General features: G+C 75.1%; 110 protein-coding genes, 1 tRNA gene and 2 pseudogenes (2 of these 113 cut by a window edge). 77 read left to right on the top strand and 36 right to left on the bottom strand.

Translation table 11 applies throughout. The annotated features are described in order from the left end of the window. Both gabP and WJX68_RS16600 read left to right on the top strand, forming a co-directional pair. Positions 1–1,209, top strand: partial view of a GABA permease gene (gene gabP, locus WJX68_RS16595; RefSeq protein WP_340291843.1) — the 3' portion only. Its footprint begins 180 nt before the window's first position; only the last 1,209 of its 1,389 coding nucleotides appear in the window; the start codon falls outside the window, past its left edge; its stop codon occupies positions 1,207–1,209. A 45-nt stretch (positions 1,210–1,254) separates the two neighbouring features. Continuing rightward, positions 1,255–2,022 (top strand): GntR family transcriptional regulator, encoded by a 768-nt coding sequence (locus WJX68_RS16600; protein WP_340291845.1) that lies wholly within the window; start codon positions 1,255–1,257, stop codon positions 2,020–2,022. Here the strand turns inward: WJX68_RS16600 and WJX68_RS16605 are convergent. Both WJX68_RS16605 and WJX68_RS16610 read right to left on the bottom strand, forming a co-directional pair. After that, entirely contained in the window at positions 2,019–2,534 is a 516-nt protein-coding gene (locus WJX68_RS16605; RefSeq protein ID WP_340291848.1) for a VOC family protein, read from the bottom strand. The two genes, WJX68_RS16600 and WJX68_RS16605, sit on opposite strands and share 4 nt — an antisense overlap. 56 nt (positions 2,535–2,590) lie before the next feature. Continuing rightward, positions 2,591–3,031, bottom strand: coding sequence for an Lrp/AsnC family transcriptional regulator (locus WJX68_RS16610; RefSeq protein ID WP_340291850.1), 441 nt, complete (start codon positions 3,029–3,031; stop codon positions 2,591–2,593). A 113-nt stretch (positions 3,032–3,144) separates the two neighbouring features. Between WJX68_RS16610 and ddaH the strand changes: the two genes are divergently transcribed. From ddaH to WJX68_RS16685, 15 genes are all read left to right on the top strand, one after another. Continuing rightward, positions 3,145–3,957 (top strand): dimethylargininase, encoded by an 813-nt coding sequence (ddaH, locus tag WJX68_RS16615; RefSeq protein ID WP_340291853.1) that lies wholly within the window; start codon positions 3,145–3,147, stop codon positions 3,955–3,957. Continuing rightward, positions 3,954–5,189, top strand: coding sequence for an ornithine--oxo-acid transaminase (gene rocD / locus WJX68_RS16620; RefSeq protein WP_340291855.1), 1,236 nt, complete (start codon positions 3,954–3,956; stop codon positions 5,187–5,189). The genes ddaH and rocD overlap by 4 nt, the downstream gene beginning before the upstream one ends. 17 nt (positions 5,190–5,206) lie before the next feature. After that, entirely contained in the window at positions 5,207–5,941 is a 735-nt protein-coding gene (locus WJX68_RS16625; protein WP_422785716.1) for a phosphoglyceromutase, read from the top strand. 355 nt (positions 5,942–6,296) lie between these two features. Beyond that, on the top strand, positions 6,297–7,550 hold the full coding sequence (locus WJX68_RS16630; protein ID WP_340291857.1) for a sensor histidine kinase: 1,254 nt from the start codon (positions 6,297–6,299) through the stop codon (positions 7,548–7,550). Between the two features lies 1 nt (position 7,551). Next, entirely contained in the window at positions 7,552–8,241 is a 690-nt protein-coding gene (locus WJX68_RS16635; RefSeq protein WP_340291860.1) for a response regulator, read from the top strand. Positions 8,242–8,287: 46 nt separating this feature from the next. Beyond that, a complete protein-coding gene (locus WJX68_RS16640) occupies positions 8,288–9,295 on the top strand; it encodes a Ppx/GppA family phosphatase (protein ID WP_340291862.1) in 1,008 nt (335 codons plus the stop codon). After that, entirely contained in the window at positions 9,295–10,689 is a 1,395-nt protein-coding gene (locus WJX68_RS16645) for a hypothetical protein (RefSeq protein ID WP_340291864.1), read from the top strand. Before WJX68_RS16640 ends, WJX68_RS16645 begins: the two co-directional genes overlap by 1 nt. 2 nt (positions 10,690–10,691) lie before the next feature. Then, positions 10,692–11,576, top strand: a complete 885-nt coding sequence (locus tag WJX68_RS16650; protein ID WP_422785717.1) for a sugar phosphate isomerase/epimerase family protein — start codon at positions 10,692–10,694, stop codon at positions 11,574–11,576. Positions 11,577–11,586: 10 nt separating this feature from the next. Beyond that, positions 11,587–12,405, top strand: a complete 819-nt coding sequence (locus tag WJX68_RS16655) for a thioesterase family protein (protein WP_340291868.1) — start codon at positions 11,587–11,589, stop codon at positions 12,403–12,405. Between the two features lie 20 nt (positions 12,406–12,425). Beyond that, positions 12,426–13,226: a pyrroline-5-carboxylate reductase gene (proC, locus tag WJX68_RS16660; RefSeq protein ID WP_340291870.1), complete on the top strand. Its 801-nt coding sequence runs from the start codon at positions 12,426–12,428 to the stop codon at positions 13,224–13,226. A 195-nt stretch (positions 13,227–13,421) separates the two neighbouring features. Next, positions 13,422–13,634 carry a helix-turn-helix domain-containing protein gene (locus WJX68_RS16665; RefSeq protein WP_062398062.1) on the top strand — a complete coding sequence of 71 codons (213 nt, stop codon included), beginning with the start codon at positions 13,422–13,424 and terminating at the stop codon, positions 13,632–13,634. 209 nt (positions 13,635–13,843) lie between these two features. Beyond that, the gene (locus tag WJX68_RS16670; RefSeq protein ID WP_010241351.1) at positions 13,844–13,945 is read left to right on the top strand and encodes a 30S ribosomal protein bS22; all 102 of its coding nucleotides are present in this window, start codon (positions 13,844–13,846) and stop codon (positions 13,943–13,945) included. Between the two features lie 169 nt (positions 13,946–14,114). Then, positions 14,115–15,161: an NAD-dependent epimerase/dehydratase family protein gene (locus WJX68_RS16675; RefSeq protein ID WP_340291875.1), complete on the top strand. Its 1,047-nt coding sequence runs from the start codon at positions 14,115–14,117 to the stop codon at positions 15,159–15,161. A 79-nt stretch (positions 15,162–15,240) separates the two neighbouring features. After that, a complete protein-coding gene (locus WJX68_RS16680) occupies positions 15,241–16,209 on the top strand; it encodes a lysophospholipid acyltransferase family protein (protein ID WP_340292068.1) in 969 nt (322 codons plus the stop codon). 7 nt (positions 16,210–16,216) lie between these two features. Then, positions 16,217–16,621 carry a DUF5313 family protein gene (locus WJX68_RS16685; RefSeq protein ID WP_340291877.1) on the top strand — a complete coding sequence of 135 codons (405 nt, stop codon included), beginning with the start codon at positions 16,217–16,219 and terminating at the stop codon, positions 16,619–16,621. A gap of 7 nt (positions 16,622–16,628) precedes the next feature. Here the strand turns inward: WJX68_RS16685 and WJX68_RS16690 are convergent, their stop codons facing one another. The 3 genes from WJX68_RS16690 to WJX68_RS16700 form a co-directional block, all read right to left on the bottom strand. After that, positions 16,629–17,531, bottom strand: coding sequence for an HAD family hydrolase (locus WJX68_RS16690; protein ID WP_340292070.1), 903 nt, complete (start codon positions 17,529–17,531; stop codon positions 16,629–16,631). Between the two features lie 208 nt (positions 17,532–17,739). Next, complete coding sequence (locus WJX68_RS16695) at positions 17,740–19,146, bottom strand: DUF5667 domain-containing protein (protein WP_340291879.1); 1,407 nt, start codon at positions 19,144–19,146, stop codon at positions 17,740–17,742. 190 nt (positions 19,147–19,336) lie between these two features. Continuing rightward, positions 19,337–19,975: a sigma-70 family RNA polymerase sigma factor gene (locus tag WJX68_RS16700; protein WP_422785718.1), complete on the bottom strand. Its 639-nt coding sequence runs from the start codon at positions 19,973–19,975 to the stop codon at positions 19,337–19,339. Between the two features lie 727 nt (positions 19,976–20,702). Here WJX68_RS16700 and WJX68_RS16705 point away from each other — a divergent pair. From WJX68_RS16705 to WJX68_RS25250, 16 genes and pseudogenes are all read left to right on the top strand, one after another. After that, positions 20,703–22,286, top strand: a complete 1,584-nt coding sequence (locus tag WJX68_RS16705; protein WP_340291881.1) for a class I adenylate-forming enzyme family protein — start codon at positions 20,703–20,705, stop codon at positions 22,284–22,286. A gap of 9 nt (positions 22,287–22,295) precedes the next feature. Next, positions 22,296–22,532 carry a glutaredoxin family protein gene (locus WJX68_RS16710; protein ID WP_340291883.1) on the top strand — a complete coding sequence of 79 codons (237 nt, stop codon included), beginning with the start codon at positions 22,296–22,298 and terminating at the stop codon, positions 22,530–22,532. Next, complete coding sequence (locus WJX68_RS16715; RefSeq protein ID WP_340291885.1) at positions 22,529–24,139, top strand: molybdopterin-dependent oxidoreductase; 1,611 nt, start codon at positions 22,529–22,531, stop codon at positions 24,137–24,139. The genes WJX68_RS16710 and WJX68_RS16715 overlap by 4 nt, the downstream gene beginning before the upstream one ends. A gap of 370 nt (positions 24,140–24,509) precedes the next feature. Further along, complete coding sequence (locus WJX68_RS16720) at positions 24,510–25,361, top strand: redox-sensing transcriptional repressor Rex (RefSeq protein ID WP_422785719.1); 852 nt, start codon at positions 24,510–24,512, stop codon at positions 25,359–25,361. A 5-nt stretch (positions 25,362–25,366) separates the two neighbouring features. Continuing rightward, positions 25,367–26,788 (top strand): glutamyl-tRNA reductase, encoded by a 1,422-nt coding sequence (locus WJX68_RS16725; RefSeq protein ID WP_340291889.1) that lies wholly within the window; start codon positions 25,367–25,369, stop codon positions 26,786–26,788. Beyond that, positions 26,785–27,741 carry a hydroxymethylbilane synthase gene (hemC, locus tag WJX68_RS16730; protein ID WP_340291891.1) on the top strand — a complete coding sequence of 319 codons (957 nt, stop codon included), beginning with the start codon at positions 26,785–26,787 and terminating at the stop codon, positions 27,739–27,741. Before WJX68_RS16725 ends, hemC begins: the two co-directional genes overlap by 4 nt. 18 nt (positions 27,742–27,759) lie before the next feature. Next, the gene (locus tag WJX68_RS16735; RefSeq protein WP_340291893.1) at positions 27,760–29,301 is read left to right on the top strand and encodes a bifunctional uroporphyrinogen-III C-methyltransferase/uroporphyrinogen-III synthase; all 1,542 of its coding nucleotides are present in this window, start codon (positions 27,760–27,762) and stop codon (positions 29,299–29,301) included. Positions 29,302–29,446: 145 nt separating this feature from the next. Further along, positions 29,447–30,427: a porphobilinogen synthase gene (gene hemB / locus WJX68_RS16740; protein ID WP_340291896.1), complete on the top strand. Its 981-nt coding sequence runs from the start codon at positions 29,447–29,449 to the stop codon at positions 30,425–30,427. A 101-nt stretch (positions 30,428–30,528) separates the two neighbouring features. Beyond that, positions 30,529–31,257 carry a hypothetical protein gene (locus WJX68_RS16745; RefSeq protein WP_340291898.1) on the top strand — a complete coding sequence of 243 codons (729 nt, stop codon included), beginning with the start codon at positions 30,529–30,531 and terminating at the stop codon, positions 31,255–31,257. A 22-nt stretch (positions 31,258–31,279) separates the two neighbouring features. Next, entirely contained in the window at positions 31,280–32,614 is a 1,335-nt protein-coding gene (gene hemL, locus WJX68_RS16750; protein ID WP_340291900.1) for a glutamate-1-semialdehyde 2,1-aminomutase, read from the top strand. A gap of 2 nt (positions 32,615–32,616) precedes the next feature. Then, complete coding sequence (locus WJX68_RS16755) at positions 32,617–33,276, top strand: histidine phosphatase family protein (protein WP_340291903.1); 660 nt, start codon at positions 32,617–32,619, stop codon at positions 33,274–33,276. Beyond that, positions 33,273–33,872 (top strand): TlpA family protein disulfide reductase, encoded by a 600-nt coding sequence (locus WJX68_RS16760; protein WP_340291905.1) that lies wholly within the window; start codon positions 33,273–33,275, stop codon positions 33,870–33,872. The genes WJX68_RS16755 and WJX68_RS16760 overlap by 4 nt, the downstream gene beginning before the upstream one ends. An 82-nt stretch (positions 33,873–33,954) precedes the next feature. Next, positions 33,955–34,794 (top strand): cytochrome c biogenesis CcdA family protein, encoded by an 840-nt coding sequence (locus WJX68_RS16765; RefSeq protein ID WP_340291907.1) that lies wholly within the window; start codon positions 33,955–33,957, stop codon positions 34,792–34,794. Then, positions 34,794–36,440, top strand: a complete 1,647-nt coding sequence (gene resB / locus WJX68_RS16770; protein WP_340291909.1) for a cytochrome c biogenesis protein ResB — start codon at positions 34,794–34,796, stop codon at positions 36,438–36,440. The genes WJX68_RS16765 and resB overlap by 1 nt, the downstream gene beginning before the upstream one ends. A 4-nt stretch (positions 36,441–36,444) precedes the next feature. Beyond that, positions 36,445–37,404: a c-type cytochrome biogenesis protein CcsB gene (gene ccsB / locus WJX68_RS16775; protein WP_340291912.1), complete on the top strand. Its 960-nt coding sequence runs from the start codon at positions 36,445–36,447 to the stop codon at positions 37,402–37,404. A gap of 1,480 nt (positions 37,405–38,884) precedes the next feature. Further along, positions 38,885–39,763, top strand: a pseudogene (locus tag WJX68_RS25250) (MinD/ParA family ATP-binding protein); the annotation flags it as partial. 105 nt (positions 39,764–39,868) lie between these two features. On the opposite strand, the gene WJX68_RS16785 reads toward WJX68_RS25250, so the two are convergent. Further along, positions 39,869–40,102, bottom strand: a complete 234-nt coding sequence (locus WJX68_RS16785) for a hypothetical protein (protein ID WP_340291914.1) — start codon at positions 40,100–40,102, stop codon at positions 39,869–39,871. Between the two features lie 82 nt (positions 40,103–40,184). Next, complete coding sequence (locus WJX68_RS16790) at positions 40,185–40,397, bottom strand: BldC family transcriptional regulator (protein WP_073576557.1); 213 nt, start codon at positions 40,395–40,397, stop codon at positions 40,185–40,187. A 279-nt stretch (positions 40,398–40,676) separates the two neighbouring features. Between WJX68_RS16790 and WJX68_RS16795 the strand changes: the two genes are divergently transcribed. After that, positions 40,677–41,102: a DUF4229 domain-containing protein gene (locus tag WJX68_RS16795; RefSeq protein WP_340291919.1), complete on the top strand. Its 426-nt coding sequence runs from the start codon at positions 40,677–40,679 to the stop codon at positions 41,100–41,102. Between the two features lie 88 nt (positions 41,103–41,190). Here WJX68_RS16795 and WJX68_RS16800 read toward each other — a convergent pair whose 3' ends face one another. The 3 genes from WJX68_RS16800 to menE form a co-directional block, all read right to left on the bottom strand. After that, positions 41,191–42,063: a 1,4-dihydroxy-2-naphthoate polyprenyltransferase gene (locus tag WJX68_RS16800; protein ID WP_340291921.1), complete on the bottom strand. Its 873-nt coding sequence runs from the start codon at positions 42,061–42,063 to the stop codon at positions 41,191–41,193. Between the two features lie 159 nt (positions 42,064–42,222). Further along, on the bottom strand, positions 42,223–43,806 hold the full coding sequence (locus WJX68_RS16805; RefSeq protein WP_340291923.1) for a hypothetical protein: 1,584 nt from the start codon (positions 43,804–43,806) through the stop codon (positions 42,223–42,225). Positions 43,807–44,032: 226 nt separating this feature from the next. Beyond that, positions 44,033–45,208, bottom strand: coding sequence for an o-succinylbenzoate--CoA ligase (menE, locus tag WJX68_RS16810; protein ID WP_340291926.1), 1,176 nt, complete (start codon positions 45,206–45,208; stop codon positions 44,033–44,035). Between the two features lie 176 nt (positions 45,209–45,384). On the opposite strand from menE, the gene WJX68_RS16815 reads away from it, so the two are divergent. Then, a complete protein-coding gene (locus WJX68_RS16815; protein ID WP_340291928.1) occupies positions 45,385–45,612 on the top strand; it encodes a hypothetical protein in 228 nt (75 codons plus the stop codon). Here the strand turns inward: WJX68_RS16815 and WJX68_RS16820 are convergent. Together WJX68_RS16820 and WJX68_RS16825 are read right to left on the bottom strand one after the other, a co-directional pair. After that, positions 45,606–46,508, bottom strand: coding sequence for a 1,4-dihydroxy-2-naphthoyl-CoA synthase (locus WJX68_RS16820; protein WP_340291930.1), 903 nt, complete (start codon positions 46,506–46,508; stop codon positions 45,606–45,608). The two genes, WJX68_RS16815 and WJX68_RS16820, sit on opposite strands and share 7 nt — an antisense overlap. 17 nt (positions 46,509–46,525) lie before the next feature. Then, the gene (locus WJX68_RS16825; RefSeq protein WP_340291932.1) at positions 46,526–47,428 is read right to left on the bottom strand and encodes an aminoglycoside phosphotransferase family protein; all 903 of its coding nucleotides are present in this window, start codon (positions 47,426–47,428) and stop codon (positions 46,526–46,528) included. A 113-nt stretch (positions 47,429–47,541) separates the two neighbouring features. On the opposite strand from WJX68_RS16825, the gene WJX68_RS16830 reads away from it, so the two are divergent. The 4 genes from WJX68_RS16830 to WJX68_RS16845 all read left to right on the top strand — a co-directional run bounded on the left by WJX68_RS16830 (position 47,542) and on the right by WJX68_RS16845 (position 52,745). Next, entirely contained in the window at positions 47,542–50,436 is a 2,895-nt protein-coding gene (locus WJX68_RS16830) for an FAD-binding and (Fe-S)-binding domain-containing protein (RefSeq protein ID WP_340291934.1), read from the top strand. 86 nt (positions 50,437–50,522) lie between these two features. Then, positions 50,523–51,371, top strand: coding sequence for a patatin-like phospholipase family protein (locus tag WJX68_RS16835; protein WP_340291936.1), 849 nt, complete (start codon positions 50,523–50,525; stop codon positions 51,369–51,371). Between the two features lie 68 nt (positions 51,372–51,439). Further along, positions 51,440–52,264, top strand: coding sequence for an aldo/keto reductase (locus WJX68_RS16840; protein ID WP_340291938.1), 825 nt, complete (start codon positions 51,440–51,442; stop codon positions 52,262–52,264). A gap of 172 nt (positions 52,265–52,436) precedes the next feature. Further along, positions 52,437–52,745: an adhesin gene (locus WJX68_RS16845; protein WP_340291940.1), complete on the top strand. Its 309-nt coding sequence runs from the start codon at positions 52,437–52,439 to the stop codon at positions 52,743–52,745. A 42-nt stretch (positions 52,746–52,787) separates the two neighbouring features. Here the strand turns inward: WJX68_RS16845 and WJX68_RS16850 are convergent, their stop codons facing one another. The 3 genes from WJX68_RS16850 to WJX68_RS16860 all read right to left on the bottom strand — a co-directional run bounded on the left by WJX68_RS16850 (position 52,788) and on the right by WJX68_RS16860 (position 56,559). Beyond that, on the bottom strand, positions 52,788–54,446 hold the full coding sequence (locus tag WJX68_RS16850) for an ABC-F family ATP-binding cassette domain-containing protein (RefSeq protein WP_340291942.1): 1,659 nt from the start codon (positions 54,444–54,446) through the stop codon (positions 52,788–52,790). A 20-nt stretch (positions 54,447–54,466) separates the two neighbouring features. Next, complete coding sequence (locus WJX68_RS16855) at positions 54,467–55,201, bottom strand: dienelactone hydrolase family protein (protein WP_340291944.1); 735 nt, start codon at positions 55,199–55,201, stop codon at positions 54,467–54,469. 80 nt (positions 55,202–55,281) lie between these two features. Next, entirely contained in the window at positions 55,282–56,559 is a 1,278-nt protein-coding gene (locus WJX68_RS16860; protein ID WP_340292078.1) for an MFS transporter, read from the bottom strand. 246 nt (positions 56,560–56,805) lie between these two features. Here WJX68_RS16860 and WJX68_RS16865 point away from each other — a divergent pair, with 246 nt between their 5' ends. Next, the gene (locus tag WJX68_RS16865) at positions 56,806–57,525 is read left to right on the top strand and encodes a PIG-L deacetylase family protein (RefSeq protein ID WP_340291946.1); all 720 of its coding nucleotides are present in this window, start codon (positions 56,806–56,808) and stop codon (positions 57,523–57,525) included. A 10-nt stretch (positions 57,526–57,535) separates the two neighbouring features. Here the strand turns inward: WJX68_RS16865 and WJX68_RS16870 are convergent, their stop codons facing one another. Then, entirely contained in the window at positions 57,536–58,612 is a 1,077-nt protein-coding gene (locus WJX68_RS16870) for an alkene reductase (RefSeq protein WP_340291947.1), read from the bottom strand. Positions 58,613–58,723: 111 nt separating this feature from the next. Between WJX68_RS16870 and menD the strand changes: the two genes are divergently transcribed. Continuing rightward, positions 58,724–60,415, top strand: a complete 1,692-nt coding sequence (gene menD, locus WJX68_RS16875; RefSeq protein WP_340291949.1) for a 2-succinyl-5-enolpyruvyl-6-hydroxy-3-cyclohexene-1-carboxylic-acid synthase — start codon at positions 58,724–58,726, stop codon at positions 60,413–60,415. A 12-nt stretch (positions 60,416–60,427) separates the two neighbouring features. Here the strand turns inward: menD and WJX68_RS16880 are convergent, their stop codons facing one another. Beyond that, entirely contained in the window at positions 60,428–61,705 is a 1,278-nt protein-coding gene (locus tag WJX68_RS16880; protein WP_340291951.1) for an isochorismate synthase, read from the bottom strand. A 96-nt stretch (positions 61,706–61,801) separates the two neighbouring features. Here WJX68_RS16880 and WJX68_RS16885 point away from each other — a divergent pair, with 96 nt between their 5' ends. Further along, positions 61,802–62,284: a DUF3592 domain-containing protein gene (locus tag WJX68_RS16885; RefSeq protein ID WP_340291953.1), complete on the top strand. Its 483-nt coding sequence runs from the start codon at positions 61,802–61,804 to the stop codon at positions 62,282–62,284. A 30-nt stretch (positions 62,285–62,314) separates the two neighbouring features. On the opposite strand, the gene WJX68_RS16890 is transcribed toward WJX68_RS16885, so the two are convergent. After that, a complete protein-coding gene (locus tag WJX68_RS16890) occupies positions 62,315–63,133 on the bottom strand; it encodes an inositol monophosphatase family protein (protein WP_340291956.1) in 819 nt (272 codons plus the stop codon). A 166-nt stretch (positions 63,134–63,299) separates the two neighbouring features. Here WJX68_RS16890 and WJX68_RS16895 point away from each other — a divergent pair, with 166 nt between their 5' ends. From WJX68_RS16895 to WJX68_RS16980, 18 genes are all read left to right on the top strand, one after another. Further along, entirely contained in the window at positions 63,300–64,457 is a 1,158-nt protein-coding gene (locus tag WJX68_RS16895; protein ID WP_340291958.1) for a glycosyltransferase family 4 protein, read from the top strand. 66 nt (positions 64,458–64,523) lie between these two features. Next, positions 64,524–65,099, top strand: coding sequence for a hypothetical protein (locus WJX68_RS16900; RefSeq protein ID WP_340291961.1), 576 nt, complete (start codon positions 64,524–64,526; stop codon positions 65,097–65,099). Between the two features lie 30 nt (positions 65,100–65,129). Beyond that, positions 65,130–65,822: a demethylmenaquinone methyltransferase gene (locus WJX68_RS16905; protein ID WP_340291963.1), complete on the top strand. Its 693-nt coding sequence runs from the start codon at positions 65,130–65,132 to the stop codon at positions 65,820–65,822. A 351-nt stretch (positions 65,823–66,173) separates the two neighbouring features. Further along, positions 66,174–66,539: an NADH-quinone oxidoreductase subunit A gene (locus WJX68_RS16910; RefSeq protein ID WP_340291965.1), complete on the top strand. Its 366-nt coding sequence runs from the start codon at positions 66,174–66,176 to the stop codon at positions 66,537–66,539. A gap of 7 nt (positions 66,540–66,546) precedes the next feature. Further along, positions 66,547–67,254 (top strand): NuoB/complex I 20 kDa subunit family protein, encoded by a 708-nt coding sequence (locus WJX68_RS16915; RefSeq protein WP_340291967.1) that lies wholly within the window; start codon positions 66,547–66,549, stop codon positions 67,252–67,254. Continuing rightward, entirely contained in the window at positions 67,251–68,084 is an 834-nt protein-coding gene (locus WJX68_RS16920) for an NADH-quinone oxidoreductase subunit C (RefSeq protein WP_422785720.1), read from the top strand. The genes WJX68_RS16915 and WJX68_RS16920 overlap by 4 nt, the downstream gene beginning before the upstream one ends. Continuing rightward, a complete protein-coding gene (locus WJX68_RS16925) occupies positions 68,081–69,436 on the top strand; it encodes an NADH-quinone oxidoreductase subunit D (RefSeq protein ID WP_340291969.1) in 1,356 nt (451 codons plus the stop codon). Before WJX68_RS16920 ends, WJX68_RS16925 begins: the two co-directional genes overlap by 4 nt. After that, positions 69,433–70,203 carry an NADH-quinone oxidoreductase subunit NuoE gene (gene nuoE / locus WJX68_RS16930; protein WP_340291971.1) on the top strand — a complete coding sequence of 257 codons (771 nt, stop codon included), beginning with the start codon at positions 69,433–69,435 and terminating at the stop codon, positions 70,201–70,203. The genes WJX68_RS16925 and nuoE overlap by 4 nt, the downstream gene beginning before the upstream one ends. A gap of 4 nt (positions 70,204–70,207) precedes the next feature. Beyond that, complete coding sequence (gene nuoF / locus WJX68_RS16935; RefSeq protein WP_340291973.1) at positions 70,208–71,557, top strand: NADH-quinone oxidoreductase subunit NuoF; 1,350 nt, start codon at positions 70,208–70,210, stop codon at positions 71,555–71,557. Beyond that, entirely contained in the window at positions 71,554–73,995 is a 2,442-nt protein-coding gene (locus WJX68_RS16940) for an NADH-quinone oxidoreductase subunit G (RefSeq protein WP_340291975.1), read from the top strand. Before nuoF ends, WJX68_RS16940 begins: the two co-directional genes overlap by 4 nt. A gap of 35 nt (positions 73,996–74,030) precedes the next feature. Next, the gene (nuoH, locus tag WJX68_RS16945) at positions 74,031–75,275 is read left to right on the top strand and encodes an NADH-quinone oxidoreductase subunit NuoH (protein ID WP_340292082.1); all 1,245 of its coding nucleotides are present in this window, start codon (positions 74,031–74,033) and stop codon (positions 75,273–75,275) included. Then, the gene (nuoI, locus tag WJX68_RS16950; protein WP_340291977.1) at positions 75,276–75,815 is read left to right on the top strand and encodes an NADH-quinone oxidoreductase subunit NuoI; all 540 of its coding nucleotides are present in this window, start codon (positions 75,276–75,278) and stop codon (positions 75,813–75,815) included. After that, complete coding sequence (locus WJX68_RS16955; RefSeq protein ID WP_340291979.1) at positions 75,812–76,672, top strand: NADH-quinone oxidoreductase subunit J; 861 nt, start codon at positions 75,812–75,814, stop codon at positions 76,670–76,672. The genes nuoI and WJX68_RS16955 overlap by 4 nt, the downstream gene beginning before the upstream one ends. Continuing rightward, positions 76,669–76,968, top strand: coding sequence for an NADH-quinone oxidoreductase subunit NuoK (gene nuoK, locus WJX68_RS16960; protein ID WP_060710483.1), 300 nt, complete (start codon positions 76,669–76,671; stop codon positions 76,966–76,968). Before WJX68_RS16955 ends, nuoK begins: the two co-directional genes overlap by 4 nt. Before the next feature lie 12 nt (positions 76,969–76,980). After that, a complete protein-coding gene (gene nuoL, locus WJX68_RS16965) occupies positions 76,981–78,930 on the top strand; it encodes an NADH-quinone oxidoreductase subunit L (RefSeq protein WP_340291983.1) in 1,950 nt (649 codons plus the stop codon). Continuing rightward, complete coding sequence (locus WJX68_RS16970) at positions 78,927–80,570, top strand: NADH-quinone oxidoreductase subunit M (RefSeq protein ID WP_340291985.1); 1,644 nt, start codon at positions 78,927–78,929, stop codon at positions 80,568–80,570. Before nuoL ends, WJX68_RS16970 begins: the two co-directional genes overlap by 4 nt. Beyond that, positions 80,567–82,177 (top strand): NADH-quinone oxidoreductase subunit NuoN, encoded by a 1,611-nt coding sequence (gene nuoN, locus WJX68_RS16975; RefSeq protein ID WP_340291987.1) that lies wholly within the window; start codon positions 80,567–80,569, stop codon positions 82,175–82,177. Before WJX68_RS16970 ends, nuoN begins: the two co-directional genes overlap by 4 nt. Positions 82,178–82,225: 48 nt before the next feature. Beyond that, positions 82,226–83,203: a polyprenyl synthetase family protein gene (locus WJX68_RS16980; RefSeq protein ID WP_340292084.1), complete on the top strand. Its 978-nt coding sequence runs from the start codon at positions 82,226–82,228 to the stop codon at positions 83,201–83,203. Between the two features lie 12 nt (positions 83,204–83,215). On the opposite strand, the gene rarD is transcribed toward WJX68_RS16980, so the two are convergent. Next, positions 83,216–84,145 (bottom strand): EamA family transporter RarD, encoded by a 930-nt coding sequence (rarD, locus tag WJX68_RS16985; RefSeq protein WP_340291989.1) that lies wholly within the window; start codon positions 84,143–84,145, stop codon positions 83,216–83,218. Between the two features lie 145 nt (positions 84,146–84,290). On the opposite strand from rarD, the gene WJX68_RS16990 reads away from it, so the two are divergent. Then, on the top strand, positions 84,291–85,661 hold the full coding sequence (locus WJX68_RS16990; RefSeq protein WP_340291991.1) for a sunset domain-containing protein: 1,371 nt from the start codon (positions 84,291–84,293) through the stop codon (positions 85,659–85,661). A 65-nt stretch (positions 85,662–85,726) separates the two neighbouring features. Here the strand turns inward: WJX68_RS16990 and WJX68_RS16995 are convergent, their stop codons facing one another. The 3 genes from WJX68_RS16995 to WJX68_RS17005 form a co-directional block, all read right to left on the bottom strand. Beyond that, positions 85,727–86,782, bottom strand: coding sequence for a 2-oxoacid:ferredoxin oxidoreductase subunit beta (locus WJX68_RS16995; RefSeq protein WP_340291993.1), 1,056 nt, complete (start codon positions 86,780–86,782; stop codon positions 85,727–85,729). Beyond that, complete coding sequence (locus tag WJX68_RS17000; RefSeq protein ID WP_340291996.1) at positions 86,779–88,698, bottom strand: 2-oxoacid:acceptor oxidoreductase subunit alpha; 1,920 nt, start codon at positions 88,696–88,698, stop codon at positions 86,779–86,781. Before WJX68_RS17000 ends, WJX68_RS16995 begins: the two co-directional genes overlap by 4 nt. Before the next feature lie 125 nt (positions 88,699–88,823). Continuing rightward, positions 88,824–89,597: an enoyl-CoA hydratase gene (locus WJX68_RS17005; protein ID WP_340291998.1), complete on the bottom strand. Its 774-nt coding sequence runs from the start codon at positions 89,595–89,597 to the stop codon at positions 88,824–88,826. Between the two features lie 123 nt (positions 89,598–89,720). On the opposite strand from WJX68_RS17005, the gene htpX reads away from it, so the two are divergent. From htpX to WJX68_RS17020, 3 genes are all read left to right on the top strand, one after another. Then, positions 89,721–90,581 (top strand): zinc metalloprotease HtpX, encoded by an 861-nt coding sequence (htpX, locus tag WJX68_RS17010; RefSeq protein WP_340292000.1) that lies wholly within the window; start codon positions 89,721–89,723, stop codon positions 90,579–90,581. Positions 90,582–90,679: 98 nt separating this feature from the next. Next, a complete protein-coding gene (locus WJX68_RS17015; RefSeq protein WP_340292002.1) occupies positions 90,680–91,417 on the top strand; it encodes a hypothetical protein in 738 nt (245 codons plus the stop codon). Positions 91,418–91,444: 27 nt separating this feature from the next. Next, positions 91,445–92,923, top strand: coding sequence for an amidase (locus tag WJX68_RS17020; protein ID WP_340292086.1), 1,479 nt, complete (start codon positions 91,445–91,447; stop codon positions 92,921–92,923). On the opposite strand, the gene WJX68_RS17025 is transcribed toward WJX68_RS17020, so the two are convergent. After that, entirely contained in the window at positions 92,920–93,480 is a 561-nt protein-coding gene (locus WJX68_RS17025; RefSeq protein WP_340292005.1) for a TetR/AcrR family transcriptional regulator, read from the bottom strand. The two genes, WJX68_RS17020 and WJX68_RS17025, sit on opposite strands and share 4 nt — an antisense overlap. 69 nt (positions 93,481–93,549) lie before the next feature. Between WJX68_RS17025 and WJX68_RS17030 the strand changes: the two genes are divergently transcribed. Continuing rightward, positions 93,550–94,296 (top strand): CPBP family intramembrane glutamic endopeptidase, encoded by a 747-nt coding sequence (locus WJX68_RS17030; RefSeq protein WP_340292007.1) that lies wholly within the window; start codon positions 93,550–93,552, stop codon positions 94,294–94,296. A gap of 82 nt (positions 94,297–94,378) precedes the next feature. Then, a pseudogene (locus WJX68_RS17035) lies at positions 94,379–94,477 on the top strand (dihydrofolate reductase family protein); the annotation flags it as partial. A gap of 23 nt (positions 94,478–94,500) precedes the next feature. On the opposite strand, the gene WJX68_RS17040 reads toward WJX68_RS17035, so the two are convergent. The 5 genes from WJX68_RS17040 to WJX68_RS17060 form a co-directional block, all read right to left on the bottom strand. After that, a complete protein-coding gene (locus tag WJX68_RS17040) occupies positions 94,501–95,172 on the bottom strand; it encodes a DUF2306 domain-containing protein (protein WP_340292009.1) in 672 nt (223 codons plus the stop codon). After that, entirely contained in the window at positions 95,169–95,690 is a 522-nt protein-coding gene (locus WJX68_RS17045) for an alcohol dehydrogenase catalytic domain-containing protein (protein ID WP_340292011.1), read from the bottom strand. The genes WJX68_RS17040 and WJX68_RS17045 overlap by 4 nt, the downstream gene beginning before the upstream one ends. Before the next feature lie 94 nt (positions 95,691–95,784). Further along, positions 95,785–96,015: a helix-turn-helix transcriptional regulator gene (locus tag WJX68_RS17050; RefSeq protein WP_340292013.1), complete on the bottom strand. Its 231-nt coding sequence runs from the start codon at positions 96,013–96,015 to the stop codon at positions 95,785–95,787. Then, on the bottom strand, positions 96,015–96,437 hold the full coding sequence (locus WJX68_RS17055; protein WP_340292015.1) for a hypothetical protein: 423 nt from the start codon (positions 96,435–96,437) through the stop codon (positions 96,015–96,017). The genes WJX68_RS17050 and WJX68_RS17055 overlap by 1 nt, the downstream gene beginning before the upstream one ends. A 128-nt stretch (positions 96,438–96,565) precedes the next feature. After that, a complete protein-coding gene (locus WJX68_RS17060; protein ID WP_340292017.1) occupies positions 96,566–97,057 on the bottom strand; it encodes a YajQ family cyclic di-GMP-binding protein in 492 nt (163 codons plus the stop codon). A 97-nt stretch (positions 97,058–97,154) separates the two neighbouring features. Between WJX68_RS17060 and WJX68_RS17065 the strand changes: the two genes are divergently transcribed. From WJX68_RS17065 to WJX68_RS17080, 4 genes are all read left to right on the top strand, one after another. Next, a tRNA-Tyr gene (locus WJX68_RS17065) sits at positions 97,155–97,236 on the top strand. 191 nt (positions 97,237–97,427) lie between these two features. After that, entirely contained in the window at positions 97,428–97,835 is a 408-nt protein-coding gene (locus WJX68_RS17070) for an ArsR/SmtB family transcription factor (protein ID WP_340292020.1), read from the top strand. Positions 97,836–97,837: 2 nt separating this feature from the next. Further along, a complete protein-coding gene (locus WJX68_RS17075; RefSeq protein WP_340292022.1) occupies positions 97,838–98,491 on the top strand; it encodes an SRPBCC family protein in 654 nt (217 codons plus the stop codon). A 111-nt stretch (positions 98,492–98,602) separates the two neighbouring features. Beyond that, on the top strand, positions 98,603–98,881 hold the full coding sequence (locus WJX68_RS17080) for a hypothetical protein (RefSeq protein WP_340292024.1): 279 nt from the start codon (positions 98,603–98,605) through the stop codon (positions 98,879–98,881). 64 nt (positions 98,882–98,945) lie between these two features. On the opposite strand, the gene WJX68_RS17085 is transcribed toward WJX68_RS17080, so the two are convergent. The 4 genes from WJX68_RS17085 to eat are packed head-to-tail and all read right to left on the bottom strand — an operon-like array spanning position 98,946 to position 102,916. Then, positions 98,946–99,392, bottom strand: a complete 447-nt coding sequence (locus WJX68_RS17085; RefSeq protein WP_340292026.1) for a YkvA family protein — start codon at positions 99,390–99,392, stop codon at positions 98,946–98,948. A gap of 46 nt (positions 99,393–99,438) precedes the next feature. Next, positions 99,439–100,158: an ethanolamine ammonia-lyase subunit EutC gene (gene eutC / locus WJX68_RS17090; protein ID WP_340292028.1), complete on the bottom strand. Its 720-nt coding sequence runs from the start codon at positions 100,156–100,158 to the stop codon at positions 99,439–99,441. Next, complete coding sequence (locus WJX68_RS17095; protein ID WP_340292031.1) at positions 100,155–101,531, bottom strand: ethanolamine ammonia-lyase subunit EutB; 1,377 nt, start codon at positions 101,529–101,531, stop codon at positions 100,155–100,157. The genes eutC and WJX68_RS17095 overlap by 4 nt, the downstream gene beginning before the upstream one ends. Further along, entirely contained in the window at positions 101,528–102,916 is a 1,389-nt protein-coding gene (eat, locus tag WJX68_RS17100) for an ethanolamine permease (protein ID WP_340292033.1), read from the bottom strand. Before eat ends, WJX68_RS17095 begins: the two co-directional genes overlap by 4 nt. 424 nt (positions 102,917–103,340) lie before the next feature. Here eat and WJX68_RS17105 point away from each other — a divergent pair, with 424 nt between their 5' ends. Further along, positions 103,341–103,712 carry a hypothetical protein gene (locus tag WJX68_RS17105; protein WP_340292036.1) on the top strand — a complete coding sequence of 124 codons (372 nt, stop codon included), beginning with the start codon at positions 103,341–103,343 and terminating at the stop codon, positions 103,710–103,712. A gap of 163 nt (positions 103,713–103,875) precedes the next feature. Here WJX68_RS17105 and WJX68_RS17110 read toward each other — a convergent pair whose 3' ends face one another. Next, positions 103,876–105,513: a CocE/NonD family hydrolase gene (locus WJX68_RS17110; protein WP_340292038.1), complete on the bottom strand. Its 1,638-nt coding sequence runs from the start codon at positions 105,511–105,513 to the stop codon at positions 103,876–103,878. Between the two features lie 92 nt (positions 105,514–105,605). Between WJX68_RS17110 and WJX68_RS17115 the strand changes: the two genes are divergently transcribed. Both WJX68_RS17115 and WJX68_RS17120 read left to right on the top strand, forming a co-directional pair. Continuing rightward, complete coding sequence (locus WJX68_RS17115; RefSeq protein ID WP_340292040.1) at positions 105,606–106,784, top strand: GNAT family N-acetyltransferase; 1,179 nt, start codon at positions 105,606–105,608, stop codon at positions 106,782–106,784. 19 nt (positions 106,785–106,803) lie between these two features. Then, positions 106,804–107,013: an FDXHR family putative zinc-binding protein gene (locus tag WJX68_RS17120; RefSeq protein ID WP_340292088.1), complete on the top strand. Its 210-nt coding sequence runs from the start codon at positions 106,804–106,806 to the stop codon at positions 107,011–107,013. 11 nt (positions 107,014–107,024) lie between these two features. Here the strand turns inward: WJX68_RS17120 and WJX68_RS17125 are convergent, their stop codons facing one another. After that, positions 107,025–107,282, bottom strand: coding sequence for a hypothetical protein (locus tag WJX68_RS17125; RefSeq protein ID WP_340292042.1), 258 nt, complete (start codon positions 107,280–107,282; stop codon positions 107,025–107,027). A gap of 256 nt (positions 107,283–107,538) precedes the next feature. Between WJX68_RS17125 and WJX68_RS17130 the strand changes: the two genes are divergently transcribed. The 3 genes from WJX68_RS17130 to WJX68_RS17140 all read left to right on the top strand — a co-directional run bounded on the left by WJX68_RS17130 (position 107,539) and on the right by WJX68_RS17140 (position 110,192). Beyond that, positions 107,539–108,339: a class I SAM-dependent methyltransferase gene (locus tag WJX68_RS17130; RefSeq protein ID WP_340292044.1), complete on the top strand. Its 801-nt coding sequence runs from the start codon at positions 107,539–107,541 to the stop codon at positions 108,337–108,339. Between the two features lie 201 nt (positions 108,340–108,540). Beyond that, positions 108,541–109,791: a serine hydrolase domain-containing protein gene (locus tag WJX68_RS17135; RefSeq protein ID WP_340292046.1), complete on the top strand. Its 1,251-nt coding sequence runs from the start codon at positions 108,541–108,543 to the stop codon at positions 109,789–109,791. Beyond that, a complete protein-coding gene (locus tag WJX68_RS17140) occupies positions 109,788–110,192 on the top strand; it encodes a phage holin family protein (RefSeq protein WP_340292048.1) in 405 nt (134 codons plus the stop codon). The genes WJX68_RS17135 and WJX68_RS17140 overlap by 4 nt, the downstream gene beginning before the upstream one ends. Positions 110,193–110,213: 21 nt before the next feature. Here the strand turns inward: WJX68_RS17140 and tenA are convergent, their stop codons facing one another. Next, on the bottom strand, positions 110,214–110,882 hold the full coding sequence (gene tenA, locus WJX68_RS17145) for a thiaminase II (RefSeq protein WP_340292049.1): 669 nt from the start codon (positions 110,880–110,882) through the stop codon (positions 110,214–110,216). A gap of 211 nt (positions 110,883–111,093) precedes the next feature. Here tenA and WJX68_RS17150 point away from each other — a divergent pair, with 211 nt between their 5' ends. After that, positions 111,094–111,324, top strand: coding sequence for a hypothetical protein (locus WJX68_RS17150; protein WP_340292051.1), 231 nt, complete (start codon positions 111,094–111,096; stop codon positions 111,322–111,324). 6 nt (positions 111,325–111,330) lie between these two features. Here WJX68_RS17150 and WJX68_RS17155 read toward each other — a convergent pair whose 3' ends face one another. Then, on the bottom strand, positions 111,331–111,719 hold the 3' portion of the coding sequence (locus tag WJX68_RS17155; protein ID WP_340292053.1) for a hypothetical protein. Its footprint extends 160 nt past the window's final position; 389 of the gene's 549 nt are visible here — the last part of the coding sequence; the start codon falls outside the window, past its right edge; its stop codon occupies positions 111,331–111,333.

A 111,719-nucleotide genomic window follows, 5' to 3' on the forward strand; every position in this document is an offset into this window, starting at 1 on the left:
GTGCTCGTGATGCGGATGCTCGGCGAGATGGCCGCGGCGCAGCCGGACTCCGGGTCGTTCTCCACCTACGCCGACCGCGCGATCGGGCCGTGGGCCGGGTTCACCGTCGGCTGGCTGTACTGGTGGTTCTGGTGCCTGGTGATCCCGGTCGAGGCGACGGCCGCGGCGGTGATCCTCAACTCCTGGGTGCCCGGCGTGCCGCAGTGGGGCTGGGCGCTGGCAGTGACCGCCGCGCTGACCGTCACCAACCTGTTCTCCGTCGCCAACTACGGCGAGTTCGAGTTCTGGTTCGCGCTGCTCAAGGTGGTCGCGATCATCGCGTTCATCGTCGTGGGCGCGGTGGCGGTGCTGGGCCTGCTGCCCACCGCGCCGCCCGACGTCTCGGGCCTGTCCCGGCTCGTCTCCGAGGGCGGCTTCATGCCGACCGGGGCGGGCGCCGTCGTCGCGGCCGTGCTGGTGACGATGTTCAGCTTCATGGGGACCGAGATCGTCACCATCGCCGCCGCCGAGTCCGGCGACCCGGCGCGCGGCATCGGGCGGGCCACCCGCTCGGTGATCTGGCGGATCGCGGTGTTCTACCTGGCCTCGATCCTGCTCGTGGTCGCCATCGTGCCGTGGAACGACCCGCGGCTGCCCGAGGTCGGCTCCTACCAGGCCGCGCTGGAGGTGCTGCGGATCCCGGGCGCCAAGGCGATCGTCGACGTCGTCGTGCTCGTCGCCGTCGCGAGCTGCCTGAACTCGGCGCTCTACACGGCGTCGCGGATGCTGTTCTCGCTCGGCCGCCGGGGCCAGGCGCCCGCCCTGGTCAACCGCACGACGGGCAACGGCGTGCCGCGCTGGGCGGTGCTCGGCTCGACGCTCGTCGGCTTCGTCGCGGTGATCGCGAACTACGCCTTCCCGGAGGAGGTGTTCGCCGCCCTGCTCGCCACCTCGGGCGCGATCGCGCTGCTGGTCTACCTGGTCATCGCCGTGTCGCAGCTGCGGATGCGCCGGGTGCTGGAGCGCGACGGCGTCGCGATGCCGGTCCGGATGTGGGCCTACCCGGTGCTGACCTGGGCGGTGATCGTGGTGATCCCGGTGGTGCTGGTCTACATGGCGACCCGCGAGGGCTCGCGGTTCGAGCTGGGCATGACCGGGCTCATCGCGGCCGGTGTCGTGCTGGTCGGCGTGCTGCTCACCCGGCGCCGCGGGCGGGCCGCCGTGCGGTGACCGGCGGGTCCTCGCCTACGGTGACCTCCGGCGGAGGGGGTGGGGATGTCGGCGCGAGCACTGGTCCGGAACGGGGCGACGCCGCTGTGGCAGCAGCTGCTGGCGGATCTGCGCCGCCGGCTGTCCGACGGCGAGTTCGACGCCGCGCTGCCCGGCGAGTTCGCGCTGGCGGCCGACTACGCCGTCAGCCGGCACACCGTGCGCGAGGCGCTGCGCCGGCTGCGGGAGGACGGCGCCGTCGTCGCCGGGCGGGGCCGCGTCGCCCGCCCGACCGCGCGCTCGGAGATCGAGCAGCCGCTCGACGAGCCGTACTCGCTGTACGTGGCGGTCGAGGCGGCCGGGCGCACCCAGCGCAGCGTGGTGCGGACCTTCGACGTCCGCGCCGACGGCGTGATCGCCGCCCGGATGGGCCTGGAGGAGTCGACCCCGCTGGTGCACCTGGAGCGGCTGCGCCTGGCCGACGCCGAGCCGCTGGCCGTCGACCGGGTGTGGCTGCCCGAGGAGCTGGCCGCGCCGCTGCTCGACGTCGACTTCACCGACACCGGCATCTACCCGGAGTACCGCCGCCGGTGCGGCATCCGGGTCGACGGCGGCAACGAGAACATCCGCGCGGTGGTGCCCGGCCGTGGTGAGCGCGAGCTGCTCGGCATCGACGACGACGGCGTCGCCGCCCTGTCCATCGAGCGGCTCGGGCTCTCCGGCGGGCGCCCCGTCGAGTGGCGTCACACCCTGGTCCGCGGCGACCGGTTCTCCGTCACCGCCCAGTTCTCGGCCAGCTCGGGCTACCGGGTCGACCTCAACGAGCCGGCCTAGGCGCTGACGCCCGGGACGGACACGCCGATCCCGCCGGCGGTGTCGGCGCCGTAGCGGGCGATCTCGGCGTCGAGGTCGAGCGGGGCGGTCGTCATGGCGTGGTCGCCGTGCAGCAGCGCGGCCGGGACCAGCCAGCACACCTCGAACTCCAGGCCGTCGGGGTCGCGGGCGTAGAGCGCCTTGGTGGATCCGTGGTCCGACGCGCCCACGAGCGCGTCCGCCGCGCGCAGCCGGGCGCCGGTCCGGGCCAGCTCGCCGAGGGTGTCGACCTCCCACGCCAGGTGGTAGAGCCCGACGGTCGCCCGCCCGGCCTGCGAGGCCCCGGCCTGCTCGCCGATGCCGAACAGGGCGAGGTCGTGGTCGTTGGACGAGCCCTCGGCCTGCAGGAACGCCCCGCGGCCGCCGGGGATCTCGGCGACGGTGCGGAAGCCGAGCGCGTCGCGGTAGAAGGCGACGCTGCGGGCGACGTCGCGGACGTAGAGGACGGCGTGGTTGAGGCGCTGGACGGGCACGACGACTCCTTCGATTGAACTCTCAATGACCACGGTACGCCGTGATGCGTGAGAGTTCAACGAGTGACCAGCCAGGTCAGGACGACGGCCGAGCGGGTGTGGTCCACGTTCGCCGCCCGCCGCAGGCGCTCCAGGGCGTCCTCCAGGGAGCGGACGTCCCGCGAGCGCAGCAGCACCAGGGCGTCGGCCTCGCCGGTGATGGTGCCCGCGGTGACGACCTCGGGGACCGCGGAGAGCATCCGCTGCAGCTCGGCCGGGGCGACCGTGCCGCGGCAGAACAGCTCGACGTAGGCCTCCACGCCCGGGCCCTGCTCGGCGTCGGGGTTCACCTGCACCGTGAACCCCTGCACCACTCCCCGGGTGGTCAGCCGGTCGACCCGCCGCCGTACGGCCGAGGCCGACAGGCCCACCCGCTCGCCGAGCTCGGCCCAGCCGGCCCGCCCGTCCACCCGCAGCAGGTCCAGCAGCCTGCGGTCGATCGCGTCGATCCCGTCCACGCCGGCGGATGCTAGCTCGTCGCGCACGGTTCCGGATCGAACACGGTTCCGGACGCACGGATCGTGCGCCTGAAGACGGGAAACGCACCGACCCGGCGCGCGAGCATGGTCGCATGACGGAGACGACCCCGCGGGTGCTGATGTGCCGCCCCGAGCACTTCACCGTGAGCTACCGGATCAACCCGTGGATGCGCCCGGAGCAGCCCACCGACACCCGGCTCGCCCTCGCGCAGTGGGAGAACCTGCACGCCGTCTACCGCGACCTCGGGTTCGCCGTCGAGCTGGTCGACCCGCTGCCCGGTTCGCCGGACATGGTCTACGCCGCCAACGGCGGCACCGTGATCGACGGGACCGCGCTCACCGCCCGGTTCCGGCACGCCGAGCGGGCCGCCGAGGGCCCGGCCTACGCCGACCGGTTCCGCGCCGCCGGGTTCGCCGTGCACGAGGCCGAGCACGTCAACGAGGGCGAGGGCGACCTGCTGCCGGTCGGCGGCACCGTCTACGCCGGCACCGGCTTCCGCACCGACCCCCGCGCGCACGCCGAGGCCGCCCGGGTGTTCGGCCGCGAGGTCGTGTCGCTGCGGCTGGTCGACCCCCGCTACTACCACCTCGACACCGCCTTCGCGGTGCTCGACCCGGCGGGCGGGCCCGGCGCCGTGGCCTACCTGCCCTCCGCCTTCGACGACGCCTCCCAGGAGGTGCTGCGGTTCCGCTTCCCCGACGCGGTGATCGTCTCCGAGGACGACGCGGCCGTGCTCGGCCTCAACTGCTTCTCCGACGGGCGCACGGTCGTCCACGCGCCGCAGGCCGAGAAGTTCGCCGCGGACCTGGCCGAGCGCGGGTTCGGCACCGTCGGCGTCGACACCTCCGAGCTGCGCCGCGGCGGCGGCGGGATCAAGTGCTGCACCCTGGAGCTGAGGGCATGACCACCACCGCACCGGCCACCGCCACGACGACCACGGGCGAGCTCGTCGCACTCGCCGGGGCCCACGGCGTCGCGAACTACGCCCCGCTACCCGTCGTGCTCGCCCACGGCGAGGGCGCGTGGGTCACCGACGTCGACGGCGTCCGCTACCTCGACGCCCTGGCGGGCTACTCCGCGCTGAACTTCGGGCACCGCCACCCCGCGCTCACCGCGGCCGCGCACGCCCAGCTCGACCGGCTCACCCTCACCGCGCGGGCGTTCCACAACGACCGCCTGCCCGGCTTCCAGCGCGACCTCGCCGCGCTGACCGGCACCGAGGCCGTGCTGCCGATGAACACCGGCGCCGAGGCCGTCGAGTCGGCCCTGAAGGTGGCCCGGGCCTGGGGCTACCGGGTCAAGGGGGTGCGCCCCGGGGCGGCGCGGATCGTCGTCGCCGGCGGGAACTTCCACGGCCGCACGACGACCGTCGTCTCCTTCTCCGACGACCCCTCCGCCCGTGACGGCTTCGGCCCGTTCACCCCCGGCTTCGACCGCGTCCCCTACGGCGACGCCGACGCGCTGGCGGCCGCGCTCACCGACGACACCGTCGCGGTGCTGCTGGAGCCGGTGCAGGGCGAGGCCGGGGTGGTCGTGCCCCCGGCCGGCTACCTGCGGGCGGTCCGCGAGCTCACCGCCGCCCGGGACGTGCTGCTCGTCCTCGACGAGATCCAGTCCGGGCTCGGCCGCGCCGGGGCGACGCTGTGCGGGGACCTGTCCGGTGTCCGCGCCGACCTCTACACCCTCGGCAAGGCGCTCGGCGGCGGGATCGTGCCGGTCAGCGCCGTCGTCGGCCGGCGCGACGTGCTGGGCGTGCTGCGCCCCGGTGAGCACGGCTCCACCTTCGGCGGGAACCCGCTGTCGGCCGCCGTCGGGTCCGCGGTGTGCGCGCTGCTCGCGACGGGGGAGTACCAGGCCGCCGCCCGCGACCTCGGCGCCCACCTCGGCGCGCGGCTGCGGGAGCTGCCCGGGCTGACCGCCGTGCGCGGGGTGGGCCTGTGGTTCGGCATCGACGTCGACCCGCGGCTCGGCACCGGGCGCGACGTCTGCGTCGCGCTGGCCCGGCGCGGGGTGCTGGCCAAGGAGACGCACGGCGTGACGGTGCGGCTGTCCCCGCCGCTGGTGGTCACCCGCGACGAGGTCGACGTGCTCGTGGACACGTTGGGCTCGGTGCTGGGGGACCTTTCCGGCGAGTAGGTGGCAGGCTGTCCGCCATGCCGACCCTCGTACTGCTGCGCCACGGTCAGAGCGACTGGAACGCGAAGAACCTCTTCACCGGCTGGGTGGACGTGCCGCTCTCGTCGCAGGGCGAGGCGGAGGCCCGCCGCGGCGGCGAGCTGCTGGCCGAGGCGGGCGTCGCGCCCGACGTCGTGCACACCTCGCTGCTGCGGCGCGCCATCTCCACCGCCAACATCGCCCTCGACGCCGCCGACCGGCACTGGATCCCGGTGAAGCGCGACTGGCGGCTCAACGAGCGCCACTACGGCGCCCTGCAGGGCAAGGACAAGAAGCAGACCCTGGAGCAGTACGGCGAGGAGCAGTTCATGCTCTGGCGCCGCTCCTACGACACCCCGCCGCCGCCCATCGAGAAGGGCAGCGAGTTCTCCCAGGACGCGGACCCGCGCTACGCCGGGATCGACGCGCCGCTGACCGAGTGCCTGGCCGACGTCGTCGACCGCTTCCTGCCGTACTGGACCGAGGCCGTCGTGCCCGACCTGCGCGCCGGCAAGGTCGTGCTGCTCGCCGCGCACGGGAACTCGCTGCGCGCTCTGGTGAAGTACCTCGACGGCATCTCCGACGCCGACATCGCCGGGCTCAACATCCCCACCGGCATCCCGCTCGTCTACGACCTCGACGACGACCTGCGCCCCACCACCCCCGGCGGGCGCTACCTCGACCCCGCCGCCGCCCAGGAGGCCATCGCCGGGGTCGCGAACCAGGGCCGCTGACCGCCGCCGCCCGCGGCGCCCCGGCGGCGCTCCCAGGGGCACTCTCATGGCTTAGAGGGCAACGAGGGTGCCCCTCGGAGCAGCCCGGGGGGCGGGGAGGCGCGGGCGCGGCGAATCCTCGGCAGGTGCGCGGCGAGTGCCCCGGCGGTGCTCCCAGGGGCACTCTCGTGGCTTAGAGGGCAACGAGGGTGCCCCTCGGAGCAGCCCCGGGGGCGGGGAGGCGCGGGCTCGGCGGGGGGCTGGGAGAACCCACGGTGAACGGGGGCCGAACAGTGTCGTCCGGAGGGGTCGCGGACGTCACCATCCGGTGTCCGGCGCTGGTCAGGGGGTACCCCCGGCTGCCTACCATGCAGCCGTGACCACGCTCGCGTGGCTGATCACGGCCCTCGCTCTCCTCCTCGGTCTCGTCGCCGGGGCGGTGCTGGCGCGACGGTCGTCGCACGGCCGCCCCAGTCCCGGCACCGGCCGCCCTCCGGCGGACCGGGCCGACGCCGACGGTCCCACCCTCGGCGAGCTCCTGCACCGCACCTTCCGGCACTCCTCGGCCGGTCTCGCCGTCGTCGGGGCCGGGGGCGAGGTGCTGCTGCACAACCCGCGCGCCGCCGCGCTCGGCGCGGTGAGCGGGGACCGGCTCGACCCGCGGGCGCTCGCCGCCTGCCGCCGGGTGCAGGGGGGCGACCGGCTGCTCGCCTCCGGCGAGTTCACCGTCGACCTCTCCCCGCTGGACCGGACCCCGCGCGGCCCGGTCGCGGTGCAGGCCCGGATCCGCTCACTCGGCGACGGGTTCGCGCTCGTCGAGGCCGTCGACATCTCCGAGGTGGCGCGGCTGGAGGCGACCCGGCGCGACTTCGTCGCCAACGTGTCCCACGAGCTCAAGACACCGGTCGGCGCCGTCGCCCTGCTCGCCGAGGCACTGCTCGACAGCCTCGACGGGCTGGAGCCGGCCGAGGGCCACGAGGCCGACGCCGCCGAGGTCCGTCGGTTCGGCGACAAGCTGCTGCGCGAGGCGACCCGGATGGGCAACCTCGTCTCCGAGCTCATCGCGCTGTCCCGGCTGACCGGCGCCGAGCGGCTGCCCGAGCTCGCCGAGGTCGACGTCGACGAGGTCGTGTCCGAGGCGCTGGCGCGCAGCCGCAACTCCGCCGAGTCGCACGCCGTCGAGGTCACCGCGGACCCGCCGTCCGGCCTGGTCGTCGACGGCGACCGCACGCTGCTGGTCACGGCCCTGACCAACCTGCTGGAGAACGCGATCGCCTACTCGCCCGCGGACTCGTCGGTGTCGGTCAGCCGGCGCGCCTGCGACGGGTCGGTCGAGATCGCCGTCACCGACCGCGGGATCGGGATCGCCCCGGAGCACCAGCAGCGGGTGTTCGAACGCTTCTTCCGCGTCGACCCGGCGCGCTCGCGGGCCACCGGCGGCACCGGGCTCGGCCTGGCGATCGTCAAGCACGTCTGCGCCAACCACGGCGGCGAGGTGCGGCTCTGGAGCCGCCCCGGCACCGGATCGACCTTCACGATGCGCCTGCCCGCCCGCATGGGCGTCGCGGCCACCCCCGACGGGAGCGCTGCCGAGGGCAGCTCCCCGCAGACCGCCACCACCGGAGGATGAGATGACCAGGGTGCTGATCGTCGAGGACGAGGAGTCCTTCGCCGACCCGCTCGCGTTCATGCTGCGCAAGGAGGGCTTCACCACCGCCGTCGCGGCGAACGGCAACGACGCGCTCAGCGAGTTCGACCGCAACGGCGCCGACATCGTGCTGCTGGACCTGATGCTGCCCGGGATGAGCGGCACCGACGTCTGCAAGGCGCTGCGCTCCCGCTCGGCCGTGCCGGTGATCATGGTGACCGCCCGCGACAGCGAGATCGACAAGGTCGTCGGGCTGGAGCTCGGCGCCGACGACTACGTCACCAAGCCCTACTCCGCGCGCGAGCTCATCGCCCGCGTCCGCGCCGTGCTGCGCCGCGGCGGCGAGGCCGGGGTCGAGGCCGAGGGCGGCACCGGCGTGCTGGAGGCCGGTCCGGTCCGGATGGACGTCGAGCGGCACGTCGTGTCGGTCAACGGCGACGAGGTCGCGCTCCCGCTCAAGGAGTTCGACCTGCTGGAGTACCTGCTCCGCAACGTCGGCCGGGTGCTCACCCGGGCCCAGCTCATCGACCGGGTGTGGGGCGCGGACTACGTCGGCGACACCAAGACCCTCGACGTGCACGTCAAGCGGCTCCGCTCGAAGGTCGAGGGCGACCCCTCGACGCCCAAGCACCTCGTCACGGTGCGCGGCCTCGGCTACAAGTTCGACGTGTGACCGAGGGGTTGCCCGCCGCCGCATAACGGCTCGGTAACCTGATCGGGTGCGCCTGGCCGTTCTCGACGTGGGGTCCAACACCGTCCACCTGCTGGTGGTGGACGCCCACCGTGGCGCGCACCCGAAGCCGATGTCCTCCGACAAGGACCAGCTGCGCCTCGCCGAGCATCTCGACCGCAAGGGCGCGCTGGGCAGGGACGGGGTGAAGGCCCTGCTCGAGAGCGTGCACCGGGCCCGCGACACCGCCCGCGCCGCCGGCTGCGACGACCTGCTGGCCTTCGCCACGTCCGCGCTGCGCGACGCGACGAACTCCGCCGAGGTCCTGGCCCGGGTGCAGCGCGAGACCGGGGTGGCCCTGGAGGTCCTGCCCGGCGAGGACGAGGCGCGCTGGACCTTCCTGGCCGTCCGCCGCTGGTGCGGGTGGTCGGCCGGGCGGCTGCTGGTGCTCGACATCGGCGGCGGCTCGCTGGAGCTGGCGGTCGGGCGCGACGAGACGCCGGACGTCGCCGCGTCGGTGCCGCTGGGCGCCGGGCGGCTGACCCGCGAGGCGTTCACCGCCGACCCGCCGTCGCGCGCGGAGGTGGCCGCGCTGACCGAACGGGTCCGTGACGAGCTCGCCCCCGTCGCCGGACGGCTGCGGGCCGCGGGCCGGCCCGACCGCGCCGTCGGCACCTCCAAGACCTTCCGCACGCTCGCCCGCCTCGCCGGTGCCGCGCCGTCCAGCGCCGGGCCCGGCGCCCGGCGCACGCTCACCGCGCAGGGGCTGCGGCAGCTCTCGGCGTTCATCACCCGGATGTCCGGTCCGGACCTCGCCGATCTCGACGGGGTGAGCCCCAGCCGGGCGCACCAGCTCGTCGCCGGGGCCGTCGTCGCACAGGCCGCGATGGACGCGCTCGGCGTGACCGAGCTCGAGATCTGCCCGTGGGCGTTGCGCGAGGGAGTGATCCTCCGTCGCTTCGACATGCTCGACGGAACGAACGGGGACGACCGCTCGGCGCAGATTTCCGGGGGCGGGCTTGGACCCTTGACAACACACAGGGCACGGTGGTCGTGATGAGTGTGGACAGCGGAGAGCCTCGCCAGCGGACCGTCGCCGAGCTCCTGGCCGCCAACGGCGGCCAGCAGCCCGGACGGCGCCGCCGCCGTCGCGCGTCCGAGGACGAGGTCCCGGCGGGCGCCCCGGTCGCGGCGGGCCACGGCGGGCCGGAGGCCCCGGCCGCGCCCCGCCGGCCGGTGCCCGCCGACCGCGTCCGCCCGCCCGCGCCGCCGGAGGCCCCGGGCGGCTTCGCCCCGCGTGGCGGCGACGGGCCCGGCGCGGGTGAGCACCCGTCCTTCCCGCCGGCCCGCCGGCCGGACCCCTCGGAGACCCCGCGCGGGCCCGAGGCCCCGTTCGTGCCCAACGGCAACGCGCCGCGCGGCAACGGCGTCCACCCCGGCCGTGCCGGTGCCGCGGCGCCGGTCCGGCCGCAGGCGCCCGAGCCGCAGGGCCCGCCGAACGGCCGCCCGTGGGGCCGGGACCCCTACGCCCCGGACGCCTACGGCCAGGACCCGCACGGCCCCGACGGGTACGCCCGCGCCCCCTACGGCGCCGAGCCCCACGGCGACGCGTACGGCGGTGAGCCCTACGGCGACCCGTACGGCGCCGAGCCCTACGGCGACCCGTACGCCCGTGACCCCCGCGGCCCCCGCGGGCCGGAGGGCTTCGCCGCCCGCGCCCCCGAGGCGCCGCGCCCCGCGCCGTGGGGCCCGCCGCCCGGTGCCGACGAGGTGGCCGACGAGATCCCCACCAGCCGTCTCGGCGCCCGTCGCCCGTCCGCACCGGCCGACGACGACGGTGGCCCGCCCACCCAGTTCGGCGCCCCGCCCCTGGACGACGACGACGCCACCGGCCGTCACCCCGCCCGTCCGTACCCGGGCGACGGCGGCCCCGTGACCGGTGCCTACGACCCGTTCGCCGACGACGACCACGACGCCGACCCCGGTCGCACCGGCGTGCTCGCCCCCGAGCGTCCGGGCCCGGCCCCCGACGGCTACGACGACTACGAGGACCACGGCGAGCTCGACGGCGGCGCCGTCGAGGACGACGAGCCCGCCCGCCGCCGCTTCGGCCGCCGCGGCGCCGTCGAGGACTCCGGTGCGCAGCCGCCCGCCGGACTCGGCGACGAGGCCCCCACCGGCGCGGCCGGCACCGGGCAGGGGTGGGCGGTCGTCATCGGCCAGTGGATCGGTGGCGCCGTCGCCGGCGCGGCGATCTGGGTGCTGTTCCGCTTCCTGTGGACCTCGCTGCCGGTCGTCGCGATCGTCGCCGCGGTCGCGATCACCGTCGGTCTGGTGCTCGGCGTGCGCGCCCTGCTGCGCCACGACGACCTGCGGACGACCCTGTTCGCGGTCATGGTCGGCCTGCTGCTGACCGTCTCCCCGGCGATCCTGGTGCTGCTGGACCGGTAACGATGCGCGACGCGGCGACGACTCCACGTTTTGTGACACCTTCGCTGCCGCCTGCGCCCGGGGACGTGCGCGTCCCCCCGGTCGCGCTGTCGACCGCGTCGGTCTACCCCGAGGGCGTCGCGGCCGGGTTCGAGATCGCCGCCGAGCTGGGCTACGACGGCGTCGAGCTCATGATCTGGACCGACCCGGTCAGCCAGGACCCGCGGGCGGTCGAGCGGCTCGCGCACCGCCACGGCGTGCCGATCCTCGCCGTGCACGCGCCCTGCCTGGCCGTCACCCAGCGGGTGTGGGGCGCCGACCCGGTGCACCGGCTGCGGCGCACCGTGGAGGTCGCCGCCCGGCTCGGCGCGCGCACCGTCGTCGTGCACCCGCCGTTCCGCTGGCAGCGCCGCTACGCCGGGGTGTTCGCCGACGAGGTCGCCCGGGCCCGCGAGGTGCACGACGTCACCCTCCCGGTCGAGAACATGTTCCCGGTGACCCGCGGCGCGATCAGCACGGTCCCGTACGCGCTCGGCCACGACCCGACCGAGGTCGGGTTCGGCGCATACACCCTCGACCTGTCGCACACCGCCGCGGCCGGTGTCGACGCCCTCGACCTCGCCGAGCGCATGGGTGACCGGCTGACCCACCTGCACCTCACCGACGGTTCGGGCGCCCCGCGCGACGAGCACCTCGTCCCGGGCCGCGGCGCGCAGCCGTGCGCGGAGGTCTGCCAGCGGCTGGCCGACTCCCGCTTCGCCGACGCGGGGGGCACGGTCGTGCTCGAGGTGTCGACGCGGCGCTGCCGCACCCGCCAGGAGCGGACGGGGCTGCTGGCCGAGTCGCTGCTGTTCGCCCGGCTGCACCTCACGCCGACGATGCAGAGCGCCGTCCCTACCCGCGGGTAACATCACCGGCATGAGCAGCACGACGGCCCGGCCGTTCGCCGACGCGCACGTCCTCGACGACCTCGGTGGCGGGCGTTTCCGCGCCCACCTCGACGACACCTGGGCCATCGGCCCGAAGGCCTTCGGCGGCCTGCTCATGGTCCTGATGGCCAAGTCCGGCCTGGCCCGGCTCGCCGCCGACGGCGCGCCGTCGCCGGACCCGCTGGCCGTCTCCGCCGACTTCCTGCGCGCCCCGGACCTGCGCCCGGTCGAGATCGAGGCGACCCCGCTCAAGATCGGGCGCACGGTGTCCTCGGTCGCGGTGCGGCTGTTCCAGGACGAGAAGCTGATGCTGCACTCCACGGTCACCGCGGGTGTCCTCCCCGACGACGCCCCCCGCATCGACGCCGAGCCCGGCCTGGCCGCCGAGCCCGGCCCGGACGCCGTCGACCCGGCCGACGCGCAGGGCGGGGCGCGGGGGCTCGCCGCCGCCTGCGAGATGCGCTACCCGCCCGGCTCGCTGCCGTTCCTGCGCGGCGAGACCGGCCCGCCGGAGATGGCGGGCTGGGTGCGCCCGCGGGGCGAGGACGTGGACGTGCTGTTCGCCCTGATGGCCGGCGACATCCTGCCGCCGACCGTGTTCAACCTGGGCGGGACGTTCGGCTGGGCGCCGACCGTGCAGCTCACCGCCCTGCTGCGCGCCCGTCCGGCGCCGGGCTGGCTGCGCGTCCGATCGCGCTCGCACACGGTGTCGAGCGCGCAGTTCGACGAGGACGTCGTGGTCGTCGACGCGGCCGGGCGCACGGTCTGCCAGGCCCGCCAGCTCGCCCTGGCCCCGCTGGCGCGCTGAGGGGTTCCTACGCTGCCCCCATGACGAGGATCGCGGTACTGGGCGGGGGACGGATCGGCGAGGCGCTGCTCGGCGGGCTGCTGGCCGCCGGGCGGGACGCCGGTGACCTGGTGGTCGCCGAACGCCACGAGGCCCGCGCGCAGGAGCTGACCGCGTCGCTCGGGATCACCGCCGCGCCGCTCGCCGAGGCCGTGCGCGGGGCGGGGACGGTCGTCGTCGCCGTCAAGCCGCAGGACGTCGTCGCGCTGCTCGGCGACCTCGCCGGCGCGATCGAGCCGGGCACGCTGGTCGTCTCGCTGTGCGCGGGGCTGCCGACCTCGCTGTTCGAGGGCGTGCTGCCCGACGCGACCCCGGTCGTGCGGGTCATGCCCAACACCCCGATGCTCCTCGGCGCCGCGATGTGCGCGATCTCCCCGGGCGCGCACGCCACCGACGAGCACCTCGCCGCGACCGAGGCGCTGCTGTCCACCGTCGGCGCGGTGCTGCGGCTCGACGAGGCGAAGCAGGACGCGGCGACGGCGCTGTCCGGCTCGGGACCGGCGTACTTCTTCCTCGTCGCCGAGGCGATGGTCGAGGCCGGGGTCGCGCTCGGGCTGACCCGCCCGGCGGCCACCGAGCTCACCGTGCAGACCGCGCTCGGCGCGGCCCGGATGCTGCGCGAGACCGGCGAGCACCCCGCGGTGCTGCGGGAGAACGTGACCTCCCCGGCGGGGACGACCGCGGCCGCCCTGCGGGAGCTGGAGCGCCACGGCCTGCGGGCGGCGATGGCCGACGCGGTGACGGCCGCGCACGACCGGTCCGTCGCCCTCGGCCGCGGCTGACGCGGCCCGACACGCCCGCCCTCACCCGCTCAGCGCATCGGGTGACTAATAGTCACTCTGACGCGCCGAGCTGTGGCACGATCGGGCCCCCCTCTGGCGGACCGATCGTCACACGCGCCCCGGTAGACTGCATCCGCATCCCCCACCACCGGGCGAACCGGGGGGACCCGTCCCGGGGGAGGAAGGCGGTGTCCCATGGCGGCGGAACGTCCTGAGCCCCTGCGACCGTCCCAGGTCCAGTTCCTGACGGTGGCCGAGGTCGCGTCGATGATGCGGGTCTCCAAGATGACCGTGTACCGGCTCGTCCACTCCGGCGAGCTCCCGGCCGCGCGGGTCGGCCGCTCCTTCCGGGTGCCGCAGCGCGCCGTCGAGGACTACCTGCGCAACGCCTACTTCGACGCCGGCTGATCCCCGGTGGGGTGACGCCCGGTCCGCACCGGTAGACTGGCGAACCGGCTGCCGACCCCCACCGGTCGCATCGCGTCGTCGTCCCGCTCCGGCGGACGTCGCCCGGCCTGCACACCGCGCCCGCGCGCACGGATCGTGCGGGCGGCCCACTCCGAGGTCACCCGGTGGAGCGGTCGCTGACGATCTGCGTCGACACAGGAGGAGCACCCATGGGCTCGGTCATCAAGAAGCGCCGCAAGCGGATGTCGAAGAAGAAGCACCGCAAGCTGCTGCGCAAGACCCGGGTGCAGCGCCGCAAGCTCGGCAAGTGACTCGCGCACCGGCCGCGCACCCGCTCCGTTGAGCAGGTGCGCGGCCGGTGTCGTCGCGGCGCCCCCCCGGCGTCGCGCACCTCACGTGCACGGTTCCCTGCCCGGGGTGACGGTGCGGGACTACGATCGGCACGGTTCTCGACCCCGCCCCCGGTGAACGGAGCGCCCCATGGCCCAGCCGACCCCGAACGTCGTGCTGGTCACGGGGGTCAGCGGTTTCCTCGGCGGGCACCTCGCGGCCCGGCTCGCGGCGGACCCGTCGATCGACCGGGTCCTCGGCGTGGACACCGTCCCGCCGCCCCGGGACCTGCTGAAGCGGATGGGCCGCGCCGAGTTCGTGCGCGCCGACATCCGCAACCCGCTCATCGCGAAGGTCATCTCCTCGGCGAACGTCGACACCGTCGTGCACGCGTCGCTCTCGGCCAGCCCCGCCTCGTCGGGCGGCCGGGCGACGATGAAGGAGATGAACGTCATCGGCACGATGCAGCTGCTCGCCGCGTGCCAGAAGGCGCCGAGCGTGCGGCGGGTCGTGCTCAAGTCGACGACCGCGGTGTACGGCTCCAGCTCCCGCGACCCCGCCGTGTTCGACGAGGCCACCGGGGCCAAGGACCTGCCGTCCGGCGGCTACGCCAAGGACGCCGCGGAGATCGAGGGCTACCTGCGCGGCTTCAGCCGGCGCCGACCCGAGGTGACCACCACCGTCCTGCGGTTCGCGAACTTCATCGGCCCGCGGATGGACACCGTGCTCTCCCGGTACTTCGCGCTGCCGGTGGTCCCCACCGTGCTCGGGTACGACGCGCGGATCCAGCTGCTGCACGAGGAGGACGGCCTCGCCGTCCTCGAGCGGGCCGCGACCCACGAGCTGCCCGGCGTGTTCAACGTCGCCGCGCACGGCGTGCTGATGCTCTCCCAGGCGATCCGCCGGGCGGGGAAGATCGCCGTCCCGGTGCCGAGCGGCGCGGTCGGCCCGGTGAGCCGGGTGCTGCGGGGCGCGCGCGTCGTGGACTTCTCCCCGGAGCAGATGCGCTTCCTGAACTTCGGCCGGGTCGTGGACCTGACCCGCCTGCGCGACGACTTCGGGTTCGAGCCGCGCTGGACGACCACCCAGGCGTTCGACGACTTCGTCCGCGGCAAGGCGCTCAGCCCGGTCCTCGGCCCGGAGCGGATCGCCTCGATCGAGCGTGGCGTGCTCGGTGCCGCCCGGGCACTGCGGTGACGGGCGGGACCGGACGATGAGGACACAGGAGCGTGGGCGGCCGGGCGGGCGCCCGGGCGGCACGACGAAGGGCGACGGCATGGCCGAGGCGCGGGTGATCCCGATCCGGGGCAACCGGGGGCCTGCCCGGCCCGCTCGGGACGAGGAGCAGCCGGTGCGGCCGTCGGCCGTGGCAGAGGCCGCCGACCCGGGTGAGAGCGACACACCGGCCTGGGAGGCCGCGCTGGAGCAGGTCCTGGAGTTCCTGCGCCGCCGCCTCGCCGGGGACTACCCGATCGACGAGTTCGGCTTCGACCGCGAGCTCACCGACGCGATGGTGCTGCCCGCGCTGCGCCCGCTCTACCAGCGCTGGTTCCGGGTCGAGACGATCGGCACGCACCACATCCCCGAGACCGGTGGCGCGCTCATCGTCGCCAACCACTCCGGGACGCTGCCGCTCGACGCGGTGATGACGACCGTCGCCGTGCACGACGACCACCCCTCGCACCGGCACCTGCGCCTGCTCGGCGCCGACCTGATGTTCACCATGCCGGTGTCCGGCTCGCTCGCCCGCAAGGCCGGCGCGACGCTGGCGTGCAACCCCGACGCCGAGCGGCTGATGACCTCCGGCGAGCTCGTCGGGGTGTTCCCCGAGGGCTTCAAGGGGATCGGCAAGCCGTTCCGCGACCGCTACAAGCTGCAGCGCTTCGGGCGCGGCGGCTTCGTCTCCGCGGCGCTGCGCACCGGGGTGCCGATCATCCCGTGCTCGATCGTGGGGGCCGAGGAGATCTATCCGAAGATCGGCGACCTGGCGCCGCTGGCGCGGCTGTTCGGGGCGCCCTACTTCCCGGTCACCCCGACCTTCCCGCTGCTCGGCCCGGCGGGGCTGATCCCGCTGCCGTCGAAGTGGTACATCGAGTTCGGCGAGCCGATCCGCACCGACGACCACACGCCGGCCGACGCGGACGACCCGATGCTGGTGTTCAACCTGACCGACCAGGTCCGCGAGACCATCCAGCACACGCTCTACCGGCTGCTGTCACAGCGCCGGAACGTCTTCCTGGGCTGAGGGCCGCGTGCAGCGCCCGGGCCCGCTGCGGTGGCTGTGGTACGCCGCCGGCGGGGCGCTGCCGGTCCGGTACCGCGAGTGGGTGCTGCACGACTGCAGCTGCCGCACCTGGCACCTGCGTCACTTCGCGCGCACCGCGGCGGTCCTGACCGTCCTGTCGGTGCCGATCGCGCTGGTCGTGCCGGGCCCGCCGTGGCTACGGCTGACCGCACTGCTGCTCGGGTGGCTGGTGGCGCTGCAGTACGCCCTGTTCGTGATGGACGAGTCCGTCGAGCACCGCGTGGTGAAGGCCGGCTACCCGGCGGGCACCGCCCGCGGGACCAGGCTCGCCGCGACCGCCGTCGAGCGTGCGGCCGCCGCGCGCCGCTACGCCGAGCGCTACCGCGGCACCGCGCCGGGGGAGCGGATGTAGCAGTCCCTCAGCGCCTGCGGTACGCCATCCCGGCTGCGACCGCACCGGCGACCGCGCCCGCGCCCAGCACCGACGGCACGCCGATCCGGGCGGCCTTGCGCCCCGTGCGGAAGTCGCGGATCTGCCAGTTCCGGGCCTTCGCGACGTCACGCAGCTCCGAGTCCGGGTTCACCGCGACCGCGGTGCCGACGGCCGACAGCATGGGCACGTCGTTCACCGAGTCCGAGTACGCGGTGCAGCGCCGCAGGTCCAGCCCCTCCGACGCGGCCAGGGCACGGACCGCGTGGGCCTTCGCCGGGCCGTGCAGGATCTCGCCGACCAGACGCCCCGTGTAGAGACCGTCGACGGACTCCGCGACCGTCCCCAGCGCCCCGGTCAGGCCCAGGCGGCGGGCGATGATGCGGGCCAGCTCGATCGGCGTCGCGGTCACCAGCCAGACGCGCTGGCCGGCGTCGAGGTGCATCTGGGCGAGCGCCCGGGTGCCGGCCCAGATCCGGTCGGACATGAGCTCGTCGTAGATCTCCTCGCCGAGCGCGACGACCTCGTCGACGGGCCGGCCCGCGACGAAGGACAGCGCGGTGTCGCGGTGCCCGGCGATGCCGCCCTTGTCCTCGCGGCCGCCGACCCGGAACTTGAGCTGCTGCCAGGCGAACCCGGCGAGGTCGGAGGTGGTGAAGAACTTGCGCGCCGCGAGCCCGCGGGCGAAGTGGAAGATCGACGCGCCGACCATCATCGTGTTGTCGCAGTCGAAGAACGCGGCGGCGGTGAGGTCCGGCGGCGGGCCGTCGGACGGGCCCTCGGGGTGGTCGTCGGCCTCGGCCGCGACGGCCGCGGCCGCCGAGGCCTGACCGGCCCGCTGCGCGGGGTCCAGCGCGGTCGCCCGCTCCAGCACGCCGGGTTCCTCCGACAGCCCGTGGCTCCCGCTCGGGTCGAGGCGGGGGACGGACCCGGGATCACTCACCACGGCGGCCTTCCTGGTGCGACGGCGTCTCACGCCCCGAGGGGGACGCGGCTCCACCCTACTGCCGACCCACGCCCGCGGGCCCGGTCTCCGGTACGTGACACGTGTCGTCGTGCGTACCGGGGACCGGGCCCGCGGGGCCGGTTCCGGGGTCCCGTCAGCCGAGGGTGACCGGGCCGAGGCCCGGCAGCAGCGGCGGGATGGTGATCGGCGGCAGCAGGCGGTCCTGAGTCGCCGTCGACTCCGACGACGTGCTCGGGGTGCTGGTCGAGGTCTCCGAGCCGCCCAGCAGCGGCAGGCCGCTCTGCGACGACGAGTCCGACGTGGTCGGGGCCTGCGAGGTGGAGGACTCCGACCCGGCGCTCGGCGACGGCGACGCCGTCCCCGTCGCGGTCCCCGACGGCGACGCCGGGGCCGACTGCTCGACGGCCTGCGCGGCCGACGGCGCACCGGGGGTGCGGCACTCGCCCGGCACCGGGCCCAGGTCGTCGACGGTCCCGCCGCTGTCCGCGCCGCAGCCGGTGTCGGCGCGCAGCGCCTCGGCCCGGGCGAGGACCCGGTCGAGCAGCCGGATGGCCTCGGCGGTCTCGCCGCGGCTCTCGGCCGGCAGGTCGGACTGCAGGCGGGTGATCCGCCCGGACTGGGCGGCGGCCCAGGTCCGGAGCTCGGCGAGCCGGGCGCTGTCGGCGCCGTCGTTGCCCGCGCCGGTCAGCATCATCCGGGTGCCGGTGCTGGTGGCGCGGTCGAAGTCGGCCATCGCGGCGGCGACCGCGTCCGGCGACGGCGGCGTCGAGCGGGCGACCAGGCTCTCCAGCTCGTCGACCCGCGAGCGGGCGAGGTCGAGCTGGCGGGCGGCCTCGGCCTGCTGGCCGACGGTGAAGACCCCGCCGACGCTCTCGCTGGCGCGCTTGACGCCGTACATCGCGTCGCCGGGCAGCGCGTCGCGGCTGACGGTCGAGGTCACACCGGCGATCACCGCGAGCGCGGCGAACCCGCCGACGACCACGCCGAACCGCTTGCGCACGCTCGGGCGCCGCCGGTCCAGCATCCGCGCGCCGGTCGCGGCCGGGCGGGCGGTGTCGTCGCGGCCCGGGCCGGCGTCGGCGTCGCGGGCCGGTCCGGCCGCGGCACCCACCTGCTCCGGGTGGTCCGGGTGGTCGGCGGGCAGCACGTGGCGGCCACGGCGCGGGCGGGCGCCGCGGGGGTCGTCGGCCTCCGGGGCGTGCTCGCCCGGCGCGCGACGGCTGGACACGGCGTCCCAGTCGAGGTCGGCGGCGATCGGCGGACCGATCGGCGCGGTCAGGTCGGAGCGGTCGCCGCGGTCCGGGGCGGTCGCGCCGAACGGCGACCCGCCCTGCCCGACGCCCTCCTGGGCCAGGACCTCGAACAGCCGCGCCCGCATCCGGGCCGAGGCGTGCGGGTCCGGCGACAGGTCACGCCGTGAACGGTCCAGCGCGGAGGCCAGCGCGATCTCGTGCGCCAGCTCCTCCGATGCAGGGGCACCCACCGGCGCGCGGTCGTCACCGTCGTCGCCGGGATACCCGTCGTCCCATGCCCTGGGCATGCCGTCCGTCCTCACTGCAGTCTCGCGCTGCTCGTCGGCGCGTGCGGCGCCGTCAGTGCGCGCCGGTCTGTACAACGACCGGTCGGGGACGAGGTTACGGCCTTCCAACCGTTCACCGCATCGAGTAGTGCGTTCGGCGCAGTGGCCGACCGACCCTCTCGCCTTCCGGCCGCTCCGGCCGCAGACCCGTTCACCGCAGCCCGTCCGGGAGCAGCTGCGCCAGCCGGCGCACGGCCCGGTGCTGCAGCGCCTTGACGGCGCCCTCGTTGCGGTCCATCAGCTCGGCGGTCTCGGCGACCGACAGACCCTTGAGGAAGCGGTACTGGATGCATTCGCGCTGGTCGGAGTTGAGCTTGGCGATCGAGGCCAGCAGCTCGTCGTTCGTCGCCATGTCGAGCACCTGCTGCTCGGGGCCGCCGGTGCTGGGCGAGAGCTCGACGATCTCCGAGGTCGTCTGCTCCAGCCGGAACCGGCTGGACTTGACGTAGTCGAAGATCAGGTTCCGGGCGATGGTGACGAACCAGGCCCCGATGTCGCGGCCCTGGTAGCTGACCGAGGAGATCCGGCGCAGGGCGCGGACGAAGGTCTCCTGGGTCACGTCCTCGGCGAAGGACCGGTCGCCCATCCGGAACAGCACGTACCGGTAGACGACGTCGTGGTAGCGCTCGTACAGCTCGCCGAACGCGGCCGCGTCGCCGGCCTGGCAGGCCTCCACCAGCGCCCAGGAGCTGTTCGCGTCCTCGACGGCACGGGCGGCCTCGGCGGCCGGGTCGGCGTCGGGTCGCGGGAGGTCCTGCGAGACGTGCGGGGCCTGGCGCGGCATCGGCATGTCCTGCTCGGCGTGGCCGGGCGGCCCCGACCGGGTGGTCCTGCCGTCCGGCCGGTGTGCGGCGGGACGTGCGGGGTACGTGGGGGGAGCGTCGACCAGGGGAGCGGACGCGATCGGCCCCGTCGGCTGGGACGGTGCAGAGGTCGCTGAAGTCACGGACACCTCCCCGTCCGGCTGGGGGCGGACGGTGTCGGGTCGGTCCTGGCCGGGTTCGGGGGCCCGGGCGGGACGGACGGTCTCGGATCGCTGCTGGCGGAACTGTCGGTGCGGTCGCATCGGCCGGGTCATGGATCCCGGAGGGTCGGTCGGGGTACGTCCCGGGGGGCGGCACGGCGGGCGGCCGCTCCGGCCGGGACCGCCGGGGCGTCCCGCGCGGCACGGCGCGGGGTGCGCCGTGGCGCCCTGGCGTCGAGCTGCATGCCACTCCCTCGGGTGAGTCGCGCGACGAACCGTCGGTTCGTGCGTTGAACCTCGTAGCGGCGGAGCATAGACGTCTGTCGAGTGGCGCAACGCACTCGCCGCCTCTCGTCGCGGCGTGGTCCGTCGAGCGGCCCGAAACGCGCGGTGGACGAACTGTGCGCGAAGCGTGTCCGAATCGACACGCGATGTGACAGCGACGAGCGGTCCCTCGCCCCCACGACGCGGCGCGCCGCGTTTGGAAGACTGATCGCGACGCGTGCCGACGAGCCGACCCCGCGCCCGCGGGGAGCGAGGATGGAGACCCGCCGTGCCGAGTTCCGACCCTCTCCTCCATGTCGCGGACCTGGTGGCCCGCAACGCCGCCGAGCGGCCGGGGCACGACGCGGTCCGTGACCTGTCCGGCCCCGCGCCCCTGACCCTGACCTGGTCGGCGTTCGACGCCGCCGTCACCGCCGAGGCGGCCCGGCTGCGCGCCGCGGGCGTGCGGCCCGGCGACCGGGTCGCCGTCGGGCTGCCCGACGGCGCGGCCTACTGCGTGGCCCTGTTCGGCGCGCTGCGCGCGGACGCGGCCGTCGTGCCCTTCGGCGCGGGCTCGGTGACCCGCGAGCTCGAGGTGGTGTTCGGGCAGGCCGGGCCGGCCGCCGTCGTCGCCGCGGGGGACGACCGGGTGGCCGCCGGCTGCGCCGAGGGGGCCGGCGCCGTGCTGCTCGGCCCGCCCGACCTCGCCGCCCCCGTCCCGGACGCGCCGCCCGCCGCGGGCGCGCCCGCCGACCCCGAGCGCACCGCGCTGGTCGTGTTCACCTCCGGCACCACCGGGCGCCCGCGCGGGGTGCAGCTGTCGCACCGCGCGCTGCTGGCCAACCGCGATCAGGCCGGTGCGCTGCGCCCGGCCCCGGTGAACGGCGTCGACCGGGTGCTGCTGGCGCTGCCGCTGTTCCACGTCTACGGCCTGGCCGCCGGGCTGCTGCAGGTCTGCTGGACCGGTGCCACGGTCGTGCTGCCGGGCCGGTTCTCCCCGGAGCGCCTGGTGGAGGCCGTCGTGTCCGAGCGGGTCAGCGTCGTCGCCGGGGTGCCGTCGATGTTCCGGATGCTGCTCGACGTGCCCGCCGACCGGCTGCGCGAGGCGATGGCCGGGGTCCGGCTGTGCACCTCCGGCGGCGCGCCGCTGCCCGTGTCCTGGCTCGCCGGCTTCCGGGACGCGACCGGGCTGGACCTGCACGAGGGCTACGGCCTCACCGAGGGCGGGCCCGTCGTGACCAGCAACGACCTGGGCCGCCCGGCCAAGCCCGGCTCGGTGGGGCGGCCGCTGCCCGGCGTCGAGCTGCGCCTGGTCGACGGCGAGGGCCGCCCGCTGGAGCGCCGCGGGGCGCCCGGGCCCGAGCCGCGCGGCGAGGACCCGCTCGACGACCTCGACTACGACGACGACACCGACCCCGCCGACGACACCGGCCTGATCGCGCTGCGCGGGCCGAACCTGTTCTCCGGCTACTGGCCCGACGGCTCCGGCGGCCCCGGCGAGGACGGCTGGTTCGTCACCGCCGACGTCGGCTACCTCGACGCCGACGGCGACCTGCACCTGGTCGACCGGTCCTCCGACCTGGTCATCGTGAACGGCTTCAACGTCTACCCGCGCGAGGTCGAGCAGGTCATCGCCGAGCTCGACGCCGTCGCGGAGGTGGCGGTGGTCGGGGTGCCCGACGACCGCACCGGTGCGGCGGTGAAGGCCGTGGTCGTGCCCGCACCCGGTGCCGACCTGACCGGGGAGGCGGTCGCCGCGCACTGCGACGCGCGGCTGGCCCGGTTCAAGCGGCCCGCCGTCGTCGCGTTCGTCGACGAGCTGCCCCGCACCCCGACGGGCAAGATCGCCCGGAGGACCCTGGCGAGGATGTGAGCTGCTGCGATGCGGGTACGACTGCTGACCCGGGTGGGCTGCCACCTGTGTGACGAGGCCGCCGGGGTGGTGGCCCGGGTGTGCGCCGAGACGGGCACCGGCTGGGACACCGTCGACGTCGACTCCGACGACGAGCTGCGCGCCGAGTACGGCGACCAGGTGCCGGTGGTGCTGCTCGACGGCCGCGAGCACGACTCGTTCCGGGTCGACGAGCAGCGCCTGCGCGACGACCTGGCCCGGGCGTGAGCACCGGCGGCCCCGCCGCCCCCGTGGGGGCCCGCACCCCGCAGGCCGGGCTCGCGGCCGCCGCGCTCGGCGTCGGTGCCGGACAGGCGGTGGCGCTGCTGGTCGCGCCCTCGGCCGGGCCGGTGGCCGCGGTCGCCGGGCAGGTCGTCGCGCTGACCCCGCCCGCGCTGGCGGGCGCGGCGACGGTCGGCGCCGGGGTCGGGAGCCGCGGCACCGTCGTCGCCGGGGTGCTGGTGGTGCTCACGCTCGCCGCGGCCGGGTCCGGCGCGCTCTCGGCGCGGACCGAGCGGCCCGGCACGTGGGGCCTGGCCGTGCTCGGGCTGCTCGGCGTCGCCGCGGCCGTGACGGCGTCCGGGGCGGGACAGCTCGACGTGGTGCCGGCGTCGGTCGCGCTGCTGGTCGCCGTGACGGCCTTCCGGCGGCTGCACCGGCTGGCCGCGCGGATCCCCGCGCTCACCCCCGCCGGCACGCTGCCCGACGGCCGCCCGGCGCGCGCCTCGCTGACCCGGCGCCGGTTCCTGCGCACGACCGCCCTGGCCGGGGCCGGGGGCGTCGCGCTGGGCGCCGGGGCCGCGGTGGCCGCGCCGCTGCTGCCCTCGGGCCGGCTCGGACCGGCCCGCGCGGCGCTCACCGCGCGGCTGCGGGACCTGGCCGCGCGCGGCCGGATCGCCGCGGCGCCGGCGCTGCCGGCCGGTGCGCAGGTGGCCGGGGCGGCCGCGTTCACCACCCCGGTCGAGGACTTCTACCGGATCGACACCGCGCTGCGGGTGCCCGCGGTGGACCCGGCGACGTGGAGCCTGCGCGTGCACGGCCGGGTCGGGCGCGAGCTCACCCTCACCCTGGACGACCTGCTGGCCGCCCCGCTGGTGGAGCGCTGGGTCACGATGGCCTGCGTCTCCAACGACGTCGGCGGGGACCTGGTGTCCACCACCCGGTTCACCGGCGTCGAGCTGGCGCCGCTGCTCGCGCGGGCCGCACCCGACCCGGCCGCGGACCAGGCCCTGTCCACCTCCAGCGACGGCTGGACGGCGGGCAGCCCGTCGTCGCTGCTGCTGGACCCGGCCCGCGGTGCGCTGCTCGCGCTCGGCATGGCCGGCCCCGACGGGCCCGTCGCGCTGCCGCCCGAGCACGGGTTCCCGGTCCGGATCGTCGTGCCCGGGCTCTACGGCTACGTCTCGGCGACCAAGTGGGTCACCGGGATCGAGTTCACGACGTTCGCCGGGCGGGCGGACTACTGGCGCGCCCGGGGGTGGGACCCGCCCGGGCCGATGGAGACGGCGTCGCGGATCGAGTCGCCGTCGTCGTACGCGAGCGTGCCCGCGGGCCGGGTGGTGGTCACCGGGACGGCCTGGGCGGTCCCGCGCGGCATCAGCCGGGTCGAGGTCGGGACGCAGGGCGGGCCCTGGGTCGACGCCGAGCTCGCCCCGGTCCCCGCGGGTGGCGCGACGTGGCGGCAGTGGCGCGCCGAGCTGGACCTGGTGGCGGGCGGGTACACCCTGCTGTGCCGGGCCACCGACGGCGACGGCGTCGTCCAGACCGGGCAGCGCCGGTCCCCGCTGCCCGGGGCGGCGACCGGGTGGCCGTCGCGCAGCCTCACCGTCACCTGAGCGGACCGCCCGGAGAGCTGCGTCACGCGCGGTCGCGGTCCGCGGGCCGCGGTGGTGTCGTGGATCGCGACGTGGGGTCCGTCGCACGGTGAGCGGTTCCCCGCCGTCGATCACCGGTAGGTCCAGGTCAGGGGCCGGGTCGAGCACGGAGGGGACCAAGATCGCAACTTTGTGCGTGCCTTCACAAGCGGCTACCGTGGGTTCCCGTCGCCGGGTCCGGTGGCGCGGCGCCCCCGTGGCGGCGACGACTCCGGGCCCCGTCCGCCCGTGTGCCGACCGGCCCTCCCGGCCGGTCCGTGGGCGTGGCACGGGTGCCCCGGCGGCCGGCACGACAGATCGAACGCCCCCGACCGGAGCACGCACAGTCTCGATGACCGACCGCCCGCGGACAACCCCCCGCGAGCCGGACGGCCGCCGGGGCCCCCGGCGCGCCCGGCCGGACGCGACCCCGCCCGCCGACCCGTCCGCGACGAGAGCCCGAGGAGGACGCCCCGTGAGCCTGCAGTCCGGCGCCGCGTCCCCCGAGGCGAACGGCACCCCCGCCGAGCGGCCCCGCCCGGTCCCGGAGGCCACCGTCTCCCGGCTCGCGGTGTACCTGCGGGTGCTCGGCGAGCTGCGCGAGGCGGGCGTGGAGACGGTGTCGTCCGAGGAGCTCGCCGGCGCGTCCGGGGTCAACTCGGCCAAGCTCCGCAAGGACCTCTCCTACCTGGGCTCCTACGGCGTGCGCGGGGTCGGCTACGACGTCGCCTCGCTGCAGGACCGGCTGCAGGGCGAGCTCGGGATGGACCACCGGCAGTCGGTCGCGCTGGTCGGCGTCGGCAACCTGGGGCACGCGCTCGCCGGCTACACCGGCTTCGCGGGCCGCGGCTTCCCGGTCAGCGCCCTGTTCGACGTCGACGACGCCCTCGTCGGCACCGAGATCAACGGCATCCGGGTGCGGCACGTGCGCGAGATCCCCGAGGTGTGCGCCGCGGACGGCGTCACCATCGGGATGGTCGCGACGCCGGGCCCGGCGGCCCAGGCGGTCTGCGACCTGCTCGTGGCGGGCGGGGTGCAGTCCATCCTCAACTTCGCGCCGGTGCTGCTCGCGGTGCCGGACGACGTCGAGGTCCGCAAGGTCGACCTGTCGGTCGAGCTGCAGGTCCTCGCGTTCCACGTGGCGCGGCGGCACACCGGTGCCACCGCGGTGACGGACAAGACGAACGAATCGGTGGTGTCGTAGAAGCCATGAGCGTCCTCGTGGTCGGCCTGTCGCACCGCAGCGCGCCGGTCGAGGTGCTGGAGCGCCTCGCGGTCGCGCCGGGCGACGTGCCCAAGCTGCTCGAGGAGATGCTCGACCGCACGCACGTCGAGGAGGCGGTCGTCCTCTCCACGTGCAACCGGATCGAGGTCTGCGCGGTCGTGGACGCCTTCCACGGCGGCCTCGGCGACGTCACCGACGTCCTCGGCACGCACGCCGGGTTCGCCATCGGCGAGCTGTCCGAGCACCTGTTCGTGCACTACGCCGGCTCGGCGGTCCAGCACCTGTTCTCCCTGGCCGCGGGCCTGGACTCGATGGTCGTCGGGGAGTCGCAGATCCTCGGCCAGCTCCGTGGCGCCTACGCCGCCGCGGACGCGGCCGGGTCGGTCGGCAAGGTGCTGCACGAGCTGGTGCAGCAGGCGCTGCGGGTCGGCAAGCGCGTGCACGCCGGCACCGGCATCGACGAGGCCGGTGCCTCGGTGGTGTCCGAGGCGCTGCGCGACGCCGACCGCGAGCTGGGCGGGGCCGGCCTGGCCGGCACCCGCGCCGTCGTCGTCGGCGCGGGCGCGATGGGCGCGCTGGCCGCGGCCCACCTGCGCCGCGCCGGGGCGGGCGAGATCGTCGTGCTGAACCGCTCCGCCGAGCGCGGCGAGCGGCTCGTCGAGAAGGTCCTCGAGCACGGGACGGGCACCAGCGCCCGCTTCGCGCCGATGGAGACGCTGGCCGAGGAGCTGCGCGCGGCGGACCTGCTGTTCGCCTGCACCGGCGCGATCGGGCACGTCGTCGGCGTCGACCCGGTGGCCGAGGCGCTGGCCGGCGGGCGGGAGCGCCCGCTGGTCGTGTGCGACCTGGGCCTGCCGCGCGACGTCGACCCGGCCGTCGCCGAGCTGACCGGCGTCCGGATGGTCGACCTGGTCACCCTGCAGCGCCGGCTGCTCGACGCCGCCGACGGCGGCTCGGTCGCCGCCGCCCAGACGATGGTCGACGCCGAGGCGCAGCAGTACCTGGCCGGGCAGCGCTCGGCCGAGGTCACCCCGACGGTCACCGCGCTGCGCCGTCGCGCCTCGGAGGTCGTCGACGCCGAGCTGCTGCGGCTGGACTCGCGGCTGCCCGACCTCGACACCCACGTCCGCGAGGAGCTCTCGCGGACCGTGCGGCGGGTCGTGGACAAGCTGCTGCACACCCCCACGGTCCAGGTGAAGCGCCTGGCCGAGGGCCCGGACGGGGACAGCTACGCCGCGGCGCTGCGCACCCTGTTCGAGCTCGACCCGCAGGCCGCCGCCGCGGTCGCCGCGCCGGTGCGCGGCGCCGACGCGACGGTCGACGGCGCCGACGTCACGGCCGCGCTGAACGCCCCGCTCGACGCGACGCCGTCGATCGGGTCCCGTCCCCCGGAGCAGATCTCGTGAAGGTTCTCAAGATCGGGACGCGCCCGTCGAAGCTGGCGGTCGCCCAGTCCACCACCGTCGCCGACCGCCTGACCGCGGCCGGGCACCCCTGCGAGCTCGTCACGATCTCGACCAGCGGTGACCGCTCGATGGCGCCGATCCCGCAGCTCGGGGTCGGTGTGTTCGTCTCGCAGCTGCGCGACGCGCTCTACGCCGGCGAGATCGACGTCGCCGTGCACTCCTACAAGGACCTCCCGAGCGCGCAGCCCGACGGGCTGACGATCGCGGCGGTCCCGGAGCGCGAGGACGTGCGCGACGCCCTGGTCACCGGGGGCCGGGTGCTGGGCGAGCTGGGCCGCGGCGCGAAGGTCGGCACCGGCTCGCCGCGCCGCACCGTGCAGCTGCACGCGCTCGGGCAGGGCCTGGAGGTGCTGCCGATCCGCGGCAACGTCGACACCCGGATCGGGAAGGTCCGCTCCGGCGAGCTCGACGCGGTGGTCGTCGCCGCGGCGGGGCTGCGCCGGCTGGGCCGGGTCGACGAGGCCGACGAGCTCATCGACCCGCTGCAGATGCTGCCCGCGCCCGCCCAGGGCGCGCTGGCCATCGAGTGCCGCACCGCCGACACCGACCTCGTCGCGACGCTGCGCGCGGTGCTCGACGACGCGGGCGTGCACCTCGCCGTCACCGCCGAGCGCGCGGTGCTGGCGGGTCTGGACGCCCGGTGCGACACCCCCGTCGGAGCGCTCGCCGAGGTGGTCTCCGACCTCGACGACGACGGCCACGCGGTCGACCGGCTGTCGCTGCGCGGCGCGCTGGGGATCGGTGAGCTCACCGGGGGCGACGTGGTGCGCGCCTCCGCCACCGGGGACATGGACGACGCGGAGAAGCTCGGGGCCGCGGTCGCCCACGAGCTTCTCGACCTGGGAGCCGAGGACCTGCCCCCCGCAGGTCCCGGTGGTCCCGCCAACCGCTGATTCGGGAGATTCTTCGACATGACAGGACCTGCCAACACCTCGGGGCGGATCGCCTTCGTGGGCAGCGGACCGGGGGACCCGGCGCTGCTCACCGTGCGCGCCAGGGACGTGCTCGCCGGCTCGCCGCTGGTGATCACCGACCCGGACGTGCCGGAGGGCATCCTCGCCCTGGCCGCCGACGGCGCCGAGGTGCGCCCGGCCGTCGGGCAGCCCGCGGACATCGCGAGCGACCTGCTCGCCGCCGCCGGTGAGGGCCGCGCGGTCGCGCGGCTCGTCTCCGGCGACCCGCTGACCAACGACGCCGTCGTCGCCGAGGCGATGGCCGTGTCCGCATCGGGCACGCCGTTCGACGTCGTCCCGGGCGTCCCGTCCTCGACCGCGGTGCCCGCCTACGCCGGCGTCGCGCTCGGGTCGGCGCACGTCGAGGCCGACGTCCGCGCGGGCGTCGACTGGGCCGCGCTGGCCGCGAGCCCGGGCCCGGTCGTGCTGCACGCCACCGGTGCGCTGCTCGCCGACGTCGCCGCGGGCCTGACCGCGCAGGGCGTGCCGGACGAGACGCCGGTCGCGATCACCTCGGGCGGCACCACCTCGACCCAGAAGACCATCTCCTCCTCGGTCGGCCGGATCGCCGCCGACGGCGGTGACCTCGAGGGCGCCCTCGTCCTGACCGTCGGCGAGGCCGCCGGCCGCCGCGGCGAGCTGTCCTGGTGGGAGTCGCGCGCGCTCTACGGCTGGCGGGTGCTCGTGCCCCGCACCAAGGACCAGGCCGGCGTGATGAGCGAGCGGCTTCGCATGCACGGCGCGATCCCGGAGGAGGTCCCGACGATCGCCGTCGAGCCGCCCCGCTCGCCCGCGCAGATGGAGCGCTCGGTCAAGGGCCTGGTCGACGGCCGCTACCAGTGGGTCGTGTTCACCTCGACCAACGCGGTCCGCGCCGTCTGGGAGAAGTTCGGCGAGTTCGGTCTCGACGCCCGCGCCTTCTCCGGCGTGAAGATCGCCTGCGTCGGCCGCTCGACCGCGGAGAAGGTCCGCGAGTTCGGCATCGAGCCCGAGCTGGTCCCGGACATCGACGAGGCCCAGTCCTCCACCTCGGAGGGCCTGCTCGACATCTTCCCGCCGCACGACGACGTCCTCGACCCGGTCGACCGGGTGCTGCTCCCGCGCGCCGACATCGCCACCGAGACGCTGTCGGCCGGGCTGCAGGAGCGCGGCTGGGAGGTCGACGACGTGACGGCCTACCGCACCGTGCGGGCCGCGCCGCCGCCCGCGCCGATCCGCGAGGCGATCAAGACCGGCGGGTTCGACGCGGTGTGCTTCACCTCGTCGTCGACCGTGCGGAACCTGGTCGGCATCGCCGGCAAGCCGCACGCCCGCACCCTGGTCGCGTGCATCGGTCCGGCCACCGCGGAGACCGCGCGCGAGTTCGGCCTGCGCGTCGACGTGCAGCCGGAGGAGTCCCGCGTGCCGACTCTGGTCGACGCGCTGGCCAGCCACACCGCGAAGCTGCGCGCCGAGGGCAACCTGCCGCCGCCGAAGAAGGTGAAGGCGCGCCGCCGCTGAGCGGAGCGAAGGGCGCATCGAGCCCGCCGCTGAGCGGAGCGAGGGGCGCATCGATCCCGCCGCCGAGCACCGCACGTCCCGGCCCCGGGTCCCGCTACGGGACGCGGGGCCGACGTGTGTCCGGGGCGGTCGTAGCCTGGTCGGCATGGGTTTCCCGGCGCAGCGTCCCCGACGGTTGCGGACCACCCCCGCGATGCGGCGGATGGTCTCCGAGACCGAGGTCCGCCCCCGGCAGCTGGTGCTGCCGATGTTCGTGCGGGAGGGGGCGACCGAGCCGGTCCCGATCGGGTCCATGCCCGGCGTCGTCCAGCACACCCGGGACACGCTGCGCAAGGCCGTCGCCGGGGCGGCGTCCGCGGGCGTCGGCGGCGTGATGCTGTTCGGCGTGCCCGAGGTGCACGACGCGACGGGCTCCGGAGCCGTCGACCCGGACGGCATCCTCAACGTGGCCCTGCGCGACGTCCGCGCCGAGGTCGGCGACGACCTCGTCGTCATGGCGGACCTGTGCCTCGACGAGTTCACCGACCACGGGCACTGCGGCGTCCTGGACGCGCAGGGCCGCGTCGACAACGACGCGACCCTCGACATCTACGCGCGGATGGGCGTCGAGCAGGCCCGCGCGGGCGCCCACCTGGTCGGCCCAAGCGGCATGATGGACGGCCAGGTCGGCGTCATCCGCGACGCGCTCGACGAGGCCGGGTTCACCGACACCGGCATCCTCGCCTACACGGTGAAGTACGCCTCGGCGTTCTACGGCCCCTTCCGCGAGGCCGTGAACTCGCAGCTCACGGGCGACCGCAAGGCCTACCAGCAGGACGGCGGCAATGCCCGCGAGGCGATGCGGGAGCTCGCGCTCGACCTCGACGAGGGCGCCGACATGGTCATGGTGAAGCCCGCGCTGGCCTACCTCGACGTGCTGTCGCGGGTCGCCGACGTCGCCGACGTGCCGGTCGCGGCGTACCAGATCTCCGGTGAGTACGCGATGGTCGAGGCCGCCGTCGAGAAGGGCTGGCTGGACCGCGAGCGCACGATCCTGGAGACGCTGACCTCGATCCGCCGCGCCGGCGCCGACGTGATCCTGACCTACTGGGCCACCGAGGTCGCGGGCTGGCTCGACCGCGGCTGAGCGCCGGGCGGGCGCCGGGGACGGTGATCACCGGGTGAACAGCGCCGACGGGTACCGCCGAACGTGGCAAACCGGACACCGACCGGGCTACCGTGGGGGTCGTGAGCAACGACCCCGGACAGCAGGGCGCCCCGCAGTACTACCGGCCCGGGCCGTCGACGGGGCGCTACCCGCAGTACCCGCAGAACCCCTTCCCCGACGGCTGGTCCGCCGGGGCCGCACCGGTGTACCCGCAGCAGCCGGCGCCCCCGGCGCCGCCGCAGCAGGACCGGCCCGGTCCGGACCGGAACCCGGCCGCCGGTGACGCCGCGGGCGGCTGGGGCCCGCCGCCCGCCGGTCTCGGCGACGCGCCGCAGGGGCGCACCGCGCGGCCGCGGCAGATGGTCACCGCGCTGGTCGCCCTGCTCGCGGCGGGGCTGCCCTTCGTCGTGATGGGCATCGGCGCGATGTTCGCGACGATCAACGACGCCGTGCTCAACGACACCGGCATCCCGCGTGCCGAGATCGACGCCGCGCTCGCCCAGACCGGCCTGACGATGGACCAGCTCACCCAGTTCGTCCGCGTGATGGGCGGGGTCTTCCTGGTGCTGGCGCTGGTGTGGATCGCGCTGGCCGTCGTCGCGTTCCTCGGTGCGGCCGGGGCGCGGATCGCGCTCGCGGTGCTCGCCGTGCTCTACGGCGCGACGCTGCTGCTGATGATGGCCGCGACGATCCCGCTGTTCGCGGTGCTCGTCGTCGGTCTGGCCGCGACCGGGGTCGTGCTGCTGTTCGGCCGCCCGGCCTCGGAGTGGTACGCCACCCGCAAGCTCGGGGCCGCGAGCCGGTCCTGACACCGGCTGCGAGACTGGGCGCGTGAGCACCGGAAGCAGCGCCGTGAGCAACCCGGAACCGAAGGAGTCGGCCCGCCTGTTCGAGCGGGCCGCCGAGCTGATCCCGGGTGGGGTGAACTCCCCGGTGCGGGCGTTCAACTCCGTCGGCGGCACCCCGCGGTTCATGGTGTCCGGTGAGGGCTGCCGCCTGACCGACGCCGACGGCGCGACCTACGTCGACCTCGTCTCCTCCTGGGGGCCGATGATCCTGGGGCACGCGCACCCGGCCGTCGTCGAGGCGGTGCGGTCCGCGGCGAGCCAGGGGCTGTCGTTCGGCACCCCCACCCCGGGCGAGATCGACCTGGCCGCCGAGATCGTCGGGCGCACCCCGGTCGAGCAGGTCCGGCTGGTCAACTCCGGCACCGAGGCGACGATGAGCGCCATCCGCCTCGCCCGCGGCATCACCGGCCGCACGGTGATCGTGAAGTTCTCCGGCTGCTACCACGGCCACGTCGACGCCCTGCTCGCCGACGCCGGCTCCGGCATCGCCACCCTCGGCCTGCCGACCAGCCCGGGCGTCACCGGCGCCCAGGCCGCGGACACCGTGGTGCTGCCCTACAACGACCTCGACGCCGTCCGCGCCGTGTTCGCGGAGCGCGGCCCCGAGATCGCCTGCGTGATCACCGAGGCCGCGGCCGGGAACATGGGCGTGGTCCCGCCGGCCGAGGGCTTCAACGCCGCGCTGCGCGACCTGTGCCACGACCACGGCGCGCTGCTGGTGATCGACGAGGTCATGACGGGCTTCCGCGCCTCGCGCCAGGGCTGGTACGGCTGCGACGGCGTCGCCGGGGACCTCTACACCTTCGGCAAGGTCATGTCCGGCGGTCTGCCCGCCGCGGCGTTCGGCGGCTCGGCCGAGCACATGTCCTTCCTCGCCCCGGCCGGGCCGGTCTACCAGGCGGGCACGCTCGCCGGGAACCCCGTCGCCGTCGCCGCCGGGCTCACCACGCTGCGCCACGCCGACGACGCGGTCTACGCGACCCTGCAGGCGAACGCCGACCGGATCGGCGACCTGCTCACCGCGGCTCTGGACCGGGAGGGCGTCGCCCACACGATCCAGTACGCGGGCACGATGTTCTCCCCGTTCTTCGCCGCGGAGCCGGTCACCGGCTACGCGGGCGCGAAGGCCGCCGAGACCTGGCGCTACCCGGCGTTCTTCCACGCCATGCTCGACCACGGCGTCTACCTGCCGCCGAGCGCCTTCGAGGCCTGGTTCGTCTCCACCGCGCTCGACGACGAGGCGTTCGAGCGGATCGAGACCGGCCTGGCCGCCGCGGCGCGGGCCGCGGCCGCCGCCACCCGTCCGGACGGGGTCTGAGCATGGGGGACCGGACCAGCCCGCCCGCGTCGGGGCCGGTGACCGTGGTGCACGTGCTGCGCCACGGCGAGGTGCACAACCCGCAGGGCGTCCTCTACGGCCGCATCCCCGGCTACCACCTGTCCGACCACGGACGGGCCCAGGCCAAGACCGTCGCCGCCCACCTCGACGGCAACGACGTCGCCGCCGTCGTCGCGTCGCCGTTGCAGCGCGCGCAGGAGACGGCCGCCCCGATCGCCGACGCGCACGGCGTCGCGATCCACACCGACGAGGGCCTGATCGAGTCCGGCAACCTGTTCGAGGGCGAGCGGTTCGGCGTCGGCGACGGCGCGCTGAAGCGCCCGCACGTGTGGCGCCTGCTGCGCGACCCGTTCACCCCGTCCTGGGGCGAGCCGTACCTGGCGATCGCGCACCGGATGCTCGGCGCCGTGCACGCCGCGCGGGCGCTCGCGCCGGGGCGCGAGGTCGTCTGCGTGTCCCACCAGCTCCCGATCTGGACGCTGCGCCGCTACCTGCTGGGGCAGCGGCTGTGGCACGACCCGCGCCGCCGCCAGTGCGCGCTCGCGTCGCTGACCAGCATCGAGTTCACCGGCACCCGGATGACCGGCCTGCGCTACGCCGAGCCGGCCGGCCCCAGCGGCGCGATGGTGACCGGCGCATGAGGCGCGTCCTGCTCGGCCTGCTGGGGGTGCTGCTGCTCGTCGCGGGCTGCGGTGTCGGGCGCGACGCGGCCGGCGGCGGACCCGGGCAGGACTTCCAGTTCGTCGCGCCCGGCGGTGAGGTGCGCATCACCTACGACCCGCCGGAGAGCCGTCAGACGATCACCGACCTGCGCGGGGAGAGCCTGCTGCGTCCGGGCACCGAGGTCGGGATCGGCGACTTCCCCGGCAAGGTCCGCGTGATCAACATCTGGGGGTCGTGGTGCGGCCCGTGCCGGACCGAGGCGCCGGAGCTGCAGGCGGTGGCCGAGGCGGCCCGCGAGGACGCCGTCGTCCTGGGCATCGACGTCCGCGACGACCGCCAGGCCGCCCAGGACTTCGTCACCGACCGCGGCATCACCTACGACTCGATCTTCGACGCACCCGGTCGCACCCTGGCCCGGCTCAACGGCTACCCGCGCAACGTCGTCCCCTCGACGATCGTGCTGGACCGCCGGGCCCGCGTCGCGGCGGTGTTCCTGGTGCCGGTCGGCAGCTCCGACCTCCTGCCGCTGATCACCCGTCTCGCGGCCGAGCCGTCGTCGGGCGCCGCGGGCTGACACCCGGTGACCGGCCGGTTGCACTACACGCTGTAGAACCCGCCGCGCGACGCGGCCGGTGGGGCTTCTACCCTGGAGGGCGATGGACGCGACCACCACCCTGGCGATCTCGGGACCGTTGCTGCTCGCAGCACTGGTCGCGCTCGCCGCGGGGCTGGTCAGCTTCGCCTCGCCGTGCGTCGTGCCGCTCGTGCCCGGCTACCTCGCCTACCTCGCCGGCCTGGTCGGCGCGCAGTCCCCGCCGGTCACGCCGGCCGAGGCGACCGAGCGCGCCGCCGCCCGCCGCGACGGTGCCGGCGCACCCGCCGGCACGGCCACCGCGGCCCCCGTCCGCGACGACGGCCGCTGGCGCGTCGCGGGGGCCGCCCTGCTGTTCGTCGCGGGGTTCACCGTCGTCTTCGGCGCGATCATGGTGGGCGTCGTCTGGCTGTCCGACGTGCTGATCGACAACGAGGCGCTCCTGCAGCGCGCCGGCGGGGTCGTCATGATCGTCATGGGGCTCGCGTTCGCCGGGTGGATCCCGGCGCTGCAGCGCGAGTACCGCTCGCACTGGACGCCCCGCGCCGGCCTGCTCGGCGCGCCGCTGCTCGGCGCGGTGTTCGGCCTGGGCTGGGTGCCGTGCATCGGCCCGACGCTCGCCGGGGTCGTCGCCGTCGCCGCCGGGACCGGCGGTGGCTCGGCGCGCGGGATCGTGCTGATCCTCGCCTACTGCGCCGGGCTCGGGATCCCGTTCGTGCTCATCGCGCTCGGCGCCACCCGCGCCGTGCGCGCGCTGGGCTGGCTGCGCCGCCACACCCGCGCCGTCCAGGTCGCCGGGGGAGTGCTGCTGATCCTGGTCGGGGCGCTGCTGGTGTCCGGGCTCTGGTCGCAGTGGCTGGTGAAGCTGCAGGTCTCGATCGCCGGGTTCACGCCGCCGATCTGATGAGCTCGCCGCCCACCGCCCCGCCCCAGCCGCCCGTGACGACGCCGGACGGCGGGTCGCCGTCGTCGCGTCCCGGGCCGGTGTCGCGGGTGCTGGCGCTGCTGCGCAACACCTGGCGCGGCCTGACCAGCATGCGCACCGCGCTGGTCCTGCTGTTCCTGCTCGCCCTGGCCGCGCTGCCCGGTGCGCTGCTGCCGCAGCGCTCGCTGAACGCGTTCCTGGTCGAGGACTTCTACCGCGACAACCCCGCGCTCGCGCCGGTCGTCGAGGCCCTCGGCGGGTTCGAGGTGTTCGCGAGCCCGTGGTTCGCCGCGATCTACCTGCTGCTGATGATCTCGCTGGTCGGCTGCGTGCTGCCGCGCACCGCCGAGTACCTGCGATCGGTGCGCCAGCCCCCGGTGATGACCCCGCGCAACCTGGCGCGGCTGCCGCACCACGCCGAGGGCGTCTCCGCCGCGCCGGCCGACGACGAGCTCGCCCGCGCCCGCGACCTGCTCCGCGGCTGGCGCCGCGCCGAGCGCACCGAGGACGACGGCGCCCGCACGATCTCGGCGGAGAAGGGCTTCCTGCGCGAGACCGGCAACCTCGTGTTCCACCTCAGCCTCATCGGGATCCTGCTCGGCCTGGCGGCGGGGAAGATGTACGGCTACGAGGGCGACGTCATCGTGCGCGCCGACGGCAGCGAGTTCTGCAACAGCTCCATCCTCGGCTACGACAGCTTCCGCGCCGGCCTGCGCGTCGACGGCACCGACCTCAACGAGTTCTGCGTGCGCGTCGACCGCTTCGACGGGACGTGGCTGCCGAACGGGCAACCCTCGACGTTCGGCGCCTCGGTCGGCTACCAGACCGGGCAGGACGTCCGCGACGGCGTCCCGACCTGGCGGCCCGACGAGATCGCGGTCAACCACCCGCTGCGCACCGACGGCGACCGCGTCTACCTCACCGGCTACGGCTACGCCCCGGAGTTCACGGTGACCTGGCCGGACGGGCAGAGCCGCACCGGGGAGATCCAGTGGCGCCCGGTCGACCAGTCCGGCACCCAGCTCTCCGAGGGCGCCACGAAGTTCGAGCGCCCCGGCGTCACCGACCCGGAGCGGCGCCGTACCTCGCAGATCGCGGTGACCGGCACGTTCGCGCCCACCGGCGCCGTCGACCCGCAGGGGAAGCTGGTCTCGGTGCACCCCGACCTGCGGTCCCCGACCGCCGACGTCGAGGTGCTCCTGGGCGACCTCGGCATCGACGACGGCCGCGGCCAGTCGATCTTCAGCGTGGACCAGCAGAAGATCGACGACGGCGAGCTGCGCTCGGTCGCCACGGCCCGGCTCGGGATCGGGGACACCGTGCGGCTGCCGGACGGCACCGTCGTCCGGTTCGACGGTGTCACCCCCTGGGTGAACCTGCAGGTCGGCCACGACCCCGGCCAGACCTGGGTGCTCGCGGCGGCGGTCCTGATGGTCGGCGGCCTCGCGCTGTCGCTGTCGGTGACCCGGCGCCGGTTCTGGGTGCGCGTCACCCCCGCGGCGACCGGCGACGGCAGCCGCATCCAGCTCGGAGGCCTGGCCCGGACCGACCGGGCCGGCTACGGCGAGGAGTTCGACCGGCTGACGGCCGAGCTGCTCGACCCGACGGACACGAAGGACGGTTGACCCGATGCTCGTCGATCCGACCATCGCGATGTGGAGCGACCGCCTGTTCCAGGCGACGCTCGTCGTGCTGCTGCTCGCGCTGGTGTTCGCGTCGCTGGAGTACGCGGCGGGGCGCGTGGCCCGCGCGGCGGCCCGGCAGGAGGAGCTCGCCGCCGTCGGCGCGTCCGGGGCGACGCCCGCCCGGCCGGGCGACGACGGGACCGCCGGCCGCGCGACCCGCACCCGCGCCGACCGGCACGGCCGCATCGGCGTCTCGCTGATGATCCTCGCGGCGCTGACGCACCTCGGATCGATCGTGCTGCGCGGGTTCGCGGCCTACCGCTGGCCGCTGGGCAACATGTACGAGTTCACCTCGGCGCTGTGCCTGATGGCGGTCGGGGCGTGGCTGGTGCTGGTGCGCCGGCACCCGGGCCTGCGCCCGGCGGGGGTGTTCGTGCTGACCCCGGTCGTGCTGCTGATGTTCGTCACCGGCACGGTGCTCTACCTGGACGCGGCTCCGGTCGTCCCGGCGCTGCAGTCGTACTGGATCATCATCCACGTCACGACGATCACGCTGGCCTCCGGCCTGCTGCTGGTCCCGGGTGTCGCCAGCCTGCTGTTCCTGGTCAAGCGGCACGGGAAGCCCGCGTCCTGGGCGGCCAAGCTGCCGTCGGCGGAGTCACTCGACCGGCTGGCCTACCGCGTGACGGTGCTCGCGTTCCCGCTCTACACCTTCGGGATCATCACCGGCGCGGTGTGGGCCGAGGCCGCGTGGGGTCGGTTCTGGGGCTGGGACCCCAAGGAGACGGTCGCGTTCGTCGCCTGGATCCTCTACGCCGCCTACCTGCACGCGCGGGCCACCGCCGGATGGAAGAACTCGGGTGCCGCGGCGTGGATCAACACCGCCGGCTTCGCCACGATCGTGTTCAACCTGTTCTTCATCAACATGGTGGTCGCCGGACTGCACTCCTACGCGGGGGTGTGAGGCGCCTCGACCACCGGGTTCCGCCCGGCTACCGTCGTTTCCCGTGAGTGAGAACGGTTCCGGCGAGCAGCCCGACGGATCGGTGGGCCGCTACGTGCGGGAGCGCTGGGGAGCCGCGGAGTCCCCCGGCCGGTCGTTCGGACGGCGCAGGCGTGCGTCCGACGACGACGCAGTGGAGCCGCCCGCGGAGCCCTCCGGCACGCCGCCGCGGCCGCCGTCGGCCGCCGAGCGGGCGGCCTCGGCCCCCGCGCCGGGCCGGGCCGGCATCGGGACGCAGACCCCGCCCGCGGGGTCGGCCTGGGGCAGCGAGCTGCCCGAGATCGACGACGACCTGGTCGACGAGATCGACCCGTCCACCCCGCCGCACGGCCTGGACCTCTCGGCGCTGCGCGCCCCCGGTGCCGCCGCGCCCGCCCCCGAGCCCGCCCCGGACGGTGACCCCGCCGCGCCCGCCACCGGCGGCGACCCGCGGCACCGGCGCGACGACCCGGGCCCGGACCCGGCCGCGCAGGACCACGGTCCCGACGACACCGGCCTGTACCGCGCCGGGGGGAACGACCCGGAGCCGTGGTGGGCGGTGCCGTCGTCGGCGGTACCGGAGGACGACCCGGACGCCGACCTCATCTGGCGCCGCGCCGACCGGTCCCCCGACGCCCCGGCCCCGGCGCTCGGGTACGGGGGCGCACCCTCGGCCGGGGAGCCGGCAGGCGGGCCCCCCGGTGAGGCCCTGCGCGGGACCGGGTCCGACGGGGCCGAGACGTCCGCGGCCGGGGCCACGGCCGCAGCCGCCGGTCCCGCCGTGGCCCCGTCCGCCGGCCCGTCCGCCGCCGGGGCGCCCGCCACCGAGCCGGTGGGCCCCGCGGAGCCGTCCGCCGCGGAGCCGTCCGCAGCCGCGCCGTCCGCCGCCGCGCCGGCCGACGGCGGGCCGGCCGACGGCGGGCCGGCTGATGCCGGGCCGTCGTCCGGGGAGCCGCACGCGGCCGGGCCGGCGTCCGGGGCCGGGCCGCACGCGGGCGACCCGGCCGCCGCCGGGCGGCACCCGGACGGGCGGGGAGGTCCCGGGCCCGAGCGCGACGGGCGCGACCGCCCGCGGCCGGACCGTTCCGACCGCATCCGGCGCGAGCCGGATCCGGCCGGGCAGGGCTCCGGCGGGGAGGGCGCCCCCGGGGAGGATTCCGGCGCGCGGGACCGGGCCGCGGGGAACGGGACCGTGCCGCCCCCGGCCGCCGCGGACCCGGGCCCGACCGCCGAGCGCACCCGCCGCCCCCGGGCGTCGGACCGTCCGTGGCGGGCCGCCTGGGACACCGACGACACCGGGCCGCAGCACACCGTCACGCCGGCCCGCGGCCGTCCGCAGACGGGCGTGCGGCGCCCCCGCTGGACCCCGCCGGAGGCCGTCGAGGCGCGTGCCGCCCAGCACCGCCGTGGCGACGAGCCGCACGGCGGGCTGGACCTGGCGCCGTCGCGGGCCGGGCGGGGGACGAGCCGGCCGCCGTCGAGCGGGTGGCGCCGCTGGGTGTACGTCCTGACCGGCGGCCTGGTGAACCCGGGGGAGGGCCCGGCCGAGCTCCACCGGCGTGACCTGGTCTCGCGGGCGAACCGGCCGCTGATCAGCTCGCACAAGATCGCGATGCTGAGCCTGAAGGGCGGGGTCGGGAAGACGACGGTCACCGCCACCCTCGGTGCGACGTTCGCCTCGCACCGCGGCGACCGGGTCGTCGCGGTCGACGCGAACCCCGACCGCGGCACGCTCAGCCAGAAGATCCCGCTGGAGACCACGGCGACCGTCCGCCACCTGCTGCGAGACGCCGACCGGGTGCGGCGCTACAGCGACGTCCGCGCCTACACCTCGCAGGGCGTGTCCCGGCTCGAGGTGCTCGCCAGCGAGCAGGACCCGGCGGTGTCGGAGGCGTTCAGCGAGGACGACTACCGCCGCGCGGTGGACCTGCTGGAGCACTTCTACAACCTCGTGCTGACCGACTGCGGCACCGGCCTGATGCACTCGGCGATGTACGGCGTGCTGGGCATGGCCGACCAGATCGTCGTCGTGTCGTCGGGGTCGATCGACGGTGCACGCAGCGCCTCGGCGACGCTGGACTGGCTCGACGCCCACGGCTACGGCGCGCTGGTGCGCAACGCCGTCGTCGTCATCAACACCGTCTACCGGCGGGCCGGTGGCGGGGTGGACCTCGACCGCGTCGCCGAGCACTTCTCGGGACGGTGCCGGGCCGTGGTCAAGGTGCCGTTCGACCCGCACCTGGAGGAGGGCGCGGAGATCGACCTGGAGCGCCTCGAGGAGCCCACCCGGATCGCGTTGCTGGAGCTCGCCGCGGCCGTCGCCGACGGTTTCCCGGTCTGACCGGCGCCGCTCGTGTGACCGGAAACACCGAAGGGCGGTCCCCCCGGTGGGGAGGACCGCCCTTCGGCAAAGAGGTCTTGGGGAGGTGTGGACCGGCGCGGCCGGTCACGGACGCTCGGGCGGGTCCTCCTGGTTACGGACCTTCTCGTCCAGCTCGCGCAGGAAGTCCGGGTCGTCGTCGGGCCCGGTCGTGCGGGGCTTCTCGGGCCGCTGCCCGGACGACCAGGGGAAATCGGGTCGCGTACGACGGTCGGAGACCACCTGTTCGGACCGCAGCGTCCGGACGAGCAGCACCGCGACCACGGCCGCGCCGAGGAGCAGGATCAGGAAGAACAACATCAGGCCACCTCCGCTGACCAGCGTAGCGAAGGTGGCCTGACGTGCGGGTGAAGTCGATACCCTCACCCGTGGGCGTGTGGGGTCAGCGCAGACCCGTGTTCGCCTCGCTCGTGAGGTCGGCGAGCAGGCCGCGGACCTCGGACTCGCGGAACCGGCGGTGGCCGCCCGGCGTGCGGATCGAGCCGATCCGGCCCGCGGACGCCCAGCGGGTCACGGTCTTGGGGTCGACGCGGAAGAGCGTGGCCACCTCGCCCGGGGTGAGCAGTCGCTCGGGGGCCTGCGTCGGAGCTGCCATGGTGTTCCTCCCGGAAAGGCACGTGGAGTCGCTGTTCACGGTGCTCGCCGGAGGCGTCCGGCCGGGTACCGCTCGGTGTTTCCGGGCCATCGTGACACCACAGACCTCGGGTACTCGAACGGTGTTGTGTGAGTAAAGGGTTCTTAAAGGGCAAAGCCGGTGAACCGCGTGAAGCGGACATCGGGGCAGGAGTGGGGGTCCGGGGCGCGGGACGGGACGTGCGGCCGGGCACGAACCGGGCAGCGGCGCGCGGGCGGGCACGGTCCGTACCCTGGGACCATGACCTCCCCGACCCCGCCGCAGGCCTCGGCGCGGGCCCGCGCCGGAGAGCCCGGGCTCGCCGCCACGGTGGCGCTCTACACGCTCGCCCGGCTCGGCCTGCTCGCGGTGATCACGGTCGTCCTGACGCTCGTCGGGGTGCCGTGGCTGGTCGCGCTGCTCGTGGCGCTCGTCGTCGCGCTGCCGCTGTCGATGGTGCTCTTCCGGGGGCTGCGGGCGCGGCTGGACCGGGCGATCGCGGCGTCGACGGCGCGCCGCTCGTCCGAGCGCGCGTCGCTGCGTGCGCAGCTGCGCGGCGACGTCGGGCCGCCGCCGGTCCCGGACGGTCCCGCCACGTCGCCCGGCGACGACCGCACCTCGCGGACCGGGCCGGCCGCGGACGAGCCCGGCCCGTCCGACGCGGGCGGCGGTCCCGCCCCACGCTGAGCCCGGCGCGGGCGGCGGTCCCGCGGAACGCCGGGCCCGGCGCCCGGCCCGGAGCGCCCGGGCGGGTGCGGCGCCCGCGGCCGGTGGGTCAGCCCGCCGCGAGCCCGATCGCGACGGCGATGCCCCAGGCGAGCAGCAGCAGGCCGGTGTCACGCAGCACCGGGATCAGCGCCGGGCCCTGCGCCCCGCCCAGCACGATCCGCACCGGCCGGACGGCGGCCGGCAGCGCGAGCAGCGCCACCAGCGCGCCCGGGCGGTCGAAGGCCACGCCCACGGCGATCACGAACGGCACCAGGACCAGCGCCAGGTAGAGCATCCGGGTGCCGTGCTCCCCGAGCCGTACGGCCAGCGTGCGCTTGCCGACGACCCGGTCGCCCGGGATGTCGCGCAGGTTGTTCGCGACGAGCACCGCGCAGGTGAGCAGCCCGGTGCCGACCGCGGCCCCGGCGGCGGCGGCGTCGACCGCGCCCGCCTGGGTCAGCGTCGTCCCCAGCACCGCGACCGGGCCGAAGAACACGAAGACCGCGACCTCGCCCAGGCCGGCGTAGCCGTAGGGGCGCGCGCCACCGGTGTAGTACCAGGCCCCGACGATGCACAGCGCGCCGACGAGGACCAGCCACCACTGGCCGGACACCGCCGTCAGCACCAGCCCGGCGACGGCGGCGACCCCGAAGCACGCGAACGCGGCGGCGCGCACGGCGCCCGGCTCGGCCGCCCGGGAGCCGACGAGGCGCTGCGGGCCGACGCGGTCGTCGTCGGTGCCGCGGATGCCGTCGGAGTAGTCGTTGGCGAAGTTCACCCCGACCACCAGCGCGACGGCCACGACGAGCGCGAGCAGCGCGGAGCCGGGGGCGACGGCACCCGCGCCGAGCGCGGCGCCGGTCCCGACGAGGACGGGGGAGATCGCGGTGGGCAGGGTGCGCGGCCGCGCGCCCTCGACCCACTCTGCCGTGGTGGCCACGGCGTCGAACCTATCCCGCGCGGTGGGGCGCCACCCGCCCGGAACCGCTGTCGCGCACCGTCGCGGCGGGCACCGCACCGGCGCGCGCGCCGGGATGCGGCCCGGGGCGCCGTGGAGGTCGACTCCGCGGGCCGGGCCGCATCCCGGTGGGTGACGGGGTCAGCCCTGCCCCGACGGTGCCCGCCGGGCCGAGCCGGACGAGGCGGGGGCGGACTGGGCGTCGGCGTCCGGGACGTCCGTGCCCGGCGCGGCGGGGTCGCCGGTCCCCGCCCCCGACGGCGCGGCTCCCGACGGTGCGGCGGCCGAGGGCGCGGCGGCAGAGGGCGCGGCATCCGCCGGCTCGGTCCCGGTGCGCGCGGTGCCGTCCGGTGCGGTGCCGTCCGGTGCGTCCCCGGCGGGCCGGGCGGGCGTCGCGGGCGTGGGCGCGGTGGGCGACGCGGGGCCGTCCGGGGCCGCGGGAACCGGCGCGGGGGCGGCGCCGTCCGGCGTCCGCGGTGCCGCGGCGTCGGCCGGGGCCGGGGCGGCGTCGCAGGCCGGGACGTCACCCGGGAGGGCGGTGAACGCCGTCACCGGGAGGTACTGGCCGTCGCCGATCCGCACGAACGCGCCGGAGGTGCACTGCACCGGCACCTCGGTCGCGTCGACGGCGATCCCGACCGACTCCGCGCCGGCCTCGGGGCGCGCGAGGATCTGTACGTCGGGGCCGCCCTCGGCGCGGACCGCGGACAGCCGCTGCGAGCCCGTCCACAGGTAGTCGACCTGCACCTGCGAGTTGTCCTTCAGGCCGAGGACGTCCCAGAAGATGCCGTCGCCCAGGTCGATGCCCGCCGGGTTGGCGACCTTGCGGCCGAACTGGTCCTTGCCGCCGTTGTGGCCGTTGCGGGCGGCCGCGGCCTGCGGGACGCCCTGCGGGAGGTCCTTCCACATCTCGCGCTGGCTCGACGGGTTCCAGTAGTCGTCCTTGGTGTTCCACGGGCCGATGTCCCACACCGGCGCGATCGCGCAGCGGCCGTTGGGGGCGCAGACCTTCACCGAGTAGTCGGTCTTGCCGTTGGCCGAGAGCGCGCGGCGCGACGGCAGCGCGACGAACCGGTCCCGGTCGACGATCTTGTGGCCGTTCGCGGTGGTGCCGCCGACGAGGCCCTCGCGGGTGGCGAAGACCGAGTAGCTCCGCGGCGCCGCCTCGGTGGCGGGCGCGCTCTCGGCGCCGGTGCCGGGCGTCGCGGTCAGGGTCAGCCCGCGCACCGTCGGGCCGGCGTCGCCGGTGGCGGTGAGGACCAGGCGTCCCTGCACCTCGCGGACGGCCTCGGGCAGCTCGGTGCGGGAGCCCTCGGCGGGCACCCACTCGGTCCAGCCGCCGCCCGGCCGCTTGCCGCGCACGTCGACCGAGGCGGTCGAGCCGGGCGGGAGGTCCGCGTCGACCTGCGAGTCGACCTCGCGGGTCGGGGCGTCCAGGGTGCGCGGGGCCAGGGTCAGCAGGCCGGTCGGGACGACGCCGGACGGGTCCGCGGACGACTCGGTGTCGCCGCCGTCGCCGGCCGGGGCGCCGAACGCCGTGGACCGGTCGAAGCGGGCCCCGTCGGGGGACACGACCACGCCGTTCCCGCTGCCCTCGGACAGCTCCGGCCGCCACGTCGTCCCCGGCTCATCGGCCATCGCCGGGACCGTGGTGGCCGCACACAGCGCGCCGGTCGCGGCGAGCAGACCGACGGCCCGCAGCCCGGCCCGCGTGATCCTGTGCATGGACAACCCCCGCTGCATCGCTGTGACTCGTGTGACGACAGTGATCCCTGTGGTTCGAGGGGGCTCTGTGCCGCCAGTGGTCGAAGCACACTCGATCTCCGGGGCGCGCGCAACGCACGCTGCGTGAACCAACTCCAAGGTGTGTACACAGTTCGGGTGGCGGTATCCCGTGCGTTGCGCGGCGATCCGGTCGCCGAACGTGACCGTCGGATCCGCTGGGTGACGGTCAGCCGTGCCGGACCCCGCCGAGCAGCGCGGCGACGGCGGCGCGGTCCGGCTTGCCGATGCCCCGCTCGGGCACGGCGCCGGCCCGGTGCAGCAGCCGCGGGACGGCGGCCCGCCCGCAGGCCGTGCGGACCGCGGCGCGCAGCGCGTCGTCGTCCGGGGCGTCCGGGCCGGTGACGACGAGTGCGGCCACGACCTGCCCCCACTCGTCGTCGGGCAGGCCGACCACGCAGGCCGCCCGCACCCCGTCGACGGCGAGCAGCGCGCGCTCCACCGCCGCCGGCGCGACCTTCTCCCCGCCGGTGTTGACGACGTCGTCGGCGCGGCCCAGCACGGTCAGCGTCCCGTCCGGGGCCAGCGCGCCCAGGTCACCGGTCCGGAACCGGGGCCCCGGCCCGAACACCGCCGCCGTCTCCCGCGGCGCACCCAGGTACCCGGCCGCGACGACCGGCCCGCCCAGCACGACCCGCCCGTCGCCGGGCTCCAGGGTGACCTCGACGCCGTCGAGCGGGACGCCGTCGTAGACGCAGCCGCCGCAGGTCTCGCTCATCCCGTACGTCGTCACGACCCGGACGCCGTGCGACAGCGCCCGCTCGCGCAGCCGCGGGTCCAGCGCCGCCCCGCCGACGAGCACCGCGTCGTAGCCGGCCAGCGCGTACAGCGGGGCGCCGCCGTGGTCGAGCACCCGGGCGAGCTGGGTCGGGACCAGGCTGGTGTAGCGGCGGGTGCCGTGCGCCATCCGGCCGGTCGCCCGGGCCAGCCCGTCGGGCCGGAAGCCCTCCCGCACGTCCTGCACGACGCAGGGGGTACCCGCGAGCAGCGCCCGCAGCACCACCTGCACGCCCGCGACGTGCTCGGCCGGCAGTGCCAGCAGCCACGCGCCCGGCCCGCCGAGGCGCGCGTGCGTCGCCGCCGCCGAGGCCGCCAGCGCGCCCGCGGTCAGCGCCACGTACTTCGGCTCCCCGGTCGACCCGGAGGTCGCGACGACCGCGGCGAGCCCCTCCGGCAGCGCCCCCTGCGCGACCGCCCGCGCGACCGGGGCGGGCAGGTCCGGCCCCCCGCCGTCGCGCACGGGCAGGACCGCGGGCCCGTTCCCGTCGACCGCGGAGCGCAACGCCGCCGCCAGCCGGGTCACCGACCCGGCCGAGCCGTCCACCGCCAGTGCCTGCACCGCCATGCGGTCCACCTCTCCTGCCGTGACGACCGCAACTCGTGGTGGCGTCCGAACGGCGTCTTTCATCAGATTCGGGGAACGGTGTAAGGGAGCTGCAACGAGCGGGCGCCGGGCCCCGATGCACCGGGCGAGAGCGGCGGCGCACCGCCCGCCGCTCACCGGGTTCGAAGGAGCTCACCATGCCGCACACCGCCGTCCCCGACGCGTCCCCGACCGGCGCCCCGCGCACCCTGCGCTGCCGCCGGACCGCCGGGTCCGGGCACCGCGCGGTCGCCGGCGAGCTCGCCGCGCTGGCGTTCGACCTGCCGGCGGCGCCGGTGGCGCCCGTCGTCGCGGTGCCCGCCCCGCGGCCGCGGCCGGTCCCCGTCCCGCGGCCGCGTCCGGCCCTGGAGCAGCGCGCTCAGTAGTGCCAGGGGAAGGGCGACCAGTCCGGGTCGCGCTTCTCCAGGAACGAGTCCCGCCCCTCGACCGCCTCGTCGGTCATGTACGCCATCCGGGTCGCCTCGCCGGCGAACAGCTGCTGGCCGACGAGGCCGTCGTCGGCGAGGTTGAAGGCGTACTTCAGCATCCGCTGGGCCTGCGGCGACTTGCCGTTGATCTCGGTGGCCCACTGCAGGGCCTCGGCCTCCAGCTCCGCGTGGTCGACGACGGCGTTGACCGCGCCCATGTGGTGCATCTGCTCGGCGCTGTAGGTCCGGCCGAGGAAGAAGATCTCCCGCGCGAACTTCTGCCCGACCTGCCGGGCGAGGTAGGCCGAGCCGTAGCCGCCGTCGAAGGAGCCGACGTCGGCGTCGGTCTGCTTGAACCGCGCGTGCTCGCGGGAGGCGAGCGTCAGGTCGGCGACGGCGTGCAGCGAGTGCCCGCCCCCGGCCGCCCACCCGTTGACGACGGCGATGACGACCTTGGGCATGAACCGGATCAGCCGCTGGCACTCGAGGATGTGCAGCCGCCCCGCGCGGCCCGGCTCGACGGTCTCGGCGGTGTCGCCGGAGGCGTACTGGTAGCCGGTGCGGCCGCGGATGCGCTGGTCGCCGCCGGAGCAGAAGGCGCGCTTGCCGTCCTTGGGCGACGGCCCGTTCCCGGTGAGCAGGACGCAGCCGACGTCGGCGCTGGTGCGGGCGTGCTCCAGGGCGCGGTACAGCTCGTCGACGGTGCCGGGGCGGAACGCGTTGAGGACCTCGGGGCGGTCGAACGCGATCCGCACCGCGCCGGTGGAGCGGGCGCGGTGGTAGGTGATGTCGCGGAAGTCGAACCCGTCGACCGGTGTCCACGCGTCCGGGTCGAAGGTCTCGGAGACGGTCATGGCCGCACTGTAAGGACTCAGTCCGCGACGAGCGGGGCCAGCCGCCGTGCGACGGCGAGCGCGGTGCCGGGGCCGGCCCACGAGGGGTCGCCGTCGGCGTCCCACACCTCCGACAGCACGCACACCGCGAACCCCCAGGCGACGGCGCGGTCCCACGGCACGCCGACGGCGCCCGCGAGCCGGGCCAGCCGGTCCGGGGCGCGGCGCGCGAGGTCGTCCGGGTCGGCGCCGAGCGGGTTGTACAGGACCTGGCCGCAGTCGTAGCCGGGGTCGCCGACGCGGCCGTGCGGGTCGATCGCCAGCCACGGCTCGCGCGTCGCGGCCAGCACGTTGTGGTGGTGCAGGTCCCCGTGCAGCAGGACCTCGCGCTCCGCGCCGGCGCACAGCCCCGTCCAGAGCGCGGCGGCGCGCTCCACCAGCGTCCGCGGCAGGACCTCGTCGCGGCGGGCCAGGTGCGCGTCGAACGCCGCCCGCTCGCAGGAGACCGGGTCGAGCCCGGCCGGCACCGGCGCGGTGTGCAGCGTCGCCAGCAGCGAGCCGATCGTGTCGAGCGCGGTGTCGTCGGGCACCGCGGCCGCCTCGGTGCCGGGTACCGCCCGCTCCAGCAGCAGCACCCCGCGGGCCGGGTCGCTCCACAGCAGCCGTACGGCGCCGCGGCCGTTCCAGGCCCGCAGGGCCGCGACCTCGGCGTCGAGGTGGCCGTCGGGGACCCCGGCCTTGAGCACGGCGGCGGTGCCGTCGGCGCAGGTCACCGCGCGCACCGCGTGGAACGACTGCGGCAGCGCCGGGCCGAGCTCCAGGTTCAGCTCGCAGGCCAGCCCGGTCACCAGCCGGTCGAGGCCCGCGAGCCACGCCGCGCCCCGACCGCCCCACTGCGCCGTGACGGTGGCGGCGAGGTCGTCGCGGTGGGGGCCGGGCATCCGCGCAGCCTGGCGGCGCGATCCGGATCACCGCAACCGCGTTCCGCTGACCGGGAGCGCCCGCACGCGGCCGGGTAGCGTCACCGGTGCCCCGGACCGCCGAGAGGAGCCCCGTGACCATCGAGGATGCGCGTCCCACGACCGCGTACCGCGCCCTGGAGAACGACCTGCTCGCCGCCGTCGGCGGCGAGGTCCGGTTCGACGCCGGCAGCCGCGCGATGTGGTCGGCGGACGCGTCGAACTACCGGGGCGTGCCGATCGGCGTGGTGTCCCCGCGCGACGCCGCCGACGTCGAGGCCGCGATGGCCGTCTGCCGCGCCCACGACGTGCCGGTGCTGCCGGTCGGCTCCCGCACCTCCATCGCGGGCCAGGCCGTCAACACCGCGGTCGCGCTGGACTTCCGCACCCACATGGACGCGATCCTGTCCGTCGACCCGGACGCGCGGACCGCGACCGTGCAGCCCGGCGCGGTCTGCGACGCGGTGCGCGACGCCGGGAAGCCGCACGGGCTGACCTTCGGGCCGGACCCGTCGACGCACAACCGCTGCTCGATCGGCGGCATGATCGGCAACAACGCCTGCGGGTCGCACTCGGTGGCCTGGGGCAAGACCGTCGACAACGTCTCGTCGCTGGAGGTCCTCACCTACCGCGGCGAGCGGATCGTCCTCGGCGGCGACGGCACCGAGACCGGCGCGATCCCGGACGCGCTGCGCGCGCTGGGCACCGGGGTCGCCGGCGACGTCGAGAAGCACGTGCCGGAGCTGACGCGGCGGGTGTCGGGCTACAACCTCGACCAGCTCGTGCCCGGGAATGTGAATCTGGCGAAGGCGCTGGTCGGCACCGAGGGCACCTGCGCCACGATCCTGTCCGCGACCGTGGACCTGGTCGAGTCCCCGCCCGCCCGCGCGCTGGCCGTGCTCGGCTTCCCCGACGCCTACCACGCCGCGGACAACGTGATGATCGTCCGCGAGCAGAACCCGCTGACCATCGAGGGGATGGACGCCGGCCTGATCGCCTCGCTGCGCGCCCTGCGCCCGGACGAGACGACCAGCCGGATGCTGCCCGAGGGCAAGGGCTGGCTCTACGTCGAGACCGGTGGCGCCACCCGCGCCGAGGCCGAGGCCGCCGCGCAGGCCGTCGTCGACGCGATGAAGGCCTACACGACCGGCGCGGTCGTCGTCGGCGAGCCGAAGCGGATGGCCGCGCTGTGGAAGGTCCGCGAGGAGGGCGCCGGGCTGCTGACCCGCTCGCCCGACGGCGGCGAGGCATGGCCCGGCTGGGAGGACGCGGCCGTCCCGCCGGAGCGCTTCGGCGCCTACCTGCGCGAGTTCGACAAGGTCCTGGAGTCCCACGGCCGCAAGGGCATCTACTACGGCCACTTCGGCGACGGCTGCCTGCACGTCCGGATCGACTTCGACCTGCTCACGAAGCCCGGCGTCCAGAACTTCCGCGACTTCATGATCGCCGCCGCGGACCTCGTCGTCGCGCACGGCGGGTCGCTGTCCGGTGAGCACGGCGACGGCCAGGCCCGCGCCGAGCTGCTCCCGCGGATGTACCCGCCGCAGATCATCACCGCCTTCGAGCGGTTCAAGGAGATCTGGGACCCGGACGACCGGATGAACCCCGGCCGCGTCGTGCGCCCGGCGACGATGGACGAGAACCTGCGCGTCCAGCTCGGCATGCCCACGATGCCCGACGAGCCGAAGCTCGCGTTCGGCCACGACCGCGGCAGCTTCCACCGCGCGACCCGGCGCTGCCTGGGCGTCGGCAAGTGCGCGATCGACACCGGCTCCGGCGTCATGTGCCCCAGCTGGAACGTCACCAAGGAGGAGAAGCACTCCACCCGCGGGCGCGCCCGGCTGCTGTTCGAGATGGCCAACGGCGAGATCATCACCGACGGCTGGCAGTCCGACGAGGTCGCCGAGTCCCTCGACCTCTGCCTGTCCTGCAAGGGCTGCAAGTCCGACTGCCCGGTCGGGGTCGACATGGCCTCCTACAAGACCGAGTTCCTCGCGAACCGCTACCACCGGAAGCTGCGGCCGCGCTCGCACTACTCGATGGGCGCGCTGCCCCGCTGGCTGCGGGTCGTCGGGACGCTGCCGGCCGCCGCCGTCGACGGGCTCAACCGGCTGGCGCAGGTGCCCTTCCTCGCGAGGGTCGCCAAGAAGGCCGGCGGGATCGACGCCCGCCGCGCCATCCCGCCCATCGCCCGGGAGACCTACACCGCGCAGGCCGCGAAGGGCCTGCCGATGTCGGCGGTGCCCGACCTCGGCGTCGCGCCGGGCAGCCGCGGCCCGCTGCTGCTGTGGACCGACACCTTCACCGACCACTTCGACCCGGAGATCGCGGCCGACGCCGTCGCCGTGCTCACCGGGCTCGGCTACCGCGTCGAGCTGCCCCCGAGGAACGTGTGCTGCGGCCTGACCTGGACCTCCACCGGCCAGGTCACCGCGGCCCGCCGGGTGCTGGCGCGCAGCCTGCGCGCGATCGGCCCCGCGCTCGACGCCGGGATCCCGGTCGTCGGGCTGGAGCCCTCGTGCACCGCCGCGCTGCGCAGCGACGCCGCCGAGCTGCTGCCCGACGAGCCCCGGGTGGCGCTGCTGCGGGAGCAGGTCTCGACCTTCGCCGAGCTCCTGGCCCGGCACGCCGACGAGCTGTCCGCCGCGGCGGGCGAGGGCAACGGCGCCGCGCTGGTGCAGATCCACTGCCACCAGCACGCCGAGCTGGGCTCCGAGCCGGACCGCGCGGTGCTCGCCGCGCTCGGCGTCGACGCCACCGTGCTCGACTCCGGCTGCTGCGGCCTGGCCGGCAACTTCGGGTTCGAGGACGGCCACTACGACGTGTCGATGGCGTGCGCCGAGCGGGCCCTGCTGCCCGCGCTGCGCACCGCCGACGAGTCCGTGGACCTGCTCGCCGACGGCTACTCCTGCCGCACCCAGGTCCGCCAGGCCGGGGAACGGGAACCGGTGCACCTGGCCCAGATCGCATACCGCGCCCTGCGACGGTGATCGCCGGCGGCGAGGGGCCCGGTGCCGGCCCCGGCACCGGACCCCTCGTCCGTGGTGACCATGCAGCGCGCCGACGAGGAGGATCCATGTCCGACGACCGACGGGCGCTGGTGCTGGGCGGCGGCGGGCTGACCGGCATCGCCTGGATGTACGGGCTGGTGTCGGGCCTGCTCGCCGACGGCGTCGACCTGCGCGACGCCGACCTCGTCGTCGGGACCTCGGCCGGGTCGGTCGTCGGCACGAACCTGGCCGCCGGCCGCGACCCCGCTCAGCTCTACGGGACCCAGCTCGCCCCGCCGGCCGGGGAGATCGCCGCGACCATGGGCCTGCGCCTCGCGCTGCGGGTCGGCGCCGCGGTGGTGCGCGGCCCGCGCGACGCCCGCCGGGTGCGGGCGCGGATCGGGCGCATGGCGCTCGACACCGAGACGGTGCCCGAGGCCGAGCGGGTCGGGGTGATCCGCTCCCGCCTCGGCGACGCCCGCTGGCCCGCCGACCGGGACCTGTGGGTCACCGCCGTCGACGCCCACACCGGCGACTTCCGGGTCCTGACCCGCGACGACGGCGTCGACGTCGCGACCGCCGTCGCGGCCAGCTGCGCCGTGCCCGGGGTGTGGCCGCCGGTCACCGTCGGCCCGACCCGCCTCGTCGACGGCGGGGTGCGGTCGATGGCCAACGCCGACCTCGCCGCCGGGTACGGCCGCGTCGTGGTGCTCGCGCCGCTGTCCGGCGGGCTGGGCGGCGCCGCGTCGCCGCGGGTGCAGGCCGAGGCGCTCGGCGCGCTCGCCCGGGTCGCCCTCGTCGAGCCGGACCGGCGGGCGCGCCGCGCGTTCGGCCGCAACCCGCTCGACCCGGCGCACCGGGCCGCGTCGGCACGGGCGGGCCGGGCCCAGGCGGTCGACGTCGTCGCCCGGGTCGCCCGGGTCTGGGACTCCTGACGTATTCCCGGCGGAGGCGCATCCCACGGCCGCGCATGACGGCGCGACGGCCCGGGTAGCCGAGGCCCATGACCGTTCCCACCATCAAGCTGAACGACGGCCGGGAGATCCCCCAGCTCGGTTTCGGTGTCTTCCAGATCGAGCCGGGCGACACCGCGGAGAAGGTGAAGGCGGCCCTGGACGTGGGCTACCGGCACATCGACACCGCGCAGATGTACGGCAACGAGGAGGGCGTCGGCAAGGCCATCGCCGACTCCGGCATCCCGCGTGACGAGCTGTTCGTGACCACGAAGCTCAACAACGACGGACACGGCCGCGAGGAGGCCGTCGCGCGGCTCGACGAGAGCCTCACCAAGCTCGGCCTCGACCATGTGGACCTGTACCTGATCCACTGGCCGCGGCCGAAGGAGGACCGCTACGTCGAGACCTGGCAGGGCCTCGAGGACGCCAGGGAGGCGGGCAAGACCCGCTCGATCGGCGTCTCGAACTTCCAGGTCCCGCACCTGGAGCGCCTCGCGGCGGAGACCTCCACCGTGCCGGTGATCAACCAGATCGAGTTCCACCCGCACCTGGTGCAGCGCGAGCTGCGCGAGTACCTGCAGCAGCACGACATCGCGCTGGAGGCGTGGAGCCCGATCGGCCAGGGCAAGGGCCTGCTGGACGCGCCCGAGCTCGCCGAGATCGCCCGTCGCGCCGGGAAGACCGCCGCGCAGGTCGTGCTCCGCTGGCACATCCAGCTCGGGAACATCGTGTTCCCGAAGTCGAACAACCCCGACCGCATCCAGGAGAACTTCGAGATCTTCGACTTCTCCCTCAGCGAGGACGACTGCGCCGCCGTCGAGAAGCTGCACACCGGCGAGCGCATCGGGCCGGACCCGGACGACTTCGGCTGATCCGCACCCGGCACGCCGCGACGGCCCGGTCCCCGCACGGGTGCCGGGCCGTCGCGTGTCCGGAGTCACACCGGCGACGATCCGGTGGGCACGGCGTCGCGAGTCCCCCTCGCGCCCCGGAACACCCGCCGGCCCGGTGGACGTGTGCGCCCGCGTCCGTACGGTGGGGACGATGTTGGCGATCACCGAGAACGCCGCCGAGGCGATCAGGACCCTGAGCACCGACGCCGATCTGCCCGGGTCCGGGGGCCTGCGGATCACCGCACCCGACCCCGAGCAGGGACTGGAGCTGGCGCTGGCCCGGGACGCGGACGCGGCCGACACCGTGCTGCGCGGCGAGGGCGTCACCGTCTTCCTGGAGCCCACCGCGGCGCAGCTGCTCGACGACAAGGTCCTCGACGTGCAGCCCGTGCAGACCGACGACGGCGAGCAGGAGCTGCGCTTCGCGATCGTCGCGCAGGACGCGCCGGACGGACCCTGAGCACACCCCGCGGTGGCCGCGGGGCGGCGCTCGGAGTTCCGCTCAGAGTTCGTGGACGGCGCCGTCCCGCAGCTCCCACCGCCGGGTCGCCCGGACGGTGTCGAGCATCCGCCGGTCGTGGGTGACGAGCAGGACCGTGCCGGTGAAGGCGTCCAGCGCCTGTTCGAGCTGCTCGATCGCGGGCAGGTCGAGGTGGTTGGTCGGTTCGTCGAGCACCAGCAGGTTCACCCCGCGGGCCTGCAGCAGCGCCAGCCCGGCGCGGGTCCGCTCGCCCGGTGACAGCGACGCCGCGGGCCGCAGCACCTGGTCCGCGGTCAGCCCGAACTTCGCGAGCAGCGTCCGCACCTCGGACTCGGCGTGGTCGGGCACCTGCTCGCCGAACGCGCGCAGCAGCGTCGCGTCCCCGGCGAACGTGCCGCGCGCCTGGTCGATCTCCCCGACGACCACCCCGGAGCCCAGCCCGGCGGCGCCCGACCCGGGCGCGACCCGGCCGAGCAGCAGGGCGAGCAGGGTCGACTTGCCCGCCCCGTTCGCGCCGGTGACCACGACCCGGTCGGCCCACTCGACCTGCACGGTCACCGGACCCAGCACGAAGTCGCCGCGCCGCACCACGGCGCCGTCGGCCCGCGTGACGACCGCGCCCGAGCGCGCCGCGACGGCGATCGACATCCGCAGCTCCCACTCCTTGCGGGGCTCCTCGACGACCTCGAGCCGCTCGATCGCGCGCTCGGTCTGGCGGGCCTTCGCGGCCTGCTTCTCGCTGGACTCCTGGCGCTGCGCGCGGACGTTCTTGTCCGGGTCCTTCGTCTTGCGGCGCGCGTTGCGCACGCCCTGGGCCATCCAGTTGCGCTGCATGGTGGCGCGCTGCCGGAGCGCGCCGAGCCGGTCGGCGTACTCCTCGTAGTCCTCGCGGGCGTGCCGGCGGGCGACCTCCCGCTCGGTCCGGTAGGACTCCCAGCCGCCGTCGTGGACGCGGACGAGCTGCTGGGCCAGGTCCAGCTCGACGACCCGGTTCACGGTGCGCGCGAGGAACTCGCGGTCGTGGCTGACCAGCACGGTGGGGGTGCCCTGGCGGGCCAGGCCCGCGACGAAGCCCTCCAGGCGGGCCAGGCCGTCGAGGTCGAGGTCGTTGGTGGGCTCGTCGAGCAGCAGGACGTCGTGGCGTGACAGCAGCAGCGCGGCCAGGTTCGCCCGTGCCGCCTGCCCGCCGGACAGCCCGGTCATCGCCGCGTCGGGTCCGGCGTCGAGGCTCGCGTCCAGGCCGACCTCGCGCAGCACCTCGCCGGTGCGCTCCTCCAGGTCGGCGCCGCCGAGGCCGAGCCAGCGGTCCAGCGCCGCGGCGTAGGCGTCGTCGGCGCCGTCCGCGCCGGTCGCCAGGCCCTCGGCGGCGGCGTCCATCGCGGCCTGCGCCTCGGCGACGCCGGTGCGGCGCGCGAGGAACCCCGCGACCGTCTCGCCGGGACGCCGGTCGGGCTCCTGGGCCAGGTGCCCGACGGTCGCGTCCGGCGGCGCGACGACGACGCGGCCGTCGTCGGGCGCCCGCTCGCCGGCGAGGATCCGCAGCAGGGTGGACTTGCCGGCGCCGTTGGCACCGACCAGGCCGACCACGTCGCCCGGTGCGACGACGAGGTCCAGCCCGGAGAACAGGGGACGGTCGCCGTGGCCCGCGGCCACGTCCGTCACGTGCAGGGTCGCGCTCATGTCGAGCGCAGACGCTACCCCTACAGGTTCGCCCCGAAGAGGCGGTGCAGGGCGTCCCAGTGCCGCTGCTCGGCCTCGTCGTCGTGCACCGGCGCGTCCGGCACGGCGAAACCGTGCGCGGCGGGGTAGGTCTCCAGCGTGTAGTCCACCCCGGCCGCGGACAGGGCCTCGTCGAGGCGCTGCTTCTGCTCGTCGGGGAAGGAACTGTCGTCGCTGGCGCCGGCGACGTAGATCGCGGCCCGGAACCGGTCGGCCAGGCGGTGCACGCTGGTGGGGTCGTCGGTGGCGAGGTTGCCGCCGTGGAACGACGCGGCCGCCGCGACCCGCTCCGGCTGGGTCGCCGCGGTGCGCAGGCTCATCACCCCGCCCATGCAGTAGCCGGTGACGCCGAGCTTCGGCCCGGTTACCTCCGGGCGGGCCAGCAGCGCGGTCACCCACGCCTCGGCGTCGATCGCGACGAGGTCCGGCGTCAGCGACGACAGCATCCCCATCAGCCGCTCCTTCTCCGGCGGGTCGGAGAAGACGGTGGCGAAGTCGAACGGGGCCCAGTCGCCGTGGCGGTGGTAGACGTCGGGCAGCAGCACCGCGTAGCCGAGCGAGGCCAGGTGCGCGGCCATGTCGTGCAGCGCGGGCCGGACACCGCCCGCGTCGGGGTAGAGGACGACACCCGGCCAGGGGCCGTCGCCCTCGGGGGTGTGCAGCGACGCGGCGGCGTCGCCGTCGGCGGTGGGGATCGTCAGGTCGGTACGCGGCACGGCTGCGGCTCCCGGGGGACGTCGGATCGGGTCTGCCGCCCGTTCTACGCCCCCGGGAGCCGCGGCGCTCGCGGTGATCGTCAGCGGGCCGACAGGGCGTCGTCGCCGTCGAGCCGGCGGGTCCGGGTCTCGGAGTACGTGGCGACCGCGATGATCGTCACGACCGAGGCGGCCGCGATGTAGGCGGCGATGGCGTAGCCGGTCCCGGTCGCGACCAGCAGCGACGCCGCGATGAGCGGCGCGAGACCGCCGGCGAACACCGAGGCCAGCTGGTAGCCGATCGAGATGCCCGAGTAGCGGACCTTGGTGCCGAACAGCTCGGACAGGAACGCCGCCTGCGGGCCGTACATCGCGCCGTGCAGCACGAGGCCGACGGTGACCGCGACCGCGGTCAGGGCGAAGCTCTGCGTGTCGACCAGGGCGAAGAACACGAACGCCCACACGCCGACCCCGGCCGCCCCGAACAGGTACACCGGCTTGCGGCCCACCCGGTCGGAGATCGCACCCCACATCGGGGTGGTCACCAGGTGCACGGCGGCACCGATCAGCACCGCACCCAGCACGAACGACGACGGCAGCGCGAACTGCTCCTTCACGTAGGTCGAGATGACGATCGTGAAGATGTAGTACGAGACGTTCTCGGCGAACCGGGCGCCCATCGCGGTGAGGACCTCGCGCGGGTAGCTGCGCAGGACCTCCAGGATCGGCATGGTGTCCTTCTCCCCGGCCGCGGCCCGCTCGGCCGCCTTCGCCTGGGCCTCACGGAACACCGGCGACTCCTCGACGGCGAGCCGCACGTAGAGGCCGATGAGCACCAGCACCGCCGAGAGCAGGAACGGGATCCGCCAGCCCCAGGCCAGGAAGGCCTCCTCGGACTGGACGAGCGCCATGATCGCGAGCAGGCCGTTGGCGAGCAGCTGCCCGGCCGGGGCGCCGGCCTGCGGCCAGCTCGCCCAGAAGCCGCGGTGCTCGGGCCTGCCGTGCTCGGACACGATGAGCACCGCGCCGCCCCACTCGCCGCCGAGGGCGAAGCCCTGGATCAGGCGCAGCACCACGAGCAGCAGCGGCGCGAGCACGCCGACCTGCGCGTAGGTGGGCAGCACGCCGATGAGGAACGTCGAGACGCCCATCATCATCAGCGAGAGCACGAGCAGCTTCTTGCGGCCGATCTTGTCGCCGTAGTGGCCGAAGACGAGCCCGCCGACCGGCCGCGCGATGAAGCCCACCGCGAAGGTGCCCAGCGAGAGCAGCGTGCCCGTCGCGCCGTCGGAGTCCGGGAAGAAGACCGACGGGAACACCAGGGCGGCGGCGACGCCGTAGAGGAAGTAGTCGTACCACTCGACCGTGGTGCCCAGCATGCTCCCCGCGACGACCTTGGCGATCGGCGTGGGCGGCTTCTCGGACGCCGGCGGCGCCCCGGATCCCGGCGCGGTGGCGCCGGTGTGCGTGTCGGACACGGTCTCTCCCCATCGATGAGACTTGCGGTCGGTGGGGAGACGGTAATGCGGTCGGGTGACCGATTCACCGGTTCCGCCCACATCCGTGAGTCGACCGTGACGTGCTCCGGCCACACCGGCGGTGTGGACGGCGGCACACTCGCGTCCATGGCCGACCTGCTGCCGCTGCCCGAGACCTTCGACCGCGCCCTGGTCGTGGTCGCCCACCCCGACGACATGGAGTACGGCGGGTCCGGCGCCGTCGCCCGGTGGACCGCGCAGGGCCGCGAGGTCGCCTACCTGCTCGTCACCCGCGGGGAGGCCGGGATCGACGGGCTGGACCCCGCCGAGTGCGGGCCGGTGCGCGAGGCCGAGCAGCGGGCGGCCTGCGCGGCCGTGGGCGTCACCGCGTGCGAGTTCCTCGACCACCCCGACGGGCTCGTCGAGTACTCGGTGGCGCTGCGCCGCGACATCGCCGCCGCGATCCGGCGGCACCGGCCGCAGCTCGTGGTCACCGGCAACTTCCGGGAGTTCTGGGACGCCGGGGAGTCGCCCAACCACGCCGACCACGTCGCCGTCGGGCGGGCGACGGTCGACGCCGTCCGCGACGCGGCCAACCGCTGGCTGTTCCCCGGCACCGGCCCGGCGTGGGACGGCGTCACCGGGATCGCGGCCGCCGCGTCACCGGTGTCGCGGCACGCCGTCGACATCTCCGGCCACCTCGACGCCGCCGTCGCCTCGCTCTCGGCGCACCGCGCCTACCTCGACGGGCTCGGCGCCGGGCCGATGACCGACCCCGCCACGTTCCTGCGCGAGGCGGCCGGGGCGACCGCGGCGCGCCTGCCCGGCGCCACCGCGGCCACCCCGTTCGAGTACCTGCGTCCCTGACCCGGGCGGGTCAGAGGGCGGGGTAGTCGGTGTAGCCCTCGGCGCCGCCGCCGTAGAACGTGGCCTGGTCGGGCTCGTTCAGCTCCGCCCCGGCGCGCCAGCGCGCGACGAGGTCGGGGTTGGCCAGGAACGGGCGGCCCACCGCGACGGCGTCGGCGACCCCGTCGGCGAGCAGGCGCTCCAGCCCGTCGCGGTCGGACTCGGCGCCGAAGCCGGTGTTGAGCACGAAGGTGTTCGGCCAGATCGCGCGCAGCTTGGCGACGATCGGGTCGTCGGCCTCGGCGATCACGTGCAGGTAGGCCAGGTCCAGCTCGGCCAGCTGGGCGACGAGCGTCTCGTAGACCGACAGGTCGGTCTCGGAGATGTCGTTGAACGGGTGCCCGGGGGAGATCCGGATGCCGGTGCGGCCGGCGCCGATCGCCTCGACGGTCGCCCGCGCCGTCTCGACGACGATCCGCGCCCGGTTCTCCGCCGTGCCGCCGTAGCCGTCGGTGCGGTCGTTGACGCCGTCGGCGAGGAACTGGTGCAGCAGGTAGCCGTTCGCGGCGTGCAGCTCCACGCCGTCCAGACCGGCGTCGACGGCGAGGCGGGCGGCGTCGGCGTACTCGCGCACGACGCCCGGGACCTCCTCGGCCGTCAGCGGGCGCGGCGTCGCGTGGTCCTGCGGGCCGGTGGCGGTGAAGATCTGGCCGGCGGCCGGGGTCGCGGTCGAGGAGACCGGGGTGACGCCGCCGTTGTTGTCGGTGTGCGAGATGCGCCCGGCGTGCATCAGCTGCACGACGATGCGGCCGCCGGCGCCGTGCACGGCCTCGGCGATCCGCGCCCAGCCGGCGCGGTGGGCGTCGGTGTACACGCCCGGGGTGTTCGGGTAGCCCTGCCCGACGGCGGAGGGCTGGCTGCCCTCGGCGACGATCAGGCCGGCGCCGGCGCGCTGGGCGTAGTAGGTCGCCTGCAGGTCGTTCGGGGTCCCGTCGGCGTCGGCGCGGTTGCGGGTCAGCGGCGCCATCCAGACCCGGTTGGCGACGGGCACGTCGCCGACCCGGGCGGGCGCGAGCAGGGGGCTGTCGGCACGGAGCGGGGAGCTCACGGTCGGGTTCCTTCCGGTCGGATGCAGATCCGTGAGAGGTCAACGACGCCTGTGCCGCAGAGCTTCCGGACCGCGCGGGCGGCGATCGTCACGTTTCCTAGGCTGGTGACCGTGAACGGCTCCACCGCCCAGGCCCGGGTGATCGTCGACGAGCTCGTGCGCAGCGGCGTCGCCGACGCGGTGCTCTGCCCCGGCTCGCGCAACGCCCCGCTCGCGTTCGCGCTGGCCCGTGCCGAGACACTCGGCCTGCTGCGCCTGCACGTGCGCATCGACGAGCGCACCGCGGGCTTCCTCGCGCTCGGCCTGGCGCTGGCCTCGGGCCGCCCGGTGCCGGTCGCGGTCACCAGCGGGACGGCCGTGGCGAACCTGCACCCGGCGGTGCTGGAGGCGTCGCACTCCGGGGTGCCGCTGCTGGTGCTCGCCGCCGACCGCCCGCCCGAGCTCGTCGGCACCGGCGCCAGCCAGACGATCGCCCAGACCGGTCTGTTCGGCGGCGCGGTCCGCGGGTCCGCGGTCCTGGCCACCCCGCCGTCGCGCGCCACGGACGCCGATGCGCGGCGCTGGCGGGCGGCGCTCGCGCGGGTGCTGGCCGCGGCGCGGGGGGCCGGTGCGGGCGGGCCCGGCCCGGTGCAGCTCGACCTGCCCTACGCCGAGCCGCTGGTCCCCGACGACGGCCCGCCCGTCCCCGGCTCGGGCACCGCCGGGCTGCTCGGCGGCGGCGTCGCGCCCGGCCGCGACGACGGCGGGCCCTGGACGGTCGTCGCCCCGCCGGTGCGCACGCCGGCGCCGCTGCCGCTCGACCCGGCCGCACCGACCCTGGTCGTCGCCGGGGGCGGGGGGCCCGCCGCGGCCCCGGCGCTGCTCGGCGGGGCCCCGCTGGTGGCGGAGCCGACCTCGCCGTGGTGGGCGCACGCGCTGCGCGCGGGCCCCTGGCTGCTGGACCGCGCGGAGCTGCGACCGGCGCAGGTCGTGGTCCTCGGGCGGCCGACGCTGCACCGCGCGGTCGCCCGGCTGCTCGCCGACCCGGACGTCGCGGTGTACGCCGACCCCGGCCCGGACGGCGCGCCGTGGACCGACGTCCCGGGCACCGTCCGCGCGGTCGGGGCCCTGCCCGCGCTGGCCCCGCCGCCGGGCTTCGCCGACGCGTGGGCGGCGGCCGACCGGGCCGCGTCCGCGGCGCTCGACCGCGCGCTCGACGGCGGTGTCGCGGACGGCGCCCCCGGGCTCGCGCTGGCCCGCGCCGTCGTCGCCGCCCAGCCCGACGGCGGGCAGCTGGTGCTCGGCTCGTCCAACCCGGTGCGCGACGTCGCGCTCGCCGCCGCCCCGCGGGCCGGTCTCACGGTGCGGTCCAACCGCGGGGTGGCCGGGATCGACGGCACCGTGTCCACCGCCACGGGCGCCGCGCTCGCCCACCGCGGCGGCCCGACGGCGCTGCTGCTCGGCGACCTGACGCTGCTGCACGACACGACCGGGATGCTCGCCGGGCGCGCCGAGGCCGTCCCGGACCTCACCACGGTCGTCCTCGACGACGACGGCGGCGGCATCTTCTCGCTGCTGGAGCAGGGCGGCGACGAGCACGCCCACGCCTTCGAGCGGGTGTTCGGCACCCCGGTCGGCGCCGACCTGCTCGGCCTGGCGCGGGCGGCGGGCTGGTCCGCCGCGGACTGGTCGGGGGACCCGGCCGAGCTCGCCGCGCGCCCCGGCTCCGGGCGCCGCCTCGTCCGCGTCGCCGCGTCCCGGGGCGGGCTGCGCGACACCCACGCCGCGCTGCGGGCCGCCGTCACCGCCGCACCGGACGGCTGAGCGCCCGGCGGCTCAGCCCTCCAGGGCCTCGCGGACCGCGCGCATCTTCGCCGCGGCCTCGCGGACCTCGGCGTCGGGGTCGGAGTCGGCGACGATCCCGCAGCCGGCGAACAGCCGGGCGGTGCGCCCGTGCAGCTCCGCGCAGCGCAGCGCGATGCCCATCTCCCCGGCACCGTCGGCATCGATCCAGCCGACCGGGCCGGCGTAGCGGCCGCGGTCGAGGCCCTCGATCTCGGCGATCAGCGCGGTCGCGTCCGCGGTCGGGGTGCCGCCGACGGCCGCGGTCGGGTGCACCGCGCCGATCAGCGTGAGCAGCGACGCGGGCCGCGCGGGGTCCAGACGGGCGTGCACGTCGCTGGCCAGGTGCGACACGTTCGGCAGGGTCAGCACCGACGGCGCGTCGGGCACGTGCAGCTCGGCGACCAGCGGGCGCAGCGACGCGGCCAGCGAGTCGACGGCGTAGGCGTGCTCGCGGCGGTCCTTGGCCGAGGCGATCAGCGCGGTCGCGGTGTCGGCGTCGGTGCCCGGGCCGTCGGCGGCCGGGCCGGATCCCGGCCACATCGTGCCCGCGAGGACCCGGGACTCCACCGTCCGCCCGCGCAGCCGCAGCAGCAGCTCGGGGGTGGCCCCGACCAGGCCGTCGACGGCGTAGCTCCAGCAGGTCGGGTAGCGCCGGGCCAGCCCGCGGAGCAGGAACCGCGGGTCGAGCGGGTCGTCGGCGTGGGCCAGCAGGTCGTGGGCGAGGACGGCCTTGTCGAGCTGCCCCGCGCGCATCCGCTCGACCGCCGCGGCGACGGCGACCCGGTAGCGGTGGGCGGGCACGTCGCCGTCGGCGTAGGACAGCCGGCCGCCGGGCCGCACCGGCGACGGCACCGGCAGCGGGGTCCGTGCCGCCGGGACGTCGGCCGGGGTGATCTCGGTGACCCACGCCCGGTGCCCGCGCCGCCCGACGATCACCCGCGGGACGACCAGGACCGAGCCGGGCCCGTCGTCGGAGAAGGTGAACGAGGCGAAGGCGAGCGCGCCGGTGCCCGGGAGGCGGACGTCGTCGTGGCTGCTCGCGGCGTCGAGCCGGTCGACCACGCCACGCCACCAGCGGTCGGCGTCGGCGAACCGCTCGGGGCCCGACGCGGTGAACCGCGCGACCTCGCCCCAGCCGACCACGCCGTCGTCGCCGCGCACCCAGGACAGCTCGCCGCCGTCGCCGGGCAGCACGTCCAGCAGCCGCCCGTCGAGACGGAGCGGGCGGGTGCGGACGCGCAACGCGGTGGTGGCCGGTGCGACTGTCACGCTTCGAGAGTAGGCAACATCGCCGGCGGGGGAGGGGGCGAGGGTGCGAGGTACCGGACACACCCGGGTGACGCAGCGCTCCTAGACTCGGGCGCCGTGACCAGTCCGACCGGTGATGTGCTGACCGAGACCCGGGCCGCCGCGTCCCGGCTGCTGGGCCGGGCGCGGTACTTCCTCCCCGAGATCGTCCTGGCCGTCGGGCTGGCGTGGACGCTCGTCGCGCTCGTCGCCCTGGGCGGTGCGTTCGCCGTCGACGTCGCGATCGACGGCCACCGCGGGACGACCGCCGCGACGGTGCTCGACGGCTCGGACTACTGGCGCACGGTCGTCCGGTTCGTCGACGACCAGGGGCGCCTGCAGACCCCGGCCTCGGGCGTCTCCTACCCGGTGGGGCTCACCCCCGGGGAGAACATCTACGTCGAGTACGACACCGCCGACCCGACGAACGTCCGGGTCGCCGGGCGCACCGCCGTCGACGGGATCCTCCCGGTGGCCGGGCTGGTCGCGGGCGGCTGGCTGCTGGTGGCGCCGCTGGTCGTGTGGCTGCGCCGCCGCCGCGCCCGCCACGGCACCGTCTGAGCCGCACCGTCCGGGCCGGCGGCCTGCGGGTCAGCCCCGCCAGAGCGCGCCGATCTCGGCGGCGACCTGCGGCGCGGTGACGAGCAGCCCGCCCTCGGGCAGCGGTGTGCACCGGCCGTCGCGCCCGAGCACCAGCGCACCGGCCTCGGAGGCCAGGCAGAGCGCGCCCGCCACGTCCCACTCGTGGTAGCTGGTGAGCACGGCGGCGGCGGCGTTGCCCAGCGCGACCTGGGTGATCGCGAGCGCGGCCGAGCCGAGCACCCGCACGCCGACGTGCGCGGCCCGGGCCCGCTCGACGAACCCGGCCTCCGGGTCCTCCGCGCACACCAGCGACCCGGCGGCCCGTGCGGTGCGCCGCGGCGGGACCGGCACGCCGTTCGCCCGGAAACCGCGCCCGCGGGCGGCGGCGTAGATCTGGCCGCGTCCCGGGTCGGCGACCACCCCGACGGCCGGGCCGTCGGCGTCGACCAGGGCGAGGCTGTAGGCGCACCACGGCAGGCCCGCGACGTAGTTGGCGGTGCCGTCGACCGGGTCGACGACCCAGCGCAGCGGGGCCGTCGCGGCGCCCGGGTCGGCACCGAACTCCTCCCCGACGACCGGGCAGCCGGGGAACTCCTGGGCCAGCACCCGGCGGGTGTGGCGCTCCAGGGTGCGGTCGGTGTCGGTGACCCAGTCGAACGGGTTGGCCTTGGCGGTGGCGTCGAGCGAGCCGGTGTGCTCGCGGCCGAGCGTCGCGGTGATGACCTCGGCGGCGTCGTTGGCCAGCCGGCCCGCGGTCTCCAGCGCACGGGAGAGCAGCGCCGGGTCCACCGGGCGGGTCGGTCGGTCGGTTCGCGGCACGGCCGTCATACGGCCCGAGTGTCCGGGCGGGGGGTGTCCCGGCGACGACACGCGGGTGACGACCTCGTGCCGGACGTGCCAACTCGCGCTCCGCCCACCCGATGTTCGCCCAGGGTTGGGGGGTTGATCACGCCGCGGACCGGACCCGCTGTACCACCCCGGCCACTGTCGCCGTGTGCGCGTCGCAATCGTCTCGGAATGCTTCCTGCCGGTGGTCAACGGCGTCACCAACTCGGTGCTGCGGGTGTGCGAGCACCTGCGCGCCGCCGGGCACGACGTGGTCGTCGTCGCCCCGGGCACCGGGGAGGCCGACTCCCACGACGGGATCCCGGTCGTCCGGATCCCGGCGGTGGAGCTGCCGGTGGTCAACTCGATGCCGGTCGGGGTCCCCAGCCGGCGGATCCTCACGGCGCTGCGCCGGTTCCGGCCGGACGTGGTGCACCTGGCGGCGCCGTTCGTCGTCGGGGCGCGCGGGCTGGCCGCGGCCCGGCGCCTCGGGGTGCCGACGGTGGCGATCTACCAGACCGACGTGGCCGGTTTCGCCTCCTCCTACGGCCTCGGCCTGACCGCGCGGGCGGCCTGGCGCTGGACGTGCCGGCTGCACACGATGGCCGACCGCACCCTCGCGCCGTCGAGCTGGGCGACCGGTGCGCTGCGCGAGCGCGGCGTGCCGCGGGTGCACCAGTGGGCGCGCGGCGTCGACACCCGCCGGTTCACCCCGTCGCGGCGCAGCGACGCCGTGCGCGCCGCGCTCGCCCCGAACGGCGAGCGGCTCGTCGGGTTCGTGGGCCGGCTCGCCCCGGAGAAGCAGGTCGAGCGGCTCGCGGTGCTGGGTGACCTGCCCGGGACGCGGCTGGTCGTCGTCGGCGACGGGCCGAGCGCGGACGGGCTGCGCGAGCGGCTGCCGTCGGCGGCGTTCCTCGGCCACCGCGGCGGCGACGAGCTCGCGAGCATCTACGCCAGCCTCGACGTGTTCGTCCACACCGGGCAGTCCGAGACGTTCTGCCAGGCCGTGCAGGAGGCGCTGGCCTCCGGCGTCCCGGTCGTCGCGCCGGACGCCGGCGGCCCGCGCGACCTGGTGCTGCCCGACCGCACCGGCTACCTGGTTGCGCCGCGGCCCGACGGCGGTGAGCCGGGCGACCCGGTCACCGACGCCGCGGACCGCGAGCTGGTCGCCGCGGTCGCGGCGCTGTGCGAGCCGGAGCGCAACCGCGCGTTCGGGCAGGCCGCCCGCCAGTCGGTGCTGCGGCGCACCTGGACCGCGGTCGGCGACGAGCTGCTGGCGCACTACGGCGACGTGCTGCGCGCCGCCCCGGACCGCCTCGCCGCGTGAGCGGCGGGCGGCGGCCTGCGTAGTCGTGCGGATCCGCGGGGCCCGCCGCGCGGGGACGGTGGGCGCATGAGCCGCACGATCGTCGTCGCACCCCGGGGTGAGCTCGCCGCGGTCGACACCTCCGCCGCCGTCCGCCTGATGGGTCGCCTGCTCGACCCCGACCTCGCGGTGCGCGACACCGCCCGCGCCGCGGTGCTCGTCGCGCCGCACCGCCAGATGCCGCCGGTGCTCTTCGCGCTGTCGGAGAACCTCGTCGCGCACGGCGCGATGCCGGAGGCCGCCCGCTGGTTCTACGCGGCCCAGCTGCGGGCCCGCTACGACGCCTGCCGCTGCACCGACACCACCGCCGCCCAGGCGCTCGCGGTGCTGCGCGACCGGTTCGGCGGGCCGGTGAACCGCTGGGCGTTCGCCGACCCCGCCCGGGTCCGCCGGGCCGCGGTGCGGGCCGTGGCCTGGGACCGCACGGCGCCGCACGAGTACGACCACCGCTGGATCGCGCTGCACGGCATGCGCGCCTTCACCGGCGACGGCACCGGGGTCAGCACCCCGGCGTCGGAGTGGCCCGCCGTCGCCGCCCGCGTGCGGGCCGACCACCTCCGGGGGCTGCGGGAGGTGCTGGCCGAGCAGTTCGGCCGCAGGTGAGCGCCGGAGCGGGTCGGTAGGCTGGGCGGCGTGTCCCGCGCCGAGCTCGACAAGAACCCGCACGACGTCGCCCGCATGTTCGACGGCGTCGCCCGGCGCTACGACCTGACCAACACCGCGCTGTCGGCGGGGCAGGACCGCTACTGGCGGAGCCGGACCCGCCGCGCGCTGGCCCTGCGTCCCGGTGAGCGGGTCCTCGACCTGGCCGCGGGCACGGCGGTGTCGACCGTGGAGCTGGCGAAGGACGGCGCCTGGTGCGTCGCCGCGGACTTCTCGCTCGGCATGCTGCGCGCCGGCGCCCGCCGCGACGTGCCCAAGGCCGCCGCCGACGCGCTGCACCTGCCCTTCGCCGACGGCAGCTTCGACGCCGTCACGATCTCCTTCGGCCTGCGCAACGTGAACGACACCGTCGCCGGCCTGCGCGAGATGGCCCGGGTGACCCGCCCCGGCGGGCGCCTGGTCGTCTGCGAGTTCTCGACGCCGACCTGGGCCCCGTTCCGCACGCTCTACCAGGACGTCGTGCTCGGGCACGCGATCCCGGCCGTCGCGCGTGCCGTCTCCTCGAACCCCGAGGCGTACCTGTACCTGAGCGAGTCCATCCGCGACTGGCCCGACCAGCCCGCCCTGGCGCAGAAGATCGCCGACGCCGGCTGGGAGCGCCCGGCCTGGCGCAACCTGACCTTCGGCGCCGTCGCGCTGCACCGCGCCTCCAAGCCGGCCTGAGCCCCGACCGGCCCGCGGCCGGTCCGCCCCGCCCGGCGGGGCCCTCATCGCGATACCGGATCGCCGTTGTGCCGCAAGGACTTCCGCGACGCCGGCCGATCCGGACACGCGATCATCGCGGCGCCGTCCTACACTGCTCGCGCAGTTCGTGAACTTTTTCACAAGGGTGGTGGTCGACACGCGGCCCGGAGCGCGCCCACCTGCGCCGATGCGGATCACATGTGACCCGCACCCCGTCACAGGTAAGGCTCGCCTGGGTTCTTCGTCACAGGGCCCCGGACATAGGGTCGCCCCGTTCGGCTTGTCGATCACCACCAACGGCGGTGGCCGCGCGACTACGAAGGTGCAGGAATGCTCGATCCCTATCTCCCGCTCGTCCTGCTGTTCGTGCTGGCGGCGGGGTTCGCGCTGTTCTCGGTCGCGTCCGCGCCACTGATCGGCCCGCGCCGGTTCAACCGCGCCAAGCTGGATTCCTACGAGTGCGGGATCGAGCCCTCGCCGCAGCCGGTCGTCGGCGGCGGTCGTGTGCCGGTCGCGTACTACCTCACGGCGATGCTGTTCATCCTGTTCGACATCGAGCTGGTGTTCATGTACCCGTACGCCGTCGTCGCCGACGCGGTCGGTGTCTTCGGGTTCGTGGCCATCACGCTCTACATCGCCACGATCGCCTTCGCGTACGCCTACGAATGGCGTCGCGGCGGGCTCGAGTGGAACTGAGGCCGTCATGGGACTCGAGGAGAACCTGCCCAGCGGCGTCCTGCTGACCAACGTCGAGAAGCTGGTCAACTGGACCCGGAAGTCGTCGCTCTGGCCCGCCACGTTCGGCCTGGCCTGCTGCGCCATCGAGATGATGACCACCGGTGCGCCGCGCTACGACCTCGCCCGGTTCGGCATGGAGGTCTTCCGGGCCTCGCCGCGCCAGGCGGACCTGATGATCGTCGCGGGCCGGGTGAGCAACAAGATGGCGCCGGTCCTGCGCCAGATCTACGACCAGATGCCCGAGCCGCGCTGGGTGCTGGCGATGGGCGTCTGCGCCAGCTCCGGCGGCATGTTCAACAACTACGCGATCGTCCAGGGCGTCGACCACGTCGTGCCGGTGGACATGTACCTGCCGGGCTGCCCGCCGCGGCCGGAGATGCTCATCGACGCGATCCTGAAGATCCACGCCAAGATCATGGACGAGCCGCTCGGCCCGAAGCGGGCCGCCGAGCTCGCGGCCTCCGGGCACCGGACGCCGATGGTGCCGTCGTCGGTGAAGTTCGCGCCGAAGCACAAGCAGCTCGGCGCGCTGAAGAACACCCGCACCCAGGACGTCCCGAACTACCTGGAGCCGGGTGCGCAGCCGAAGCCGTCCATGAACGAGCTGGTCGCGGGCGAGCGGGCGGCCGAGCTGCCGTCGCTGGCCGACGCGGCGAGGGGTGAGGCGAAGTGACCGGACCGACGGAGCCGACCGGCACCTCGAAGGACGACGCCGAGCCCACCGGTGGCGCGCACTCGTCGTCGCAGGAGAGCGGGGACGCCGCCCTGCAGCAGCAGTCCGCGGGCGGCGCCGCCCCCGGCGACGCGCTCGCGGGCGCCCGCCCCGCGCAGCCGATGACCGAGACCCGCACCCGGTCGGGCATGTTCGGCGTCCGCGGCACCGGCGACACCTCCGGCTACGGCGGTCTGCGCCTGCCGGGCTGGGCGCCCGCGCCGGCCGAGCGACCCTTCGGCGGCTGGTTCGACGAGTTCGCCGACGAGCTCGGCGCGGCGCTCGACGAGCGGAGCATCCCGCGCTCCGCGGTCGAGCAGGTCACGATCGACCGCGACGAGCTGACCCTCTACGTCGAGCCCGCCCGGCTGCACGAGGTCGCCCGCACCCTGCGCGACGACCCGGCCCTGCGCTTCGAGTTCTGCTCCGGGGTGTCCGGGGTGGACTACTCGGCGCCCGACGGCGCGCCGGTCGACCGGCCGCTGCACGTCGTCTACCACCTGCTGTCGATGACCTACCGGCGCCGGGTGCGCCTGGAGGTCGCCCTCGACATCGAGCACCCGCACGTGGCCAGCGTCGTCGACGTGTACCCGACGGCCGACTGGCACGAGCGCGAGACCTGGGACATGTACGGCGTCGTCTTCGACGGCCACCCCGCACTGACCCGGATCCTCATGCCCGACGACTGGGACGGCCACCCCCAGCGCAAGAGCTACCCGCTGGGCGGCATCCCCGTGGAGTACAAGGGCGCGGAGATCCCCCCGCCCGATGAGCGGAGGGCCTACTCGTGACGACTGACGCCGACCCCACCACCGCCGACGCCACCACCGACCCGTACGCCGCGCCCGGCCGGGAGACCACCGAGGGCACGGTCTACACCGTCACCGGCGGCGACTGGGACGACCTGCTCGAGGCCGAGCACGACGACCGCATCGTCATCAACATGGGCCCGCAGCACCCGTCGACGCACGGCGTGCTGCGCCTGGTGCTGGAGCTGGAGGGCGAGACCGTCACCCAGGGCCGCGCGGTGATCGGCTACCTGCACACCGGTATCGAGAAGAACTGCGAGTACCGGACCTGGACCCAGGGCGTCACCTTCGTGACCCGGGCGGACTACCTGGCCCCGCTGTTCAACGAGGGCGCCTTCTGCATGGCCGTCGAGAAGCTGCTCGGCGTCGAGGTGCCCGCCCGGGCCGAGCACCTGCGGGTGCTGCTCTGGGAGCTCAACCGGATCGGCTCGCACCTCGTCGCGCTGGCCACCGGCGGCATGGAGCTGGGCGCGCTCACCGGCATGACCTCGGGCTTCCGCGAGCGCGAGGAGGTGCTCCACCTGCTGGAGTTCCTCACCGGCCTGCGCATGAACCACGCCTTCTTCCGCCCGGGCGGCCTCGCCCAGGACATGCCCGACGGCTGGCAGGAGAAGGTCCGTGACTTCCTGAAGGTCATGAACTCCCGGCTGCCCGACTACGACCGGCTGCTCACCGGGCAGCCGATCTGGCGCCAGCGCCTGGAGGGCGTCGGCTACCTGCCCGTCGACGGCTGCCTGGCCCTCGGCGCGTCCGGCCCGATCCTGCGCTCGGCCGGCCTGGCCTGGGACCTGCGCAAGCACATGCCGTACTCGGTCTACGACCAGTACGACTTCGAGGTCCCGACGGCGACCGAGGCCGACTGCTACGCCCGCTACCGGCTGCGCGTCGCCGAGATCCACGAGTCGCTGCGGATCATGGAGCAGGCGGTGGCGAAGCTCGACGAGCTCGGCCCCGGCCGCGTGATGGTCGACGACCCGAAGGTGGCCTGGCCCGCGCAGCTGTCGGTCGGCAGCGACGGCATGGGCAACACCCTCGAGCACGTCCGCAAGATCATGGGTCAGTCGATGGAGTCGCTGATCCACCACTTCAAGCTGGTCACCGAGGGGTTCCACGTCCCGCCGGGGCAGGCGTACGCGGCGGTCGAGTCCCCGCGCGGCGAGCTCGCCGTGCACGCGGTGTCCGACGGCGGCACCCGCCCGGTCCGCGTGCACCTGCGCGACCCCAGCTTCGTGAACCTGCAGACGATGCCCGCGATGAGCGAGGGCGGCCAGGTCGCCGACGTCATCGCGGCCGTCGCCTCGATCGACCCCGTGATGGGAGGTTGCGACCGATGACCAGCACCCCGCCGGTCGAGCCGTCGCCGGTCTCGCCCGCGTTCGACGAGCTGACGCGCACGCGCACCAAGGAGATCATCTCCCTGTACCCGGAGTCGCGCTCGGCGCTGCTCCCGCTGCTGCACCTCGTGCAGTCGGTCGAGGGGTACGTCAGCCCCGACGGCATCCGGTACTGCGCCGAGGCGCTGGACCTCACCACCGCCGAGGTCTCCGCGGTCGCGACGTTCTACACGATGTACAAGCGCACCCCCTGCGGTGAGCACCTGGTCAGCGTCTGCACGAACACCCTGTGCGCGGCGCTGGGCGGCGACGACATCTACGCCCGGCTGCGCACCCACCTCGGCAGCGAGGACCGGCCGCTCGGCCACGAGGAGACGGTGGGCGAGCCGGGCAGCACCGGCTCGATCACCCTCGAGCACGCCGAGTGCCTCGCGGCCTGCGACCTCGCGCCGGTGCTGCAGGTCAACTACGAGTACTTCGACAACCAGACGGTCGGGTCCGCGGTCGAGCTCGTCGACGCGCTGCGCCGCGGCGAGCGCCCGCAGCCGACCCGCGGGGCGCCGCTGACCGACCTGCGGACCGTCGAGCTGGAGCTGGCCGGGTTCACCGACGACGCCTCCACCGTCGACACCACCGCCCGCGTCGAGGGCCCGTCCGGCGCGGTCGAGTCGGTGCGCGGGGCGCGGATGGCCGAGGAGAACGGCTGGACCGCCCCGGCGCTGCCCGACGAGCCGCCGGCGATGCCCGCGCTACCGGAGAAGAAGTGATCGCATGAGCACCACAGAGCCTGTGCGCAAGCCGGACCCGATCACGCCCGTCCTGACCCGGCGGTGGCTGTCGCCGCGGTCCTGGTCGATCGACACCTACGAGCAGCTGGAGGGCTACACCTCGCTGCGCACCGCGTTCGCCGCCCACCCCGACCAGCTCATCCAGCTGGTGAAGGACTCGGGGCTGCGCGGGCGCGGCGGTGCCGGGTTCCCGACCGGGATGAAGTGGGGCTTCATCCCGCAGGACGACGGCAGCGGGACCGGCCCGGGCGCCAAGCCCAAGTACCTCGTCATCAACGCCGACGAGGGCGAGCCGGGCACCTGCAAGGACATCCCGACGATGATGGCCGACCCGCACGCGCTCATCGAGGGCTGCATCGTCACCAGCTACGCGATCCGCGCGAACTTCTGCGCGATCTACGTGCGCGGCGAGGCCCTGCACTGCATCCGCCGGCTGCGCGCGGCGGTCCGCGAGGCGAAGGCCAGGGGCTACCTCGGCCGCGACATCCTCGGCTCCGGGTTCGACCTGGAGATCGTCGTCCACGCGGGGGCGGGCGCCTACATCTGCGGCGAGGAGACGGCGCTGCTCGACTCGCTGGAGGGCCGTCGCGGCCAGCCGCGGCTCAAGCCCCCGTTCCCCGCGACCGCCGGGCTCTACGCGTGCCCGACCGTGGTGAACAACGTCGAGACGATCGCCAGCGTCCCCGCCATCGTCAACGGCGGCTCCGCCTGGTTCCGCTCGATGGGCCGCGAGAAGTCGCCCGGGCCGAAGATCTACTCGGTGTCCGGCCACGTCGAGCGCCCCGGCCAGTACGAGGCGCCGCTGGGCATCACGCTGCGCGAGCTCCTGGAGCTCGCCGGCGGCATGAAGGACGGGATCCCGCTCAAGTTCTGGACGCCGGGCGGCTCGTCCACCCCGCTGTTCACCGCCGAGCACCTCGACGTCCCGCTGGACTTCGAGGGCGCCGCCGAGGCCGGCTCCATGCTGGGGACGACCGCGGTGCAGGTCTTCAACGAGACCGTCTCGGTGCCGTGGGCGGTCATGAAGTGGACCGAGTTCTACAAGCACGAGAGCTGCGGCAAGTGCACCCCCTGCCGGGAGGGCACCTACTGGCTGACCCAGGTGCTGCAGCGGATGGTGCGCGGCGAGGGCACGACGACCGACATCGACACCCTGCTCGACGTCTGCGACAACATCCTCGGCCGCTCCTTCTGCGCACTCGGCGACGGCGCGACGAGCCCCATCACCAGCGCCATCACGTACTTCCGCCAGGAGTTCCTGGACCTCATCGCGGAGCAGCCCGATGTGGACCGCCCGGAGCAGCTGGCCGCACTGACCGGAGCGAGCGCATGACCCTCACACCGGAGCGGAACGCCACCGAGGAGACACCCGTCCCCGAGGGCCACGTCCGCCTCACCATCGACGGCCAGGTCGTCGACGCGCCCAAGGGCGAGCTGCTGATCCGCACCTGCGAGCGCCTCGGCATCGTGGTCCCGCGGTTCTGCGACCACCCGCTCCTCGACCCGGCCGGCGCCTGCCGCCAGTGCCTGGTCGAGGTCGAGATGGGCGGCCGGCCGATGCCCAAGCCGCAGGCCAGCTGCACCATGGCCGTCGCCGACGGGATGGTGGTGAAGACCCAGCACACGTCCGAGCGGGCCGACAAGGCCCAGCAGGGCGTGATGGAGCTGCTGCTCATCAACCACCCGCTCGACTGCCCGATCTGCGACAAGGGCGGTGAGTGCCCGCTGCAGAACCAGGCGATGGCGCACGGCCGGTCGGACTCGCGGTTCGTCGAGACCAAGCGGACGTTCCCGAAGCCGCTGCCGATCTCGTCGCAGGTGCTGCTCGACCGGGAGCGCTGCGTGCTCTGCCAGCGCTGCACGCGGTTCTCCGAGGAGATCGCCGGTGACCCGTTCATCGACCTGCTCGAGCGCGGCGCGAAGCAGCAGATCGGCATCGCCGAGGACCAGCCGTTCCAGTCGTACTTCTCGGGCAACACGATCCAGATCTGCCCGGTCGGTGCGCTGACCAGCGCCGCCTACCGGTTCCGGTCGCGCCCGTTCGACCTGCGCTCGACCGCGGGCACCTGCGAGCACTGCAGCTCCGGCTGCGACCTGCGCACCGACTCCCGGCGCGACGTGGTGCTGCGCCGCCTCGCGGGCAACGACCCGGAGGTCAACGAGGAGTGGCTCTGCGACAAGGGCCGCTTCGCCTTCCGCTACACCGGCAGCGCCGGCCGCATCACCCGGCCGATGGTGCGCCGGGCCGACGGCACGCTGACCGAGGCGTCCTGGACCGAGGCGCTCGCCGTCGCCGCGGAGGGGCTGCTCGCGGCCCGCGCCGCCGGCGGCATCGGGGTGCTGCCCGGCGGGCGGCTGACCGTCGAGGACGCCTACGCCTACGCCAAGTTCGCCCGCGTCGTCGCGCACACCAACGACGTCGACTTCCGGGCCCGGCCGCACTCCGACGAGGAGCTGGAGTTCCTCGCCGCGCACGTCGTCGGCGGCACGCCGGAGGACTCGGTCACCTTCACGGCGATCGAGAACGCCCCGGCCGTGCTCACCGTCGGCACCGACCCCGAGGAGGAGTCGGGCATCGTCTTCCTGCGCCTGCGCAAGGCGTACCGGAAGAAGGGCCTGCGCCACTTCCAGGTCGGGCCGTTCACCACCTACGGCGCGGAGAAGACCGGCGCCACCACGCTGCACGCCGTCCCCGGCGCGGAGGCGGCCGTCGTCGCCGACCCGGGTGGCGACGTCGTCGCGGCGCTGGAGCAGCCGGGCTCGGTGATCCTGGTCGGCGACCGCGCCGCGGAGTCGCCGGGCCTGTACTCGGCGGTGTCGGCCCTCGCGGCCCGCACCGGCGCGGCGATCGGCTGGCTGCCGCGCCGGGCCGGGGACCGCGGCGCCCTGGAGGCGGGCGCGCTGCCGACGCTGCTGCCCGGCGGCCGTCCGGTCACCGACGCCGCCGCCCGTGCCGAGCTGGAGCAGGCCTGGGGCGCCCCGGTCCCGGCCACCCCCGGCCGCGACGGCGACGCCATCCTCGCCGCCGCCGCGAACGGCACGCTGTCCGCGCTGGTCGTGGGCGGGGTCGACCCGCAGGACATGGCCGACCCGACGGCCGCGATCACCGCGCTGCGCGAGGTCGGGTTCCTGGTCAGCCTGGAGATGCACACCTCCGCGGTGACCGAGCTCGCCGACGTCGTGCTCCCGGTCGCGCCGGACGCCCAGCGCTCCGGGACCTACGTCAACTGGGAGGGCCGCCACCGCCCGTTCGGCGTCGCGCTCGACGCCACCGGCGTGCTGCCGGACTGCCGGGTGCTCGACACCCTCGGCGTGGAGATGGACGCGGACCTGTTCACCCAGACCCCGGCCGCCGCGGCCGGCGAGCTGGAGCGGCTCGGCTCGCGCCGCGCCGGCGGGGCCGCACCCGACCACACCGCCGGGCAGGCCCGCCGCCCCGGGTACGGCCAGGCCGTGCTCGCCACCTCGCGGCAGATGATCGACGACGGCAGCCTGCAGATCGACGAGCCCGCGCTCGCCGGGACCGCGCGGCGGCCCTACGTCAAGGTCAACGCCGCGACCGCCGAGCGGCTCGCCCTGGTCGAGGGCGAGGACGCGACCGTCCGCACCGCCCGCGGCGCGATCACCCTGCCGGTGGCGCTGACCGACCTGCCCGACGGCGTGGTCTGGCTGCCCACCTGCTCGCCCGGCTCGCACGTCCGCCCCACGCTCGGGGTGGGCCACGGTGACCTCGTGACGGTCGGCCCGGCCGGGAACGGAAGTGCGTCGTGAACCTGCTCCAGGTGCCGCCGACCCCGGTGGACCAGCTGACGCACACCCAGCAGCTGCTCGCCGACGACCCGATCTGGCTGATCCTGATCAAGGTCGTCGGGCTGTTCGCGCTCGGCGTCGTGCTCACCCTGTTCATGATCAACTGGGAGCGCAAGGTCGTCGGCCGGATGCAGCACCGTCCGGGACCGAACCGGACCGGCCCCGGCGGCTGGCTGCAGAGCCTCGCCGACGGGCTGAAGCTGGCGTTCAAGGAAGACATCATGCCGGCGATGGCCGACAAGAAGGTCTACTTCATCGCCCCGGTCATCTCGACGATCCCGGCCTTCGTCGCCTTCTCGGTGATCCCGTTCGGCGGCACGGTCACGATCTTCGGCGAGGAGACCGTGCTGCAGCTCGTCGACGTCCCGGTCGGCGTGCTCGTCGTGCTGGCCTGCTCGTCGATCGGCGTGTACGGCATCGTGCTCGGCGGCTGGGCCTCGGGCTCGCCGTACTCGCTGCTCGGGGCGCTGCGGTCCGCGGCGCAGGTGATCTCCTACGAGATCGCGCTCGGCCTCGCCGTCGTCGGCGTGGTGCTCTACTCCGGCTCGCTGTCCACCGCGACGATCGTCGGGGCGCAGGCGTCGGGCTGGTACTTCTGGCTGCTGCTGCCGAGCTTCGTGGTCTTCGTGATCGCGATGGTCGGCGAGACGAACCGGGCCCCGTTCGACCTCCCCGAGGCCGAGTCGGAGCTGGTCGGCGGCTTCCACACCGAGTACTCGTCGCTGAAGTTCGCGCTGTTCTTCCTGGCCGAGTACGTGAACATGGTGACCGTCTCGGCGATGGCGGTGACGCTGTTCCTCGGCGGCGGCATGTGGCCGTGGCCGCTGAGCTTCCTCAACGCCTACGGCTGGCTGCAGTTCGTGGCCTTCATCATCAAGGTCCTGCTGTTCCTGTTCGTGTTCATCTGGCTGCGCGGCACACTGCCCCGGTTCCGGTACGACCAGTTCATGAAGCTGGGCTGGAAGGTCCTCGTCCCGGTGATGCTGGTCTGGATCGTCGCGATCTTCGGCATCCGGGCGTTCGTCAACACCGGCTCGGACAACTACGTGCTGCTGCTGTCGCTGATCGGGTTCGCACTGGCCGTCGTCCTGGCGGTCGCGTTCCTGCTGCCCGACCGGCAGGTCGAGGCACCGCAGGTCGAGCCCGCGTCGGACTACCCGGTCCCGCCGCTGGACCTGACGGTCCCCGAATCGCCCCCGAAGCGTCGGAAGGCCGTGACGGCCGGAAAGGACGCGCAGTAGATGTTCGACTTCTTCAAGGGATTCGGCGTCACCTTCTCGACGATGTTCAAGAAGGTCGTCACCGAGGAGTACCCCGAGGACTTCCCGCCGGCCGCGCCGCGCTACCACGGCCGGCACCAGCTCAACCGGCACCCGGACGGGCTCGAGAAGTGCGTCGGCTGCGAGCTGTGCGCCTGGGCCTGCCCGGCCGACGCGATCTACGTCGAGGGCGGGGACAACACCGAGGAGGCCCGGTACTCGCCCGGTGAGCGCTACGGCGCGACCTACCAGATCAACTACCTGCGGTGCATCGGCTGCGGCCTGTGCATCGAGGCCTGCCCGACCCGGTCGCTCACCATGACCAACTTCTACGAGCTGGCCGACGACAACCGCCACGACCTCATCTACACCAAGGAGCAGCTGATGGCCCCGCTGCTGCCGGGCATGGAGCAGCCGCCGCACCCGATGCGCCTGGGCGACGACGAGCAGGACTACTACGTCTCCGGCCCCACGCTCGCGAAGGTCAGCGCGCAGGACCAGACCAAGGAGCAGGCGCGATGACGACCGCGGTCCTGGCCCAGGCGGCCGGGGAGGTGAGCACCGGCGAGGCGGTCGCGTTCTGGATCCTCGGGCCGGTGGCACTGGCCGGCGCACTGGGCCTGGTCTTCGCCCGGCACGCGGTGCACGCCGCGCTGCTGCTGGTGCTGACGATGTTCTCGATCGCGGTGCTGTACCTCGTGCAGTCCGCCCCGTTCCTCGGGTTCGTGCAGATCATCGTCTACACCGGCGCGGTGATGATGCTGTTCCTGTTCGTGCTCATGCTGGTCGGGCGCGACTCCAAGGACTCGGTGATCGAGGTCCTGCGCGGGCAGCGCGCCGCGGCCCTGGTGTTCGGCGTCGGCCTGGCCGCGCTGCTGGTCGGCGGGCTGTCCCGCGGGCTCACCAGCGTCACCCCGGCCGGGCTTGCCGCCGGCGGGCTCGGGTGGAACGGCAACGTCCCGGGCCTCGGCCGGCTGATCTTCACCGACTACCTGCTGGCCTTCGAGCTGACCGCGGCGCTGCTGATGGTCGCCGCCCTCGGCGCGATGGTGCTGTCGGGCTCGCAGAGCAGCCGGCACACCAAGATCGGCCAGCGCGAGACGGTGCTGCGCCGGCTGCGGGGCGAGCACGCGCGCGTGTCGCCGCTGCCCGGCCCCGGCGTCTACGCGACGTCGAACTCGGTGGCCGTCCCGGCGATCCTGCCGGACGGCTCGATCGCCCCCGAGTCGCTCTCGGAGATCATCGAGTCGGTCTCGGTGGACGTCCCCGACACCACCACCCCCGACGCGCACGCGCTCACCGGCCGTCCGGCCCCCGACCGGACCATCGACGCCGGCGAGTCCGCCGCCACCGCCCCGCGGACGGGGGAGGAGCGATGAGGCCCGAGTACTACCTGCTGCTGTCGGCGCTGCTGTTCACCATCGGCGCGGTCGGTGTGCTGGTCCGCCGCAACGCCGTCGTGGTGTTCATGTGCATCGAGCTGATGCTGAACGCGGTGAACCTGACCCTGGTCACGTTCTCGCGGATCAACGGCAACCTCGACGGCCAGGTCATGGCCCTGTTCGTGATGGTGGTCGCCGCCTGCGAGGTCGTCGTCGGCCTCGCGATCATCACGGCGATCTTCCGCACCCGCCAGTCGTCCTCGGTGGACGACGCGAACCTTCTGAAGTACTAGGAGCGTGCGCGCGTGAACCCCGTCCTCGCACAGGCCGCCCCCCAGGCGACCGGCGCCGCGTCGCTGGCCTGGTTGCTGATCGCGCTCCCCGCGGCCGGTGCCCTGGTGCTCTTCCTCGCCGGACGGCGGGCCGACGCCTGGGGCCACTGGCTCGGTGTCGCCACCGTCGCCGGGTCGTTCGTCGTCGGACTGTCGATCTTCCTGCAGGCCCTCGGGCTGCCGGCCGACGAGCGCCTGCAGGAGCAGTCGCTGTGGTCGTGGATGTCCTCGGGCTCGCTGAGCGTGGACTTCGGGCTGCGGATCGACACGCTGTCCCTCACGTTCGTCCTGCTGATCACCGGCGTCGGCGCGCTCATCCACCTCTACTCGGTGGGCTACATGAGCCACGACCCGAACCGGCGCCGGTTCTTCGCGCAGCTCAACCTGTTCGTCGCCGCGATGCTGGTGCTGGTGCTGGGCAACAACTTCGTGATGCTCTACCTCGGCTGGGAGGGCGTCGGCCTGGCGTCCTACCTGCTGATCGGCTTCTACCAGGACCGCCCGGCCGCGGCGACCGCCGCGAAGAAGGCGTTCCTGATGAACCGGGTCGGTGACGTCGGCCTGGCGATCGCGATCTTCCTGCTCTGGCTGGAGCTCGGGACCCTGCAGTACACCGAGGTCTTCGCCCGCATCGGCGAGGTCGGCGGCGGCACGGTGCTGGCGATCACGCTGCTGCTCCTGCTCGGGGCGTGCGGCAAGTCCGGCCAGTTCCCGCTGCAGGCCTGGCTCCCGGACGCGATGGAGGGCCCCACCCCGGTCTCCGCGCTGATCCACGCGGCCACGATGGTCACCGCGGGCGTCTACCTGATCGCCCGCGCCTCGCCGATCTACGACCTGTCGCCGACCGGACGGCTGGTCGTCGCGCTGATCGGCGTGGTCACGCTGATGATCGGCGCGATCGTCGGCTGCGCCTACGACGACATCAAGAAGGTCCTGGCCTACTCCACGGTCAGCCAGATCGGCTACATGATCCTCGCCGTCGGGCTCGGGCCGGCCGGGTACGCGCTGGGCATCCTGCACCTGCTCACGCACGGCTTCTTCAAGGCGGGGCTCTTCCTCGGCGCCGGGTCGGTCATGCACGCCATGAACGACGACGTCGACATGCGCCGATTCGGCGGCCTGTGGCGCAAGATGCCGGTCACCTTCGCGACCTTCGGGCTGGGCTACCTGGCGCTGATCGGGTTCCCGTTCCTGTCCGGCTACTTCTCCAAGGACGCGATCATCGAGGCCGCGTTCGCCCAGGAGGGCTGGCAGGGCTGGGTGTTCGGCGGGTTCGCGACGCTGGCGGCCGGGCTCACCGCGTTCTACATGACCCGCCTGATGATCATGACGTTCCTCGGCGAGGAGCGCTGGCGCCGGGTGCCGTCCACCGACGGGCGCGAGTACCACCCGCACGAGTCCCCGGCGACGATGACCGTCCCGATGATCGTGCTGGCGTTCGGCTCGGTCTTCGGCGGGTTCGTGCTCTACGGGATGATCCCCGAGTGGCTCGCCCCGTCGGTCGGGGAGCGGGTCGAGCTGGAGGGCGGTGCGCTGCCGCACGCGGTCGTCCCGTGGCTGGTGGTCGGCCTCTCCGCGCTGGGCGTGCTGGCCGCGTACCTGTTCGTCGGCCGCTCCCCGGTGCCGGTCGAGCGCCCGCAGAAGGTGTCCGCGGTGGTCGCCGCGGCCCGGGCCGACCTCGGCGCGAACGCCTTCAACGAGGCGTTCATCGAGCGGCCCGGCATCGCGCTCACCCGGCTGCTCACCTGGTTCGACGACCGCGGGATCGACGGCGCCGTCAACGGCACCGCGGCCGCGTTCGGCGGTGGCTCGGGCCGGCTGCGCCGGCTCCAGACCGGCTTCGTCCGGTCCTACGCACTCTCGATGCTCGGCGGGGCGGTCATCGTCGTCGCCGCGATGCTGGCGGTGAGGTTCGTCTCATGATCGACCCGATCGTCCCCGGATCCGGGGGCAACCCGTTCCTGCTGGTGCTGCTGCTCGTGCCGGTGGCCGGCGCGCTGGTCATGTACCCGCTGCGCCGCAACACCGGGGCCGCCAAGGCGGTCGCGATGGCCACGGCCCTGCTGGAGCTCGTGCTCGTCGTCGTCGCCTGGGCGCTGTACTCGATCCCCGCCGCGCAGGCCGGCACCCGGTTCCAGCTCGAGTTCTCGGCGTCCTGGATCCCCGCGTTCGGCACGCACATCGCCTTCGGCGTGGACGGCATCTCCCTCGCGCTGATCGGGCTGACCGCGTTCCTCGTGCCCGGGCTGATGCTGTTCGCGTGGGCGGAGAAGCTGCCCGAGGGCCGCTCGGCCGCCGGGTACTTCGCGCTGCTGCTGGCCACCCAGGCGACGCTCGTCGGCGTCTTCGCCGCCACCGACGTCTTCCTGTTCTACGTGTTCTTCGAGGCCATGCTGGTCCCGATGTACTTCCTCATCGGCCGCTTCGGCGGGCCGCAGCGGCAGTACGCGGCGGTCAAGTTCTTCCTGTACTCGCTGCTCGGCGGCCTGATCATGCTGGCGTCGCTGATCGGGCTGTTCGTGGTCTCCGAGCAGCAGCTCGGGCAGGGCACGTTCACCTGGGCCGACCTGCAGGCGATGGCGTCGAGCGTGCCGGAGTCCACCCAGATCTGGCTGTTCCTCGGCTTCTTCGTCGCCTTCGCGATCAAGGCGCCGCTGGTGCCGTTCCACACCTGGCTGCCCGACGCGGGCGCCGAGGCCCCGATCGTCGGGGCGGTGCTGCTGGTCGGCGTGCTGGACAAGGTCGGGACCTACGGCTTCCTGCGCTACCTGCTGCCGCTGTTCCCGCAGGCGTCGCAGACCCTGGCGCCGCTGGTGCTGGTGCTCGCCGTCGCCGGGATCCTCTACGCGGCGCTGCTGGCGGTCTCCCAGACCGACATGGGCCGCTTCGTCGCCTACACCTCGGTGGCGCACTTCGGGTTCATCGCGCTCGGGGTGTTCGCGTTCTCCAGCCAGGCCTTCGCCGGCGCGACGCTCTACATGGTCAACCACGGCCTCTCGACCGGGATGCTGTTCGTGATGGTCGGCGTGCTGATCAGCCGCGGCGGCTCCCGGCTCATCGCCGACTACGGCGGCGTCGCCAAGCTCGCCCCGGTGATGGCGGGCTGCCTGCTGCTGGCCGGGATGAGCTCGCTGGCGCTGCCGGGCACGAACTCGTTCGTCTCGGAGTTCCTGGTGCTGCTCGGCTCGTTCCCGAACCGCCCGGTGTTCACGGTGGTCGCCACCGTCGGCATCATCTTCGCCGCGCTCTACGTGCTGTGGTTCTACCAGCGCACGATGCAGGGCCCGGTCCGCGGCACCGCCGTGATGGCCGCGCTGGAGCGCGGCGGAGCGGGCGGACCCGGGTCGATGATCGACCCGGCGGTCGCCGCGCAGCGCAAGGGCTCCGGCTTCCCCGACCTCACCGGCCGCGAGATCGGCGTGCTCGCGCCGCTGATCGTCGCGATCGTGGTGCTCGGCTTCTACCCGGGCCCGGTGCTCGACCTGATCAACCCGTCGGTGACGGCGACGATGACCGAGCTCGGCCTGCCCGACCCGGTCATGGCTGGAGGGATCCCCCGATGAGCGTGCTCGCACAGGTCACGCCGATCGAGATGCCGGCGATCGACTGGGCGGCGACCGCGCCGCTGTGGATCGTGTTCACCGGTGCCTGCGTGTCGGTGCTGCTGGAGGCGTTCCTGCCGCGTCACCAGCGCTGGCCGGTCCAGGTGCTCGTGACCGGGCTGACCCTGGTCGCGGCGCTGCTCGCGCTGGCCGGGTACGCCCTGTCCGGCCCGGCGGCGGTGCTGACGTTCGGCTCCGCGCTGTCGGTGGACTCCCCGTCGCTGTTCCTGTGGGGCACGCTGATCGTGCTGGCGATCCCCAGCCTGCTGCTCATCGCGGACCGGTCGGTCGAGCCGGGCGGGGTGTTCGTCGCCTCGGCCGCCGAGCGCGCCGCCGCCCGCACCGGCGGCGGGTCCTCGCCGGCGGCCGGCGGGCCGCCGGAGCACGTCGACCGCTCCTACGGGGCGCCCGACGAGGCCCCGACGATGCAGACCGAGCCGTTCCCGTTCGTGCTGTTCGCCCTCGGCGGGATGATGGCGTTCGTCGCCGCCAACGACCTGCTGACGATGTTCATCGCGCTCGAGGTGCTGTCGCTGCCGCTCTACCTGATGTGCGGGCTGGCCCGGCGCCGTCGCCTGCTGTCGCAGGAGTCCGCGGTCAAGTACTTCCTGCTCGGTGCGTTCGGCTCGGCGTTCTTCCTCTACGGCATCGCGCTGCTCTACGGCTACGCGGGCTCCGTCCGGCTCTCGGCGATCTCGCAGGCCACCGCGGGCACCCTGGCCTCGGACACGCTGCTGTTCGCCGGCCTGGCACTGCTGCTGGTCGGGCTGCTGTTCAAGGGCTCCGTCGCCCCGTTCCACACCTGGACGCCCGACGTGTACCAGGGCGCGCCGACGCCGGTCACCGCGTTCATGGCGGCCTGCACGAAGGTCGCCGCGTTCGGCGCGATCGCCCGGGTGCTCTACGTCGCCTTCGGCAGCACCGTGTGGGAGTGGCGCGGCGTGCTGTGGGTCGTCGCGGTCGTGTCGATGGTCGTCGGCGCGGTGCTGGGTCTGACCCAGACCGACGTGAAGCGCATGATCGCCTACTCCTCGATCGCGCACGCCGGGTTCATCCTGCTCGGCGCGATGGCGCTGACCCCGCAGGGCACGGCCGGGCTGCTGTTCTACCTGCTGGCCTACGGCTTCACCACGGTCGCGGTGTTCGGCATCGTCTCGCTCGTCCGCACCAGCGACGGCGAGGCGTCCGACCTCGCGGCCTGGGCCGGGCTCGCGAAGCGGTCCCCGCTCGTCGCGGGGATCATGACGTTCCTGCTGCTCGCCCTGGCGGGCATCCCGCTCACCAGCGGGTTCACCGCCAAGTTCGCCGTGTTCTCGGCGGCCTCGGCGGACGGGATGGTGCCGCTGGTGGTGATCGCGCTGGTGGCCTCGGCCGTCGCGGCGTTCTTCTACCTGCGCATCGTCGTGCTCATGTACTTCTCCGAGCCCGCGGAGGACGGCCCGGCCGTCGTCGTGCCGGGTGCGTTCACCACCGTGGCCATCACGCTGGGCACGCTGGCGACCCTCGTTCTCGGGATTCTCCCCACACCCGTCCTCGAATGGGCCGCCAGCGGCGCATTCGCGGGCTGACGTTCGTACGCTGTGGGGGTGGAGACACAAAGTGTGGCCGGGGTCCGGATGGCCGATCCGGTCCTGGCCGAGGCCACGGCGGACGGGCTGAAGCGGGTCGAGGATCTGCTGCACCGCGAGGTGCACAGCGACTACGAGTTCGTCACCGAGACGTCGTTGCACCTCATCGAGGCGGGCGGCAAGCGGTTCCGGCCGCTGTTCACGCTGCTCGCCGCGCAGGTCGGCCCGCACCCGGAGCGCGACGAGGTGGTGACCGCGGCCGCCGTGGTGGAGCTGATCCACCTGGCGACGCTCTACCACGACGACGTGATGGACGAGGCCGCGATGCGCCGCGGCACGGAGTCCGCGAACTCCCGCTGGGACAACTCCATCGCGATCCTGACCGGGGACTTCCTGTTCGCGCACGCCTCGCGGCTGGTCGCCGACCTGGGGCCGGACGCGGTCCGGATCATCGCGGAGACCTTCGCGCTGCTGGTCACCGGGCAGATGCGCGAGACCCGCGGGCCGAAGGCGACCGACGACCCGATCGAGCACTACCTGCGGGTCGCGGCGGAGAAGACCGGGTCGCTGATCGCGACGTCCGGCCGCTACGGCGGGATGTTCTCCGGCGCACCCGCCGAGCACGTCGAGGCGCTGCGCACCTACGGCGAGGTCATCGGGACGGCGTTCCAGATCTCCGACGACATCATCGACATCGCCTCGCCGTCCGACGACTCGGGCAAGACCCCGGGCACCGATCTGCGCGAGGGCGTCCACACCCTGCCGATGCTCTACGCCCTGCGCGACGGCGGCGACTCCGCCGACGCGCGCCGGCTGCGGCAGCTGCTGGCCGCCCCGATCAGCGACGACGCCGAGGTGGCCGAGGCACTGGAGCTGCTGCGGGCCGGGGACGGGCTGGTCCAGGCCCGCGAGACCCTCGCCGGGTACGCCGACCGCGCCCGCGCGGAGCTCGACGTCCTGCCGGACTGCCCCGCGATCGCGGCGCTGCGGACGCTGACCGACTACACCGTGGAGCGCGTCGGGTAGGTGTCGTGACAGCTAGGCGGCCCCGGAGAGTGCTCGCGGGCGGCGTGGGCGCACCAGGTCCGCGGTGAAGACGAGCAGGGCCACCCAGACGAGGGCGAACCCGGCCCACCGGGCGGGGGCCATCGTCTCGCCGACCACGAGCACGCCCCACAGGAACTGCAGCGTGGGGTTGATGTAGAGCAGCACCCCGAGCGTCGTCAGCGGCAGCCGCCGGGCGGCGGAGCCGTAGAGCAGCAGCGGCAGCGCCGTGGCCGGGCCGGCGGCGAGCATGAGCAGCAGGTGCCACGGCCCGTGGTCGACGAACGTGCCGGCACCGGCCGACTCCAGCACGAGCAGGAACACAGCTGCCGGGACGACGAGGACCAGCCCCTCCGCCGTCAGACCGGCCGCCGCGGACAGCGGTGCGGTCGCCTTGAACAGCCCGTAGACGCCGAACGAGCCGGCCAGGGCGATCGACAGCCAGGGCACCGTCCCGTTCCCCACGGCGATCACGACGACCGCCGTCGCGGCCAGCCCGAGCGCCGTCCACTGGGCCGGGCGCAGCCGCTCCCGCAGCACGAGCACGCCGAACAGCACCCCGACCAGGGGTGTCATGTAATAGCCCAGGGCGGCCTCGACGACCATCCCGACCGAGACGCCCCAGATGAACAGGCCCCAGTTCACGGCGATGAACACCGCGGCCGCCGCCGTCACGAGCCAGCCGCGCACGCCGAGACGCCGCACCTCCGGCCATCCCCGCAGCAGCGTCAGCACCACGGACATGAGCACCGCGGTCCAGACGACCCGGTGCGCGAGCACCTCGAGCGGCGCGGCCGGGTCCAGCAGCGGCCAGAACGCCGGGAACATGCCCCACAGCACGTACGCGCCGACGCCCGCGGCCAGTCCGGCCGGGCTCCGTTCGTTCCGTTCGAGGGTGGTTCGTTCGGGGGAACGGGCCGTCACGACGGTCGCCCGGGGTGGTCCTTCACGGGCACGATGATCCGGTACGGGTGTGCCGGCGCGCGAGACCTCGTCGGGCGTGCACGATCCGTGATACCAAGCACGGCGACAGTGGTCCGGGGCGGTCCCGGGCGGACGGAGGTCCGGCATGGGCTGGATGTGGGCACTGCTGGTGGTGCTGGTGGTCCTCGTGGTGGCGGGGGTGCTGGTGGCGCGACGCCGCGAGCGGTCCGTCGAGGAGGCACCGGGCACGGGGGGAGCGCTCGACGCCGCGGGGGCCCTGGAGGTTCCCGACCGGCCCCGTGAGCCCGAGGCGGCCGGGTTGTTCGACACCGCCGGGGCGGTCGACCCGTCGGCCGCCGCCGCGGGTGCACACACCCCGTCGCCCGACGCGGACGCGGAGGCACCGCAGCCGGACGCGGAGGCACCGCAGCCGGGAGGGGACGCCCCGGCCGGGGCGGAGCCGTCGCCCGCGGAACCGACGGGCGCCGGGACCGACGCGACCGGCGGGACGGAGCCGACCGGCGGGACGGAGCCGGCCGAACGGGCGGAGACGACCGGGTCCGCCGCGTCCGACCCGGACCGGGGGACCACTGCCGACACCGCCGCCGACACCGCCGCCGAGGCGGGCACGCCGGCGGCCGCGACCGACGACCCGGATACGTCCGGGGCCGGGCCCGTGACCGAGCCGGACCCGTCCGGCACGGTCGCGGCCACCGACCCGGCGGACGGGACGACCCCCGCCGGTACCGCCCCCACCGACCCCGCGGGCACGGGCGTCGCCGGGGCACCCTCCGACGGGGCCGCGCCCGGGGACACGGACGGCACGACCGATGCCGTGGCCTCGTCCGGCGGGTCCGAGTCCGGGCACGCGGACTCCATGACCGACGCCCCGTCGGACGGTGCCGGGAGCAGCCGGACGCCCACGGCGGCGGCGAGCGCGGCCGGCGGGGCCGCCGCCACGGGTCCGGGCACGCCCGGGAGCGACGCGGCGGGGGAGCCCCCGGCCGTCCCGCAGCCCCGTACCGAGACCGCTCCCGGCGCCGGCGGGACCACCGCGGCCGCCGAGGGTGCGGACGACACCGACGGCACCGACGACGAGCCCTCCGGCCGGCACGCGCTCCGCGACGGCGTCGCACCCGCGCCGCTGCCCGAGCCGGGACCGGTGTCCGCGGACGGACCGCCCGAGCCGCTGGCGATCCCGTCGCGCGCCCGTCCGTCGACGGGCGGGTCGGCGCTGGCGGCGCTGGACTCGCGGCTCATCGGACCGGCGGCGGTGTCCGCGCCGCTGCCACCCGGTGTGCGCCCCGGGCCCTACGCGGACTCGGTCCTCGCCCCGTCCGACGGCGGCGACCCGCCGGACACCCACCGGGTGAAGGTGCACAGCGGCTCGCGCCGGTTCCACACGCCCGACTCGCCGTACTACGTCCGGACACGGGCCGACCTGTACTTCACCGCCGAGGGCACGGCCCGCGCGGCCGGGTTCATCGCCTGGCACGAGCGCCCCGGCGCCCGCTGAGGCTCGCACACGACGACGGCCCCGGTGCTCGCCGAGCACCGGGGCCGTCGCCGTGCGGGCGGGGCCTAGACGATGGTCCAGGTGTCGCGGCCGTTGAGCAGGGACTGCAGGTCCGCGTCGGGCTTGGCGTCCTTGGCCGCCTGCACCTGGGCGCGGGCGGCGTCGTCGTAGGTGCCGCGGGGGGCGTTGCGGAACACGCCGGTGACGGTGTGGGTGAGGTCCTGGTCGGAGAGCCGGGACAGGGCGAAGGCGAGTTCGTGGTCGGCCTGGTCGTGGACCACGATCTGCGACGGGTCGACCGAGGCGGTCTCGACGACCTTCAGCTTGAACCCGTCCTGCACGACGGCGTGCGATCCCTCGGCTCCGAAGACGATGGGCTCGCCGTGGGTCAGCGGGATGAGGCGGTTCTCGCTGTCGCCGCGGCGCAGGACGTCGAAGCTGCCGTCGTTGAAGATGGGGCAGTCCTGGAAGATCTCGACCAGGGCCGACCCGCGGTGCTCGGCGGCGGCCTGCAGGACGGTCTTGAGGCTGTTGCGGTCGCTGTCCAGGGCGCGGCCGACGAAGGAGGCTTCGGCCCCGAGCGCCAGCGAGATCGGGTTGAAGGGGTGGTCGAGCGAGCCCATGGGGGTGGACTTGGTGACCTTCCCGACCTCGGAGGTGGGGCTGTACTGGCCCTTGGTGAGGCCGTAGATCCGGTTGTTGAACAGCAGGATCGTGATGTTGACGTTGCGGCGCAGCGCGTGGATGAGGTGGTTGCCGCCGATGGACAGCGCGTCGCCGTCGCCGGTCACGACCCAGACGCTGAGGTCCTCGCGGGTGGTGGCGAGGCCGGTGGCGATGGTGGGGGCGCGGCCGTGGATGGAGTGCATCCCGTAGGTGTTGAGGTAGTAGGGGAACCGGGAGCTGCAGCCGATGCCGGAGACGAAGACGGTGTTCTCGCGCTTGATGCCCAGGGTGGGCAGGAACTGGCGGACGGCGGCGAGCACGGCGTAGTCGCCGCAGCCGGGGCACCAGCGGACCTCCTGGTCGGAGGTGTAGTCCTTGGCGGTCTGCTTGGCGTCGGTGGTCGGGACGCCGTCCAGACCACCGATGGTGGGCAGGCCCAGGTCGGTGGCGGTCATGCCTGTGCTCCCGTGATCTCGGCGGCGGACTCGGGGTGGGATCCGGTCAGGTAGTCGAGCAGCACGTCCTGCAGCTCCTCGGCCCCGAACGGCAGCCCGGCCACCTTGGTGTAGCTCTTGACGTCGACCAGGTACCGCGCGCGCAGCAGCATCGCGAGCTGGCCCAGGTTCATCTCCGGGCACAGCACGGTGCGGTAGCTGCCCAGCACCTCGCCGAGGTTGGCCGGCAGCGGGTTGAGGTTGCGCACGTGGACGGTGGCGACCGAGTGGCCGAGCTTGCGCACGCGGCGCGCCGCGGCGTTGATCGGGCCGTACGTCGAACCCCAGCCGATCACCAGGGTCTCGGCGTCGCCGTCGGGGTCGTTGACGACGAGGTCGGGGACCTCGATGCCGTCGATCTTGGCCTGGCGCAGCCGGACCATGCGGTCGTGGTTGTCGGGGTCGTAGGAGATCGAGCCGCGCCCGTCGGCCTTCTCCAGGCCGCCGATGCGGTGTTCCAGGCCGGGGGTGCCGGGGATGGCCCAGGGGCGGGCGAGGGTGTCGGTGTCGCGCAGGTAGGGCCAGAACTCGCCGGAGCCGTCGGGGGCGTTGGGTTCGGTGGCGAAGCCGGGGTCGACGGTGGGCAGGTCGGCCACCGAGGGGATTCGCCACGGTTCGGAGCCGTTGGCCAGTGCGCCGTCGGAGAGCAGCATGACCGGGGTCCGGTACCGGACCGCGATCGCGGCGGCCTCGACGGCGGCGGAGAAGCAGTCGCCCGGGGTGCAGGGGGCGATCACCGGTAGCGGGGCCTCGCCGTTGCGGCCGTGCAGGGCCTGGAGCAGGTCGGCCTGTTCGGTCTTGGTGGGCAGCCCGGTGGAGGGTCCGCCGCGTTGGACGTCGATGACCAGCAGGGGCAGTTCCAGGGCGACGGCGAGGCCGACGGTCTCGGACTTGAGTGCGACGCCGGGGCCGGAGGTGGTGGTGACCCCGAGCGCGCCGCCGAAGGCCGCGCCGAGCGCGGCGCCGACGCCGGAGATCTCGTCCTCGGCCTGGAAGGTGGTGACGCCGAAGGCCTTGTGCTTGGACAGTTCGTGGAGGATGTCCGAGGCGGGGGTGATCGGGTAGGTGCCCAGGAACACCGGCAGGTTCGTGGTGCGTCCGGCGGCGATGACGCCGTAGGCCAGGGCGGCGTTGCCGGTGATCTGGCGGTAGGTGCCCGGGGCGAGGCGGGCGGGGGCGACCTCGTAGGTGACCGCGAAGGCCTCGGTGGTCTCGCCGTAGGCGTGCCCGGCGCGGAAGGCCAGGATGTTGGCCTCGGCGATGTCGGGCTTCGTGGCGAACTTCTCGCGCAGGAACCGCTCGGTGGACTCGCTGGGCCGGTGGTACATCCAGGACAGCAGGCCGAGGGCGAACATGTTCTTCGCGCGTTCGGCGTCCTTCTTGGACAGGCCGGTCTCGGCCAGCGCGCCGCGGGTCAGGGTGGCCATCGCGACGCCGTGCACGGCGTAGGGCTGCAGGGAGTCGTCCTCGAGGGGGTTGGACTCGTAGCCGACCTTGGCCAGGTTGCGCTTGGTGAACTCGTCGGTGTTGACGATCAGGACGCCGCCGTGGGGCAGGTCGGCGATGTTGGCCTTGAGCGCGGCAGGGTTCATCGCGACGAGCACGTCGGGGCGGTCGCCGGGGGTGAGGATGTCGTAGTTGGCGAAGTGCAGCTGGAACGACGACACCCCCGGCAGGGTCCCGGCGGGGGCCCGGATCTCGGCGGGGAAGTTCGGCAGCGTGGACAGGTCGTTGCCGAAGTTCGCCGTCTCGGAGGTGAACCGGTCCCCGGTCAGCTGCATACCGTCGCCGGAGTCGCCCGCGAACCGGATGACCACCCGGTCGCGCTGGACGACCTCGGAGTCATGTGCCTCGACGGGGGTGTCGCTGGTCGTCATGGGCTGATGGGCTCCGGTTCCGCGTCGACTTGTCCTGCGATACGTCGAGGTTAACTCCCGGTCGGAGGCCCTGTCCGTCGACCCGGAGCCACGTCACATAACCAGGGTTACGTTCGTGGGCCGGATCACTTCCGGCTGATCTTCCGCTGCAGGGCCGCCACCCGCTCGGCGAACGCGTCGGAGTGGACGGACTCGGCCTGCGCGCGGACCTCGATGTCGGTGGCGTCGGCGTGCGCGTCGAGCCGCGCGGTCACCCGCATCGTCTCCTTCGTGGTGACGATCAGGTCGCGCGGCGCGGCAGCGGCCCGCCCGGCCAGCTCGCGGGCCCCGGCGAGGAGCTCCTCGTCGCTGTCGTAGGCCCGCCACGCGAGGCCGACCCGCTCGGCCTCGCGGGCGTCGAGGACGTCGCCGAACAGCGTCATCGCCGCGGTGCCCTGGGCGCCCAGCGCGCGGTGCGCCATCCAGGTGAAGCCGCCGCCGGGGTGCAGTCCGAGCTGCATGAAGCGCACGTCGAACCGCGCGGTCGGGCCGGCCAGGCGCACGTCGCAGGCCAGGGCCAGGTTGATCCCGGCGCCGACCGCGGCACCGTTGACCGCGGCCAGGGTCGGCAGCGGCGACGCCGCGATCGCCAGGAACCCGGAGTAGACGCGCTTGAGGGTGGCCGGGTCGGCCTTCTGCAGCTCGGCCAGGTCGCCGCCGGCGCAGAACGCGGGCGCCTCGCCGGTCACCACGATCGCGCCGACGGAGTCGTCGGCGTTCGCGGCGTCCACGGCCGCGACGAGCTTCTGCGACAGATCCAGGTTCAGTGCGTTGCGCCGTGCCGGGTTCGACACGGTGAGCACCGCGACGCCGTCGGTGATCTCGGTCCGGACCTCGGTGGTGGCCGTGCTCTCGCTCATGGCGGGGACTCTTCCACGCCGCCGCGGTCGGTCACACCCTCGGTCACACCCGGGAACGCGCCGGCCGCGTCGTCCGTTGGACCGGACGAACCCCCGCAGGACCGCACGGAGAGGGATCCCGGCGTGCACAGCCACATGAACGGCCTGAAGACGGCCGTGCTCCTCGGCGCGATGAGCGCCCTCATCCTCGCCGTCGGCGGGGTCGTCGGCGGCCGCGGCGGGCTGGTGATCGCACTCGTCATCGCCTTCGCGGTGAACGGCTGGGCCTACTTCAACTCCGCGACGACGGCGCTGCGCTCCATGCACGCGCAGCCGGTGACCGAGGCCGAGTACCCGCAGCTGTTCCGCATCGTCCGCGAGCTCAGCCAGCGCGCCCGCCAGCCGATGCCGTCGCTGCACATCAGCCCGACCGACGCGCCCAACGCGTTCGCCACCGGGCGCAACCCGCGCCACGCCGCCGTCTGCGTGACGACCGGCCTGCTGCGGCTGCTCGACGAGCGCGAGCTGCGCGCCGTCATCGGTCACGAGCTCAGCCACGTCTACAACCGCGACATCCTCATCTCCTCGATCGCGGGCGCGCTGGCCACCGCGGTGTCGTTCCTCGCCAACTTCGCGATGTTCGCCTCGCTGTTCGGCGGCGGCGACGAGGACCGCCCGAACCCGATCGCGATCATCCTGGTCGCGCTGCTCGGGCCGATCGCCGCCGGCGTGGTGCAGATGGCCGTCAGCCGCTCCCGGGAGTACCAGGCCGACGCCTCGGGCGCCGAGCTGACCGGCGACCCGCTGGGGCTGGCGTCGGCGCTGCACAAGCTGCAGTACGGCACCGCCGCCGCCCCGCTGCCGCCCGACCCGCGGCTGACCGCCCAGTCGCACCTGATGATCGCCAACCCGTTCCGCCCCGGCGAGCGGATGGCGCGCTGGTTCTCCACGCACCCGCCGATCGAGGACCGGATCGCCCGGTTGCAGCAGATGGCGGGCCGCTGACCGGTCCGGTTGCCCGGCCGCGGATCGCTGTTGCGTAACGGTTCGGGGGTCGGGGAGCGATGACAGGGCAGCAGAGCTCCCCCTGCGGAAGAGGACCCATGAGCGAGACCCCGTCCCAGAAGCCCCGCCACGCGCTGACCGGCAGCGGTGCGACGCCGTCGGTGCCGGCCCAGGGCGGACCGGTCGAGGTGCCGCAGCCGGCCCGTGCCGGGGACGACCTCGCCCCCGCGGCGGAGCAGCGGCCCGCGGTGCCCGCGCCGTCGGCGTCGCCGGACGCCGTCGACGGTCCGGTGGACGGAACGGGTGCCGCGGAGCACCGCACGGAGACCCACGCGGAGCCGGACGACGACGCGCCCACCCGCGCGCTGCCGGTCGTGCCGCGTCCCCGCGAGGCGGCGGGTACCGGACCGCGGCGGCCCGTGGCACCGCTCGGGCGCCCGGCCACGGTGCCGTACGGCCCGGGCCACCGCGCCGTGCCCGGCCACGGCCCGGTGCCCGGCCGGGCGCCCGGCCACGGTCACGTGCCCGGTCACGTCCCGACCGGCCACCGTCCGCCGTCCGCACCCGCGGGGCACGTCCCGGGCCCGCCGTGGGCGACGGCCGTGGACCGGCTCCCCGAGCCGTTCCGCCCGGCCCCGCTGCCGGCCGCCGCCCCGGGGGCGCGGGCCTCCGGCGGGTTCCGGCTGCCCGACTTCCCCGCCCGCACCCGGCCGGTGCTGCCGGTCGTCCTGGGGGCGGCGACCGCGCTGGTCCTGGCCCTGGGCGTCGCCGCCGGGGTGTCCGGCATCCCGGACGCGTCGTCGGCCGCGGGCCCCGCCCCGGTGTCCACGCCGTAGCCGTCTGCTTGTATCCCCGCCGTGGGGATCTCCTGGGAGGACTACCGCGGCCACGACGCCGTCGGGCTGGCCGCACTCGTCGCCGGCGGTGAGGTGAGCCCGGCCGAGCTGCTGGACGCCGCCGTCGCGCGGGCCGACGCGGTCGAGCCGACGACCAACGCGATCCGGTACCGGATGGACGACGCCGCACGCGCCCGGGCGGGCGGGCCGCTCTCCGGCCCGTTCGCGGGCGTCCCCTTCCTGGTGAAGGACCTCGCCCAGCACGTCGCGGGCGTGCCGACGGCGTCGGGCTCGCGCGCGCTCGCCGGGTACCCGCGGCCCGAGACGTCCACCGTGGTCCGCCGCTGGACCGACGCCGGGCTGGTCGTGTTCGGGCGCACGGCGACCCCGGAGTTCGGGGCGCGCGCGGTCACCGAGCCGGTGCTGGGCGGCCCGACCCGCAACCCGTGGGACCCGTCGCGGACCCCCGGCGGCAGCTCCGGCGGCTCCGCCGCGGCGGTCGCGGCCGGCATCGTGCCCGCCGCCGGGGCGAGCGACGGCGGCGGCTCCATCCGCATCCCCGCCGCGGCCTGCGGGCTCTTCGGGCTCAAGCCGGGCCGGGGCGTGACACCGTCCGGGCCGGACGTCGCCGAGGGCTTCCACGGCGCCTCGGTGCAGGGCGTCCTGTCGCGCACCGTGCGGGACTCGGCCGCGCTGCTCGACGTCATGGCCGGTCCGGAGCCCGAGGGGCCCTACGTCGTCCGCCCGTTCGAGCGGCCCTGCGCAGAGGCGGTCCGCGAGGACCCGGCGCCGCTGCGGATCGGGCTGGCGACGGCCTCGCCACTGGGGACCGCCGTCGACCCGGAGGCGGTGGCGGCCGCCCGCGACGCCGCGGACCTGCTCACCTCGCTCGGCCACGTCGTGGAGGAGTCCGCGCCGGCGGTCGACGGGCGGGCGCTGGCCACCGACTTCCTGACCACGTGGTTCGCGATGATCGCCGCGCAGGTCGACTCGGCGCGGACGCTCACCGGCTGCGCCGACGACGCGTTCGAGATCGAGACCCGGGTGATGGCGGCGATCGGGCGCGCGACGCCCGCGCCGCGCTACCTCGCCGCGCTGGCCGGGCGCCAGGAGCACACGCGGGCGCTGGCCGCGTTCCACGAGCGCTACGACCTGCTGCTGACCCCGACCCTGGCCCGGCCGCCGTGGCCGACCGGCGAGCTGTCCCTGCCCACCCCCGCCCGGCTCGGCGCGCAGGCCCTGCTGCGGGCCCGGGCGTCCGGGCTGTTCGGACGGCTCGGGCTGGTCGAGGGCCTGGTCGACGCCAACTTCGCCCCGGTGCCCTACACCCAGCTGGCGAACCTGACCGGGCGTCCGGCGTCGTCGGTGCCGCTGTACCGGACGGCGGACGGGCTGCCGCTCGGCGTCCAGTTCGTCGGGCGTCCCGGGGCGGAACCGCAGCTGCTCGCGCTGGCCGCGCAGCTCGAGCGTGCCCGGCCCTGGGCGCACCTGCGCCCGCCGCTCTAGCGGTCGTCGAGCAGCAGGCGGACCCGCGCGCGCTGCGTCGCGGCGTCGGCCGGGGCGTGGTGAAGCAGTCCGTCGACGGCGTGGACGACGAGCCGGGCCCGCTCCCGGGCGTCGTCGCCGGCGCGGCGGCCCAGGTGGAACGCGACCTCACGCACGCAGTCCTCCCGCAGCGCGGCGACGGCGGCGACGCCCGTGGGCGTGCGGGAGGCGAACCCGGCGAGCAGCGCGTGCAGGTGCGGGTGGTCGGCGTGCAGGTCCACCGCGGTGTCGGCGATCCGCAGCACCGCCGTCACCGGGTCCGGCGGGTCGGCCCGCAGCGCCGCGAACACCGCGTCCAGGGTGGACCGCGCCTCGGTGACGTGCCGGGCGACGAGCGCGTCGAGCAGTGCCTGCTTGTCGGGGAAGTACTGGTAGAGCGAGCCGACCGAGACCCCGGCGCGCGCGGCGATCCGGTTGGTGGTCGCGGCGAGGCCCTCGCGGGCGAAGACCTGAGCAGCCGCGGTGAGCAGGAACCCGACGGTGGCCCGGGACCGCTCCTGACGTGGGGTCCTGCGCACGTCCGGCCTCCTCCCGCGGGTCGCCGTACGCGAGTTGTCCGGGCCCATCCGACCACGAACGCTGAGGTGGTGACCAGCACCGTCCTGCTCGACCTGTCGCTGCGCGTGCTGCCCGGGGTGATCGTGCTCGGCGCCGCGTCCGTCGTGGTCGGACGGTCGTCGCCGCTGCTGCGGATCGTGCTGCTCGTGCTCGGGTTCGTCCTCGTGCGCGACGCGATGACCCCGCTCGGGCTCTGGTCGCTCGGACCGGCGCCGCACGGCCTGCTGTGGCTGCGCTTCCCGCCGGACCCGGTCGTGCTCACCGCCGTCGGGACGGCCGGTGCGGTGGCCGCGCTCGCCGCCGCGTACGGGCCGCGGGACCTGCGCGGGCTCGTGGTGTGGGGCCGGCTCGGGCCCCGGGCGCTGCTCACCGCACTCGGGGCCGCCGCGCTGCTCGTCGTGCCGCTGCTCGCGGCGCTGCGCCCGGTGCCGCCGGAGCTGCGCGGCGGCGCGGTCGCCGTCACGTCGCTCCCCGCGCTGGCGGTGCTCGTGTTCGGCGGCAACCTGCTGGAGGAGGTGCTGTTCCGCGGGCTCCTGCAGGGACACCTGACGGGGCCGCTCGGGCTCGGGGCCGTGCGCGCGGTCCTCGCGTCGGGGCTGTTGTTCGCAGCCGGGCACGTGTTCCTGGCCACGACCGTCACCGACCTGGGGTGGCCGGTCCTGGCGTTCACGCTCGCCGAGGGTGTGCTGTGCGCCGCGGTGCGGCACCGGCACGGGGTGCTCGCGTCGACGGTGACGCACGGGACCGTGATCCTCGCCCTGGCGTCGGGTCTCTAGCGCGGCAGCCGCATCCCCGCGCATCCGCGTCCACCCCGGTCGGGGGAACGGCCGGCCGGGCTGATCGACGAGTAGCTGGTCGTCATCCACCCCGGTCCTGGTCGGCGGGGGGATCCGGTTCCTCACCGCCCTGGACCGGCGGGTGGACCTGGTGGAGACCCGGACGCTCCCCGGCGGCGTGACGCGGACGCCGGCCGGCGGGGTCTACGGGACCGGGACGACCTCCGGCGCACCGCGCGGGCGGCGCCGGACGATCCACTCGGCGACCAGTGCGTTGATCCCCCATCCCGCGCTCAGGACCGTGACGTGGACCGCGGGGGCGAGCAGCTGGTCGAGCCCGACGACCGCGGCGACGGGGAGACCGATGAGCGACTGGGTCGCCGCCCCCAGACCGAGGGCGTAGGACCGGAGCATCCACGAGCGGTGGGCCGGCACGTCGCGCCGCAGGATCGCTGCGAGGGCCAGGACGAGGCCGACGGTCGTGGCGGCACCGACGAGCATGCGGACGGCGTACACCTGCGGGCTCTGCTCGGGGACGATGTCGTACACCTGGGTCATCCACAGTGCGCTCAGTGCCATCGCCAGCCCGGCCGTCAGCACGATCCGTCCCGCGATCCGGTGGTACCGCGGGTGGCGGAGGCGCAGGCTCGGCATGAACTGGAACGCGCCGAGCCCGCAGAAGACGATCCCCCCGATGGCGTGGGCCGCGATCGGGATCGGGCTCGCGTGGAACCGTGCGCTCTCGACCGAGGCGGGCCCGGCGAGGTCGGCCAGCCGGAGGACCCCGTTCGCGGCCGGGACGAACGTGAGCGCCAGCAGGACCGCCGGGATCCGCCACTCACGTGTGCGGTGCGTGGACGCCGTCTCGCTGCTCATGAGGTTCCTTCCTGGGCCGGGCCGTCCGTCCGGTCGTGGTCGTGCCGGGCGCCGACGCCGGGGGAGGCGGTGACGATCACCTCTCCCCGGGCGCGGCAGGTGCCCGCCCGGGCCGGGGCCTCCGGCGCGTGCTCCGGGGGGCCCGCCGCGTCCACCAGCGGGCGGAGCCGTCCGTCGGCGAGCAGCCGCCCCGGCTCGGTGACGGTCTCCGTGGTGACGGTCGGGAACCGCAGGCGCGCGTGTCCGGTGTCGACGCCGTGCACGAACACGGCGTCACCGACCGGCCGGCGGGTCACACCGGGGCCGGCGTCGGCGACGACGCCCGCCAGGTCCGGGCCGAGCCGCCGCCGCGCCGGGCACCGCAGCCCGTGTCCCGGCCGGACGGGCCCGTCGGCGGCGGTGACGGACGCCGCGGCGACCCGGACGGGGACCTGGCCCCGGCCCGGGACGGGGGCGGACACCTCGCCCACCGCGAGCCTGTCGGCCTCGCCGTGGACGGGTCGGAGAAGTGCGCGCATGAGGACTCCGAGAAGGCGTGCGGAGGGGAGGTCCGGCTCCGTGGAGACGAACCCCTGGTGAGGGCGGGGCGTGGTGGTGCGGAACCCGCGCGGGTCAGTCCGGGTCGGCGGGGGTGTAGGAGAAGACCTCGTCGAGCGGGAGGCGGAGCGCATGCGCGATCTGGAAGGCCATCTCCAGCGACGGCGAGTAGCGGCCCTGCTCGACGGCGATGACGGTCTGGCGGGTGACGCCGAGGGCGGTCGCGAGCTGCGCCTGGGTGAGTGAGCGCTCCGTGCGCAGGTCGCGGATGCGGTTGGTGACCCGGGTGGGTTTGTGGCCGACCATCACAGCCCCCGGCGGTAGGCGACGAGGGCGACGCCCGTGCTGGTGAGCGCGCCGAGGAACGAGCCCGTGAAGAGCACCGTCGCCGTCCAGAACGGCGGCACGTCGAGCGCGAGCACGACCAGTGCTGCCGGCACGGCGAGCCCGACGATCCGGGCGCCCGCGGTCTCGGCGTACCGCTCGATCTCCTGGTCCCGCACGTCGGTGAGCGCCTCGCCGCGACCGCGCAGCCACAGCGCCGGCATCACCACGGCGTACAGGCCGCCGCCCAGGACGAGGGACCACAGCATCGGGCCCCGCCACGCGACGTCGACGAGCGGGAGCCCGTCGGTGACGGCGCGTGCGACGACGACGCTCCAGTACCCGACGAACGTCGCCAGGCTGATGGCGAGGCCCGCCCACGTGTAGCGCTCGGTGAAGGTCACGACGCCCCCGATGTCAAGAATTATTGACATCGCCACCGTAGGGCGGGCGCCCGGGGTGTGTCAAGAATTCTTGACGTCGGTGACGTCGGTGACGTGGGGCCGCGGTCCACGCGGCACCCGGCGGTCGGCTACCGGTAGTTCGTGAACTGCAGCGCGATCCCGAAGTCCTTCGACTTGAGCAGTGCGATGACGGCCTGCAGGTCGTCCTTCTTCTTGCCCGAGACGCGCAGCTGGTCCCCCTGGATCTGCGCCTGGACGCCCTTCAGCTTCTCGTCGCGGATGGCCTTGCTGATCTCCTTGGCCTTGTCCTGCGCGATGCCCTGCAGGATCTTGCCGCCGGCCCGGTAGGTCTTGCCGGAGATCTGCGGCTCGTCGGCCTCGAACGCCTTGAGGCTGATCTGGCGCTTGATCAGCTTCTCCTTGAAGACCTCGATCCCGGCGAGCAGGCGTTCCTCGGTCTCGGACTCGAAGGTCAGGGACTCCTCGCCGGCCCAGGACACGGTGGTGTTGGTGCCGCGGAAGTCGAAGCGCTGCGACAGCTCCTTGGCCGCCTGGTTCAGCGCGTTGTCGACCTCCTGGCGGTCCACCTTGCTCACGACGTCGAACGACGGGTCGGCCATCGGTCTCTCCTCCGGATCGGTCGGGGACCCCTCGTCGGGGTCGTTCAGGTCGTGTCGTATCCTCGTTCACGCACTCAGCGAGACCGAGATGCACCCCGGCTGGTTGCCCGAGCGGCCAAAGGGAGCGGACTGTAAATCCGTCGGCGTAGCCTTCCCAGGTTCGAATCCTGGACCAGCCACAGCAGGTGAAAGAGACCCCCGACCAGCGGAAACGCCGGTGCCGGGGGTCTTTTTCGTCGTCCGGGCCCGTCCCGGCCCACGGGTGTCCACGGACGCGATCTCGAACCGCCGAGCCCCTCCCGGGGGCGGAGGCCCGCCCCGTCATACCGGTATTGACTTATATAAGTACGACCTACTAGATTCGGCGCCCGTGCACGCGTTCGACGTCCTCGGCGACCCGGTTCGCCGGCGCATCCTGGAGCTGCTGGCCGACGGTGAGCGGACCTCCGGCGCGATCACCGACGTCATCCGGGCCGAGTTCGGGCTGTCCCAGCCGGCCGTCTCGCAGCATCTGCGCGTGCTGCGTGACAGCGGGTTCGCGTCGGTGCGGCCCGCGGGCGCACGCCGGTTCTATGCCGTGGAGTCCGCTCCGCTGAGCGAGATCGACGCCTGGCTGGACCGCTTCCGCCGGCTGTGGGACCAGCGCCTCGACGCCCTGGGGACCGAGCTCGCGCGGGGCAGGCGTGCAGCCGGCCGTCCGACGGGCCGGCGACCCGGCCGGCCGGACGAGCACGGCACCGACCCGGACGCGACCGGATCATCGACGAAGGGGACCTGACGATGAAGGACGTACTCGACGAACTGGCCGCCGCCCGCCGGAGGATGGGGACGGCGACGCTGCCCGCCGGTGAGGCCTACACCATCGAGCTGCGGCGTCGGTACGACGCGGACCCCGACGACGTGTGGGACGCCATCACCAGCCCCGAGCGCCTGAGCCGCTGGATGAAGCCGGTCACCGGCGACCTGCGCCTCGGCGGGACGTTCGAGCTGGACGGCGGCGAGCACGGCGAGATCCTGCGGTGCGACCCGCCGCACCTGCTCCGGGTGTCCTGGATGTTCGGGCCGGAGGCCGACGCGTGGCCGGGCACGAGCGAGGTCGAGGTGCGTCTGTCACCCGGCCCCGCCGGGGACACCGAGTTCGAGCTGGTCCACTCCGCCGCCGTCGGGGAGCCCATGTTCCCGACCTACGGTCCCGGCGCCGGTGGCGTCGGGTGGGACCTGCACCTTCTCGCCCTCGCCGGGTTCCTGGGCGACGGCGGGACCCTCGACCACGAGCGGTTCCAGGCCTCGCCGGCGGGCCGGGAGTTCAGCCGCCGCAGCGCCGTCGCCTGGGGTGAGGCCCACCTGGCCGGTGGTGGTGAACCCGGCCGGGTCGCGGCCGCGGTCGAGGCCACCACCGCGTTCTACGTGCCCGGCGACGGCGCGCAGGCCTAGGCGGAACGGTCGGACTCCGCCGGCGCAGTGCCGGATCCGCTCCTCGGCGGGTGCAGCGGGTGGCGGGTGAGCGGGCCTCCGAGCCTCGGCAGGCTGCGCCATCCTGGTCCGATGCCGCACCGCAGCCGCTGGACGTCGTTCGTCGCGCCCGGGACCGAACCGCCGGTCCGGACCCTGCACGAGGAGGGCAACCCCGCCCACCGGGTGCGGGTCGAGCACGACGGCCGGACCCTGCTCGTGCACCTGTCCGGGGAGGACGGCCCGGGCTGGACGTGCCTGGCCGTCGACCGGGACACCCGCGCGTACGCGGTGCGCCAGGACGCCCGTCAGGCCGACGCCGCCGCGGCGGCGGTCCGGGCGCTGCGCCGGGACGACGACACCGCGCGCTGAGCCCGGCCCGCACCGCGGGCGTCGCCCGGCCGGTGGGGCGGGACGGCGGCGCGGCGCCCCGGCCTCACCCGGCGGGTGCCGGCGCGGCGCCCGGAGCGACGTCGTCGCCGCCGGTCGGCAGGCCGGCCGCCCGGCGCAGCGCGCCCAGCCCGGCCGGGGTGCCCGGCCAGTGCCGGTCCAGCGCGGCGGGGCCCGCGGCCCGCACCACCGCGCGCAGCGCGAGCACCACGACGACCACGTCGTCGAGCTGGCCCAGCACCGGCAGCACGTCGGGGATCAGGTCCACCGGCAGCAGCAGGTAGCCGATCGTCAGGCCGAGGACCACGCGCACCCGGCGCGGCACGGCGGGGTCGCCCGCGAGCCGGCGCAGCAGCCGCACGAGGTCGGGCAGCAGCCGCACGGCGTCGGTCAGCGCGATCCGGTCGCGCCCGCGCGAGCCCACGTAGAGCCCGACGACCAGCGCGACCCAGCCGACGACGAGCGCCGCCGGGACGCCGATCCACCACTGCATGCCACCAGCATGCGCCGTGAAACAGGTGTTTCGCCCCGGAACGTGATCAGGGTGACGGCAGCGCCGGATCGGCCTTCAGCCCCACCCCGGACAGCTTGAGCCGCCGTGCCTCGGCCATCAGCATCGCCAGCGTCGTCGCGGCGGCCGCGTAGCCGGTGCCGTGCGGCGGGCGGACGTTGGAGATGCAGTTGCGCTCGGAGTCGCGACGGCCGCGGCGGGCGTCGTAGGTGAAGTAGAGCCCCAGCGAGTCCACGGAGCTCATGCCGGGCCGTTCCCCGACGAGCACCACGACGTGGCGGGCCCCGACCGCGGTCGCGATCTCGTCGCCCAGCGCGACCCGCGCCTGGGTGGCGACGACGACCGGCGCGACCCGCCAGCCCTCGAGCCGGTCGAGGATCTCGGCGAGCATCCCGGGGGCGTGCTCGGCGACCGCGCGCGGCGAGAGCCCGTCGGCGACGACGAGCACCACGTCGTGCTCCCCGCGCGGCAGCTCGGTGCCCTCGGCGAGGCGTCGTCCCAGGTCGGGACGGGTCAGGTACTCGGCGCGGTCGCGCGGAGCCCCGGCGGCGCGCAGCGTCGTCACCCCCAGGGACTCGATGCGGGGCCGCAGCGCATCGACGTCCAACGGGGTGTGCACGGCGTCGCGGGCCGCCGCGTGGGCGGCGCGCAGCTCCAGCAGCCGCGCGGTCGGCAGCGCGTCCCCGGCCCGGCCCAGCGCGACCCGGGCGCGGGTGGAGGCGCGCAGCACGTCCAGCGGGTCGTTCACCGGACACCCGCCGTCAGGGTCCGGACGGCGCCGGCCGGCAGGTCGCGCAGGCGTCCGTCGCCGTCGAGCATGTCCATCGCGGTCAGCCAGGACTCGAACTCCGGCGCGGGCCTCAGCCCGAGCACCTGACGGGCGTAGAGCGCGTCGTGGAACGACAGCGACTGGTAGTGCAGCATCACGTCGTCGCCGCCGGGCACGCAGATGACGAACGAGCAGCCGGCGGCGCCGAGCAGGGTGAGCAGCGCGTCGGTGTCGTCGGCGTCGGCCTCGGCGTGGTTGGTGTAGCAGACGTCGACGCCCATCGGGACGCCCAGCAGCTTCCCGCACACGTGGTCCTCGAGCCCGGCGCGGGTGATCTGCTTGCCGTCGTGCAGGTACTCGGGCCCGATGAACCCGACCACGGTGTTGACCAGCAGCGGGTCGAACGCCCGCGCGACGGCGTAGGCGCGTACCTCCAGCGTCTGCTGGTCGACGCCGTGGTGGGCGTCGGCGGACAGCGCGCTGCCCTGCCCGGTCTCGAAGTACATGCACTGCGTGCCGACCGTGCCGCGGCCCAGCGACAGCGCCGCCTCGTGCGCCTCGCGCAGCATCGCCAGCGTCACCCCGAACCCGGAGTTCGCGGCCTCGGTCCCGGCGATCGACTGGAACACGAGGTCCACCGGTGCGCCGCGCTCCATGATCTCGATCGAGGTCGTGACGTGCGCGAGCACGCAGGACTGGGTGGGGATGTCGTAGCGGGTGCGGACCTCGTCGATGAGGTGCAGCAGCTCGGTGGTGCGCTGCGCCGAGTCCGTCGCCGGGTTGATGCCGATGACGGCGTCGCCGCAGCCGAGCAGCAGCCCGTCCACGATGGAGGCCGTCACCCCGGCCGGGTCGTCGGTGGGGTGGTTGGGCTGCAGCCGCGTCGCCATCGTTCCGGGCAGGCCCACCGTCGAGCGGAACGCCGTCACGACCGGCGTGCGGCGCCCGACGGTGATCAGGTCCTGCAGCCGCATGAGCTTCGACGTCGCCGCCACCATCTCCGGGGTCAGCCCGGCGGCCAGCGCGGTGGTGTCGACGGCCGGGTCGAGCAGGTGCTCGCGGAACTCGCCGACGGTCATCGACGCGACCGGCGCGAACACCGCGCGGTCGTGCGAGTCGAGGATCAGGCGGGTGACCTCGTCCTCGTCGTAGGGGACGACCTGCTCCTCGAGGAACGTCGCCAGCGGGAGGTCGGCGAGCACGGACTGGGCGGCGACCCGCTCCTGCTCCGACCGGGCGGCGACGCCGGCGAGGACGTCGCCGGAACGGGGCGGCGTGGCCGCGGCCAGCAGCGCCCGCAGGTCGGCGAACTCGTGGGTGCGGCCCCCGAGGGTGGCGCGGCGGACCGTCACGTGAGCTCCTCCTCCGCCGCCGCCAGCGCCGCGAACTCCTCGTCCGGCGCCGCGCCGACCAGGTGGTGCCGGGAGTAGAGCGCGAAGTACAGCATGAACAGCGCGAACGCGCCGAGGGTCGCGCCGGCCGCGACCGGGTCGACGAGGAAGGTCGCGATCACCGCGAGCACCGCGACGACCAGCGCGAACCCGGTCGTCGCCACCCCGCCCGGGGTCCGGTACGGCCGCGGCATCTCCGGCGCGGTCCGGCGCAGCACGATGTGGCTGACCATCATCAGCACGTAGGACAGCGCCGCCCCGAACACCGCCATGTTCAGCAGCACGTCGCCCTGCCCGGTGAGCGAGAGCAGGAAGCCGACCGCGCCCGGCACGATCAGGGCGAGCGTCGGCGCCTTGCGCCCGTTGGTCACCGACAGCACGCGCGGCAGGTAGCCGGCGCGCGACAGCGCGAACGTCTGGCGGGAGTAGGCGTAGATGATGGAGAAGAAGCTCGCGACGAGACCGGCGAGCCCGACGTAGTTGACGACGACCCCGGCCGCCGACCCGCCGAGGGCCTCGACCAGCGGGTTCCCCGACTCCGACAGCGCCTGCGCGCCCAGCGCCCCGGTCGCCAGCACCAGCACCAGCGCGCCGGTCACCAGCAGGACCAGCATCGCCGCGACGATCCCGCGCGGCACGTTGCGGGCGGGGTCGCGGGCCTCCTCGGCGGCCAGCGGCACCCCCTCCAGCGCGAGGAAGAACCAGATCGCGAACGGCACGGCCGCCCAGATCCCCAGCCAGCCGTAGGGCAGGAACGGCGAGGCGCCCGCCGCCGCGGTCGGCGCGATGTCGACCAGGTTGGCCGCGTCGAACAGCGGCACCGCGGCGACGGCGAAGATCAGCAGGCCGAGCACCGCGACCGCGGTGATCACGAACATGACCTTGAGGGCCTCGCCGACCCCGGCGATGTGGATGCCGATGAACAGCACGTAGGCGGCCAGGTAGACCCACCAGCCGTCGGTGATGCCGAACAGGCCGAGCGACTCGACGTAGGCGCCGATGAACGTGGCGATCGCGGCCGGGGCGATCGCGTACTCGATGAGGATCGCGGTGCCGGTCGCGAAGCCGCCCCACGGGCCGAGCGCGCGGCGGGCGAAGGTGTAGCCGCCGCCGGCCGCGGGCAGCGCCGAGGACAGCTCGGCCATGCCCAGCACCATCGCGAAGTACATGGCGGCGATGACGACGCCCGCGACCAGCAGGCCGCCGAACCCGCCCTGGGCCAGGCCGAAGTTCCAGCCCGAGTAGTCACCGGAGACGACGTAGCTCACGCCGAGACCGGCGAGCAGGACCCAGCCCGCGGCGCCGGTGCGCAGCTGCCGTCGGGCCAGGTAGTCGGCGTCGCTCATGGGGCCTCCGCTCGTGGGGTGGACGGATCGTAGGGACATCCCCCGGTCGAGCGGGATACGCCGTTGTGAGGGTTGTGTGACGGCGACGGAGGCCGTGTGACGCAACGCGACAGGGTGGCGCACCGCCACGGTCGAGCGGAGTGCACGTCACGCAGCGTGGTATCGGCGAAGGATGCGCGTCCGTTCGGGTCCACTGTGGTGACGGTCCGTCGTGGAGTGCGGCCGGACGCGACGGTTCCGGCGGCGCCCGGATCCCGGAAAAGAGCAATAACCTCGCGGGCAGTAATGCCACTCGTCCGATGGTGGTAGAAAGTTCGTCGGATCGTGGATCGACCGGATAGCGTTCTGTGCATCGGCGGGGCTCCCGAACCCACGCCGAACACGCCGGTCCGACTCGGACCCCGTACACAACGGAGAAGTAACTGTGCTGAAGAAGGCTGGAATCCTGACCGCCGGCGTCACCGCTGGTCTGCTCGCCATCTCCCCGCTGGCCTTCGCGGGTGACGGCGGCTGGGACAAGGGCCACGGGCACGGCCACCACGGCGGCGACCGCGTCAACGCCGACCAGATCAACAACCTGGAGAAGGACCGCATCAGCGGCAACCAGACCGGCCTGGTCAACGTGGGCGACGTCAACGCCCTCAACAACGCCAACGTCCTGGGCTGCTCGCTGAACAGCGCCGACGTCGCCGCCAGCGTCCTGGGCATCCTCGGTGGCCAGGCCACCAACGGCGAGGACGCCCCCAGCTTCAACGACTGCTCGCAGGGCGACCGCCAGGCGAACTTCCAGGACTGAGTCCTGCCGCCGCGATCCGGGACCGTCTTCCCGGATCACGGCCCGCATTTCCGGGAATCCCCCGCTCTTCCGACCGGAGCGGGGGATTCCCGTATGTCCGGACCGATTCTCCGACCCTTTCCCGGCCTTTCCCGGGTGCCTTTCCGGGTGACCCCCGTACGGGTCAGGGATGGTGCGGCAGCACCACGTGCGAGGGGTGCTCGGAATCGTGCAGCACCTCGTAGCGGATCGGTGCGCCGTGCACGGCCGTCGCCGTCCGCTCGCCCGTGCCGGGGTTGCGGGCGAAGCGCGGGAACGCCGCACCCGCGACCTGCACGCGCAGCCGGTGCCCGGCGCGGACGCGGTAGCCGGTCGGGCTGAGCGTCATCCGCACGACGGTCGTCCCGTCCGGTGCGGTGGCCTCGCGCCCGGGCACCAGCCGGTGCATCGCGTCGGTGACGTTCTCCGACCGCCCGTCCGGCGCGACGTCGCAGAGCCGCACGAACACGTCCCCGATGCCGGAGCCGGTGCGCACGTAGACCACCGCCGACACCGGGCCGAGCAGGTCGAGGTCGGACTCCAGCGCCGGTCCGGTCCACACGCACACGTCCGGGCGGGCCTCGACGGCCCGGTTGTCGTGCTGCTTGGACGGCGGCTGCAGCATCGGCCCGCCGACGGTCGGCGTCGGGTCGTCCGGGTCGTAGACGAAGCCCGACGGCTCCGCGGCACCGGCCGGGCGGTCCGGGCCGAGCCCGCCGCCGGCGTCGAGGTACCACTCGGTCGGCCGGGCCTCCGGCGGCGGCCAGCAGGGCAGGTCGGTCCAGCGGTCGGCGTGCTGGACGTACACCCGCACGGGTGCCCGGCCGTCGTGCCCGTCGCCGTGCAGGTGGACCCCGAGCCAGTGCACCATCTCGTGCGCGATCGTCGGCAGCGAGCCGCGGTCGCCGTGCGTCCACGGCCCGATCGTGATCCGGGCGGTCGCGCCGCCGCGCTGCAGCGCGGTGAAGTCGACGAGCTGCCGGTCGAGGAACAGGTCCCACCAGCCGGTCACCATGCACACCGGGGGCATCGCGGCGGCGTCGAAGCCGTCGTGCTCGGCGGGTGCCCAGAACTCGCGCGGGGACTCGGCGTGCTCGACGAAGTCGCGCCAGAACATCACCGGCGCGCCGGTCAGGGCGACGTCGGCGGCCTGCAGCGGCTGCGCGGCCACCGCGCGGCGCTTGCGGCGGCTGAAGACCGGCGTGGCGAGGAAGCCGGTGACCGCGCCCAGGCGCTCCTGGCGGCCGATCTGGTTGACCCAGGTGGCGAGGTTGAGCAGGCCCGGCGCCCCGCCCGGGTAGAACGTGGAGGTGAACTCCGATGCGGTGATGTCGGCGTTCATCGAGCGCAGGCCCGGGTCGGCGTAGGGGGCGACCGCCCACTGGGTGTGGCCGACGTAGCTCGGCCCGACCATCGAGACCTGCCCGTCGCACCAGTCCTGGGCACGCACCCAGGCCAGGGTGTCGAGCCCGTCGGCGCTCTCGTGCAGGAACGGCCGGAACTGCCCGCCGGAGCCGAACGTGCCCCGGGTGGACTGCACGAGCACCTGGAACCCGCGCCGGGCCAGCAGCGACCCGATGATCGAGCCCAGGCCGTCGCGGCCGTAGGGGGTGCGCATCAGCACCGTCGGTCGCGGCCGCAGCGGGCCGGGGGCGCGGTAGAGGTCGGCGAGCAGCACGACGCCGTCGGAGAGCGGGACCCGCAGGTCGCGCTCGCGCACGTAGGGTCCGGCGTCGCCGAAACCGAGCCGACGGTCGACCAGGCGCTCCGTGAGCGCGGTCATGCGCACCTCCCCCTCGCCCACCCCCTGCGGGCACCCTCGATCGTAGGAGAACCCGGTTGCCCCGACCGTGCACGCCCGGTAGCCAGACGATCGTGCCCGCGCCGCCCGCCACCGCGCCCGTGCTCACCGACGGGACGGTGACCCTGCGCGCCCCGGCCGCCGCCGACGTCCCCGGGATGCTGGAGGCCTACCGCGACCCGGTCGTGCAGCGCTGGACCAGCCTGGACCCGGCCTCCGGCGAGCGGGAGGCCCACGAGTGGATCGCCGCGTCGGCGCGCCGGTGGGCCGGTGGCCGGCAGTTCGTGTGGGCGGTCGAGGCCGCCGACGGCGGCCGCCCCCGCTGGGCCGGGTCGGTCGACCTGCGCCGCGACCCGGTCCCGTCGGTGGGGTTCCTGCTCGCACCGTGGGCCCGTGGCCGCGGGTGGGCGAGCCGGGCGCTGCGGCTCGCCGCGGACTGGGGCTTCGACGTCGCCGGGTTCGCCGCGCTGCACTGGGACGCCCGCGCCGGGCACGTCGCGTCCTGGCGGGTCGCGCACGCCTGCGGCTTCCGCTTCGACGGCGTCCGGACGCTGGCGCTGCCCGCGGAGGGCGGGCTCGTCGACGCGTGGACGGCCGTCCTGCTGCCGGGCACGCCCGTCGCGGACCGGGAGCCGGCGACGACCTGGTGGCCGCACCCGGTGCTCGACGGCGACGGCGTCCGGCTCCGCCCGCCCTGCGCGGCGGACCTCCCGCGGCACGTCGAGTCCTGCAACGACCCGGACGCGCGCTGGTGGAGCGCCACGCTGCCCGTCCCGTACACCGACGACGACGCCCGCCGCTGGCTGCGCGCCCAGCAGCTCGAACCGTCGCTCGGCGCCGCCGTCACCTGGACGGTCGCGGACCCGGACGACGACCGCTACCTCGCCGTCGTGACGCTGTTCGGCACCGACCGGCCCTACACCCCGACCGGCGCGGAGATCGGCTACCGGGCCCACCCCGACGCCCGCGGCCGCGGCGCGGTGTCCGCGGCGGTGCGCCGCCTGGTGGCCCACGCCTTCACCCCGGTCGCCGACGGCGGCATGGGCCGCCACCGGCTGCAGATCGGCGCCGCCGCGGACAACGCCGCCAGCCGCCGCGTCGCCGAGCGCGCCGGGTTCCGGCTGTGGGGGACCCCGCGCGGCGACGGCGTGCACGGGTTCGCGAACGAGATCGTCGACGACGGCGTCTGGTACGAGCTGCTCGCCGGGGACCCGGTGCCGTCGCCGTCCGGAACTGTCGGGGGTACGCCGTAGCCTGCCCGCCGTGCGGATCATGCGGATGTCCTGTTGCGGCACCGAGTGGGTGGGGCCGGACCGGGCGCACTGCTGCCGCCGCTTCGGCGGCTGCGGCGCCGTGTTCGACGACGCCGAGCTGTGGGACGCCCACCGCACCCGCGGGGTGTGCGTGGGCGACCCGCGAGAGCTCGGCCTGGTCCCGACCCGCAACGGCATCTGGCTGCGGGCGCTCGACGCGACCCGCTGACCGGCGCGGGGTCAGGGCGGCCCGCGGGTGATCCCGCGGAACACCGCGTCGGCGCCGCCGGGGTTGCGCACCCGCACCAGGTTCAGCCCGGTGAACCACAGCACCGACCCGGCCGCGAACGTCCGGCTCCCGCCGGCCGCGCAGCACAGCTCGATCTCGCCCGCGTCGACGACGACGAGCGCGCCCCGCCACTCGTCCTCGACGTGCGGCCGGACCTCACCGGGGGCGAGGACGACGGTGCGGGTGTGCGCCGGCCCGGCCTCGATCATCGCTCCACCCCCTCCCCGTCGGCACGGTGCGGGCACGCGCCCGCACCCCGATCGACCGTCCCCGTGCCCGGAAGTCATCGGTGCCCGGCGACAGGGTGTCCTGCCCCACCCGGACGGGGACCGTTCGCGCGCCACCGGCCGCCGGTCACCCACCGCCCGGCGCCTCCCGGGTCGGGTACCTCCCCGCGCTCCTAGTACGTTCGCGCGACCAGCACCGACGCCCGTGCGACGGCCCGCTGGAAGGGGGAAGGACACCGTGACGCAACGACGCCGTCCGCGGTTGCAGGCGATCGAGGCGACCTCGCTGCCCGCCGCGCACGCCCGCGCCCGCGACGCCCGGCGCCGCCACCCGGTCGTGAACGACCCGGTGGCCGCGGAGGTCGCCGACGGCCTCGACCTGGGCGCCGCCCCCGGCCGCGCCGACACCCTCGCCACCCTGCTGCGGGTCGCCGTCCTCGACGAGTGGGTGCGCGACTTCGCGCGCCGGCACCCGGACGGGACCGTCGTCGAGCTCGGGCCGGGCCTGGGCGACCGGGCCCGGCGGCTGGGCGCCGAGGGGCCCGCGCACTGGGTCGACGTCGAGCTGCCCGGGGTGGCCGAGCTGCGCCGCGAGCTGCTCGCCGCGCCGGCCCACCTCGTCGCGGGCTCGGCCCTGGACGAGGACTGGCTCGAGCTGGCCCGCGACCTGCCCGGGCCGCACCTCGTCGTCTCCGACCGGGTGCTGACGCTGCTGCCCGAGCAGGGCGTGCAGCGGATCGTGTTCACCGCGGCGCGGATGCTGCCCGGGGCCGAGCTGGTCACCGACCTGCTCTCCCGGGCCGCGGCCGACCGGCTCGCGTCCGGGCCGCTGCGGGAGATGGCCGTGGACTGGACGTGCGAGGACCCGCACGAGCTGGAGCCGTGGGGGCTGCGCCTGACCGGCCACTGCGACGCCGGCGCCCCGCCCGCGGCCGTCGCGGCCCGGCTGCCCCGGCCGTCGCGGGCGCTGGCCGCGGCGCTGCGGGCCACCGCGCTGCGCGGCGAGCGGCTCGCGCGCTACGAGATCCTCGCGGCCTGAGCCCGGCCCGGCCCGGCCGCGCCGTGGCCCGCCCCGGCTCCCCGGTCGGGCGGCCACGGCGCGTGCTGCGGGCGCCGGCCCCCGCCGGCGTCCGCACCCCGCAGGGCACGACCGGTAGTACGAGCGCGCCCCGTCCGGGTGACGCGCCGGGTCGGCGGATCATCAGAACTGTGGACGCCGCCCGCGGGTAGGGTCGCGCAGGTGACCTCCCCGAGTGCCGGAACGCCGGAGGCGGACCCCGCGGAGGTCGGTCTCGACCCCGCCCGGCTCGCCCGGATCGACACCCACTTCCGCCGCTACGTCGACGACGGCCGCCTCGCCGGCTGGACCATCGCCGTCGCCCGGCACGACCGGCTCGTGCACCTGTCGCACCACGGCCGGCGCGACGTCGACTCCGGCACGCCCGTCACCGACGACACCCTGTGGCGCATCTACTCGATGACCAAGCCGATCACCTCGGTGGCCGCGCTGATGCTCGCCGAGCGCGGCGCGCTCGAGCTCACCGACCCGGTGTCGCGCTGGATCCCCGCGTTCGCCGAGCAGCGCGTCTACCGCGGCGGGTCCGCGCAGAACCCGGGGACCGAGGCCGCGCGCGAGCCCGTGCGGGTGCACCACCTGCTCAGCCACACCGCCGGCCTGACCTACGGCTTCCACCACGCCCACCCCGTCGACGAGATCTACCGCGCGAAGGGCTTCGAGTTCGGCGCCCCCTCCGGCATGGACCTCGCGACGGCGTGCGAGCACTTCGCGTCGTTCCCGCTGCTGTTCCAGCCCGGTACGGAGTGGAACTACTCCGTGGCCACCGACGTGCTGGGCCACGTCGTCGAGGCCGCCTCCGGACGCCGGCTCGACGAGTTCCTCCGCGAGGAGATCACCGGCCCGCTCGGGATGACCGACACCGTGTTCTCGGTGCCCGAGGGCTCGCCGCAGGCGCAGCGGCTCGCGACCCTCTACAACGCCCGGCCCGGCGGCGGGCTGGTCGAGAACAAGGTCCTCGCCCGGGCGGCGACCCGCGAGCCCACCTTCCTCTCCGGCGGCGGCGGGCTGCTGTCCACCACGGGGGACTACCTGCGCTTCGCCCGGATGCTCGCCCGCGGCGGCGAGCTCGACGGCGTGCGCATCCTCGGCCCGCGCACGCTGGCCCGCGCCACCCGCAACCACCTGCCCGGCGGCGGCGACCTCGACTCCGTCGGGCGGCCCATCTTCGCCGAGTCCGCGTTCGCCGGGGTCGGGTTCGGGCTCGGCTTCTCCGTCGTCGTCGACGGCGCCGCGACCAAGGGCTTCGCCAACGAGGGCACGTTCGCCTGGGGCGGACTGGCGTCGACCGCGTTCTGGGTGGACCCGGTCGACGACATCGCCGTCGTCTTCATGACCCAGCTCGTACCCTCCAGCACCTACCCCATCCGATCCCAGCTCCAGACGCTGGTCCAGCAGGCGGTGACCGACCGATGACCCCACCGAGCCCCGCGCTCGCCTTCACGATCCGGACCCTCGTCGTCGCCGCCGCCCTGTGGGTGGCGACGGTGCTGGTCGGCGGGATCCGGCTGGAGAGCGCCACGACGAGCACCTCGATCCTCACCCTGATCGGCGTGGCCCTGGTGTTCGGGCTGGTCAACGCCGTGGTGAAGCCCGTCGTGGCGACGCTGGGCTGCCCCCTCTACGTCCTCACGCTCGGGCTGTTCGCGCTCGTGGTGAACGCGCTGATGTTCCTGCTCACCGGCTGGCTGTCCTCGGTGCTGAACCTGCCGTTCGCCGTCGACGGGTTCTGGGCCGCCTTCTGGGGCGCGATCGTCGTCGGGATCGTGTCGTTCTTCCTGCACCTGGTGATCCCGGACCGGTTCGACGGCCGCTGAGCCCGGCCGCCGCTCCGGTGCTCAGACCGGCCAGGTCTCGCGGCGGTGGGCCCCGTCCCAGAACATCCACTCGTAGCGCGAGGTCGTCGTGAAGTGCTCGCGCATGCGGGCCAGCTCGTCGTCGGAGGCGGTCGCGCCGATCCGGTCGGTCGCGTCGAGCACCGCCTCGACGACGTCGTGGAACTCCTCGCCGGCGTACATGTCGATCCAGCGCTGGTAGACCGGGTCCGGCGACCCCGCGCCGACCAGGTGCTCGCCGACCCGGCCGTAGATCCAGTAGCAGGGCAGCACGGCGGCGACGCCCTCGGCGTAGGACCCGCCGTACGCGGCGGCGAGCAGGTAGCTGACGTAGGCGCGGGTGGCCGGGGCGACCGGCAGCGTGCGGGCCTGCTCGGAGGTCAGGCCGAGCGCGCCCAGCAGGTCCGCGTGCAGCTCCCGCTCCGCGGCGATCGCGCCGGCGGCGTGCTCGGCGAACATCAGGGTGTCGTCGTCGGTCGGGGCCTTCGCGGCGCACACGGTGAGCGCCTTCGCGTAGCCGCGCAGGTAGTGCGCGTCCTGGACGATGTAGTGCCGGAACGTCTCGTGCGGCAGGGAGCCGTCGGTGAGCCCGGTGACGAACGGGTGGTCGAGGATCGCGGCGTACAGGGTCTCGACGTCGGACCAGAGCAGGTCCCGCGTGCGGTCGGCCATGCCGTCACCGTATCCGCGCCCGGCGGCCCCGGCGCCGGTGATCGACCCGGCAACACCGCGGTGACCCGCCGTGCACGGGCCGGTGACACCGCGGCTGAGACGCTGCGCACGTCCGGTGGCGGACGGCCGGGCGTGCGTCACCATGGGGACAGGCGGGCCACTCAGCGCGGAGGACGCGCCGCAGTCCAGTCCCCGACGCGGAGGTGAGGGCATGAGCCAGCCCACTGCCATGGATCACCACGAGAAGATGCGGATGCGGGCCGCCGCGTTCCGCGCGACCCGCATCTACCCCGGCCCGGTCGGCGAGCTCATCTCGCGCGAGCTGCTCGGCTGGGAGGACTTCGGTTACCGCCTCGGCGGCAACGGGCTGGTGGCCGGCCTGGTCGACCACGTCATGAAGGCGACACCGCCGGACCGGTCGGCGCGCCCCGACGCCGCCTGAGCCCGCTCAGCGCAGGGTCGTGACGGCGACGTCGGCGGCCGCACCGGTCGGCGGGTTGCCGTCGGTGAGACCGGCGAGCGCGGCCGAGACGACCAGCATCGCCGCGATCGTGGTGAGGCTGCCGACCCGGCCGAGCACGACCAGTGCCCGTGCCGCGGCCGAGGGCTGCGGCGACGCGTGCCGTGCGACCGGGCGCCCGGTGGACCGCGCCGGCGGCATGACCGGGCCCGCGGTGGGCGTCACGGGCGCGGGCCGGGCCGGGCGCGCGGTGGGCGTCACGGGTGCGGACCGGGCCGGGCGCCGGACCGCGGCCGGCGGGACCGGGCGCGCCGCCGAGCCGGGCGAGGCCGGGCGCGGGGCCGGGACACCGGGGACCTGCGGCGAGGTCGAGCGCT

It is taken from the genome of Pseudonocardia spirodelae, from assembly GCF_037727765.1.
GTDB classification, from domain to species: domain Bacteria; phylum Actinomycetota; class Actinomycetes; order Mycobacteriales; family Pseudonocardiaceae; genus Pseudonocardia; species Pseudonocardia spirodelae.

What these genes read in the sequence shown, in the direction of transcription:
- nuoN (WP_340291987.1), top strand. Translation starts at nt 80,567, where the DNA reads ATGAGCGTGCTCGCACAGGTCACGCCGATCGAGATGCCGGCGATCGAC.
- WJX68_RS17015 (WP_340292002.1), top strand. Translation starts at nt 90,680, where the DNA reads ATGAGCGAGACCCCGTCCCAGAAGCCCCGCCACGCGCTGACCGGCAGC.
- WJX68_RS16845 (WP_340291940.1), top strand. Translation starts at nt 52,437, where the DNA reads ATGTTGGCGATCACCGAGAACGCCGCCGAGGCGATCAGGACCCTGAGC.
- WJX68_RS16805 (WP_340291923.1), bottom strand. Translation starts at nt 43,806, where the DNA reads ATGCACAGGATCACGCGGGCCGGGCTGCGGGCCGTCGGTCTGCTCGCC.
- WJX68_RS16990 (WP_340291991.1), top strand. Translation starts at nt 84,291, where the DNA reads ATGGGCTGGATGTGGGCACTGCTGGTGGTGCTGGTGGTCCTCGTGGTG.
- WJX68_RS16980 (WP_340292084.1), top strand. Translation starts at nt 82,226, where the DNA reads ATGGCCGATCCGGTCCTGGCCGAGGCCACGGCGGACGGGCTGAAGCGG.
- menE (WP_340291926.1), bottom strand. Translation starts at nt 45,208, where the DNA reads ATGGCGGTGCAGGCACTGGCGGTGGACGGCTCGGCCGGGTCGGTGACC.
- WJX68_RS17000 (WP_340291996.1), bottom strand. Translation starts at nt 88,698, where the DNA reads ATGACGACCAGCGACACCCCCGTCGAGGCACATGACTCCGAGGTCGTC.
- ccsB (WP_340291912.1), top strand. Translation starts at nt 36,445, where the DNA reads ATGCTCGTCGATCCGACCATCGCGATGTGGAGCGACCGCCTGTTCCAG.
- WJX68_RS17060 (WP_340292017.1), bottom strand. Translation starts at nt 97,057, where the DNA reads ATGGCCGACCCGTCGTTCGACGTCGTGAGCAAGGTGGACCGCCAGGAG.
- WJX68_RS16785 (WP_340291914.1), bottom strand. Translation starts at nt 40,102, where the DNA reads ATGTTGTTCTTCCTGATCCTGCTCCTCGGCGCGGCCGTGGTCGCGGTG.
- ddaH (WP_340291853.1), top strand. Translation starts at nt 3,145, where the DNA reads ATGACGGAGACGACCCCGCGGGTGCTGATGTGCCGCCCCGAGCACTTC.
- WJX68_RS16765 (WP_340291907.1), top strand. Translation starts at nt 33,955, where the DNA reads ATGGACGCGACCACCACCCTGGCGATCTCGGGACCGTTGCTGCTCGCA.
- WJX68_RS16760 (WP_340291905.1), top strand. Translation starts at nt 33,273, where the DNA reads ATGAGGCGCGTCCTGCTCGGCCTGCTGGGGGTGCTGCTGCTCGTCGCG.
- WJX68_RS16910 (WP_340291965.1), top strand. Translation starts at nt 66,174, where the DNA reads ATGCTCGATCCCTATCTCCCGCTCGTCCTGCTGTTCGTGCTGGCGGCG.
- WJX68_RS16915 (WP_340291967.1), top strand. Translation starts at nt 66,547, where the DNA reads ATGGGACTCGAGGAGAACCTGCCCAGCGGCGTCCTGCTGACCAACGTC.
- WJX68_RS16600 (WP_340291845.1), top strand. Translation starts at nt 1,255, where the DNA reads ATGTCGGCGCGAGCACTGGTCCGGAACGGGGCGACGCCGCTGTGGCAG.
- WJX68_RS17120 (WP_340292088.1), top strand. Translation starts at nt 106,804, where the DNA reads ATGCGGATGTCCTGTTGCGGCACCGAGTGGGTGGGGCCGGACCGGGCG.
- WJX68_RS16680 (WP_340292068.1), top strand. Translation starts at nt 15,241, where the DNA reads ATGGCCGAGGCGCGGGTGATCCCGATCCGGGGCAACCGGGGGCCTGCC.
- WJX68_RS17045 (WP_340292011.1), bottom strand. Translation starts at nt 95,690, where the DNA reads ATGCGCGCACTTCTCCGACCCGTCCACGGCGAGGCCGACAGGCTCGCG.
- WJX68_RS16670 (WP_010241351.1), top strand. Translation starts at nt 13,844, where the DNA reads ATGGGCTCGGTCATCAAGAAGCGCCGCAAGCGGATGTCGAAGAAGAAG.
- eat (WP_340292033.1), bottom strand. Translation starts at nt 102,916, where the DNA reads ATGAGCGACGCCGACTACCTGGCCCGACGGCAGCTGCGCACCGGCGCC.
- WJX68_RS16825 (WP_340291932.1), bottom strand. Translation starts at nt 47,428, where the DNA reads ATGCCCGGCCCCCACCGCGACGACCTCGCCGCCACCGTCACGGCGCAG.
- nuoF (WP_340291973.1), top strand. Translation starts at nt 70,208, where the DNA reads ATGAGCACCACAGAGCCTGTGCGCAAGCCGGACCCGATCACGCCCGTC.
- WJX68_RS16735 (WP_340291893.1), top strand. Translation starts at nt 27,760, where the DNA reads ATGACAGGACCTGCCAACACCTCGGGGCGGATCGCCTTCGTGGGCAGC.
- rocD (WP_340291855.1), top strand. Translation starts at nt 3,954, where the DNA reads ATGACCACCACCGCACCGGCCACCGCCACGACGACCACGGGCGAGCTC.
- WJX68_RS16795 (WP_340291919.1), top strand. Translation starts at nt 40,677, where the DNA reads ATGACCTCCCCGACCCCGCCGCAGGCCTCGGCGCGGGCCCGCGCCGGA.
- hemB (WP_340291896.1), top strand. Translation starts at nt 29,447, where the DNA reads ATGGGTTTCCCGGCGCAGCGTCCCCGACGGTTGCGGACCACCCCCGCG.
- WJX68_RS16970 (WP_340291985.1), top strand. Translation starts at nt 78,927, where the DNA reads ATGATCGACCCGATCGTCCCCGGATCCGGGGGCAACCCGTTCCTGCTG.
- WJX68_RS16820 (WP_340291930.1), bottom strand. Translation starts at nt 46,508, where the DNA reads ATGACCGTCTCCGAGACCTTCGACCCGGACGCGTGGACACCGGTCGAC.
- WJX68_RS16940 (WP_340291975.1), top strand. Translation starts at nt 71,554, where the DNA reads ATGACCCTCACACCGGAGCGGAACGCCACCGAGGAGACACCCGTCCCC.
- WJX68_RS16955 (WP_340291979.1), top strand. Translation starts at nt 75,812, where the DNA reads ATGACGACCGCGGTCCTGGCCCAGGCGGCCGGGGAGGTGAGCACCGGC.
- WJX68_RS16995 (WP_340291993.1), bottom strand. Translation starts at nt 86,782, where the DNA reads ATGACCGCCACCGACCTGGGCCTGCCCACCATCGGTGGTCTGGACGGC.
- WJX68_RS16865 (WP_340291946.1), top strand. Translation starts at nt 56,806, where the DNA reads ATGGCCGACCTGCTGCCGCTGCCCGAGACCTTCGACCGCGCCCTGGTC.
- WJX68_RS17075 (WP_340292022.1), top strand. Translation starts at nt 97,838, where the DNA reads ATGAAGGACGTACTCGACGAACTGGCCGCCGCCCGCCGGAGGATGGGG.
- WJX68_RS16625 (WP_422785716.1), top strand. Translation starts at nt 5,207, where the DNA reads ATGCCGACCCTCGTACTGCTGCGCCACGGTCAGAGCGACTGGAACGCG.
- WJX68_RS16700 (WP_422785718.1), bottom strand. Translation starts at nt 19,975, where the DNA reads ATGCCGATGCCGCGCCAGGCCCCGCACGTCTCGCAGGACCTCCCGCGA.
- WJX68_RS17150 (WP_340292051.1), top strand. Translation starts at nt 111,094, where the DNA reads ATGAGCCAGCCCACTGCCATGGATCACCACGAGAAGATGCGGATGCGG.
- WJX68_RS16900 (WP_340291961.1), top strand. Translation starts at nt 64,524, where the DNA reads ATGAGCCGCACGATCGTCGTCGCACCCCGGGGTGAGCTCGCCGCGGTC.
- WJX68_RS17125 (WP_340292042.1), bottom strand. Translation starts at nt 107,282, where the DNA reads ATGATCGAGGCCGGGCCGGCGCACACCCGCACCGTCGTCCTCGCCCCC.
- WJX68_RS17005 (WP_340291998.1), bottom strand. Translation starts at nt 89,597, where the DNA reads ATGAGCGAGAGCACGGCCACCACCGAGGTCCGGACCGAGATCACCGAC.
- nuoI (WP_340291977.1), top strand. Translation starts at nt 75,276, where the DNA reads ATGTTCGACTTCTTCAAGGGATTCGGCGTCACCTTCTCGACGATGTTC.
- WJX68_RS16665 (WP_062398062.1), top strand. Translation starts at nt 13,422, where the DNA reads ATGGCGGCGGAACGTCCTGAGCCCCTGCGACCGTCCCAGGTCCAGTTC.
- WJX68_RS16850 (WP_340291942.1), bottom strand. Translation starts at nt 54,446, where the DNA reads ATGAGCGCGACCCTGCACGTGACGGACGTGGCCGCGGGCCACGGCGAC.
- WJX68_RS17140 (WP_340292048.1), top strand. Translation starts at nt 109,788, where the DNA reads ATGACCCCACCGAGCCCCGCGCTCGCCTTCACGATCCGGACCCTCGTC.
- WJX68_RS16650 (WP_422785717.1), top strand. Translation starts at nt 10,692, where the DNA reads ATGCGCGACGCGGCGACGACTCCACGTTTTGTGACACCTTCGCTGCCG.
- nuoE (WP_340291971.1), top strand. Translation starts at nt 69,433, where the DNA reads ATGACCAGCACCCCGCCGGTCGAGCCGTCGCCGGTCTCGCCCGCGTTC.
- tenA (WP_340292049.1), bottom strand. Translation starts at nt 110,882, where the DNA reads ATGGCCGACCGCACGCGGGACCTGCTCTGGTCCGACGTCGAGACCCTG.
- WJX68_RS17040 (WP_340292009.1), bottom strand. Translation starts at nt 95,172, where the DNA reads ATGAGCAGCGAGACGGCGTCCACGCACCGCACACGTGAGTGGCGGATC.
- WJX68_RS16835 (WP_340291936.1), top strand. Translation starts at nt 50,523, where the DNA reads ATGTCCGACGACCGACGGGCGCTGGTGCTGGGCGGCGGCGGGCTGACC.
- WJX68_RS16755 (WP_340291903.1), top strand. Translation starts at nt 32,617, where the DNA reads ATGGGGGACCGGACCAGCCCGCCCGCGTCGGGGCCGGTGACCGTGGTG.
- WJX68_RS16720 (WP_422785719.1), top strand. Translation starts at nt 24,510, where the DNA reads ATGACCGACCGCCCGCGGACAACCCCCCGCGAGCCGGACGGCCGCCGG.
- WJX68_RS16860 (WP_340292078.1), bottom strand. Translation starts at nt 56,559, where the DNA reads ATGCTGGGCACCACGGTCGAGTGGTACGACTACTTCCTCTACGGCGTC.
- WJX68_RS16725 (WP_340291889.1), top strand. Translation starts at nt 25,367, where the DNA reads ATGAGCGTCCTCGTGGTCGGCCTGTCGCACCGCAGCGCGCCGGTCGAG.
- resB (WP_340291909.1), top strand. Translation starts at nt 34,794, where the DNA reads ATGAGCTCGCCGCCCACCGCCCCGCCCCAGCCGCCCGTGACGACGCCG.
- WJX68_RS17110 (WP_340292038.1), bottom strand. Translation starts at nt 105,513, where the DNA reads ATGACCGCGCTCACGGAGCGCCTGGTCGACCGTCGGCTCGGTTTCGGC.
- WJX68_RS16695 (WP_340291879.1), bottom strand. Translation starts at nt 19,146, where the DNA reads ATGCCCAGGGCATGGGACGACGGGTATCCCGGCGACGACGGTGACGAC.
- WJX68_RS16635 (WP_340291860.1), top strand. Translation starts at nt 7,552, where the DNA reads ATGACCAGGGTGCTGATCGTCGAGGACGAGGAGTCCTTCGCCGACCCG.
- WJX68_RS17080 (WP_340292024.1), top strand. Translation starts at nt 98,603, where the DNA reads ATGCCGCACCGCAGCCGCTGGACGTCGTTCGTCGCGCCCGGGACCGAA.
- WJX68_RS16815 (WP_340291928.1), top strand. Translation starts at nt 45,385, where the DNA reads ATGCCGCACACCGCCGTCCCCGACGCGTCCCCGACCGGCGCCCCGCGC.
- WJX68_RS16840 (WP_340291938.1), top strand. Translation starts at nt 51,440, where the DNA reads ATGACCGTTCCCACCATCAAGCTGAACGACGGCCGGGAGATCCCCCAG.
- WJX68_RS16890 (WP_340291956.1), bottom strand. Translation starts at nt 63,133, where the DNA reads ATGACGGCCGTGCCGCGAACCGACCGACCGACCCGCCCGGTGGACCCG.
- WJX68_RS17085 (WP_340292026.1), bottom strand. Translation starts at nt 99,392, where the DNA reads ATGCAGTGGTGGATCGGCGTCCCGGCGGCGCTCGTCGTCGGCTGGGTC.
- WJX68_RS16645 (WP_340291864.1), top strand. Translation starts at nt 9,295, where the DNA reads ATGAGTGTGGACAGCGGAGAGCCTCGCCAGCGGACCGTCGCCGAGCTC.
- WJX68_RS16655 (WP_340291868.1), top strand. Translation starts at nt 11,587, where the DNA reads ATGAGCAGCACGACGGCCCGGCCGTTCGCCGACGCGCACGTCCTCGAC.
- WJX68_RS16710 (WP_340291883.1), top strand. Translation starts at nt 22,296, where the DNA reads ATGCGGGTACGACTGCTGACCCGGGTGGGCTGCCACCTGTGTGACGAG.
- WJX68_RS16675 (WP_340291875.1), top strand. Translation starts at nt 14,115, where the DNA reads ATGGCCCAGCCGACCCCGAACGTCGTGCTGGTCACGGGGGTCAGCGGT.
- WJX68_RS17050 (WP_340292013.1), bottom strand. Translation starts at nt 96,015, where the DNA reads ATGGTCGGCCACAAACCCACCCGGGTCACCAACCGCATCCGCGACCTG.
- nuoK (WP_060710483.1), top strand. Translation starts at nt 76,669, where the DNA reads ATGAGGCCCGAGTACTACCTGCTGCTGTCGGCGCTGCTGTTCACCATC.
- WJX68_RS16790 (WP_073576557.1), bottom strand. Translation starts at nt 40,397, where the DNA reads ATGGCAGCTCCGACGCAGGCCCCCGAGCGACTGCTCACCCCGGGCGAG.
- proC (WP_340291870.1), top strand. Translation starts at nt 12,426, where the DNA reads ATGACGAGGATCGCGGTACTGGGCGGGGGACGGATCGGCGAGGCGCTG.